The sequence below is a fragment of the Streptacidiphilus alkalitolerans genome (assembly GCF_042511045.1).
Taxonomy (GTDB): Bacteria; Actinomycetota; Actinomycetes; order Streptomycetales; family Streptomycetaceae; genus Streptacidiphilus; species Streptacidiphilus alkalitolerans.
In genome coordinates this window covers 339,508-451,892 of record NZ_JBHEZX010000006.1, presented here as the reverse complement: position 1 = coordinate 451,892, position 112,385 = coordinate 339,508, and the positions used below count along the sequence as shown (strand labels likewise).

The following is a 112,385-nucleotide window of genomic DNA, read 5'->3' as shown; positions in this document are numbered from 1 at the left end:
GCCGCGGGTGTCCTTGCCGTAGGTCCCGGCCTCGCGGCGGAAGCAGGGCGAGAAGCCGGCGTAGCGCAGCGGCAGCCGGTCCGCGTCGATGATCTCGTCCATGTGGTACGCGGCCAGCGGCACCTCGGAGGTGCCGACCAGGTAGAAGTCGTCCTCCTCGAGCCGGAAGACGTTCTCCGCGGCCTGGCCGAGGAAGCCGGTGCCCTCCATGGCCCGCGGCTTGACCAGCGCGGGCGTCAGCATCGGGGTGAAGCCGGCCTCGACCGCCTGGGCGATGGCCATGTTGACCAGCGCCAGCTCCAGCAGCGCGCCGATGCCGGTCAGGTAGTAGAAGCGCGAGCCGGACACCTTGGCGGCCCGCTCGATGTCGATGGCGCCGAGGATCCGCCCCAGCTCCACGTGGTCCCGCGGCTCGAAGCCCTCGGCGGCGAAGTCGCGCGGGGTGCCGACGTGCTCAAGGGTGACGAAGTCCTCCTCGCCGCCGATCGGGGCGTCCGGGTGCAGCAGGTTGGCGAACAGGCCCTGCAGTCGCTTGGCCTCCTCGTCGGCCTCGGACTGCTCGGCGCCGGCCGCCTTCACCTCGGCGGCGAGGGCGGAGGCGCGCTTCAGCAGTTCGGCCTTCTCGTCGCCCTTGGCGCTGCGGATCTGGTTGCCGATCAGCTTCTGCTCGTTGCGCAGCTCGTCGAACCGGGAGCCGGACGAGCGCCGTCGCTCATCGGCACTGAGGAGGGCGTCGACGAGGGCGACGTCCTCTCCTCGGGCGCGCTGCGAAGCACGCACACGGTCGGGGTCCTCACGGAGCAGGCGAAGGTCAATCACGGGGATGAGCCTACCGGTCGCAGCCCCTGGCCTGCCGCTGCTTAAGCCCGGACATCGGGCAGGGGGCGGTCGGGGGACCAGGGGGAGAACGTGTGGGGGGTTTGTCATAAGTTCGTCCCGGTCTCTCATCAGGGCTGTGAAAAGCCTGTTAACCGTATGAATCACCGACCTAGGGTGTGCGTACGTACCAGACAGTGGGGGGCACATGAGCAGGCGTTTCAACGTGCGGGCGGCTCTGGCGGGGACCGCGATCGCCGCGCTGGCGGCGACAGCATTGACCGGTTGCGGGGCGGCCAAGGGCACGCACAGCGCCAGGGCCGGAGCCACCGGCCCCTCCACGGGTTCGTCCCCGGGCTCGCCCTCGGGCTCGTCCTCCGGGCCGGGGGGCGCCGCCAGTACTCCCCCCTCGCCGCCGAAGAGCACCTCGGGCGACAACGTGCCGCCCGGCGGAACGCTGAAGGCCAGCCCGGTGCTGGAGTACTACACCGGGGCCCAGGACCGCTCGGTCGCGCTGACCTTCGACGACGGGCCCAGCCCGGTCTGGACGCCGAAGATCCTCGCGGTGCTGGCGAAGTACCACGCGCATGCGACCTTCTGCGAGATAGGCCCCAACGCCCGGGCGAACCCGGCCATGGTGCAGGCGATCCGCGCCGCCGGGGACCAGCTGTGCGACCACACGGTCTCCCACAACGAGGCGATGTCCAAGCGCCCCCTGGCCTACCAGACCCAGGAGATCGTCGGGGCCAAGGAGATGATCGAGAAGGCCGGCGGCAGCGGCACCCAGGTGAGCTGGTTCCGGGCTCCCGGCGGTGACTTCTCCCCGCCGAACCGGACCATCGCGGCCCAGAACGGACTGCGTCCGCTGGCCTGGTCGGTGGACACCACCGACTGGGAGCGCCCCGGGGTCGGCGCCATCGTCTCCCATGTGCACCACGAGCTGTCCAAGGGGGCGATCATCCTGATGCACGACGGCGGCGGGGACCGCAGCCAGACCGTCGCGGCCCTGAACGTGCTACTGCCTCAGCTGATCCACGCGGGCTACTCTTTCGATTTCCCCGCTAAGTGATCAACCATTGCTCAATGGTTGCCATGCTCTGTCCTATTCTGACCGAAATAAGTGCAGTTGTGATGTCCATAGCAGTCTGGAGCAGGCTGGGGATAACTGCCCGCAGCCTGTGGATATCTCGGTGACCGTCGAGCGATCATGGATTTGTCCACAGTTGGAGAAGTCGACCTGTGGATTTCCGGGAACCTGGATCTTGATGGTTCGGATCGCACCGGAGCCCGGCTAAACCTGCCTGCCTGCCCCATCTGCGTGATTTTTGGCGAACCCTCGGGGTGCAACCGGGAAACGACCGCACGGAATGGGCATATGTCCGATTCGAAGTCGATCAGCGGTCATGAGTGGGCAGCTGGGGATTTGTCGATTCATCCCCAGCCTGTGGATAACTCACCCTTCGCACAACTCTCCACCGGCCTGGGGAAAACCCGGCCGTGGACCCGCTTCGGACGCACTGCTGGCCCGGTCGGGGCCGCCGGCAAAGTGATCGAAAACGATCAACCCTCGCCGCGGCCGTCCAGGCAGCGGGACAGCCAGTCCGCGGCGCTGCTGAACTCCGCGTCCGAGGTGCCGGGACGGACCTCCGCCGGGACCTTGTCCGCGCGCGGGTAGGAGCCGAGGAAGCGGACCTTGGGGCAGATCCGGTGCAGGCCCATCAGCGCCTCGCTGACCCGCCGGTCGGTGATGTGGCCCTCGGCGTCCACCGAGAAGCAGTACTGGCCCAGGCCCTCGCCGGTCGGCCGCGACTCGATCCGCATCAGGTTCACCCCGCGCACCGCGAACTCCTGCAGCAGTTCGAGCAGCGCGCCGGGGTGGTCGTCGGCCAGCCAGAACACCGACGAGGTCTTGTCCGCGCCGGTCGGCGCGGCGGTCCGGCCCGGACGGCCGACCAGGACGAAGCGGGTGGTCGCACTGCTCGCGTCATGGATGTCGGTGGCCAGCGGCTCCAGTCCGTACAGCGACGCGGCGAACTCCCCGGCGAAGGCGCCGTCGAAGCGCCCCTCCTGCACCAGCCGCGCGGCGTCCGCGTTGGACGCGGCCGACTCCCAGTGCGCCTCCGGCAGGTTCGCCGACAGCCACCGCCGCACCTGCGGCTGCGCGACCGGGTGCCCGGAGACCGTCTTCACGTCCGCGAGCGCGGTGCCGGGGCGGACCAGCAGCGCGAAGGCGATCGGCAGCAGCACCTCGCGGTAGATCATCAGCGGGGTGCCCGCGGCCAACTCGTCCAGCGTCGCGGTGACGCCGCCCTCCACCGAGTTCTCGATCGGCACCAGCGCTGCCGCGGCCTCCCCGCTGCGCACCGCGTCCAGTGCCGCCGGCACCGACACCGAGGGCACCAGCTCCCGGGTCGCCGCTTCGGGCAGCGTGCGCAGCGCCGCCTCGGTGAACGTTCCGGCCGGGCCGAGGTAGGTGTAGCGGGTGGCGGACAACCGGGGCCTCCGTGGGTGGGGCAGGCGCATTGTGGACGAATGCCACGGTAACCACAACCGGGCCCCCGGGGTGCCCGGTCTCAGGTTGTGGTCCGCCGCGAGGGGAGCGTGCGGTATCCCGATTACGCCTCCAGCAGGGCTTGGCCCACGTAGCCGTCCGGGTCGGCCGCGCCGCCCGGGACGGCGTAGAGGCCGCTGGACTCGTGGCTGATGAACACCGAGAGGGCGTCGGCCCTGGACAGCTTGAGCTGGACCGGGACGAAGCCGGTGCGCGGGTCGGCCTGGAAGGCGACGAAGAGCAGCCCGGCGTCCGGGGCCCCGTCCGGGCGGAAGCCGTCGTGGTACGAGTAGCCGCGCCGCAGCATGGCCGCGCCCTGGTTGGCGTCCGGGGTGGCGACCCGGATGTGGGCGTCGCCGGGGATGGCCAGGCCGCCGTCGGGCCCGAGCTTGCCCAGGTCGGCGGGGGTGCTCTCGGTGCCGCCCGAGAGCGGGGCGCCGGACGCCTTGTGACGGCCGATCACCCGCTCCTGACGGTCCGTCGACTGCAGGTCCCAGGGGTCGAGCAGCATCCTGATCCGGCGGAACACCGCGTAGCTGCCGCCCGCCATCCAGGCCGGCTGGTCCTTGGCCGGGTCTGTCTTCGCCGGGACGAACACCCGGGCGTCGAAGGTCGGGTCGGTCGGCTTGGGGTTGTTGGTGCCGTCGATCTGGCCCATCAGGTTCCGCCCGGTGCGCGGTCGCGCGGTCGCGCCCGGGCTGCGGGAGAAGCCGCTCATCTGCCAGCGGACGGTGGCCGCCCCGGCCGCGAGCCGCTGCAGGGTGCGCATGGCGTGGAAGGCGACCAGCCCGTCGTCGGCGCAGACCTGGACCCAGAGGTCGCCGTCGCTGCGGCGGCGGTCGAGCTTGTCCTCCGGGAACGCGGGCAGCGGCGCGAGCGCGGCCGGGAGCTGCGCGGTGAGCCCGGCCTTGGCGAAGACGGAGGCGCCGAAGCCGAAGGTGACGGTGAGCGAGGAGGGCCCGGCGTCCAGGGCCGAGCCGTCGTCGCTGAGCCCCGGCGGCGTGCGGCCGGCCGCGAGCGCGGCGGCTGCCGCGGACCAGCGCTTCATCAGCGAGGCCAGGCCGGGCCGGGCGGTGCCCGGGGTGAGGTCGAAGGCGGTGGAGAGCATCCGGGCCTGCGCGGGCTCGACGATGCCGCCCTGGTGGGCCCCGTGGAAGGGGTGCGCGTTCGCGCCGAGCGCGGTGAGCGGGGTGCGGGCGCCGGCGTCGCCGGACCCGGCGGCCGGGGTGGCCGCCGGGCTCGCGGACGAGTTCGTCGCGGCGAGGGCGCCGGCCCCGACGGCGAGGCCCGCCGCGCCGGCCGCCCCGGCGGTGGCCAGCAGCCTCCGCCGGGACACGGTGCTGTTCCCGCTGTTCTTCTTGGTGCTGTCGTCGCTCATCAGTTGCTTACCTGCATCGGTGCGGTGACGGTGGTCTCGTCGATGTCGTCGGACCGGATGATGACCTGCATCTGCCAGTCGCCCGCCATCGGCAGCTGTAGTCCGGACGCGGCCCAGTGTCCGATGTCCACCTTGTCCAGCTGGACCGTGAACGGGCCGAGGCTCTTCGCCGGGAGGGTGACCCGGATGTCCAGTTCGGGCTCGTCCACGGGGGCGCCGCTGCTGTCGTAGACATAGGCGTGCAGCTGGTTGCTGCCGACCCGGGCCGGGTCGATGTCGATGCTGACCTTGCCCTTGGCGTTGTTGGTGGAGCCGCCGGTGTCGAAGGTCAGGTTGATGTCCACGGGGCCGCTCGGGGCGGAGGTATTGGCCTGGGCCTGCCCCTGGCTCTGCGCGGTGACGGAGCGTCCGGGCGGGGCGTTGGTGAGCAGCGTGGTGACCACCAGCACGATGACGGCGAAGGTCACCTCCAGCAGCACCGAGCGCAGCAGCATGCCCCTGGCGGGGCTGGCCTCCCGCGCCCTGGCCGCCACCACGGAGCTGCGCGCCGCCTCCTGCCGCCGCAGTTGCGCTGCGCGCACAGGGTCCAATTCGGCGTCGCCGTCGACGTCGCGCTCGGCGTCGTCGGCGTCCCCCGGCGCAGGCGCGCCCTCGTCCGTACCCGTAGTTGCACCCGCGCCCGCGCCGGCAGGCGTACCCGCGCCTGCACCCTCGGCCTCGGCTGTGCCCGCTCCCGCTCCCGCGCCTTCGGCCGCCGTACCCGCGCCCAGCGCCGGAGCCTCCGCGCGCAGCACCGCGGTCCAGCGGCGGGACATCCAGGCCGAGGCGAGGATCACCAGCACCGCGCCGATCTTGACCAGCAGCAGCCGCCCATAGGTCGTGCTGACCAGCGCGTCCCAGCTGCCGAGTCCGCGCCAGGCCTGGTAGACGCCGGTGCCGACCAGCGCGGTGACCGAGCACAGCGCGACCGTGGAGAAGCGCTGCACCTGCCGGACGCCGATGCCGCCGTCCTGGACCGGGATCCGCAGCCCGGTCAGGACGGTGGTCAGGCCGCCGAGCCAGCAGGCCATGGCGAGGATGTGCACCACGTCCAGCGGGACGGCCAGGTCGACCTGGATGCCGACGGAGGCGTGGTCGGCGAGGGCCCAGGTGCAGGCCAGCGCGATGGCGAGCACTGCTCCGGTGATACCGAGGGTGGCCCGCAGACGCTGCTCTGCTTTCGGATCAGTGCTCTCGGTTTCCGGCAGGCCGACCCCGGCCTGCCCGGCGAGCAGCGAAAGGAACACCCCGGCCGCCGCCAGCAGCAGCATCCGCACCACCAGCATCGTGCCCAGATGCTCGTGCAGCGTCTGCTGAATCATCGTCAGATTGAAGAGGCTGCCGAGCCCCTTCGCCGCCTCGTAGGGCCCGCGCAACAGCAGTTCGGCGACGGTCGCCAGCAGCAGTCCGGACCAGCCGCCCAGCATCAGCCGCTGCACCGGCCGCAGCCGCACCCCCCGGGGCCAGCAGAGCAGCACCAGCGCCACCGACCCGACCAGCAGCGCGTACGCGCCGTACTGGACGCTGCGGGAGGCCCCGTACAGGAACCCGACCACCGTGTCGCCCTTGGTGGCCTGCTCACCGGCGACGCTGGTGGTGGTGGAGGCATGGCCGTAGGAGAAGGTGAACGCGCCGGAGACCGGGTGGGTGTCGGCCGACACCGCCCGCCAGGCGACCGTGTAGGTGCCCTGGGCCAGCCCGGGCACCAGCGCCACCCGCGCGGTGGAGTCGTCGCTGCCGGCGTGGCCGCTGGAGCCGGTGTCCACCCGCTTGCCCGTGGGGTCGAACACCCGCATGGCGTCGCCCTCCAGCGTGACCTGCTCGCTGAAGTGCAGGGTCACCTGCGTCGGCGCGGTCTGCACCACCGCGCCCTGCTTGGGGTCGCTGGACAGCAGCGCGGCGTGCGCGGACGCGCCGGTGGCCCCGGCGAGCATCAGCCCGAACAGGGCGGCGAGCAGCACCAGCAGGGCGGCGGCGCGGCGGCGGCCCGGCAGTGGGCGGGACAGCGTCAGCATGGTGGCGGTCACTTCGTCGTCGGTGGCTGGTAGGACATCGGCTGGACGGTGGCCTCGACGGTGACCGTGCCGGTGTGCTGGAACGACAGTGTCAACTCGATCTGCTGCCCCACCTTGGGCGCCGGGGTGATCCCCATCAGCATCACGTGGGTGCCGCCCCGGGCGAGGTGCGCCTCGCCGTGCGCGGGCACGTCCACTCCGGCGACGGTGTGCATCGAGGTGGTGGTGGACTGGTTCAGCACCGCGCTCTGCACGGAGCTGCTGCTGACCGAGACCAGCCGGTCGGCGCTGCCGCCGCTGTTGCCGATGTCGAAGTAGGCGACGCCCTCGGCCGGGGACGCCGGCAGGGGTATGTAGGCGCCGCTGACGCTGATCTTCGCGGGTGAGCTGTCCGCCGCGGCGGACGAGCCGCAGCCGGCCAGCGAGGCGACCGCCAGCACCGCCGCGCCCGCCGCCGCCACTATCGGTCCGGTTCGCCTCATGAGGTCACGCCCTTGATCAGCAGTGGCAGGTCGTGCAGGTAGACGGCCGAGGCCGTGTCGCTGGTGTAGATGGTGTGCGCCTTGCCGTCGGTCGGCAGGTACGCCAGCACCTGCGCGCCGTGCACCGGCTCCTTGCCCGCGGTTGGGGCCTCGACACCGACGCCGACCGACTTGGCGGCGGCGATGATGGTGTTGATCGGGGCGGTCAGGCCGATGAAGCTGCTGTTGAAGGCGTTCAGCCAGGTGCGCATCGCGGCGCCGGTGTCCCGGGCCGGGTCGGTGGTCACGAACACCACCTGGACCTTTTGCTGGTCGGCCTCGGGCAGCTTGGCGATGGCCGCCGCGATGTCGTACATGGTGGTGGGGCAGACGTCGGGGCAGTGGGTGTAGCCGAAGTACAGCAGCACGGTCCTGCCGGCCGTCTGCTTGGCGATGTTGAACGGCTTGCCGCTGGTGTCGGTGAAGGCGACGTCGGGCTTGGCGAAGGTGCGGCCCAGGTTCAGGCCCTGGTAGGGGCCCTTGTTCTGGCCGGACACCTGGGCGGCCGAGTCGCCGCCGAGGGCGGAGGAGCCGGAGGACGGGGCGGCGGAGCCGCAGGCGGTGAGCAGCAGCGCGGCGGTACCGGCGAGGGCGCCGGTGAGCAGGGTTCGGCGGCGCGGGTGGTGCGGCATCGGGGTCATCCATTCCTGGAGCGGGTGCGCGTACGGGTCGGCTGGGGGGTGCGACGTGCGAGGTGCCAAGTGCCGAATACGGGGTGCGGGGTGCGCGGGGGCGGACCCGGTCGAACCGACCGGGTCCGCCCCCGCGCGGCATCACTCGCCGGCGCTACCGCCGGTGCCGGCGCTACCGGCGCTGCCGGCGGGGCCGCCGCGACGCCAGCCGATGAAGCCGAAGCCGACGCCGAGCAGGCTGACCAGCAGGCCGACCCCGCCCAGCACCCGGGCCAGGGTGTCGCTGCTGCTCCGGCCGGCCGGAGCCGTGGCCGCCGTGGTGGAGGCGGTGGTGTCGGTGACGGTCGGGGTGACCGCCTCGCTGCTGCCGGCCGCCGCCGGCGCCGTCAGGCTGAGCACCGGCGCCGGGTTCTCCGGCTCCGGCTGTCCCGCGACCCGCGGCTGGATCCAGCGGACCACGGTGCCGTCGCTGTACGTCTGCAGCGCCTTGAAGGTGAGCGAGGCGGTGTCGGCGGGCAGCGGGCCGAGCGACAGCGCGAAGTCCTGGAACTGGCCGGGCTTGATCGCCCCGCCGCTCCAGACGATCTCCGAGACCGCCTCGGTGATCTGGCCGTCGTCCGTGGTGATCGGCTTGGCCAGCTTGGTCTTCGTCACGCTGACGGTCCATCCGGGGACGTTCTCGGTGGACACCGAGGCGATCGGGTGGTCGGTCGGCAGATAGAACTCGATCCTGGTGGTGTCGGCCTTGTCCTGCTCGTTCGGGACCCGCACGTCGATCTCGGTGTAGCTGCCGCGGACGGCGGTGCCCGGGTTGACGGTGACGTGCGCGGAGGCCGGGCCGGCCAGCAGCAGCAGGCTGCCGGCGGTCATCGCGGCAAGGGTGGTCATGGCGGTACTACGGCGCATGGAAACAGCTCTCCAGTGCATGGAGGGACAGGGGGACAGGCGACTGCTCGGGGCCTGCCCTGCCACTGTTCGCGCAGGTCAGGCCGCCAGCACCGACGGCGGTCCGCGCCTGATCAGCTGGTGCCGCAACCACGTCGTCCGCAGCCGGACCCGTACCTCGCCGTCCATCGGACGGAACCGGGCCCCGGCGTCCGGGCCGAGCTGTCCGAGCAGGCCGCGCAGCCACCCGGCGGCCAGCGCCAGCAGGGTGCGCAGCGGGGCGCTCCAGGTCTGCGCGAGGGTCTCGGTGAGCTGCGCGGTGACCCGCAGCACCCGCCAGACGGCGGCCTCGCCCCGGCGCAGCCACCAGCCGGCGACGACCGCGGCGAGCAGGTGGCCCAGCAGCATCAGCGGGGTCAGCCCCAGGTAGGCGGTGTGGGCCCACCCCGGCAGCTGCGGGGTGCTGGCGAGCACCAGGTGCGGATCGATCCCGGCCCGGCTGACGATCTGCGCCGCGGTGCTGCCCGGGGGCAGGGTGAGCCCGGCCGGGGCTCCGGCCGGTCCGCAGAGCAGTTTCGCCGCGAGCGCGGCCAGGGCGCCGCTGCCGCTGTGGGCGGCGCTGCCGGTGGCGTCCCCGCCCATCCCCGGCATGTCCGCCATGCCGCTCATGCCACCCATGCCGGCCATCCCGCCGCCGCTCATGGCCAGCCGGTGGAACAGCAGGTGCAGGCCGAGCTGCCCCACGGCCAGTCCGGCCGCGATCGACGGCATCGAGCGCTCCCGCCCGGCCAGGACCGCCGCCAGCGCCCACACGGCCAGGCCGCTCAGCAGCAGCGTCCCGCAGGGGACGGCCCCGCCGCCGGCCAGGTCGTGCCCGAGCGCGGACACGGCGACGCAGACCACCGCGAAGGGCAGCGCCCTCAGTGCACGGAGGCCCGGCGTGGCGGAACGTCCCGGCGTGCTCGCCGGGACGGGTGGGGACACAGTCATGGCAGCTGTCAGTCTCTCACCGGCCCCGTAGCGGTCAGCCGCTGGGGCCCGGGTCCGTCCATGGCTGTTTCCGCACACCCTGGAACGCGCGCCGGGCCGTGGCCGCGTGCGCCCGCGCACGGGCTGCTCAGCGCGCCCCGACTGTGCTCCCTCCGGGTGCTTCCACCTCCGCTCATCGGCCGGCGGGGTGACAAGTTCGCGTCTTCGCGGTTGATTCCGCTGACGCTCGGTTATAGGTAGTGATATGTGGAGCCGCAGCCAGGAGGAGCCTGCCGTGGACATCTGGTGGTCTCTACACCTTCGGCGCGAGCCGGCCAGCGTGCCGCTCGCCCGCCATATCCTGCTCGGGACGATGGCCTCGGCGGGCGTCGACCCGGACATCTCGCACGAGGTGGGAGTGGCCCTCACCGAGGCCTGCGCCAACGCCGTCGAGCACGCGCGGCACACCAACGGGGCAGGTCAGGACAGCGGCTTCCAGGTCACCGCGACCATCGAGGACGGCTGCCTGCGGGTCGAGATCACCGACAACGGGCCCGGTTTCTCCGCCGACCCCCGCTGCGCCTCGCCCGCGCCCGGCCTCCCGGCCTCGGCCGCCCCGACCAGGATCCGTCCCTGTGTCGCCCGCGGCCGGCACCGCCGCCGGATGGCGCCGGCCCTGGTCCGGCCGCTGGCCGTGGTGGGCCCCGACCTCGGGGATCTCGAGGGCCTGGAGGATCTGGAGGACTTCGAGGGCTTCCAGGAGTTCGACGGCCTCGCGCCGTTCCTCGGCATCCCGGACGACGCGGGCAGCTGCCTGCCGGACCTGGACGCCACCAGCGGACGCGGCCTGTTCCTGATCCGGGCGCTGATGGACCACGTCCAGTTCCGCAACCACCCCAGGAGCGGCGCCGTGGTCTCCTTCGACAAGGTGCTGAAGTTCCGCGAGCGACCGCTGCTGCACGCCTCCTGACCGGCTCCCGGTCGCACCCGCTTCCGGAACATCCGGCTTGACTCTCACGCGACGTGAGGGCCGAGGCTGGAGCACGGAAGGGAGCACGGAGCCATGAGCTACTCGGTGGGCAAGGTCGCCGACCTGGCCGGAACCACGGTGCGCACACTGCACCACTACGACGAGATCAAGCTGCTGTCGCCCAGTGGACGCACCCCGTCCGGCTACCGCCGCTACGACGACGCGGACCTGGACCGGCTGCAGCAGATCCTGTTCTACCGCGAGCTCGGCTTCTCCCTGGAAGAGATCGCGTCCGTCCTGGACGACCGGGACACCAGCCCGTCCGAGCACCTGCGGCGCCAGCACGCGCTGCTGACCGGACGGATCGCCCGGCTCCAGGAGATGGCCGCGGCCGTGGAGCACGCACTGGAGGCACAGAAGATGGGCATCAAGCTGACCCCCGAGGAGAAGTTCGAGATCTTCGGCGAGGGCTACCAGGAGTACGAGGACGAGGCGGAGCAGCGCTGGGGCGGCAGCGACGCCTGGAAGCAGTCGCAGCAGAAGGCGGCGCGGCTCAGCAAGGCGGACTGGGTCCGGATCAAGGCCGAGGGCGACGAGATCATGCGCCGGATCGCCGAGTCGGTCCGGGCCGGGATCCCGGCCGACAGCGAGCAGGCGATGGACATCGCCGAGGAGCACCGGCAGCACATCATCCGCAACTTCTACGACTGCTCCTACGTCATGCAGCGCGGACTGGCCGTCATGTACCTGGCCGACCCGCGCTTCCAGGAGACCTACGAGAAGGAGGTCACCGGCGGCGCGGCCTGGTTCCACGACGCCGTGATCGCCAACGCCGACCGCGGCGAGGCGGCCTGACCAGCCGTCAGCCCGAGGGTCGGCCCGAGGGTCGGCCTGGCGATCCGTCAGGCGGCCCGGCAGGTGAAGGCGCGGCGGTAGGCGGTCGGGGTGGTCCGCATCGCCCGGGCGAAGTGGTGCCGGTAGGTGGCCGGGCTGTCGAAGCCCACCGCCGCCGCGACCTCCTCCACCGTCCCGTCGCCGGCCTCCAGCAGCGGCAGGCTGGCCGCGATCCGCTGGGCGATCACCCAGCGGATCGGGCTGGTCCCGTTGCGCCGGGTGAAGTGCCGCAGGTACGAGCGCTCCGACATCCGGGCCGCCCTGGCCAGCGCCGGGACGGTCAGCGGACCGGCCAGCCGGTCCAGCGCCCAGGCCATGCTGCGGGCGATCCCGTCGTCCTCCTCGGCCACCGGCCGCACCGCCGCCTCGATGTACTGCGCCTGCCCGCCCTCGCGGTGGGTCGGGACGACGAAGCGGCGGGCGACGGTGTTGGCCACCGTCGCGCCGTGGTCGCGGCGCACCAGGTAGAGGCAGAGGTCGATGCCGGCCGCGCTGCCCGCGCTGGTCAGCACCCGTCCGTTGTCGACATAGAGGACGTCCGGGTCCACCCGCACCCGCGGGTACCGCTCCGCGAGCAGCGGGGCGTAGCGCCAGTGCGTGGTGGCCCGCTGCCCGTCCAGCAGGCCGGTCGCGGCCAGCGCGAACGCGCCCGAGCAGATCGACACCAGCCGCGCCCCGCGCGCGTGCGCCGCCCGCAGCGCGGCCACCACCGCCGGCGGCACCTGCCCGCCGGTGTCGGCCACCCCGGGGACGATCACGGTGTCGGCGGCGGCCAGCGCGTCCAGCCCGTGTTCGGCCTTGACGCTGAAGCCGCCGACCACCCGCAGGTCCCGTCCCGGGCGTTCGGCGCAGACCAGCAGCCGGTACCAGGGGAGGTCGCCCAGTTCGGGCCGGTGCAGCCCGAACACCTCGACGACCACCCCGAGTTCGAACGGCGCCATGCCGTCGAAGGCGAGGACCGCGACGGTGTGCGCGTCCTGGTCGGGGGGCCGCGAGGTGATGGTCAGCATGGCCGGATCCTAGCGAGCGAGGGATTTTCCGCCAACCGGCCGGCCCATGCGGCCCGACCGCCGGGTCAGCCGGTCAGCCCCGCCATCCACGCCTCGACCTCGCTCGCGCTGCGCGGCAGCGCGGCCGAGAGGTTGCGGCTGCCGTCGGCGGTGACCAGGATGTCGTCCTCGATCCGGACCCCGATGCCGCGGTACTCCTCGGGCACGGTCAGGTCGTCGGCCTGGAAGTAGAGACCGGGCTCGACGGTCAGCACCATGCCCGCCTCCAACTCGCAGTCCACATACGCCTCGGTGCGCGCCTGGGCGCAGTCGTGGACGTCCAGGCCGAGCATGTGGCCGGTGCCGTGCAGGGTCCAGCGGCGCTGCAGCCCCAGTTCCAGCACCCGCTCGACCGGGCCCTCGACCAGGCCCCACTCGACCAGCCGCTCGGTCAGCACCTGCTGCGCCGCCTCGTGGAAGTCGCGGTAGCGCGCGCCGGGCCGCACCGCGGCGATGCCGGCCTCCTGGGCGTCGTAGACCGCGTCGTAGATCCTGCGCTGCAGCGCGTTGAAGCTGCCGTCGATGGGCAGGGTGCGGGTGACGTCCGCGGTGTAGAGGGTGTGCGTCTCCACGCCGGCGTCCAGTAGCAGCAGTTCGCCGGGGCGGACCTCGCCGTCGTTGCGGACCCAGTGCAGCGTGGTGGCGTGCGGTCCGGCCGCGCAGATCGAGCCGTAGCCGATGTCGTTGCCCTCGACCCGGGCGCGGCGGTAGAAGGTGCCCTCGATCCAGCGCTCGGAGCTGGCCACGGCCTGGGCCAGCTCGCGGACCACGTCGGTGAAGCCCTTGGTGGTGGCGTCGCAGGCGGCCTGCAGCTGGCCGACCTCCCACTCGTCCTTGACCAGGCGCAGTTCGCTGAGGAAGACCCGCAGCTCCTCGTCGCCGTGCCGGGTGGTGTGCTCGGCCAGCACGGCTTCCAGGCCGGCGTCGTAGGAGCGGACGATCCGGGTGGGTGCCGGCCGCTCGTCGGCGGCCAGCGCCAGCTCGTCGGCGGCCTTGCGGACGTCCCGGGTGGCCAGGCCGAGCAGCGCCTCGGCCTCGGCCAGGCTGTGCCGGCGGCCGACCCACAGCTCCCCCTGGCCGTCCAGCCAGAACTCGCCGTTCCCACGGTCGGAGCGCGGCAGCAGGTAGGCGGTGGCGTCGTGCCCGCCGTCGCCGCGCGGCTCCAGCACCAGGACCGCGTCCTGGGTCTGGTCGCCGGTGAGGTGGACGTACTCGCTGGAGGCGCGGAAGGGGTACTCGGTGTCGTTGGCGCGGGTCTTCAGGCTCCCGGCCGGGATCACCAGCCGGTCGCCGGGGAAGCGCGCGGACAGCGCGGCGCGGCGCTTGGCCGCGTAGGCGGACTGCTCGGCGGGAGCGAGGTCGCGCCGTTCGGTGTCGGCCCAGCCGGACTTCATGACCTCGGCGAGCTCGTCCGAGAGGGCCGGATAGAGACCGTTCTTACGGGCCTTGATCGGGGTCGCCTCGGCCTCCTCGGTCCCTGCTGCTTCCGCTGCTGCCTCGGTCGCGTCGTTCACCTGTGTCGCCTCCACGTCGTACGGGACCGCCCCGGCGCGTCAGGGGTGAGACGGGTGGGCGGTCCCTACAATCCTAGAGCCAACGAACGGGTGAACGGGAGGGCCCGGGCCCTCCCCGGCGCTGCTCGGCGCTCCCGCGCACTGCCGCCGGTGCTACTCGAAACGGGCCGCGAGCAGCACGATGTCGTCGGCGCGGGTCCCGGTCTCGCTCTGCTGGTCCGAGCCGCCCAGGCAGCTGCTGAGCAGATGGGCGCAGAAACGTTCCGGGTCCTGCCGCACCTCGCGCGGCGCCGCGGCGGCGGCGGACCGCAGCCGGGCCTGCCCGGAGTGCAGCGACCGGCCGCAGCGACGGGCCAGCCCCTCGGTGTAGAGCAGCAGCAGGTCGCCGCGGTCGGCCCGGAGCTCCACCCCGGGTGCCTCCCAGCAGCTGAGCATCCCCAGCGGCGCGGACAGCGAGGTCTCCACGAAGCTGGCGCCGAAGGAGGTGACCAGCAGCGGCGGGCACTGTCCCGCCCCGGCCAGCGACAACTGCCGGCTGCGGGGGTCGACGTAGACGTAGAGCGCGGTCGCGGTGCGGGCCGGTTCGGTGGCCTTGAGCAGCAGTTCGAGGTCGCCGAGGACCGCCACCGGGTCCTCCCCCTCCAGCACCGCGTAGGCACGCAGCGCGGCCCGGATCCGGCCCATCGCGGCGGCGCAGTCGGGCCCGCCGCCGGTGACGCTGCCGACGCTGAGGGCGAGGCTGCCGTCGGGCAGCGCCAGCGCGTCGTACCAGTCGCTGCCCGCGGAGAGGTCGAGCCCCGCGGGCAGGCAGCGGGCGGCCAGCGCGATCCCGGGCACCCGGGGGAGCCGGTCCGGCAGCAGGCCGCGGCGCAGGGTGTCGGCGGTACGGCGGAGCCGGTCCCGTTCGATCTCCTTGGTGATCAGCCGGGACGCGGCGGAGCAGTAGAGCCCGGCCAGCCGCTGCGCGTGCTCACTGGGCGCGGCGGGGGCGTCGTAGAACCAGACGGCCGCCCCGAAGGGCTCGCCGCCCGCGTCGGGGCTGGTCAGCGGCAGTGCGTAGGAGCCGCTGATGCCCAGGTGCGCGGCCACCTCGCGGAACCGGGCCCCGACGGCCGAACCGGGGGTCGATCCGGCGGCCGGACCGACGGCCGCCCCGTGGGCTTCGCCGATCGGTCCCGGGTGGTGCACCGCGCTCTCGCCGAGCAGCAGTCCGGCGTACGGGCCGCTGTCCCGGGGCACGGTCTCCAGCGCGCCCAGGGCCGGTCGGTCCAGGCCGAAGCCGAGGGTGGTGCCGGGGGAGTCGACGGTTCCGAAGGCGGGGGTGTGCGGATCGGCGTTGGAGGTGAGCAGCAGCATTCCGCGCTGGGCGCCGAGGATGGCGGCCCCGGCCTGGAGCACTCCGTGCAGCGCCTCCTCCAGGTCGGTGGCGGCGGTGAGGCGCTCGGTGAGCTCGTAGAGCAGGGTGAGGTCGGTCAGCGGGTCGTCGGCGCGGCCGGTCTGCGGGCCGCCGTGCGGACCGCTCTGCTGGTCGGCGAGCGGATCGGCGAGCGGATCGGCCGTCAGGTCGGCCGCCGGGTCGCCGTCCGCCGACTGCGGTACACCGCGTACGGGCGCGGGCTGCGGCGGGGCAGCCGGGCTGGGAAAGCCGAGGGGCTGCCCTTCGAGGGGCTGCCCGTCGAGGGTTTGGCCGGCGCGGGGTGAGGGGGACTCAGCCATGTCGTACGCCCTTCGCACCGAGTGGGGTAACGCGGAGTGAGCGGTTGGCACGCGGGGATGATTGCGTCGTTTGTGCGGGACCAGGCATTCTGCACCCCCATGTCATGCCATACGGCAATTAATGACTCACTTCTACACATACCGATCGGGTGATGTCCAGAACTGCGGGCTGTCGGATGATTGGTGTCATTGCCCGATTGCCTGGCCGAAAAACGTCACTGATTGTGATCGCTCCCCAGTTCGTTTTCAGGCTGTTGCTGACACCGGGTCAGCGCGACGCCAGCGCCCGGCGCACCTCGCGCCGTCTGCGTGCCTCGCGCAGCCGGGCCCGGAGTCCGCTGCGGCTGGCCCGGTGGTCCCAGGGGACGGGGATCTCCACCACCCGGAACCCCTGCCGCAGCAGGTCGATGATCAGACCGGGGCCGGCCCCGGATCCCTCGGACAGCGGCTCGGCGGCGCTGAAGGCCGCCCTGGTCAGACACAGTTCCGCGGCGAGCGGACGGGTGGCGGTGAAGCCGGTGGCCCGGACGATGCCCCGGCGGGCGAACCGGGACGCGCCGCGCGCCGCCGACGCCTCCCGCGGCTCGGCCCCGGCCAGCACCAGGTCGGCCTTCCCGGCGAGCACCGGGTCCAGCAGCCGGACCGCCTCGCCGGCGCTCTGCTGCAGGTCGGCGTCCAGCAGCAGCAGGTGCCTGGGCGCGGTGCCGGGCAGGTCGACATCGGCGACCTGGCCGATCCCGCGCAGCAGGGCCGCGGTCCGGCCGACCTTGCCGCCGAGCCGGACCACCACCGCGCCGGACTCCTCGGCGACCCGCGCCGTGGAGTCGGTCGAGGCCGCGTCGACCACCACCACCAGGTCCACCCCGGGCAGCCGGCGCGCGGCCAGCACGGTGAGGGCGATCCGCGACGCCTCGTTGTGGGCCGGGATCACCACCGCGACAGCCGACGGCGTGTCAGCGGCCCCGGGGGCCCCGGCCGCCAGTGGTTCTTCCCGACCTTCTTGACCGTCCCGGCTGTCCCGGTCGTCCCGCTCGCCGGCGGCGCCATTGCTGGCCGGCTCCCGCTGCGCATCCATCCCCGGATCGTACGAGTACCGACGCCCCGGTGCGGGCCGTTCCGGACATGCCAACCGGTCCTGACGGTCCGCCAGTCGTCCGCGGCCCGCCGCCGCTGACCCGAACGGTGGAACCACCACCCGTTCCGCTGCGTCGATCCGAACGATGGGTGACGCTGGAAACGGCGCTGGAAATACTGGGGGATCCCCCGGCTTCCGGGGTACAAGCCTGGTAGGGACGGCAGGTCAATCGCCACCCTGCGCCACCCCCTCGCCAGGTACCGCACAACGCGTCGGGCGTGGTGCGCTTCTTTTTGCGCGAGGTCACGTACCGATCCTTGACTGGCTCACGGAAAGGAACGAGTGCTCATGCGCGGGGTCCGCACCACCTCCCTCCGTTCGCGACTCCTCCCCTGGCGGCAGCCGCCCGGTCTCCCCCGTCCCTCCCGGAGCACCCTGCGCCGGGAGCGGCCGATGTTGCTTGCCACCGCTCTGACCTGCGCCGTCGACTGGGACTGGCCGGTGCTGCCGGGCGCCGCCGCGGGCCGGGACGGCTGCCTGTGCCCACGCCCCGACTGCCCGACCCCGGGGGCGCATCCGTACGACCCGTCGCTGCTCGCCGCGACCACCGACCCGCGGATGGTGCGCTGGTGGTGGGGACGCCGTCCGGACGCGCCGGTGCTGGTCGCGACCGGCGGGCGGGTGTCCGCGGTCAGTCTGCCGGCGGCGGCCGGGGTGCGGGTGCTCGACTACTTCGACACCCTGCGGATCAGGACCGGTCCGGTGATCGCGACGCCGAGCCGGTACGTGCTGCTGGTGGCGCCGTACACGATGCAGGAACTGGCCGAACTGCTGATCGCCCAGGACTGGGTGCCGACCAGCCTGCGCTACCACGGCACCGGCGGCTACGTGGTGCTGCCGCCGTCCAGGACCGGTGCGGGCGGGGTGCGCTGGGCCCGCGAGCCGGTGCCGGAAGCACCGCAGGCGCCGGGCGGACTGCTGGACGGACTGCCGGACGGGGTGTCGGACGGCATGTCGGACGGTGGGTCAACTGCGCCCTGGCTGCCCGGGATCGGTGAACTGATGGGCGCCCTGGTCGCCGCGAGTGCCGCCGTGCCGGACGGTGCACGGCTGGCGTACTGAAACCCGGCGGAACGTCCGGGAAAAGTGAAGGCTCAGCCGCTGGCGACGGGGGATGCACCAGCGACTGAGCTGTTTAAACCGTAACAAGTTTTCCCGCGCAAGCAAATTCCCACGACAGTGCGGAAGGCACTGAATGCGCCCCTTCAGAGGGTGTTGTGACGCATATCACTGAAATGTGTAACGGAATGTGCTGAAGTGAAAACGATGCGTAAAGAAAAGCCGGTCAGCCCAGTGTGACCTGACGGTTCACCAGGCCCGCGCGCGCCCGGCGCTCGTCCGCGCTGAGGGGCGCGTCCTGCGCCAGCGCGCCGGCCAGCCGCTCGACGAAGGCCGCCGCGGGCTTCTCGCAGTCGTCCGCCGTCATCTCCGAGGGGAGGTCCCACACCGGCACGGTCAGCCCGTGCGCACGGAAGGAGCCGACCAGCTTGGTGCCCTCGCCCAGGCCGGCCTCGTCGGCCGCGGCCAGCCGCGCCAGCGCGTCCAGCAGCGGCTCCTCGGCGTGCGGCATCACCCAGCGCAGGTGGTTCCGGTCCGGCACCGAGCACCAGTAGGCGGTGTCCACCGAGCCCAGCCGGACCGTCGGGATGACCTCGGCGTTGGCGGCCTCCAGCGAGGCGGCGACCTCACCGGTGGCCGAATCCGCGTCCTCCAGCCAGTACTCGAAACCGGTGTGCACGGTCGGCGCGAACGCCGCCGAGGTGTCCAGCAGGTCCTGCAGCCGAGGGGTCTCGGCCGCCGGACGGCGCGGCGGGACGGGGGTGCCCGGCTCCGCGGCCAGCGCCTGGACCAGCGCGTCCGCCAGGTCCTTGCTGATGTCGCCGGAGGAGCTCTGGGTCTGCAGGCCCAGCAGCACGCTGCCGTCCTGGCGGCGCAGGGCCGGCCAGGCCATCGGCAGCACGGTCGCCAGGGTCACCGAGGGGACCTCGCCGACCGCCCCGGCCAGGGCCTCCGCGGTCAGCGTCAGCGGCACCGTGGCCGCCGGGACCAGCTCGCGCAGCGCGACCCAGTCACCCTCGCCGGGCAGCCCCTCGAACGGACGCGCCACCAGTTCCTGTACGGCGTGCGAGGCTTCGCGACCGTGGCACGCCTTGTAGCGGCGGCCCGAACCACAGGGGCACGCTTCGCGTGCGCCGACGACCGGGATCTCCCCGGTGGCGGCGGCGGTGGACTGGGCGCGGGCGGGCGCCTTCTTCGCGGGCTTCTTGGCCATGGTGCGGATTCTCCCGGTGGGGCGGCTCACAACTTTCCGCCCCGAGCCTAGTGGTGCCGGGGCCAGGTCGCGTCCGGTCGTGTACGACCCCTGCGGTTTCCGCGGCCCCAGGTGGTGGCCGGTGGCGGTGTGCGGTGGCCTCGGCGGTGGCCTCGGCTCAGACGGCGCTCTGGGCGCCGTTGTGCTCACTGTCCCCACGCCGTGCGTGGCGGGCCCGTACCGGCAGCACCGCCCACACCGTCACCTCGCCCGGCGCGTCCCGTACCCCCCAGTCGCTGGCCAGCTGTCCGACGATGCCCAGGCCGCGTCCGCCGCGCGCGGTCAGCGAAGGGCTGCCCCGGCGGGGGCGGGTCGGGCCGCCGCCGTCGGTGACCTCGACCGTCAGCAGCCCGTCGCTGTGCAGCTCCCAGCCGACGACCACCCGGCCGTCGTCGGGATAGCTGCCGTCCTGCTGATCCGGGGCCGGTGCCGTGGCTGATGCCGGGGCCTGACTCGAGGCCGGGGCCGGAGCCGGTGTCGACACCAGTTCCAGGATCGGGGCCGGGACCTGCAGCGGCTCCAGCGGCCTGGCATGCCGACAGGCATTGCTCAGGAGTTCGGAGAGTATGAGGACGGCATCCTCGATGACGACATCCGGTACCTGCTGCCCGGCGAGGTCCTTGCGAAGCCGACGCCGTGCAGCGCTCACACTTTCTGGACCATGGGGCACCGCCATGGTCGCCGAAGAAGTCGGCACATCTCGCGCTACCACCAGCGCCACCCCCGGACCTCCTCCTCAGCTGTCAACCAGGGTGTGGATGCCCGGTGCGAGCACAGCGGAAACGAGAATAGAAGGACCGCAACAAGCCTTCTTGACGTGGCAAACAGAACCCTCGGTACTCATTTCACTATGCGTAGCCATGTCGTCACTGAGGGTTTATCAAAGGCAGTGAAGAATGGCGGAGCGGGGATTTTTCGGCCATTTCCATGCGCGGTTCCCGCGCCTGTTCCTGCGCCCGCGTACGCCCGTCGACCATCGACGAGAACGCGCTCTCCCGGTGTTCGTATCGTCGGTACTAACGCCCCAGCTGGTCAAGTACCTGGCGTGGATGATTGGTGATGATGGCCTCGACGCCCAGCCGCAGGCACAGCTCCACGTCCTCGGGATCGTCCACCGTCCAGACGTGCACCCGGTGCCCGGCGCGGTGCAGCGCGGCCACGTAGCCGGGGTTCTCCCGGACCAGGTCGATGCCGGGGCCGGCGATCCTCGCCCCGTAGGGCAGGCTGCCGTCCCGGAAGCGCAGCGGGACCCGCTCGGTCAGGAAGACGGTGGGGACGGCGGGCGCCAGCTCCCGCACCCGGCGCAGCGACAGCTGGGAGAAGCTCATGATCCGCACCGGGGAGCGCTCGCCGCTGCTCGGGGTGACCAGATCGAATCGGTGCAGCAGTTCGAGGAGTTTGCGCTCCACGAGGCCCGCGTAACGGGTGGGGTGCTTGGTCTCGATGGCCAGCTCGACCCTGCGGCTGGAACCGGTGGCGAGCTCGAGCAGCCGCTCCAGGGTGAGGACGGCGGTGTGCTCCTCGTCGGCCCAGTCGACCGGGTCGCCCTTCCAGGAGCCGAAGTCCAGTTCGGAGAGCTGGGCCAGCTCCAGCGTCGACACCACGCCCCGGCCGTTGGACGTCCGGTCCACCTTGCGGTCGTGCACACAGACCAGATGGCCGTCGGCGGTGAGCCGGACATCGCACTCCAGGGCGTCGGCGCCCTGGTCGATGGCCAGCTTGTAGGCCGCGAGGGTGTGCTCGGCGAAGGTGCCGGAGGCGCCCCGGTGGGCGACGACACGAGTGGCCTGGCGGTTGGGGAGGACAACCGGGGTGAGTCGAACGTTGGACACGGGACCACGATAAATCGTGCGCCGCCCGCACCCCGGTTGCCCCAGGTGAACACTGACCAGGTGTCCGGTAAACGCCGCCGGGCGCCACCGCCTCGGCCGGCTGGCTGGCACCGTTCCGGCCGCCCGCCCCGCGCCCCGCCCCCCGCGCTCCGGCCCCCGCGGCCCCCGCTCAGTGACCCTTGCGGAGCAGCGGTGTCAGGGCCCAGGTGAGCAGCGCTGGGACGACGAAGGAGAACAGCGACGCCGACGTCCACACCTGCGGCTGGAAGTGCAGCGCGTTCTGCGCATGCGTCCAGAACGTCGGCCACCAGCTCGCCCAGCCGGTGAGCTCCGCCGGATAGATCAGCTGGTAGACCACAAAACCCACCGCCCAAGGCAGCAGCGTCAGCCAACGCGTAGGCGCACTCTCCGACAGGTCCCAGCCCCCCTCCCGTCGCCCCGCTCCGAAGAAGAAGTCCACCGCCAGCACCGCGGACAGCGGCACGAACACCGCCCCGATCAGGCCGAGGAACGCCTCGTACCCGCTGAAGTCGGTGACCAGCAGCGCGAGTCCGGTCACCAGCGCGCCCAGGGCGACGGTCAGGATCCGCCGGTCGATCCTCGGGAAGAGGTTCTGCACCGACATCGCGGTCGAGTACACGTTGGCGAAGGACTGGTCCGCCTCCCGCAGCACCAGGACGGCGAAGAACACCCAGCCCGCGGTGATGCCCATGAAGGTGGTGAAGATCTTGTCGGCGTCGCCGCCCACCTGGAGCAGCGCCATCAGCCCCACCACGTAGCACCAGACCTGGGAGACCGTGTACCCGCTGAACGCGCCCCAGAAGGAACTGCGGGTGCTCTTCGCGTGCCGGGTGTAGTCGGCGGCCAGCGGCACGAAGGAGATGGAGACCGCGATCACCGCGTCCACGGCCGGCAGGAAGCCGGACCAGCTGCCGTCCTTGGGGGACGGCACCCCGCGGCGCAGCAGTTCCACCGTGAAGAACAGCATGGCGATCCCGACCGCGACCGCCACGTACTTGCGCAGCACGGCGATGGAACCCAGCGGACGGATCGTCATCGCCGTCGTCAGCGCCCCGGCGGCCAGGACGTACAGCCAGTGCGGGCCGCCGTCGAAGAGCGCGTTCGCACCCATCGCGATCACGGTCAGCTCGAACACGCCCCAGCCCAGGCACTGGACGATGTTCAGCACGGTCGGCAGGTAGGACAGCCTGGTGCCGAACAGTCCGCGCAGGATCGCCATCGCGGGCGCGCCCGCCCTGGTCCCGATCACGGCGGCGACGCCCAGCATCACCGAGCCGATCACCGTGCCCACGACGACCGCGGTGAGCGCGGCCGGGATGGAGAGGTTCTTCCCGTTGACCACCAGGACGGTCGCGGCGCTCTGGAAGCCGATCAGGCTGACACCGAGGTTGGTCCAGAAGGCCGCCTGGTCGCGGAACCCGAGCGTGCGCGGCGGTTCGGTGTCCAGAATGAGTGGGGCCTCGGCCCGAAGCCCCGGTGTCCCCTGTTCCAGGACAGGGGTAGGAGAAGGGGACGGCGAAACGGACGTCATGATGCTTTCAGCTCCCTACGCCGGCATTACCCGGTCAGGTTCAAGCGGTCGGCACCCCGTTCGGCGCCCTCTCAGCCTGGAATGGTCCAAGCTCCCGCGTATGTGTTCGATCGACATCGTAGGGCCTGCCCAGCAGCAGGCCAAGGTCCCGTCCGCGCCTTGGATGAGGCTGGGCTGAACCGTGGATGAGTGAAGCTGTGGGGCGGCTAAGGAAGCTCTCACATGCATGCGCTATAGATGCGGTCAGGGGAATTAGCGCATGGCTGACCCTTACGATGCCCTGACAACGGGTGGGCAATGCTATGGGACGCCAGTCCCACAGGAGGAGGTCATTCGTGAGTACCGAGCACGAGGGCGGGTACGCCGGGTCGCAGCAGCCCGCCCCCGTCGACGGGGCAGCGGCAGGGCCGTCCCCCTACGCGCAGGAGCGCGCCGTGCCGACTGACGCCGCGGACGACACCGTCGTCCAGCCGGTCTCACCGCCGGTCGACCCGACGCTCGCGGGATTCCCGCCACCGGTCGTACAGCCCCAGCCGGCCGCCCCGGCCCCGGCCGACGCCGGCGTTCCGGCCCCGGTCCCCGCCCCGGTCGCACCCGCAGCGGTCGCGGCACCGGCGGCCGAGGGCGGGTACGAGAACCCCACCGTCCCGTCGGCGCCCGTGTCCGAGCCCGCGCCCGAGCCCGCGCCGGCGTTCACGTCCGAGCCGGCACCGGCAACCGCGCCTGTGTCCGCGTCCGGATCCGGGTCCGCACCTGACTTCCCGCCCGCGCCGGCCCAGGCCGCGTACCCCGAGCACGCTCCCGCCTACCCGGCGGACGCCCCGGCGTACCCGCAGCAGCCGCCGGTGTACGGCGCCCAGCAGCCCCCGCACCAGCCCCCGCCGTACGGCAGCTATGCCGGTGGGGACTACCCGCCCTCCGGCGAGGGCCCTTACGCTCCCTACGGCACCACCCCGCCGCGCAAGAAGCGCCGCGGCGGCCTGATCGCGCTGCTCGCCGCGACCGCGCTGGTCGCGGGCGGCATCGGCGGCGGCATCGGTGCCGCGTTGGAGACCCACAACAGCTCGGACGGCTCCACCGTCGTGTCCACCACTGTGGACCCGAAGGCGCTCAGCCGGGCGCCCGACAGCATCGCCGGAATCGCCGCCAAGGCGCTGCCGAGCGTGGTGACCATCTCCGCGAGCAACTCGCAGGAGTCCGGCACCGGCACCGGGTTCGTCTTCGACACCGACGGGCACATCCTGACCAACAACCACGTCGTCGCGCCCTCGGACAACGGCGGCAAGCTGTCGGTGAAGTTCTCCGACGGCACCAGCTACCCGGCGACCATCGTCGGCCGCGCCTCCGGCTACGACGTCGCGGTGATCAAGATCGACGGCACCCCGAAGAAGCCGCTGGTCCCGCTGGCGCTCGGCAACTCCGACGCGGTCGCGGTCGGCGACACCACCATCGCCATCGGCGCCCCGTTCGGCCTCTCCGGCACGGTCACCTCCGGCATCATCAGCGCCAAGAACCGCCCCGTCGCCTCGGGCGATGAGACCGGCGCGCAGACCTCGTACATGAACGCGCTGCAGACCGACGCGTCGATCAACCCGGGCAACTCCGGCGGTCCGCTGATGAACTCCTCCGGGCAGGTCATCGGCATCGACTCGGCGATCCAGTCGACCGGTCAGAACAGCGACACCGGCGGCCAGTCCGGCAGCATCGGCCTCGGCTTCGCGATCCCGATCAACCAGGCCCAGTGGGTCGCCCAGCAGCTGATCAAGACCGGCAAGCCGACGTACCCGATCATCGGTGTGCTGCGCGACGACAGCTACCAGGGCACCGGCGCCAAGATCGCCGCCGCCCCGGTCCAGGGCACCCCGGCGATCACCGCCGGCGGTCCCGCGGACAAGGCCGGCCTCAAGCCGGGCGACATCATCACCGAGCTCGGCGGCGTCCAGATCGACAGTGGCCCCACCCTGGTCAGCGAGATCTGGTCGCACCACCCGGGCGACGTAGTCAGCGTCACCTACACCCGCGACGGCAAGACCCACACCACCAGCGTCACCCTGGGCTCCCGCGTCGGCGACCAGTAGCAGCAGCAGCGGTAACCCGGGCCCCGGTCTCCTCCCCCGGGAGCCCAGCACGGCTCCCCCGGCCCCGTACGGCACCAGCCCCACGCCGTACGGGGCCAATCGCTTCCCAAACCGGCCCCGACTCATGAGAAGATCCCTGAGCGCGGATCTCACCACCAGAGGGCCCGTGCAAGGAGAGCTGCCCGAGCGGCCTAAGGGAACAGTCTTGAAAACTGTCGTCGCGGGGAACCGCGACCGAGGGTTCGAATCCCTCGCTCTCCGCAGGTAGCGAACGAGCTGGTCAGGGCGGTCGATGGGGTCATCCCAGCGACCGCCCTGTTCGATTTCCATCCCACTGTGTCTCACCTGTGTACCGGTCCTGACCAGCGTGTCGGGGCCAGACCGGGGCCAGGATCGCTACACGGTGGGTGACACGGAATCGTCGTCGGCCGCATCGTTCAGGGCCTGCTCAATCTTGCTGTTCGCCTGCTCGCGCTTGCCGTCCAAAACCTTGGCGTAGAACCGGTAAAGGACAGCGACGCTATGCCCGGCACGTCGGGCCACCTCCGTGGGATCGACCCCGGAGACGAGCCACAGCGTGATGCCCGCCTTCCGAGCGGCGTAGGGCACCTCTGCAAGCGGCGTTGCCACCTGTTCCTCGGAGAGCGCCACCGCGCGGGCCAGCTTCCAGACGTTCGAGTAGTCCTTCGTCTGCACTACGCCCCCTTCCGAAGCCTGGAACAGACGCCCTCCAAGACCAGTGCCGTAGGTCTCCAGATGCTCCCGGAGGATTGCCACCAGGACCGGGGGAATGGGTACATCCCTGGTGGCCTTACGGGCACGCCGTTTAAGGCCCTTCTCGTCGTGTGACCTGCCGTCGTCCGTCCAGGTGGAGCCCGCTCGGGGAGAGCTACCCGCGAGCAGAAGTCGCCCCCACCCGGATTCCGGCAGGGTGCAGTCCTTCTTACGCAGGTCCATCACTTCTGCCGGCCGCATGCCCGCGTAGTACATGCAGGCGAAGAATGCAGCCAGGTGACGCCCTCGCGGACCCACGGTGCGGGCTGCCGCGATCAGCGCTTTCGACTGCTGCGGACTCGGCACGTACCGCCAATCGATCTCGTCATCCGTCTCCGGGGGCGACCAGTCGATGAACTGAAGTGGATTGGCCGTGAGCTGGCGGCGCTCGATGCCGTAGCGCAGGCAGTTGTTCAGGACCATCCGCTTGCGGCGGATGGTGGTCGCGGCGGCTTGTGCGCCGTTGAGCTGCAATGTCAGAGCTTCCAGTCCGGCCCGCAGGACGTCCGGCTCTTCCAGTTGCGCCATAGGGACAGACTTGCGCTCCAACCATTCGAGGGCCGCCGCGATCTGTTCCGGAGGTGGGGGCGTCCTCCCCGAGAAATTGAATGCCCAGCCGGTCAAGGCCCTGCGAAGTACCCGGGCCGGCGGGGCACCCTTTCGATCCGTCACCAATGCGGGGGTGACCATGGCGAGCGCATCCGCCCTGGTGCCCCTGCTCTTCGCGGATGATCGTTTCCACTTCATCTCAGCGTACTTCCTGGCGTGTTCGAACCATGTGCTCTGGTCTTTGAGACGCAGCTCTGATGCGGGTACGCCGGTTTCGGCGTCGAACTGTTCGCCTTTGCGCATGGCCGTGCGCAGTTCGGCTTCCCGCCCCTGCGCGAGTGTTTTCGTTGCGTAACTCTTGGAATGTCTCTGGATACCGACCGTCCACCGCAGCTCATAGGGCTTCGGTCGGCCGGGCCTCTCACGGATCTCGTTGATTCGCACGTCAAAGGTGAGCAAGGCGCGTCCTCGCAGAAGGAAGGGCCCCCGGGTACACCCGGGGGCTCTTACGGTGGAATGACGGTAAGTCAGGCAGCCCCGGTTTCGCAGGACTGCCACCAGGCGTCCAGGTCGGAACGACGCACCCGCAGGTGGCCGTTGGGCAGCTTGTGGATACGCGGGGCCTGGCCCCGGGCGCGCATCCGATAAAAGGCAGCGCGGCTCATGTCGATCTCGATCAGAACCTCGGGCAACTTGAGCATCTGGGGGCGAGACACGGAAGGGCTCCTTGGGTGTGAACGATGGGTATTGGACTGGCGTGCTCCGAACGGGCGGTCCGGGGCGCGCCTGTCTGAGGTGGGGATTTCTGCGTCACAGCGTCATCTGCGTCATTCGAGGTGTTGACCTGCGGGTTTGGGTGACGCAGAGGTTTTTGTCTGCGTCATCCTGTGACGCAGGCTGCGTCACGGCGTGACGCAGGTGACGCAGAATGACGCAGAGAAATCCGTCTGCGTCATGCCCGTTGCAGCAGGTCAGGGGTCGCTTTTCGGCGTCTGGTGACGCAGTGACGCAGGCTTCCCTCTCTTAGGAAAAAGAGAGGGGATCTGATTGGCGTCGGGATGGGGTCAGCTCGCGCTTAGGGAATACAAGAGGAGCACCGCTGGCGCGGCGGGGCGGGTGCTCCTCTTGTCTTCCTTGACGGTGCGCCGGTCAGGCGAGGGGGTCCTGTTGGTGCGGCGGTGGTGTGTGCGGCCGGGCCATGGAGATGTAGCGGGCCCCGCTGTCGCGGCCCCAGTCGATGAGGACGTTTCGGGCGGTCAGGGTCGGTTGGAGGCGTTTGAGGCGGTCGGAGAGGACCTTTCCGGTGGTGGGCCATCCCTTGGGCAACGGGCGGCATTCGTCCCCGGCGTAGAGGCCGGTCAGGCAGTGCAGCCATTCGGAGGACGTCATCCGCACCTCCGCGCCGGCGGCGAGGGTGGCGGCATGCCGAAGGACGATCTGTGCGAGCAGGTCCCCCTCGATCACGTCGTCGTTGAGGTCGTCCAGGCTGGTCCGGTAGGCGTTGAGCGTGGCCAGTCCGGTGGCGGTGTCGAGTTGGGCGCACAGGTGGGCGAAGTCGGCCATGCGCAGGTCGGTCGGCGTTTCTGCTTCGGCCGCGCGGACCTTGACGGTGAAGTCGAGCAGGGAGCCGAGGATGACGGGGAGGGCTTCCTCGAACTCCACCCACAGTTCGGCTTCGGTGCGTCGGATGCGGGGGCGTTCGAGTCGGAGCGGGAGGAGGCGTTCGGCGAGGTCGGGGCGGATGACTCCGACGTCGATGCCGGTTAGGAGCAGGGGGCGGCGGTAGCGGGAGCGGTGGACGTCTCCGTCGGTGAACAGGGCGCGTTTGATGGTCTCGGCTCCAGTGACGATGCAGCACATCAGGTCGGACAGATCAGGGTTCAGGTGGGACAGGTTGTCCAGGGCCGTGATCCACCCGGCGGCCACAGCGGAGATCAGGTTCTCCTCGTCCTTCGGGGCCCGGCGCAGGTCTCCGCTCATGCCCTCGATGATCCGCACCAGCATCCGGCCGGCGGTGGACTTGCCCGCCCCCTGCGGCCCGGTCAGGAACGGTGCGGGGACGGGGACGGTGGGTCCGAGGCAGCCGATGAGCCAGGCGATGGCCAGGGACTCGGTGTCGGCGTTGGCGAAGTTGCACAGCCGCATGAGCAGGTCGATGCCCTTGCCGTCGGTGTCCTTGGCCGGCATGGGCAGTTCCCCGGTGAGTTGGGTGCGCCGCCAGCACACCTCTGCGGGGTCGGGTGTCAGGACGGTCCACCCGGTGGGGTGGATGCGCACCGACTGCCCGTCGTCGCGCCCCAGGTCTAGCCAGGTCGCCCCGTCCAGGCCGGGGGCCACGCGGATGTGCACGGGCTGCACGTGCTCGCTCAAGGCCAGGGCTTCGATCAGGTCCAGCGCCTCCTTCAAAGCGGTGCCGTTGAAGACGCCGTGGCCGTCGTGGAACAGGCCGACCATGAGTTCCTGCCGGTGGCTGCCCGTGGTGCCCTGCGAGCGGATCGGCCGGGCCACAGGGTGCCCGTTCTTCTGCGCGTACACGGTTCCGTCAGCGGTCCGGAAGTATCGGAAGAACTGCTGCGCGTAGTCGGCGATGACCTGCCGGGCCGGGTCTTTGTCCTCTTCGGTCATGGTCACATCCCCAATTCGGTCAGCGCGTTGGCCCAGGCGTCGGCGCAGTGCCGGGGCGTTTCGCCCTTGGCCTGCGCTGCGGCGAAGAGCTGTTGGGCGTGGGTGTCGGTCAGGCAGCCGCATCGCCCGTGCGTGGACAGCACGGCCAGGAACGTGGCGTAGACCGTGGCGTGCACCGCGCTGCGTGCCTCGCTGATGCGCTGCACGGCCATGGTGATGCCCCGTTCCAGGTAGGCGGGCGTCCAGTGCCGGCACACTGGGGCCCCGGTGGGCGTGGGTATGGTGATGGCCTGCGGTGCCGACCGGCCTGCGGGCTGTGTCTTCACGGCGACCAGTGCCCGGACCGGCTGCGGGAGGTCGGCCAGGGGCCCGGTACCGGGACCGAGCCAACGGGCGTAGGCCATAAGGGATTTGATGTCTACGCCGGGGCGGACCGCGTTGGCGGAGCGCATCGAACCCCGGTAGATCCAGTGCTGCCCGCGGGTGGTGGGCACGGTCCGGGTGGGCGGAAGGTGCTGCCGGGCCCAGCCCACCGCATCGGGGGTGTCCAGGTCCACGACGGTCAGCCCAGCGCCGCCGGGGTGGTAGGCCACGGCGGCGGCCTGCGCCCATGCCCGTGCCCATGCGGCCGAGGTCAGGGTATGGGTATCGGTGGTGGCTGCGGCCCAGCCGTGGCACGGGGCGGAGCAGTGGCAGGGGCCTGCGGTCTTCATGTTCGGCCTGCCGCCGCAGGCGTAGCCGGCGCACGTGCGGCAGTTGCCGAACGGCACCTTCCCGACCCGCAACGGCAGCACCGGCACACCACCGCAGGCCAGGCGCACCGCCAGGGAAACGAGGCCGGAGCGGGGTGAAAACATGCCCTGGTAGCCCTCGGGGGCCGCCAGGACGGCCGCAGGGCGATCGGTGCCTACTTTCATAGGGTGCCGCTCCCTTCACGGCGAGAGAGGGGCCGCCAGGCCCCTCTCTCGCTTCAACTGTCTTTCAAGGAAGGCAAGTTGGGGCTTGCTGTGGTGGGCCGGGGGTCAGTCGGCTTCGGGGTGGGTCGGGTGCGGGGTACGGGTGTCGAGTTGGAGGTAGGCGCGTCCGCCGGGGTAGTGGGCGGGCTCGGTGATCGTGAAGTAGGCGCGCAGGACGTTCAGCACCTTCTCCTCGGTATCCGGGTCGCCGGTCACCAGTCGCAGGTGGGCGGTTCCGGGCAGGGGCGCGGGTCGGTCGGGGCGGGGTCGGCGGGTGGTCATCCGCTATGTCCTTCGTCGGCGGTGGTGGGTGGTCAGGCGGGCGTGGTGCCCGGTCCCGAGGTGCGGGTGTAGTGGGCCAGGCGCCGGACGGTGGCGGGGTCGTCCTCATCGAGGGCGGCGGTCAGGGCCGCGTTCAGCGCGATGGCGGGGGCGTCGGGGGTCTCGGTGCCGGGGGCGGGCAGGGCGGTGGCGCGGGTGCGGGGATCGAGCAGCAGGGCGGCGGCGTGGGCGACACTGTCGGGGGTGGGGACGTCGCCCCCGACCAGGCCGTGGACGTCAGAGCCGCCGCCGGTGGAGTCGCAACTGCACCACTGCCAGCCGGTGACCTGGTCCCAGTAGAGGAGCACGCCGCGCGTGAAGCCGGCAGCGGCGGCCCGCTCGCGCTCCAGGTAAATGACGATCTCCATGAGCATGGTCTCGCCGTTGTCGCTGTCGTAGGCCGCCCACGACTCGGCCGGGTCGGCAGTGCCGACCAGGGCCGTCATGACAGCGGTGAAGTAGGGGCCGTGGGGCAGGATCATGGGACTTCTTCCTTCTGCTGGTCAGGCGGCCTTGGCGAGCGGGGAACGGGCCGCCAGGTTCATGGCGTGGAGTTCGGTGTAGGACATGGCCATGTGGGCGTCGTGGTCGGTGTGGAACCGGTCGATCAGGGACCGGCAGGCGGCCTGGCCGAACGCGGTCTCCGAGCGTCCGCACCTGCATACGTAGTCGGCTTCCGGCGGTGGAGCTCCGTACCAGGTGGGGGCATAGATCCGGATGCCGGGCTGCTCATGGTTGGGCACCATGTCCGGGCTAGCGTGGCGGCAGCGAGGGGGGCCGGCGTTGGCGGTCATCTCCTCATGCCGCTGTTCCGTCGCGTGCTGCGCGTTGACGGGATCGGTAACTGCGTTGCCGGCACGCTGGTGAGCAGTAGCGCGAGGGACGTCCCGGCCCGGTGGGTACAGAGATGGGATTGGGGCACTCCAGGCACCGCATTACGTCACGGATTTCGTCACGCAAAGCGTGCAGCGGTGGCAATGCTGGGGCGTTGCGGCAGGCGCGTTCCCACAGGATGCGGGCCACCCCGTCCGTGCCGCGGTCCGCCCGGTGCCGCGAGGGCGTATCCCACCCGGTACGGGGCCGAAGAACGGCTACCTGCGTCCACCCAGCACCACGCAAACTCGCACCAGACTCGCCGTCTTGGGTGTAGGTCAAAACGCGTTGGAACCCTGCCGCGGTCGCCACCCGCGCAGCTGCCCCGTACAGAGCTGAACACGCGTTCGGCGTGCCGTCCGTGGCCACCCGAGTGACCTCAACCTGCCACCCGGTATCCAAGGCCCGGGCGACAGGGCGCCCGATGATGGCTGCGCCGTGCAGGGCCCCGTCCTCGCCCAGAACGCCCAGGGAGAAGCGGTGACCCTGCGGGCGGCGGTGGTGGCGGTGGTAGCGGTCCACCACGGCACAGGCATCCGCGAGGACCAGCGGGATAACGGTCAGCCGTTGCTGACCAGGTGCAGCCGACATCAGTGGGCTGCTCTGATCAGCGGTTGCGGTTGCTGACGCGGACGTTGACCGAACCGCGTCCGCCGCCGCTGCTGTGGCTGAGCAGCCAGACCAGGGCGAGGACGGCGGCGAGTGCGGCCAGTCCGGCGGTGGCGGCGGTCAGGGCCTGGAGCAGGAACCCGACCCCGACGCCGGCGGCGCCGATGCCGATGCCGCCGGCGAACAGCCGGGCCACCCACGGGTCCCGGGCCGCGCTGTACCCAGCAGGCTGCTGCTGCACGGCGTGCGGGGCGGTGGCCAGGTACGCGGGCTGGTACACGGGGAGCGGCGCGGGGGTGGGCTGGTAGGTCACCAGCGGCGCGGCCGGGGCGGGGGCGTAGTAGGGGTGGCCGTCCGGGGTGAAGTGCACGGCCGGAACGGTGGGCTGTTCTGCGGGCTGCGGGTACACGGAAACTCTCCTGACAGGTAGTCAGTGCTGATTGGCGGGGCGGTGCGGGGCCTTCCCGGCGGCGAGGCCGCAGCACGCGCCGGTTGGTCACTCTTTGTGCAGGGAGGGAGGCAGGGGTGTCCCAGGACAGGGGCCCTGCGGGGCGTTCTGGCAGGTCAGAGACCGTGCCTCCCTGCCTCCCTGATCATGTGTCGTTACTGATCAGGGCAGGGATGGGGGCCAGGGAGGCGGGGAGGGACAACTCCCTGCCTCCCTGACGGCCTCCCTTTACTCAAAGTCACCGTTCGCGGTGTCGGTGGTGCGCTGGGCGAGGGCTTCGAGGACCTTGGCGCGGGCGATGACCATCTGCCCGTCCGACTTGTGCGGCGCCGCCCCGCAGGCTTCGAGCACCTGCTTGAGGTCGGGGAACGCCCACTGCCCGTAGACCCCGGGGTTGTGCTGGGCCAGGCGCAGGAGCACGACCTGGGTGCGGGTGCGCGGTCCTTCGTCCAGCACAGCGGCGATGTCCGCCAACGGGTCCACCTGCACCGTGTCCTGCACGGCGGTCAGGGTGGTGACCGTCTCGCGGCGGCTCTTGATGCGGTCGGCGATGGCGGTGGCGTCCTGACCGGCGATGAAGTTGGTGCGGATCGTGGTGGCGGCCTGCCCGGGGGCGAGCTTGACCCCGTCGCCGGCCACGACCACGGTGCCCTTGTCCAGGCCCTGCCGCAGCTTGTGCGGCGCGGCCCCACCGTCCACGGCCTTGTCCCCGATGGCCATCCGCGCCTGCTCTTCCGTGCCCACGACCAGCGAGGCGCGGATGTGCGCGCCCTCGCGCACCAGCTTGGGCAGGTTCTCGTTCGTCGGGTCCTGCGTCCCCTCCCACAGGGTGATGTTCAGTGCACGACCCTGGTTGTGGATCTTGCGGACGGCCATGAAGTAGCGGCTGGTGGCCTTGGTGCCGCCGTAGGGGCGCCCGTCCTCGCCCTTGGCCGGGCACATGAACGCGGCCTGCGCTTCATCCACTACCGCGATGATCGGCCGGAACCGGGGGTCCTTGCGGGACATCTCCGGGGTGATGCCGTCCGTGGCCCCCGATGCCTTGAGCAGCGCGATTCGCCGTTCCATCTCGGCCACCAGCTCTTCGAGCATTTCCGTGATGGCGATGACGTCCTCGTCGGTGGGGCCCTGGATGAGCAGGGTGGCCAGGCCCTGGAACATGGCCCAGTCGCCTACACCCTTCAGGTCCCCGATCCGCAGCTCAACGGAAGGGTCCATGGCCGCCCACAGGGCCAGGGCGCGAAGGGAGGCGGTCTTGCCCTGGTTGGACAGACCGGTGATGAGCAGGTGGCGCTGCCACAGGGACAGCAGGACCAGGTCCCCGCGCAGGTCCTGGCCCCACGGGGCCCTACCGCCGTGCAGGTCCGCCACCATCTCCGGGTCCGTGACCAGCGCGGACGGGCCGATGGGCTCATCGAGTGCGCCGGAGTCGGCGATCCACATCCGCACGGTGCGGGCGGCCTGCGGGATCGTCAGGAACACCTCGTGCTCATGACGCCCCAGGTTCTCCGCCAGCTTCCGGCGACGCTTCAACACCTCCTCCGTCGACACCCCGGAAGGCAGAGTGGCGTCCACCTCGACCCCGCACCCGGCGATCCGGATCGGCCCCAGCATCCCCGCACCCGCGTCCCCCATGTCCCGGATCGCGGTCCGCAACGGGGCAATCCCCAGGTCACGCAGCGAGGTGACCACGATGGACGGGGTGATCGGCTCCCCGTCCGTGCTGCGCTGGTTGGCGGGCATGGCCCAGGCGGGGGCGGCGCCGCGCTTGCGGCCGACGTTCCACAGGCCGAGCATGGCGAACCAGGGGCCGAACGCCACCAGCGGGCCCCACACGATCGAGGCCACGACCACGATCCACCGCACGACCTCGATCAGCGTCATGGTCGGCGCGACGACTTCAGCGATGTTGTGTTCGGCGATGGCCAGGGCGATACCGAGCAGCAGCAGGAAGCCGCTGCCGGCCAGGGTGCCGGCAACGGCGCTCTTGGCCAGGCGCTGCGGGGCCATGACCAGGTCCATCCGCCGCTGGTGGCGGGCCGAGCGGAAGGCGGCGGCGCGCATCTCCCACTCCATCGCCACGTCGTGCTGGCCTGCGGCCTCAGCCGTGCGCATCATGCGTTCGTACCGGGAGGCGGTGCGGCCCTCCCACGCGCGGCGGGCCACGATCCCGCCCCCGTACAAGGTGAACAGGCCGTGCCTGGCCACCAGCCGGGCGGCCTTGCGGGTGTGGTCGTGCGTCACCGCCGTGCGCACCGCACGACCGGAGGAGCGGACCCACGCCGCACGGCCCTCGCTCAGCCGGCGGGGGGAAACCGTGGGGACGTGTCCCGGGGTGGTGGTGGGCTGGTACACCGAGTCCTGCACCAGGTCATGGGGTGTGGTGCGGGCGGCGCGGGCCTTGCCCAGGTCCAGGATCTCCCCGCCCATGGCAGAGGAGTTGAGCTGTGCTTCCAGGCGCGCGAACAGCTCGCGCTCCGGGTCGTTGTCACCTATCGGGTGGTGATTCACTTGGGGTTCCTTGTCCGTGGGTCCTTCGGGCTTGCGGGAAGGGGTGCCGGGGCACGGCTCTTGCTGGCAGGCGTGGCGTGCCCCGGCGGCAGAACTAGCGGTGGTCGGGCTGCGGTACGGCGCGGCAGGTGCCGGCGTGGTCGTTGGCGGCGGTCCGCATGGCGGCCAGGTCCGGGCTCGGGGTGTCGCCGGAGCGGGCGGCCCAGCAGCCCTGGCAGTGCCAGGTGTAGACCGGCCATCCGCCGGCCGGGGCGTGCTTCGGGTTGGCTCGCACGCTGTAGAGGTGGGCGTCCGGGTCAAAACTCTGGACCAGGGCCACCAGGGCCCCGCCCAGGGTCAGGAAGTGCGCGATCGGCCCGGCCGCCTGCGGCAGGGCAACGCTGGTGATCGTGGACTGCATGGCGGTATCTCCAAGTGAGGTCAGGCAGCCAGGGCCGCAGGTTCCGAGCACGGGACGCAGGTCCCCAGCGAGCGGGGGATGACGTAGCCGGCATCGCGCCGGCAGGTCGGGCAGGTCCGGCGCGCGAGCATCGCCGCAGCCAGCGCAGCCCACCTCGCCGCGGTCATCGGGCGCACCGGTTTGGCCAGGTCAACGCGGTACAAGTACGCCACTCGCGGACCCTGTCCGAGCCGGGAGAACCACATGAGCTGAGCGGCCACATCCTGACCACCAGGGCGAAGCCCCTTGGCCCGTAGCTGGCGGCGGGTGGCCAGGCCATCGGGGGCCAGGCGGAACGGGTAGGTCGGGGTGCCGCCGAAGCGCTTGCCGATGGGGTCGTAGAACCTCACGCCGCGCCCCCGCCGGCGGACACCCCTGCTGCCGTGGCGGCGCTGTCGGGGACGGAGTGCAGCGGGGAACGGGCCTCCTGGTAGCGGGCGGCGACCCAGCCGGCCGACCACCCGGTCAGCTCCACCGCACGCCGTTGCGGAACTCCGGCCGCCGCGGCAGCGTGGACCGTGGCCCGCGCGCGCTCCTCCGGCACCCGCTCCGTCACCGCTGGAGCGGACAGTAACTCTTCCCTCCGCTCGCGCTCACGGCGCTCACGCTCGCTCGCCTCGCGCTCACGGCCCTCACGCTCAGCGCGCTCGGCCGCCTCCCGCCGCGCCTGCTCCTCGCGTTCCTCGCGCCGCAACCGGGCCTGGTACTCGCGCTCCTCACGTACCAACGCGGCCTCGTACTCACGGCGCTCGCGCTCGCGCCGATCGGCTGCCTCCTGCTCGGCTTGGCGCTCCTGCCGGGCCTGGCGCTGGCGTTCCTCCGCCCGGCGTTCGATCTCGGCCCGTTCCTCGCGTTCAGCGGCCTGGCGTGCGTCCAGGGCCCTGGTGATCGCGCGCCGGTAGGACAGCGACGCCTCAGCGGTGACGATCAGCAGCAGCGGCGCGACCGCGTGCACCGCCACCCCCACCCCGTCCCGCTCCAACGCCGAAAGACCCGTGTTGAGCAGGACCGTCATCAAGCCCGTCAGCCAGCGCAGCACGACCGGCCACCGGCCGCCGTGCCCTCCCAGCCGGGCCAGGGTGTTGTCCAGGCGGACCACGATCACCACCGCCGCGTCCACCACCAGCGGCAGCACTGGAGCCGTCCACCGCCACCCTGCCGGCGTGTGCCCCGCCATCAGCGGGGTGACCGTGAGCACGCTGTAGAGCACCGCACCAGCGGTGATCGTCCACGTCCCCACACCCAACGCACGCTCGGCCGACCGGACCTGGTCCGAACTCATCTGCGCCCTCATCATCACCACCGCCCCGGCCGCCGTGAGCGTCCGGTGAGCGCCGTAAGCGCCGGTGCCGGGTTCATGCCTGCCACCCCCGGACGATCTCCTCCGTCGCCGAGAGGGCGCAGTGCAGGCCGGCCACGTCGGGCGCCCGGCCCTGGTTGACGCGGTCTCGAGTACTGCGCAGGAGCACGGCCAGCGAGCGGACCACGGCACGCAGCGTGTCCACCTCGCCGAGCAGGTTTTCAACCGCGTCGTCCATGACCAGGACATCGCGGAACTCGTCGTCGCCCAGGACGCGGATCGCGTCCAGGCGCTGCGGGGTGGTGGTCATGCCGCCACCGCCGCCCTGTTCGCGGGCCGGCGGGCCGGTCGCTGGCGGTGCAGGGGAAGCGTGTCGAGCAGGTCGGCGGCCAGGTGGGACACGCGGTCGATCAGGTCGGGGTCATCGGCCAGGATGTCGCGCGCCGCAGCCTGCCGCGCCGCCTGCTCCTCCTCGCTCTCACCCTCGACCCCGAGCCACAGGTCCAGCGGGGTGCCCAGGGCCAGCTCAATGAACTCGTCGGTGCTGCGGGCCTCGTTGTGGCCGATGAAGTTCTTCATCCCTTGCCACCGCGCCCGGTCTCGCTGCGGCGGTTGGCGTCCCGGACCTTGTCCGAGAGCGCCTGCCGCTCCTCCTCTGTCAAGCTGAACATGCGGGGGCCTCCGTTATAGGTGCCTGCGAAAGCGGCCCCGGTGTTCGAGCACCGGGGCCGCACTGTGTGAGGAACTGGGCCACCAGGACCCACAGCCCCCGACGCACCACCCGAGGGGCGAGCGCGCCAGGGACTGTAAGAGCTGGTGAAACGTGTTGTCTCCTTCCGGGAGCGTGCTCCCGTTTCAGGCTGGAGACGTGACCGGAGCCGTTCGGTCATGCCCTCCGGCTGCCAAGGTGCCGGGAACCTCCCCCCGACCAACGCGGGGCTCCTATTTCACTGCTCTGAGCAGCCCAAAGAAGGCCCCTCATGTCGTTTTCCGGTTCTCCCGGTTGCGACATGCTTAAGCTATCCAACTTGCTTAGGCAGGTCAAGAGGGTTGGGTTTCTCGCCTATGTTGACCATGTGTCCTACAGTGGGCGTATGAGCCTTGACCCAGATGACTCGCGCCCCCCGTATCAGCAGGTCGGCAGCTCTCTCCGGGCTTCGATCCTCACCAAGAAGGCAGGCTTCGAACCTGGCGACAAAATCCCGTCCGGACCTGAGCTTGCGAAGCACTTCAAGGTCGCCCGCGGAACTGTAGACAAAGCCCTAGACCTGCTCAGGAGCGAAGGGCTGATCGTCACTCGCCAGGGCAGCGGGTCCTTCGTGCGGGAGCGCACAGAGCGGCCGGTCGGTCTCCGACCGCACCTTGAAGCGGCCTTCGCTCAGCCGCAGGTGACCATCGACTTCGCTGGGTTCTCCAGCGAGACACTGCATAACGCGATGTTGGAACCGCTCGACAAGATTCGGTCCGGGCGGTTCACCCCGGAGTCGATCGCGGTGCGACTTCTGCTGCCGGACACCACGGCACCGATGGCAGTGCCTGTATTGGTGGAGGGACTCAAGGATGAGCCTGCGCTGCGGGAACGTGCGCGTCAGATCGCGCTGACCAATGCTGCGGGGATTGCCCACTCAGTCGAGGTGCTCGCGGAACTTGGGCTTGTGCAGTCAGCCACTGTCCTTGTGAAGGTTCACCGGGCATCGCCCCTGTTCAAGCTGTACATCCTGAACCGGACCGAGGCATTCTTCGGGTACTACCCGCTCCGGGAGCGCTCGGCCCCGATCGCGGGTGACCTGCACACCTTCTATGACGTCACTGGCAAGGACACCACGCTGTTCCACCACTCGGCAGGCCCAGATGAGGCGTCCATCGGCTCTCAGTACGTGCAGCAGTCCCAGACCTGGTTCGACAGCCTATGGACAACCATCGCATTCGAGCGTGAGCAGTGAGCACTGTCCCTCAGCAGCTAGTGGACGTCCTCCGTCCGGTTAAGCACGTGCTTCTCGACTTCGATGGTCCTCTGTGTTCCATCTTCGCCGGACTGACTGCTCAGGAAGTCGCCCACGACCTAGTGGTCGGTCTGGCCACGGGGGCGAGGATTCCGGAAGGGTGGGTGACCGCCTCTGACCCTCTTGCGCTGCTCCGGCGTATCGGCGACGAACGCCCGGAGCTTGCAGGCGCTGCCGATCTGACTCTGACTCGACTCGAAGAACAGGCCGCCAGCCTCGCCAGGCCAACAGTCGGGGGAGAGTCGGTGCTCCGCGCCTGCATGGACTCAGGCCGCTCGGTAGGGATCGTGAGCAACAACGCCGGCAGTGCGATCCATATGTACCTAGACGCGCATGGCCTCAGTAAGTACGTGTCGGGTGTCTATGGGCGCATTCTCGGTGAGCCGTCATCCATGAAGCCTGACCCCCGATTGCTGACGGACGCGATGGGCGCGGTTGCTGCGAAGCCTTCCGACTGCATCTTCATTGGTGACGCTGTGCGGGACGTGCAGGCCGGTGACGCTGTGAAGGTCAGAACGATCGGCTACGCCAACAAGCCAGGTAAGGATGCAACGCTCAAGCAGGCTGGCGCGGTGGTTGTCGTTGACTCCATGCAGATGATTGCCGACGTTTTGGCGCTCGTGTAGAAGAGGACAGCCGCCGCCTTAGGTGTGCGTCCATTCTTTACACTTAACGGCGGCGGACGCCGATGGATCGCAGAATTCTTGAGCAAATTTACCAGCGGAACTGAGAGGCTTCCAGGGTAAATCCAGAAGCCTTCCAATTTTCGATGCGGTTGCTCCATGAATTCCTACTGGGAACCTTCCAGTTGTCGAACTGCGCGTCGCAGATTATCGGCGAACCGTAGCGTTCGGACAGTGTCACGAGTGATAGCGCCACTCGCATCCTCGCCTTGCGCGGCGATATCCACGGCAGGCAGAAGCTTCTGGATAAGCTCTTCTGCTTTGGCGGGATCCCACATCACGTCAAGAATCTTTTTACACTCACGATCAGCCAACCTGTTCCCTTGTGGCAAGTCGCCTGTACCGAGCAGATAGGTTTTCACTGCCATTAGAAGCTGATACTTTGCCGGGGTGTACTTCCGGTCGATTCTTTTAGTGCGGAAAAGCCATTCAATTCGATATGATGTGGCCGCGCTCGTGTAGTAGGAAAGCGCATTTTGATGCGGCTGGAACAAGTCAGATTCGCGGGTTTCTTTGAGCTCCTTATAGTAACGCCCTGCGCGGGATGGTTCATTTAGGAACATGGATGCGAAGGTGCGAGTGAGGAGAGATCTGGTGACAATCCTGGTTTTCTCTACGGTCTGCTGAGAGCTGTATTGACGAGACCGCCTCTCATAATATAGGCGCTCGCTGTCCGAAAATGATTGGAAGAGGACTTCGAGTTCCTTGTGGAAGTTCTCTCGCGCTTGAAGATCTTCGTCAGTCACGGCAGTCTGACGGTTTGTGGCTGTCGTAATCTCAGTGATTACGTTCTCTTCTCGCGATTGAATAAGTCGCACATTGACGTGAACTCCGTCAGTTAGGTTCGCCTTCTCGTCAAACAGCACATGACAGGTCTGGCAGCCGTTCACGATCTGAAAGTCGCGAATGTGAATATCATCTCCAGCGAGCGTTAGTTCGCGAGTGACAATCGTGATGCCGTTATTCAAGACCGCGAACCGCTCCCTGCCCTCTGAGTTCTTTACCGTCTGCTGAATCTCTAGGTTGACAGGGTTATAATCCTGAAAGTCGCGAACGTTCTCAAAAAATAGAGTCTTCCGAATACCGCCGCCTGGGTCAGTGAGAATCTTAACCAGATCCTTGGCTGGCAATACTCCAAGGAAGGCCTGCTCGACAAGCGGCATCTTTGGAAGAGTGATTCGCTTGGGCATCGTAAATTCCGCAGACACGGCCGATGTGGCGCGCTGGTAAAGTTCGCGTAGTTCCCGAGCACCGAGAGGAATTGCATCAACTTCGCTAAAGTAATTAGTCTGATCCAGTCGCTTAACTGCTGTCTTGCGCTTCGCTTCGAGCATGTTGTCGCCCACGGCGCCCGTCGACGCGTACCGAACGGAGAGCGCTGGGAGGCCACCGCGAGAGAGCTTTCCTAGGTCCGCATAGATCGCATCGATGCATTCGCGCAGGTTGGCAATCTCTGGAGATGCCGGATAGGGGATCATGTCAGATGTAATCAATTCAACAAGATTGTCCGCCAAATCGGTGAAAACCTTGGCTTCGAACCCTTGGGTTGTCTTCGCCTGAACAATGATAATTCTAACGTCAAGCGTCTTTGCTTGAGCCACGGCCGCTCTGACGTCGGCAGCATCCAATAGGAGGTCGCCATTGATGATGATTGCTGCGATATCTACGCCAAGATCACCCCCTGCGCCCATTCGAAATTCGTCGGGGTCGAACTCATCTTCGAAGTAGCTGCTAATTACGCAGAAGCCTGCAAAGTCTTCGAACGCTTCAGATTCTGTGAGGTTTTTGAGGCCTCGTTCCTGTTGGAACTGCTTGACGAGTCCTTCGGTGATGCGGTCCATACTCCACCCCTGTTCTGCCCGGCGACTATTCTGAACGGTGTGACAAGAAGCGCGCTGATTGCAGATTGCCAGACTAGCGGATTGAGAAGTCTGAGTGGCAAGGATCTGTCGACGTAGGGATCTTCACTCAGCCGGAAGAGCCAGGGCCCGGGGTGGCCGTGCGACCCGGTCGAACGATGCAGCAAGGCGAGAGAGACTGACGTGCGAGAGGCCAGTCTGCACCGAGCCGCAGGTGCCACATCCTCTACGTAACCGCGATGGAGCCGGCTCCCAGGGCGTTCGGTCGCCGCTGGCATGTGGACGGGCCCATAGATCAAGCTGGCATAGGCCCGCTCCGGGGCCAGGCTGGGGCCACGCGAACGTGTCGAGCTGAGTTGTACTGCTGAGCAGCAGGTCACAGCTCTCAGCGCGGTGATACTGCCTTCATTCTTGAAAACTGTCGGCGGGGGCAACCCCGCCCGAGGGTTCGAATCCCTCGCTCTCCGCTTGGAACGGCCCCTGACCAGTCACAACGGTCGGGGGCCGTCTGCTTTTGGCGTCATGCGGATGATCCGCGAATGACCGGTGTTGACCGCTTCATCTGGCACGGATCTGGCACGCCGGTGGCGTCCTACAGCTCAGATGAGTGGATTGAATAGGCGACGGATCGTCATTTCCGCATCGGTGGTGCGGGTCGCCATCTGTACTGAGCCGTCGAAGCAGGCCAGGGCTGCCGGTCCGCTTCCGGGTAGCGGTGGGCCTATCGTTTCGCCGCTTACGGCGCCCCACAGGGTGGTCTGGCCGTCGTAGGGAGCGGTGAACAGTACGCCTCCGCCTGCCGCTGAGGCAGCGGTCAGTGATGTGTCCGGGCCCGGTCGCAGCAGCTGGCCGATCGGCTCTCCGGTGACCGCGTTCCACCGGGACAGGGTGCCGCGCATATCGAGGGAGGTGAGCATGGTCCGGCCGTCGTTGAGGGCTAGGGAGACCAAGTGCATGCCGGTGTCGCCGGGCTCGTGGATCGGTGCCCCCGTACGGCTGACCGGTGGCGGCGTTCAGCGGAGGATGCGCCCCGACTCGTCCTTGATGGCGACCAGCGCGGTGCCGTCGGGCAGGGTGATGGCGGTGACGGCCTTGACGGGCGCGGTGTGGCTGAGCAGGGGCGGTCCCAGCGGGGCGCCTGTTGCCGCGTCCCACAGGTAGACCCGGAAGCTGCCGTGGCCGGCTCCGGCGATGAACGCCCGACGGTCCGGGAGGAGTCCGTGGCCACGTCCCAGACCGTGTCGCCGCCGGCCATCTCGGGGCTGTCCAGTTCCTCGCCGGTCAGCGCGTCGAGCCGCAGGACTCCGTCTTCCATGGCGGCCGCGACCACCAAGCTGCCGTCCGGCGGTGAGGCGACCGCCAGCGCGTTGACGGGCCAGCCGCCGTCCCAACAGCACAGCATCCGGCCGGTGAACACGTCCCATCGGCGGATCCCCTGGACGTCGCATGATGACAGCAGCACCACCTGACCCGACCGGGAACGCGCCAGTGTCGGCCAGAGGGCGCGGTCCTGTTCGGACGTGAACGTCATCACCTGTGCCGAGCGCATGCCCTGCCGCATCGCACCTCCATGCCGATCGCCCTGTGTCCGGATGCGCGTCCTGGCAGATGGAATTGGCACTTCGGACGGGGACGGACATCAGACCGACGTGCGCTCGGCCCAGGAATCGACGGAGACGCTCTGGCCACCTGCCAGGTAGCGGTGCAGGGCGGCGGCTGTGGTGGGGACGAAGGCGTCCGGGACGGAATCGATGTACGCCCGGACACCTGGGAGTGCTTGGCCGGACTAGGGCGATCAGACTGGGGGATGTGACCACCCCTCGGAGGCCGGAAGCGCTGGACGGCCGCAACGTTGCAACGCATCGCGTCTGGTATGCCGCCTATGGCTCTAATATGCACTTCGATCGGTTGAACTATTACCTGGCCGGTGGGAGGCCTCCGGGCGGTGCACGGCGGTATCCGGGCTGCCGGGACTCGCGGGCTCCGCGGCGGATGATTCCGGTGATGCTTCCCGGTCAGCTCTACTTCGCCCTGGAGTCCATGGCCTGGACGGGCGGCATGGGGTTCTACGACCCGCTGGACCCTGGAGAGATGCCCGCGCGTGCCTACCTGGTGTCGGCGTCGCAGTTCTCGGATATCGCGGCCCAGGAGATGTACCGGGAACCTGGTGGGGATCTGGATCTCATGGATGTGCTCGCTGAGGGGAGGGCGGTTCTGGGAGAGGGGCGCTACGAGACGCTGGTATGTCCCGGGATGCTGGACGGCTACCCGGTACTCACCTTCACAGCCCCTTGGCGAAGTGCCGATGTCACGCACGCTCGGCCTGCTGCGGCCTACCTCCGCAACTTCGCGTCGGGCTTGCGGGAGTCCCATGGGTGGGGTGTCGAACGGGTGGCTGAGTACCTGGCCAGTCGCCAGGGTGCCGCTGGATCATGGACGGCAGCCGAGGTGGCCGAAGCCGTCGACGCTTCTGCCGTCCGGCAGCCGGACGTGCGGGAGTGATATGCCGTTGCGGCAGTGGTTGTCCGGCTCAGGCCACCAAGCCATACAGGCTCGTGCCCTGCTGTACGGCTGACTTGGCCAGGACGGCCAGGTCGGAGAGTGCGAACACCACGTCCGATTCGGCGTTCTCGCCAGCGACGACCAGTTCCTCGAAGGTGACGCCTGCGAGCAGACACTCCCACTCGATCAGGGCTTCCTCGGGGTCGAAGTTTCTGCAGCTCAGCGTGGGGAGGGAGGTGTGTGGACCGTGGCTCAGCGCTACTACTGCGGAGGCTTCGTCGGGTGCCACGAAGAACTCGACTATCACGCTCATGACTGCACCATGCCCGACACCGATGACAGGACGGTCGAGACTGCCACCCGGCGTGGCGGATCGGGCCAGGGCACGCGCCTCTCGGGCGACGATGGGGCAGGGTGGGGCCCGCTGGGAGCTGTGTTGTTGGGGCCGTGGGTAGGGCGTACGTGGTGGGCGGCTGCGGAACTGGACGCCACCGACGGCCTGACGGGGAAGCGGCAGGAGAATGGCAATTCATGCAACGCGAAGGAAGACGATGAACGACATCAGTGCCTACCGGGACGTCCCGGCGACCACGCTGGCCGACCTCCTGGGGCGGGAGCGGGTCATGGACATCGGCATCCGTCCGCTGTGGACGCCGGTACCGCGGGTCGCGGGGCCTGCGTACACCGTGCGGTGTCCGCAGGGGGACAATCTCATGCTGCATGCGGCCATCTACCGTGCGGAGCCGGGGTCGGTCATCGTCGTGGAGTCGGGTGACGTGGACTACGCGCTCGCCGGCGGCAATGTGTGTGCTGTCGCCCAGCGGCGGGGGATCGCGGCGTTTGTGGTGGACGGTGTCATCCGGGATCTGGGCGAGGTCCGCGAGGCGGGCTTCCCCGTCTTCGCCCGTGGCGTCATTCCCATCCCCGGGACGAAGCAGGCTATCGGGGCGCTCGGCGGCCCGGTGCGTTGCGGAGGCGTCCTGGTGCATCCCGGGGACGTTGTGGTGGCTGACGAGAAAGGCGTCGTTGTGGCGCCTGCCGTTCGGCAGGCGGAGGTGCTGGGCGCGGCTCGGGCGAGGCTCGCCAAGGAAGCTGCCGAATCCCTCGACGCCTGGGAGGCGCAGCACCGTGCACGTATTGAGAAGGCGTTGAGTGAGCAGGGGTTTGTCGGCTGAGCATGGTCGATTCCGGCCTACGGAGAGTCGATTGTGACGGCCGGTCAGATGTGGTCACTGCCTTGGCCTGTCGATCGATGGAGCTGGGGGCTGCGGCTGGGCCCCTGAGGGAGCCCGGGGTTTGAAGGAAGGCCCCGGGCTCCATGCGACGTGAGGGCGAGAGGGCGAAAGGGCGAGAGAACGACGGGACGACGGGACGGCAGGACGCGCGGACGCCGGCCTGCGAGCGGTCAGGCGGCGGGGACGGCTACCAGGTAGTAGCGGCGGCCGTCGTTGCCGGTGACGGGCAGGGGGGTGTCGGGGAGGGCAGCGAAGACGGCGGCGGCGACCTGGGACGGGTCGCTCTCGGGGGTCAGGGGCGGACGCAGGGCCGCGCGTATCGCGCTCTGGGTCTTGGCGGACAGCGGGCGCGGCTTGCCGGCGCCGTCGCGGACGAGTTGGGCCAGGCCGGCCATCTGGGACCTGGTCAGATCGGCGCCGAGGCCGAGCTGCGCGGCCCGGGACGCGACGTTGGCGGCGAGGGCGGCGCGGTTCCAGGAGGAGCAGACCTCGCCCGGGGTGCCGGGCGGGAGGAAGGTGACGGCGGTTCCGATGGAGCTCTTCATCTATGTCTCCAGTACAGGCAGAGGACCGTGAGGGACCGTGGAGGACCGTTTCGCTACCCCTATTGTCGCACCGGGGTATGACAATACTGGCTGGTCAGCGTGTCTCTGACGGGTGCTGAGGTGGCCTGGAGGATGCTGAGGGGTCGGTGGGTCGGTGGTGCACCAGGCTGATCGGCCGGCCGGGCAGGCCGATCAGCTCGCCCGGGTCATCGAACGAAGGAACGACATGTCTGCCGTGGCACGTGCGTCCGCGCTGCGCGTCCTGGCCGCCGCGCTGGTCGCGACGTCCCTGCTGCTGGCCCCGTCGGCCCTGCCCGCGCTCGCCGCCCCGGCGCCCCCGCGTGTGGCTCCGCGCGTGGCCCCGCGCGCGGTTCCAGCGCTCGCGCCCGCCGCCCCCTCGCTCGCCCTCGCCGCCCCGGCGCGGCGTTGGCGTGCGGTCTTCGACGACGGGTTCGGGTCGCCGCGCTGGGGGAAGCGCGGCGCGGTGTGGTCGGACCGGACCTCCGCCTACGCGGACGGGGCGAGTGACCCCGACCAGTTCAAGTTCGACCGGGTGCAGGCCGCCGCGATGAAGGTCAGCCACGGGCAGCTGCACATCACCGCCTCCCCCACCACCGCTGCCGTGCACGGCCCTTGGCGGACCGGGCTGCTCACCACCGAGCCCTGGCACGGGGGTGTCGCGGGCGGCAACGGCTTCCAGCTCAGGGCCGGCGACTACGCGCTGATCCGGATGCGGCTCCCCGGCCGCCAGGACGGCGGCGGGCACGGGGCCTGGCCGGCCGTCTGGACCTGGCGCGACGGCAACGAGGTCGACCTGATGGAGTGGCACAGCGAGACGCCCGGGATCATCGAGTTCGCCAACCACACCCCCGGCGCCAGTACGTACTCCTTCGTCCACTCCCCGCTGGTGGGCTTCGGCAGGTGGATCACGGTCGCGGTCCGCTTCGGCGCGACCGACGTCGGCTGGTACGTGGGGGACGACACCCACCCGCTCCGGCTCGCGTACCAGGACCATGTGGGGGTCGGCGCGAAGTGGCACGCCTATCTGATCGCCAGCCTCAGCGTCTCCGCCCAGCCCGGACGGCTGCCCAGCTCCGCGCACCCCATCAGCATGGCGATCGACAGGATCCGGGTCTTCCGCTGAGGGACGGGACCTCCTGCCACCGCGTCAGGGTTTGCTGGCGACGGCCCCGTACCAGGTGATGTCCTGGGGGCGGGCCTGGCGGTCGAGGTCGTTGTCCGGACGCCAGCGGTTGACCAGCTGCAGACCGGGCTCGGCGAGCTCCAGGCCGTCGAAGAAGCGCAGCACCTCGGCGTGGGGGCGCAGGTGCAGGTTCACGCCCGAGGCGCGGTACGCCTGGAGGGCCCTGGCGCCGGCCTCGTCGGAGAAGTCCTCGGTGCCATGGGTGAGGATCAGCCGGCTACCGCTGGGGCAGGCGTCGAGGAGTTGCGCGACCAGGCCGTAGGGGTCCTCCTCGTCGGCGACGAAGTGCAGCAGGGCGACCAGCATCAGGCACACCGGCTCGGTGAGGTCCAGGACCTTCCGCAGGCTGGGGTGGTCCAGGATCGAGGAGGGGTCGCGCACATCGGCGTCGATGTAGGCGGTGCGCCCCTCCGGCGCGCTGACCAGCAGGGCACGGGCGTGCACCAGGACCATGGGGTCGTTGTCGACGTAGACGACCCGGGCCTCCGGGATGACGGACTGGGCGACCTCGTGGGTGTTCGGCGAGGTGGGGATGCCCGTGCCGATGTCGAGGAACTGGCGTATGCCCTGCGAGGCGACGTACTCGACCGCCCGGCACATGAAGCGGCGGTTGGCCCGCGCGGCCAGGGCCAGGCTCGGCCGCAGCTCGAGCACATGTTCGGCCGCGGCGCGGTCGGCGGGGAAGTTGTCCTTGCCACCGATGAAGTAGTCGTAGATCCGGGCGCCGTGGGCTATGTCGGTGCGCATCGGCGGCGGAACCTCCCAGTCCGGTCCCATCTCCGTCCAACCGTCCAGGTGCGAACCTTCCGCCATGGCCTTCCCTCCCCCGAACCTCCGCTGACGCGACATCAACGGTCATGCTAGGTCACGCGTTTGCCTTGCGGAGACGCATTCGTTCACCTGGGGGCTCGAAGCCTCAGGGCCTCGAAGCCTGAGGACCTCGGCGCCTCAGGACTTCAGGGGCCGAGGACTTCAGGGCCTCAGCCGGCGAAGGTGATCCAGTAACGCCGCTTGGGTCCGCTGGCGGAGCCGCGTACGTCCTCCAGTACGCCGCCGTTGCGCTCGATCGTGCGCGCCGAGGCGGCGTTGCCGTCGTCGCAGGTGACCAGGACCCGGTCCAGGCCGAGCCGGCGCGCCTCGGGCAGCACGGTCGCCAGCGCCCAGGTGGCCAGGCCGCGCCTCCTCGCCGACGGCCGGACGCTGTAACCGATGTGGCCGCCGGTCTCCAGCAGGAAGGCGTTCAGATAGTGCCGCAGATCGATGGCGCCCAGATAGCTGTCACCCTCGACAATCCACCAGTGGGTGGCGTGAACGCTCTCCTCACCGAGGGCGGCCGAGCGGTCCGCCTGCCGCAGCAGTCGCTCGACCCAGGTCGAGAAGCCCTCGGGGTCGTCCAGATCGACATCGGTGGCCAGGCGCAGACCGGTCCCGTCCTGGTGCGCGCCTGTCGGCCACTCGTCGCGTGCCGCGAGCCAGGACGGGCGCAGCTGTGCTGTGGGGAGGATCAGTTCCGGCATAAGGGGGACGGTAACAGCCGCCTGTGCACCCGGCCGGATGCCTGTCGGTGCGCAGGCGGGTGCGCCCGCGGCGGCGAGGCCGGTCAGGCCGACAACGCCGGCAACGCCGGGCAGGCCGGCGAGGCCGGTCCGACGAGTGGAACGGGATGGGGACGGCGCGCGCGCTCCTGGAGCCGGGCGTTGCAAGTGACGGTGCGCCGCGACCGCTGCGGGGGGATCACAACGGATGGGTAACAGGCTGGCGTGGGAGTCAACGAAACCGGGGTGCCATGACGTTCTAGTGGAGGGAGGGATATCGCCTGTGCGGTCTGCGGGGCGTTGTCCCTGGTACGGCGGGGCAGGGCGATCCGGGAGCGGGGCGCATGACGGGGACAGGGTTTTTGGGTGGGAACGCCGAGGTGACGTTGCGTCAGCGACGGGGCCACGTCCGTACGGGGGAGCCGGACGGCCGCGGCGGACGGACCGTGGTGGAGCTGTACGGCGAGATCGACATCGCGACGACCTGGTTGCTGACCCGGCATCTGGACGCCGCCACGGCCGGGGACCGGCCGCAGGTGGTCGTCGACCTGCGCGGTGTCAGCTTCATCGACAGCGGCGGGATGGGCCCGCTCTGCCGGGCCTGGTGCCGGGCCCAGGACCGGGGCGGCGACATGTCGCTGATCTGCACGGATTCGCGCATCCTGAAGACCCTGCGGCTGGCCGGGCTGACCCCGACCATCTCCGTCGCGACCCCGCGGAGAGCCGTTCGACTGGGGCGGCGTGGCGCGGTCGGGCCGCGGGTGCGGGAGCATGGCGGGAAGTAACCCGCCAGGAGGAAACCTTGTCCAGCCCGGATCTGTGGCTACTGCGCGTCTCCGACCTGCCGGAACGCGACCTCGTCGGCGACCCGCCGGGAGGCGGCCCGCCCGTCGGCGACCTGTCCAACGGTGACGGGCTCGCCGTCGACCCCTCCGCCGTCGACCCCTCCAACGGTGACGCGCCCGTTGGTGACGCGCCCGCCGCGGCGGGTGTCCTGGACCTGCTGGACGCTGAGGAGCGGGCCCGCGCCGCCGCGTTCGTCCATGACGCGGACCGGATCCGCTACGTCGCCGCGCACGTCGCGCTGCGCCGACTGCTCGGGGACGCCACCGGGAGACCGGCCCGGGACCTCGTCCTGATCAGGGAGCCCTGCCCCCGCTGTGGTGAGCCGCACGGCCGTCCGGCCCTCGCCGACCCGCCGCGTCCGCTGCACTTCTCGCTGTCCCACGGCGGCGACCTGGTGCTGATCGGCATCGCCGAGGTGCCGATCGGTGTGGACGTCGAGGGGCTGCCGCGCGGGGAGACGGTGGCCGAACTGGCGTCCGTGCTGCACCCCGGTGAGCAGACCGAGCTCGCCTCGCTGCCCGCCGACCAGTTGGTCCCCGGCTTCGCCCGGCTCTGGACCCGCAAGGAGGCGTATCTGAAGGGCCTCGGCATCGGCCTCGGCCGGGACCCGTCCGCGGACTACCTCGGCACCGCGGGCCTGGCCCCGAACCCGCCCGGTTGGACCGTCACCGACCTGCCCACCGACGACCCGGACCACGCCGCGGCCCTGGCCATCCAGGGCGGCTCGGCGGCGGAGGTGCGGGTGCGCAGGCTCTCCGCGGCCTTCGTCCTCCAGGGGCACCCCCAGGACTGACCCGAGCCCGCTGCCTGCCGAAAGGCCCCGTCCCCCGTCTGCTTGCTCACGGCTGCCGGCCGTGTGCCGGCCGCGCGCCGACCGTGTGCCGACCGTGCGTGGTCGACGGGGGCGGCGCGTACGGGGGTGCCGCGCGCCCCGGGTGTGCGGACGGGCCGGGTCGCACGCCCCCGAGGCCGTCGCGGGACGGTGCCGAGGGGTCCAAATGGGCGGTATATCAAGGGGAAACCGTTACGGGGCGAACTGTCGATCGTTCAGGGGTTAGGGCTCCCGTGTCACGCTTACGGGGGAACTATCCCTCCAGGGTTGGATATCCGTGGGCCGTCTGGGTCAGTCTGAAGGTGCGACGTCGCAGGCCGGGCAGGCCGCATCTGGCCATGTGGCTGCCCACACCGTGTTCGACTTCCACCACTTGGAGGAATCACATGTCCCGTATCCGCATTGCCCTTGCCGCAGCTCCGATTGCCGTCGCGATGATCCTGGCGGGCGCCGGCGCGGCCTCCGCGGACAATGGCGCATTCGCGAACGACGGGTCCAACAGCAGCATCGTCTCCGACTCGGGCAGCGGGAACCTCTCGGGCTGGGTCAACGGGAACTCCAACTGGACCCAGCAGACCGCGACCGGTTCGGGTGCCTCCAACGCCAACAACACGCTGGGTGTGACCGGCAACTCGGGCGGCGTGTTCAGCAGCCAGTCCAACAGCAACGTCCGGATCTTCTTCTAGCCCCGGGAAGAAGCGCTGAACAGCTGAATCGGTCTGCCCCGGTGCCGGTCCCAAGGCTCCGGGGCAGACCTGTCGGTCCACTCGCGGTTCTGCCGTGCTCTTGACTGCGCCAGCGTATCTGACGCACAGTCAGATTTGTGATGGAGCCGACCGATCCACAGCAGTACCAGGAGTACGCGGGTCGCCCCGCCGCGGCCGGGGGCCGGGCGCAGGACCTGGTCAACGCGCCGATGATCCGGCACTGGTGCGAGGCCATGGGCGACGCCAACCCGGCCTACACCGGCCCGAACGCCGTCGCACCGCCGGCGATGCTGCAGGCGTGGACCCTGGCGGGGCTGGGGCTGGGGCTGGGGCTGGGGCTGGGGCGTGGCGGCGCGGCGGTGCAGGACGGTCGCAGCAGCGTCTACGACGACCTGCTCGCGCGGCTGGACGCCGAGGGCTTCCGCTCGGTCGTCGCCACCGACTGCGAGCAGGAGTACCTCCGGCCGCTACGCCCCGGCCAACGGGTGCTCTTCGACGCCGAGATCGAGTCGGTGTCGGCACGGAAGACGACCGCGCTGGGCGTCGGGCACTTCGTGACCACCCGGATGGACCTCCGTGCGTACGACGAGGCCGCGGGGGAGAAGCCGGAGGAGGCGGTGCCGGTCGCGACCCACCGCTTCCGGATCCTCAAGTTCCGTCCGGCGGGCCGCCAGGAGGAACGCCAGCCGGAACGGCAGGCTGGCCGCCAGGAGGAACGCAAGGAAGGGCAGCCCGAGGCTGGGCCGGTGCTTCGGCCCCGGCCGGTCGTCAACCGCGACAACGAGGGCTTCTGGGACGGTGTCGCCGCAGGCGAACTGCGCTTCCAGCGCTGCGCGGCCTGCGGGACGCCGCGCTTTCCCTGGCTGCCGGGCTGCAACGTCTGCGGCTCGGCCGAATGGGCGGCGGAGGCGGCGAGCGGCGCGGGCACGGTCTACTCGCACGTGGTTGTGCACCACCCGCTGCCCGCGGCGTTCCGGGCGGACGGCCCCTACGCGGTCGCGCTGGTGGAACTCGCCGAAGGGGTCAGGATCGTCAGCAATGTGATCGGCCTCCCCCCGGACGAGGTGCGGATCGGCCTGCCGGTGCGGCTCTCCTTCGAGCGCTGCGACGATGAGTTGACGCTGCCGCTGTTCCGGCCGGCGACCGGCGACGACCTCCCGCCGCTGCGGATTCCGGTCACTCGCACGCTGATTGTGGCCGGAGCGATCGCCTCCCGCGACTACCAGGACGTCCACCACGACGTGGAACTCGCCCATGCCAAGGGCGCGCCGGACATCTTTATGAACATCCTGACCAGCAACGGCCTGGTCGGACGGTATGTCACCGACTGGGCCGGGCCGAAGGCGGTGCTCACCGGCATCTCTGTGCGCCTCGGTGTACCGGCCTACCCCGGCGACGAGTTGGTGTTCACCGGACGCGTGGTCCAGCGCCCGGGCGTCACCGAGGCCGAGGGCCAGATGGAGCGGCTGACCCTGACCGTCACCGGCCGGACCCACCGGGGCGCGCACGTCACAGCCACCGTCCGCCTCATCCTTCCCGCTCCCCTCCCCGCTCCCGTCACCGTCCCCGTTTCCGTCCCGGAGGGACTGGTATGAGCCTCACCCGCGCCGACACCCTGGGCGGCCGTGCCGCCATCGCCGGCATCGGCGCGACCGAGTTCTCCAAGGACTCCGGTCGCAGCGAGCTCAAGCTCGCCGTCGAGGCGGTGCAGGCCGCGCTGGACGACGCCGGGCTCCGTCCACAGGATGTGGACGGCCTGGTCACCTTCACCATGGACACCAGTCCGGAGATCACCGTCGCCCAGGCGGCCGGCATCGGTGAGCTGAGCTTCTTCTCCCGGATCCACTACGGCGGCGGCGCCGCCTGTGCCACCGTCCAGCAGGCCGCGCTGGCGGTCGCCACCGGCCTGGCCGAGGTGGTGGTCTGCTACCGGGCCTTCAACGAGCGGTCGCAGCACCGGTTCGGATCAGGTCTGATGAACCGTCAACCCTCGTCCGAGGGAACGGCGATGGGCTGGACCATGCCGTACGGGCTGCTCACCCCGGCCTCCTGGGTGGCCCTGCACGCCCAGCGCTACCTGCACACCTACGGGTTGGGCCCGGAGGTCTTCGGCCCGGTCGCGGTCGCCGACCGGCGCCATGCCGCGACCAACCCGGCCGCGTACTTCTACGGGCGTCCGATCACTCTCGCCGACCACGCCGCCTCCCGCTGGATCGTGGAGCCGCTGCGGCTGCTGGACTGCTGCCAGGAGACGGACGGCGGCCAAGCGCTGGTGGTCACCACCCCGGAACGCGCCCGCGACCTGCGGCAACGCCCTGCGGTGATCACGGCCGCGGCCCAGGGCGCGGGCCGCAACCAGGAGGCGATGACCAGCTTCTACCGGGACGACCTCACCGGCCTGCCGGAGATGAACGTCGTCGCCCGCCAGCTCTGGCGCACCAGCGGCCTGCGGCCCGCCGACATCAGCACCGCGGTGCTCTACGACCACTTCACCCCGTTCGTGCTGATGCAGTTGGAGGAGTTCGGCTTCTGCGGGCCCGGCGAGGCGGCCGACTTCGCCGCCGACGGCGGGCTGGAGCTGGGTGGACGGCTTCCGGTGAACACCCATGGGGGACAACTGGGCGAGGCCTATCTGCACGGGATGAACGGCATCGCCGAGGCGGTGCGGCAGTTGCGCGGCAGCTCGGTGAACCAGGTGCCGGACGCGGAGCATGTGTTGGTCACCGCGGGCACCGGCGTGCCGACCTCGGGGCTGCTGCTCGGCCGGGGATAGCCGGCCGCTGCCACGTCTGCCACCGCCGCCGCCACCGCCGCCACCGCGGAACCGTCACCGCCGCTGCCGCCCCCGCCGAACCACCGCCGCCACCGTCGCCGCGGAACCGCCGCCGCCCCCGCCGCCGTCACCGCTGCATCGGCAGCCACCCCTGCTGCACCGCCCGCACCCCCGCCTGGAACCGGCTGCGGGCGCCCAGGCGGTCGATCAGGTCGGTGGCGAGGCGGCGCGCGGTGCGGGAGGAGACGCCGAGGCGTTTGGCGATGGCGTCGTCGGTGTGTCCCTCGGCGAGCAGGGCGACGGCGGTCTGCTCCTGCGGGGTGAGGCCGTGGCCGTCACGCCGCGGCGGGCGGCCGAGCGGCTGGGCCTCGGCCCAGACGCTCTCGAACAGCGCGCACAGTGCGGTGATGGTGCCCTGGCCGGTCAGTACCACGGCGCCGGCGGCGGTGTCGTCGCTGCTGACCGGGATGACCGCGCGGCTGCGGTCGATGATGATCATCCGGGTGGGGAGGGCGGGAACGGTGCGGACCTGGCCGCCCAGGCTGGTGAGCCATTCCGCGTAGGCGGCGGTGGCGGCGTGGTTGCGCACGCTGTCCAGGTAGACGGTGCGCATCCGGACGCCCCGGGTCAGCAGGTCCTGGTCCAACGGGCGGGCGGCGTCGATGCCCTCCTGGGGCTGGGCCCCGCCCGCGGCGAAGGTCATCAGCTCGGTGGTCAACTCCTTGGTGAGCAGACTGAGCCGGTCCCGGATCTGGTCGATGCCGACCAGTTGCTCGACGCCCGGGCTGCTGGCCTGCGGGCGCAGGTCCGCGTACTCGGCGATGAGTTGCGCCGCGGTGGCCCTGGATGCCTCCAACCGCTGTTGCTGGGACGCGAGTTCGGACTGCTGCCGGGCCAGCAGGATCTCCAGCCCGAGTTCGGGCGACACGGCCCGCAGATGCCCGTCCGCCTGGTGGGACGGGCGGACCAGGGCGAGTTCGCTCAGGGTGTCGAGGGCGGTGCGGATCTGCTCCTCCGGCAGCGCCAGCATGGCGCTGAGTGCGGAGACGCCGGCCTGCGGCGCACCGAGCATGGCCCGATAGACGGCTTCGGACGCGGTGTCCAGCCCGAGCATGGTGAGCATGCGGAATTTTCCCCCCGGGAAGAACGGTATGTGTACCCCCTTGTACGGGGTGATCCTCGCAGCATCCACGCCCAGGAGTGGTTGCTTCGTGCATATGAACGGGTGGACTGTTTAGGCCACGGACGGAAGCGTCCCGGATGGTCACCTGGCGTACCCGATGGGGTAGTTGGAACCATTAGCGCCATGTATCTGATTCACCTTCAGCTGGGCAGTCCCGGCCTGTGCGACCTCCCCGAGCAGACCGCCGCCTGGGTGTACTCGGCCGCCGGGAGCGACGAGGGCGTGGAGCATGTCTCGCTCCACGCCGACGCCCGGCCGTGCCCGGTGCTGGGGATGTATCTGCTCGCGGAATCGCTGGAGCAGGCCGAGGCGCGGGCCGCCGCCGTGTGCCGACGTGCGCTGGCTGTCCGGCCCGAACTCCGCGGCTGGGTGCTGGGGGAGGTCCGGGCGCCGCTGGTCGCGCCCTTCTACGAGGCGCTGTTGGACGTGAACCCCGGTCGGGACGGATCCGGCCAGGGCCGTTTCCGTCCAGCGGATCTCTCTTCCACCCCCGCTGACCTGCGGGGAAAGTAGTACTTACCAGCAGGTCCGGGGCAAGCGCCACCGCGGGACGCGAGACCGGACGGGCCGTACTACTTCCTCTCGGAATGGGACCACCACCATGTTCTGCATCCGTCTCGCCAAGACTGCCGCGGTCGTCGCCCTCGCGCTGGGCGCCGTCGTCCTGATTCCCGCCGCGGCGGTTGCCACTCCGACCGCCGGTGTCGTCTCCCCCACTGCGACGGCGAATCCGAACAGCATGATCTGGGGCTGATCCGGGCCGAAGCGGCCGACCACACCTGACCTACTGTCATCCACCGTCATCCACCGTCATCCAGCGTGCCATCACTCCAAGGAGATATCTGTCATGTCCATGCCCAAAAGCATCCGCAACCGCAAGCTGCTCGCCCTCTCCATCGCCGTCGTCGCCGCCACGGGCATCGGCCTCGGCACCAGCACCAGCTCCTTCGCGGCCGGCGCCACTGCCTCCTTCGGTGCCACCGCCTCGACCGCGGGCTCCGCCTCCGCCTCCGGTCCCACCCGGTTCACCCCCACCGTCAGCGACCCGACCACCGCCACTGCCGCCGAGTTGGCCGCCGCGGCCAAGAGCGGCGGCCCGGGCTCCAAGCTCGCCGTCCAGCCGCAGGACTCCAACGCCGGTGACCCCATCACCAGGGCCGCGATCATGACCAGGGCGCAGAACTGGGTCACCGCGAAGGTGCCGTACAGCGAGTCCGCCTACTACACGGACTCCAGCGGGAAGTACCGCACCGACTGCTCCGGCTTCATATCGATGGCCTGGGACCTGCCGGTCAGCGCGTCCAACAACTGGGGCTACACCACCAGCACCCTGCCGAGCGTCTCCACCAAGCTCGGCAGCCTGGACGACCTGCAGCCCGGTGACATGATCGACGGTGTCGCCTTCGGCCATGTCGTGCTCTTCAAGGGCTGGACCAACTCCAGCCACACCACCGCCAAGGTGCTGGAGGAGCCGCACAGCGGCGAGACCGCCAAGGAGGACGACAGCTACTACACCCGCAGCTACCTCACCTCCAACGGCTTCGCCCCCTACCGCTACAACAAGATCGCGGCCAGCGAGACCGCCGTGCACACCTTCTACCACGAGCTGCGCAACACCAACGGGACCTGGACCGGCTTCAAGGCCCTGGCCGGAGCCGCCGGCGCCGCCACCTTCGCCGGCAACGAGGAGGCCATCGCGGCGATGCCGGACGGTTCGGCGCAGGTACTGGGCATCGGCGAGAACGGCTTCCTCTACCACGAGGTCCGCAACACCGACGGCACCTGGACCGGCTTCAAGCCCCTCGACGGCCTCGACGGCAACCCGAACTTCGGCGGCCCGGACGTGGCGATCACCGGCCTTCCGGACGGGTCCTCCCAGGTGGTGGGGATCGGCAACAACAACGACCTCTACTTCAGGATCCGCAACGCGGACGGCACCTGGACCCCGTTCTCGCTGATCCCGGGCAACGGCGGGGCCGCGTCGATGGGGGCGAAGAAGGTGGCGGTGGCCGGCATGCCGGACGGCTCCTCGCAGGTCCTGGCCTACGGCTCGGACGGCAAGCTCTACCTGGATGTCCGTAGCGCGGCCGGGAGTTGGAGCGGCTGGTCGGCCTTGGACGGCTACGGCGACTCCGCGTACTTCTCCGGCCCCGACCTGTCCATCGCGGCGCTGCCGGACGGCTCCTCGCAGATCCTGGTGATCGGCCTGGACGGCATGGTCTACCACGAGGTCCGCTCCGCCGCCGGCGTCTACAGCGGCTTCGCCCCGGTCACCGGCGTGAGCACGGCGAAGATGGGCGCCACCGCCGTGGCGATCACCGGAATGCCGGACGGTACGGCGCAGGTCGCGGTGGTCGGCACGGACGGGAACGTCTGGCACCGGGTGCGCAACACCGATGGGACCTGGACCGCCTGGGGCAAGCCCGGCACCTTCGCCGCGGACCAGGTCGGCATCGCCGGGTTCCCGGACGGCACCAGCCAGATCCTCGCCACCACCGCCAAGTAGCAGCGCCACGTAGCAGCCCGGCCGGTCCCGCGGCCCCAGCGGCGGCGGGACCGGCCGCTCCGTACCGTCCCAGCACTCCTTCCCAGTTCTGAGGTTTCGTCATGCCTGCTTCCCGTCAACGCAGTTCGGCCATGGCCGGGCTCGCCGCGCTCTGCCTGGCCTCGGTCTCCCTCGCCGTCGGCTCCGGATCGGCCCACGCCGACGCCCCGGCCGCCACCGACAAGTCCGTCTCCTATCTCGGCCACCAGTTCCGGATCCCCGGCGGCTGGCCGGTCGTCGACCTCACCGCGGACCCCACCGCCTGCGTCCGCTTCGACCAGCACGCGCTCTACCTCGGCACCCCGGGGGCGGACCAGGACTGTCCCGCCGAGGCCCTCGGCCGCACCGATGCCGTCCTGGTGCAGCCGCTGCCCAGCTCGGCCGCCGCGCAGGGGACGGTCGACCAGGACGTGAGCCACCAGATCGTCGCCACCGCCGCCGACATCCGGGTGACCGGGACCTACGACACGGACAAGGCACTGGTGCAGTCGATCCTGGCCTCGGCCGCGCTGCCGACGAGGACGCCGACGCCCACGCCCACGCCCACACCCACGCCCACACCCACACTCACGCCCACGCCCACGCTGACCAAGGTTGCACCCGAGGCGCAGACGGCCACGGCCACGGCCACCGCCATCGCCGCGAGCAGCACCGACTACACCGGCAAGGGCTTCGACACCTGTGCGGCGCCCAGCGCCGGCACCATGGCGGCCTGGAAGTCCGGTTCCCCCTACGGGGCTGTGGGCATCTACATCGGCGGGGCCGACCGCTCCTGCACCCAGCCGAACCTGACCGCCTCCTGGGTCAAGCAGCAGGCCACGGCGGGCTGGCACTTCATGCCCCTGTACGTGGGGCTGCAGGCCGACCAGATCACCTCGGCGGCCGGTCAGGGCAAGGCGGCGGCCGACGACGCGATCACCCAGGCCGAGAGCCTCGGCTTCGGGACCGGCGTCCCGCTCTACTTCGACATGGAGCAGTACAGCTCCGGCTACCGCTCCACCGTCCTGGCCTTCCTCGGCGCCTGGACCAAGGAGCTGCATGCCAAGGACTTCGAGTCCGGGGTCTACAGCTCGGCCTCCAGCGGGATGACCGACCTGGTCAACAGCGTCAGCGGCAGCTACCTGGAGCCCGACGTCATCTTCGACGCCCACTACAACGGCTCCGCGACGACCGCCGACCCGGACTACATCCCGGCCGCGGACTGGAGCCAGCACCAGCGGATCCACCAGTACAGCGGCAATGTCTCGCAGACCTACGGCGGCGTCACCGTGAACGTCGACCAGGACATCCTCGATGTCGACGTGTCCGTCGCCCCGGCCGCGCACAGCTTCTACCACGAGCTGCGCAATACCAACGGGACCTGGACCGGCTTCAAGCCGCTGCACGGGGTGGGCACCGCCCCGACCTTCGCCGGCGACGAGGAGGCCATCGCGGCGATGCCGGACGGTTCGGCGCAGGTGCTGGGCATCGGCGAGAACGGCTACCTCTACCACGAGGTCCGCAATCAGGACGGCAGTTGGAGCGGTTTCACCGCGCTGGACGGCCTCGACGGCAATCCGAACTTCGCCGGTCCCGATGTCGCGATCACCGGTCTGCCGGACGGGTCGTCCCAGGTGGTGGGGATCGGCAACAACAACGAGCTCTACTTCAGGATCCGCGGCGCGGACGGGACGTGGACGCCCTTCTCGCTGATCCCGGGCAACGGCGGTGCTGCCTCGATGTCCGCCAAGAAGGTGGCGGTGGCCGGGATGCCGGACGGCTCCTCGCAGGTGCTCGCCTATGGCTCGGACGGCAAGATGTACCTGGACATCCGTAGTGCGGCCGGGAGTTGGAGCGGATGGTCGCTGCTGGCCGGTGCCGCGGGCGCGGCGTACTTCTCCGGTCCCGACCTGGCGATCACGGCGCTGCCGGACGGCTCCTCGCAGATCCTGGCGATCGGTCTGAACGGGTTCGTCTACCACGAGGTCCGCAGCGCGGCCGGGGTGTACACCGGGTTCGGCCCGGTGAGCGGGGTGACCACGACGCAGATGGGCGCCAGCGCGGTCTCGATCGCCGGGATGCCGGACGGTACGGCGCAGGTCGCGGTGGTCGGCACGGACGGGAACGTCTGGCACCGGGTGCGCAACACCGATGGGACCTGGACCGCCTGGGGCAAGCCCGGCACCTTCGCCGCGGACCAGGTCGGCATCGCCGGGTTCCCGGACGGCACCAGCCAGATCCTCGCCACCAGCGCCGACTGAGCCTGCTTCGGCCCCGCACGGTCCTTCCGTGCGGGGCCGAACCGCTGTTGCACGCCCGTGACAGCGCGCCCACAGATCCACGATCTTCGACTGACAGTCTTCTTCTTGTCGCAGTCAGCACCGAACTGCAGTCGCCCACCAGTTCCCAGGGGGGAACCACCCATGTCCGCTCGTATCCGTGTCACCCGCCGCACCGCCACCGCCGCGGCCATCGCCCTCACCGCCGCGCTCACCACGCTGCTGGTTCCGACGGCGGCCGATGCCGCCTCGCACCGAGTGCTGAACGGGACGAGCAAGGCCAACGGGCTGACCATCAGCGACGGCAGCACCTACGTGGTGATGAACGGCACCCGGGTGAACTTCGGGGTCCACGTCCGCGACCTGGCCTGGTCGCCGGACGGCAAGAAGGCCGCCTTCATCGACGGCCAGGGCAACCTGGAGGTCGCCAACGCCAATGCGACCGGCCGCCACATCGTCTCCGTCAACCCGGGTCACCAGACCTGGTCGCACCCGACCTGGCAGGTCGCCAAGGCCGACCCCCGCGACCATGTCGAGGCGAAGAACAACCTCATCTTCACGGCGAACAAGGGTGGCACCACCCGCCTGATGACCATCTCGGCCACCGCGTACCACCGCGCCCCCTCCGTGCTGGCGCTGGGCAGGGACTTCGGCCCGGACGTCTCCTACAACCCGACCACCGGCAACAACTGGGCCAGCGCGGCGGGCGGCTACGGCACCTCGGTGTACGACAACACCCGCAACGGCGAGGTCTACCTCCGCGACGACTACCTGCGCCAGATGGGCGGCGCGGTCACCCGCGGCTCCGAGCCGGCGCTGTCGCCCAACGGCGAGGAGATCGTCTTCGTCCGCGCGGTCAAGGGCCACGACCACCTCTTCACCAGCGACATCCGGGGCAAGCACGTCAAGGACATCACCCCGCACGCCACCACCGACTACACCGAGCCGGCCTGGTCCCCGAACGGGAAGACCATCGCCTTCCGTACGCCGACCGGCACCGACACCGTCCCGGCCAACGGCTCCAAGGCCCCGGTCCGGGTCTCCTCCTACACCGGCCTGGTCGCCTACCGCGGCTGACCACGGGTGGCCACGGCTGGTTACGGCTGGGGGCGCGGCGGCCGTTCGCTGAGCGTCGCGCCCGCGCTCGCGCCGATCACGCAGGCGATGCCGACCAGCTGGATCCCGCCGAGGACCTGACCCAGGATCAGCAGGCCGATCAGGGCGCTGACCGCGGGCTCCAGGCTGGCGATCACACTGAAGACCCGCTCGGGCAGGCGTCGCAGCGCGGTCATCTCCAGCAGGTAGGGGACGACCGGGAAGAGCATGGCGACACCGGCCACGGACAGCAGGAGCAGCCAGGGCCTCGGGCTCTGGCTGAGCCCGTTCCAGGCCTCGCCGAGGCCGAACGGGGCCAGCGCGAGGGCGGCGACGGTCAGCGAGAGCGCCAGTCCGTCGAAGCCCGCGAACGCCCGGCCGACCCGCTGGGTGAACAGGATGTACCCGGCCAGGCAGGCCGCCGCGCCGAAGGCGCTGGCCAGCCCCCGGGGGTCGAGGGCGGAGCCCTGCGCCTGGCCGACCAGGGTCAGCAGGACCACCCCCGCCCCGGCGAGCAGCGCCCACAGCACATGGCCGAGCCGGCGGGAGAACAGCAGCGCGACCGCCAGCGGTCCGAGGAACTCGATGGTCGCCGCCGTGCCCATCGGCAGCCGGTGCACCGCGTCCGCGAACAGCAGCGTCATCCCGGCCGAGGCCAGGCCGAGCAGGACCACCGAGAGCAGGTCGCGGGCGCTGCGTCCGCGCAGCCGCGGCCGGGTCCAGCCGAGCAGCACCAGCGAAGCCGTGATCAGCCGCAGCGAGGTGGTCCCGGCCACGCCGAGGGTGGAGAACAGCGGGGTGGACAGCGCGATGCCGGTCTGCACGGTGAACATCGCGGCCAGGCAGAACAGCGGCGCCGGGACCCGATTCAGCCGCCCCCGCGGCGCCGGGTCCACGGCGATCGCCGACGGACCGTCAGCTGAGCCGCCGGAAGCGCCGGGGCCCCGGGGTTCGCCGGGTGTGGGAGCGATGACGGGAGCGGACATGGCGTCAGTCTGACGTAAGGACCGTTTGGGGGACAAACGCGTTACCGTGGCGTGGCTAATAGGACGATAGTGGATATAACGGTCACGATCGCATGTGACTACTCTCCGTACGGCAGTTGTTGCCGCCCTGCTCTCACTCGTCTGCCTCGCGGCGACGCTCAACGGCGCGGCCGGTGCCGCCGCCCGGACGCCGCAGATCTTCACCGGCCAGGCGTTCGACACCTGCGCCGCGCCCAGCCTCACCAGCCTCCGCGCCTGGCACACCGCCTCCCCGTACCGGGCCCTCGGCATCTACATCGGCGGGAACAACCGCGGCTGCGCCCAGCCGCTGCTCACCGCGAGCTGGACCCGCTCCGCCACCGCCATCGGCTGGCGGCTGCTGCCGCTCTACGTCGGTTCGCAGGCCCCGTGCCTCCCGGCGAAGAGCAGGACGGCCCGGATCAGCGCGGCCCGCGCGCTGGCCCAGGGCGCCAGCGAGGGCAAGGACGCGGTCAAGGACGCGAGCGCGCTGGCGCTCACCCCCGGCAGTCCGCTCTACCTGGACATGGAGTCCTACGACCGGGGTTCGAGCTGCACCCTCGCCGTGCTGCAGTACACCGCCGCCTGGTCCCGCGCCGTGCGCGCGGCCGGCTACCTGGCGGGCTTCTACAGCAGCGCCGACACCGGTATCGCCGACATCGCCTCGGCTGCGCTCAAGCGCAGCGCCCGCGCCGCCGCCACCGACCTGCCGGACGTGCTCTGGTACGCCCGCTGGGACAACCGCGCCAGTACCGACGGCTACCGCGCGCTCAGCGGCAGCCTGTGGACCGGGCACCGCCGGGTGCACCAGTTCGTCGGCAACACCAGGGAGACCCACGGCGGGGTGACCATGAACATCGACCGCAACGCGGTGGACGCCCCGGTCGCCCTGGTCCACTAGGTCCTGTGCGCCCGCCCGGTTCACCGAAACGGACGGAGAGCGGGCCCAACTACTGACACGGTCTCTCCCGGGCGACAGAATCACCTCTCAGCAACGCTGCTACCGGCAGGTAGTCGGGTAGTACAGTCGTCCGCTCCCGGTCAAGGAGGACCCAGGTGCTCAGCACGATGCAGGACGTCCCGCTCACCGTCGGGCGCATCCTCGCCCACGGCTCCACCTTCCACGGCAGGTCCACCGTGGCCACCTGGGACGGCGAGAAGGCCGTCGCCCGCAGCTTCGCCGAGGTCGGCGCCCGGGCCGCGCAGCTCGCCCACGCACTGCGCGACGAACTGGGCGTGACCGCGGACCAGCGGGTGGCGACCCTGATGTGGAACAACACCGAGCACCAGGAGGCGTACCTCGCCATCCCGTCCATGGGCGCGGTGCTGCACACCCTCAACCTGCGGCTGCCCCCGCAGCAGCTGTCGTTCATCATCAACCACGCCGCCGACCACACCATCATCGCCAACTGCAGCGTGCTGGCGCTGCTCGCCCCGCTGCTGCCGCAGCTGCGTCCGACGCTGCGTCACATCGTGGTGGTCGGCGACGGCGACCGCTCCGCGCTGGACGGCTTCACCGGCAGCGTGCACGGCTATGAGGAACTGATCGCGGACCGTCCGACCAGCTTCCCTTACCCGCTGGACCTGGACGAGCGCACGGCCGGCGCGCTCTGCTACACCTCCGGCACGACCGGCGACCCCAAGGGCGTCGCCTACTCGCACCGCTCCATGTACCTGCACTCCATGCAGGTGCTCTCGGCCGAGAGCTTCGGGCTGACCAGCGCCGACAAGGTGCTGCCGGTGGTGCCGATGTTCCACGTCAACGCCTGGGGCATCCCCTACGCCGCGTTCATGGCCGGGACCTCGCTGCTGATGCCCGACCGCTTCCTGCAGCCGCAGCCGCTGGCCGCGATGATCACCGCCGAGCACCCCACCTTCAGCGCCGCCGTCCCCACCATCTGGACCGGTCTGCTGGACGAGCTCGACGCCCACCCCGGCAGCTACGACACCAGCGCCCTGCGCCGGGTGGTCATCGGCGGCTCGGCCTGCCCGCCGGCGCTGATGAAGGCGTTCGAGGAGCGCCACGGCATCAACGTGATACACGCCTGGGGCATGACCGAGACCTCGCCGCTCGGCAGCGTCGCCATCCCGCCCGGCGGCCTCACCCCGGAGCAGGCGTGGCCCTACCGGCTGACCCAGGGCCGCTTCCCGGCCTCGGTCGAGCCCCGGGTGATCGGCCCGGACGGCACGCCGCTGCCGCACGACGGCGAGTCCGCGGGCGAGATCGAGGTCCGCGGCCCCTGGATCGCCGCCGCCTACTACGGCGGCGCCAACAACCCGCCGGAGACCGGCGACAAGTTCAGCGAGGACGGCTGGCTGCGCACCGGCGACGTCGGCACCATCAGCCCGGAGGGCTTCCTCACCCTCACCGACCGGGCCAAGGACGTGATCAAGTCCGGCGGCGAGTGGATCTCCTCGGTCGAGCTGGAGAACGAGCTGATGGCCCATCAGGACGTGCTGGAGGCCGCGGTCGTCGCCGTGCCCGACGAGAAGTGGGGCGAGCGGCCCCTGGTCACCGTGGTGCTGCGCCCGGGCGCCACGGCCGGCTTCGCCGAGCTCCGCGCCTTCCTGGCCACCAGGATCGCCCACTGGCAGCTGCCGGAGCGCTGGAGCGTCGTCGAGGCGGTGCCGAAGACCTCGGTCGGCAAGTTCGACAAGAAGGTCATCCGCAGGGCCTACGCCGAGGGCGGCCTCGACGTGACCACCCTCGGCAAGGGGGAGTAGGCGGCGGCAGCGCGGAGCGGCCTGGGCGGCGGGCCCTGCGGGGTCAGCCGCCCAGGGAGCCGATCTTGCCCAGCAGGTCCACTATCCGGGCCTGCACCTCCGCGCTGGTCGAGCGCTCGGCGAGGAACAGCACCGTCTCGCCGGAGCGCAGCCGCGAGTTCTGCCGCGACCCGTCGGTGCCGTCGCCGCCGTCGTCGACGGAGGTGTAGACGACCAGCGGGGTGCGGTGCAGCTGGTTGTTGTCGCGCAGCCAGTCCACGATGCCGACCCGGCGGCGGCGGATCAGCATCAGGTCCATCACCACCAGGTTCGGCTGGACGCTGCCGGCCTTCTCCACCGCGTCGTTCTCGCTCAGCGCGTGCACCACGTGCATCCCGCGCCGCTCCAGCGTCGCCGTGAACGCCGCCGCGACGTCCGGGTCCTGCTCCACCAGCAGCACCCGGGGCGCGTGCCGCTCGCTGTCGCGCGGGGCGAGCGCACGCAGCAGCACGGCCGGGTCGGCCCCGTACGCGGCCTCCCTGGTCGCCTGCCCCAGACCCGCCGTCACCAGCACCGGGACATTGGCGTCCCCGGCCGCGGTGCGCAGCGTCTGCAGCGCGGTCCGGGTGATCGGGCCGGTCAGCGGGTCCACGAACAGCGCCGCGGGGAACCCGGCGACCTGCCCCTCGACCTCTTCCCTGGTACGGACGATGACGGGGCGGTAGCCCCGGTCCTGCAGCGCCTGACGGGTCGACGGATCCGGCTCCGGCCACACCAGCAGCCGTCGCGGACGGCCGTCGGCGGCCGGGGCGACCATGGTCGGGTAGTCCGCCCCGGCGATGAACTCAAGACGGCTCTCGGTGCCGACTCCCTCCCCGTTCGCATCGGCGTTCCCGGGCGCCGGCGCGGACGGGGCGGCGGGCGCCAGCGCGCGCGCGTCGGCGCTCGCGCCCAGCGCGCGGACGGTGGCCGTGCCGGTGCCGCTGCCGGTGCTGTCGGCGGGGGCGCCGCCGGGAGGAGTGCTGCCGCCGCCGTCGGGTCCGAAACGGCCGCCGAAGGGCGCGGCGGCCGGGATCGACTGCAGGGCCACCGGCTGCAGCGCGGCCGGGCCCGAGCCCTGCTCCTGGGTCTGCTGCGCGGGCACCACCACCTGGCCGGCGGCGCCGGTGTTGCCGCTTCCGGTGCTGCCGCCCACCGGTTCCAGCGCCAGCGGGCCGCTGGGCTGGTCGTCGCCCGGCGGGATGGCCAGCCGTCGGCGGCGACCGCTCGGGGAGCCCAGTTCCGGCTGGGCGGGGGCAGGAGTATCGATCCTGCTCCCGGCGGGCGGCAGCGCGTGCTCGAGCCCGGGGTAGACCGGGCCGCCGATCAGGCCGGGGAACCCGTTGGTCCCCAGCCCCGGCTGCGGCTGCTGCCCGTGCTGCTCCTGTGCTGCTTGTTGGGCCTGTTGGGCCTGCTGGCGCTCCTGCTGCTCCTGCTGCTGTGCCTCCAGCACCGCGCGCGGCGGGCGGACCACCTCGGGGGCGGGCAGCGCGCGCCGCCGCCGCGAGCGGTCGATGCCCTGGGCGGGCGTCTCCGGCTTCGCCTCGGCCAGGCTCTCGGCACTGCGCCGGGCCGCGGGCAGCGAGGCGCCCCCGGCGCTGCCGCCGCCCTGGGCACCGCCAACGGCCGTTCCAGCGCCGGTTTCGCCGCCCGTACCGGGGGCGCCGAAACGGCCGCCGCCGGTCCCCTGGCCGCCGTTGCCGCCGTTGCTCGCGTCGCTGTCGGCAGCGCCGCCGCCGGGCGCTCCGCCGCCCTGGCCGGGGGCCGGGGGCTGGCCGTCCAGGCCCGGGAGCTCGGGCAGCATCGCGGTGTCGTTCTCCCGGACCCGGCTGCCCTCCCGCGCCGCCGCCGCGGCCCGCTCGGCCGCCGCCCCGGCGGTCGCCGGGTCCAGCGGCAGCTCCACCACATAGGTCCGGCCCTGCTTGCCGGGCAGCTCGTGGGACTGCAGCACGCCGCCGTGCCGCTCCACCATGCCGCGCGCTATCGGCAGGTGCACCGGGCTCCCGCCCGCGCTGGGCCCGCGGACCTCGATCCGGGCCACCGGGCCCCGCTGCGCCGCCGCTATCACCACGGTCGGCCCCTGCGCGGGCGTGCCGGACAGACCGGAGGCGACGCCCACGGCCATCCCGTAGAGCCCGTTCCCGCCCTCGCTCGCACCGGACGTCCCGGTCGCCGCGACGTCCGCGATCAGATGGCCGAGGGCCTGTGCCAGCCGTTCCTGGTCCGCGATCACCTCGACCTCGGACGGGTGCACCGCGAACCGCACCCGGTCCTCGCCGATCAGCTCGGTCGCCGCCGCGACCGCCCGCTGCACCACCTTGTCGAGACCGACCGGCCGGCGCTCCAGGCTCTCCCGTCCGGCGTCCAGCGAGGCGTCGAAGCGCTGGTACGACAGCACCCCGTCGACCAGCCGGGAGGTGCGGGCGCAGTCGGCGGCGAGCCGCCGCAGCACCCAGTTGGCCTCCGGCCACAGCTGGCCCGCCGGATCGGCGGCGAGCCGCTCCAGGGTGCCCTGCAGCCGGGTCAGCGGCTCGTCCAGCTCCTCCCGCAGCACGGCGGTGAGGTGCTCGTGCCGGGCGGCCAGGGCCAGGTAGGAGGTGCGGTCGGTGAAGGTCATCACCGCGCCGACCAGCTGGTCGCCGTCCCGCACCGGGGCGGTGGACAGCTCCACGTGCACCGGGCGGCCGTCCTTGTGCCACAGCACCGCCGTGCGGACCCGGTGCTTGCGGCCCGAGGCGAGGGTGTCCGCGAGCGGCGACTCCTCGGCGGGCTGCGGGGTGCCGTCCGCCTTGGAGTGCTGCACCAGCGGCAGCAGCTCCTGGCCGCCGAGCTCGCTGGCCCGGTAGCCGAGGATGTGCGCGGCGGCCGGGTTGACCAGGACCACCCGGCCCTCGATGTCCACGCCGAGCACGCCCTCGGCGGCGGCGCGCAGGATCATCTCGGTCTGCTTGTGCTGGCGCCGCAGCTCGGCCTCGACCTCCAGCCGGGCCGACAGGTCGCGCACCACGATCAGCAGCAGCTCCCGGTCGGAGGGATGCGCGCCGCCCCCGGCGCTCCCGCCGCCGCTGGCGCCGTACCCGTAGCGGGACACGCCCCCGTAGGAGTCGTAGGGGCCGTAGCCCTCCCTGCTGCTCTCGCCGGATCCGCCGGTGGTGCCGAGGCCGCCGCCGAGCAGGCCGTCGTCCTCGAACTCGTTTCCGGCGACCTCGACCGGGAAGACCGTCCCGTCGGTCCGCCGCGCGGTCATCCTTACGGGGGTTCCGCCGTCGTCGTCGGTGCCGTCCTCGGCGCGGGTGCGCGGGCGCATGGAACCGGGGATGCGGCTCGGGTCGAAGTCGGGCAGCAGGTCCAGGACGCCCATGCCGACCAGCGACGTGCCCGGGGCCTGCAGGCTCCGCACGGCGGCGGCGTTGGCGTCCACGACCGTGCCGTTGCTGTTCACCAGGAGCAACGCGTCCGGAAGCGCGTCGAGTATGGCTGCGAGGCGAGCAGTGCCTCGGGTCGGCCTGCTGCTCACGACGAGCCGTCCTCCCTAGCTGACATCCCTGCCGCAGCCGCCCGAACCTGCCGCTGCGTCTGCTGGCCTCCCCCAGGCTCACCAGACAAGCACTATCCCACACTCATTTTTGCGATTGCGGCGATCCGCCTAGTAACGTGGATACCGGTTGGCCGCAGCCCACGAGGCTGTGGCATCATCCATGCAGCAGGTCGTGACCGTCATCAGACATGTCATGATCCATGCTTGGAGGCTTCGCCTAGTCCGGTCTATGGCGCCGCACTGCTAATGCGGTTTGGGTTTTAACGCCCATCGGGGGTTCAAATCCCCCAGCCTCCGCAGCACGACCAGGGAGTCCGCACCTCAGGGTGCGGGCTCCCTCGGTCGTTTCCGGGGCCGTGCTGCTCAGCCGAGTCGGCGTCGGAAGAGCAGGTAGTCGCCGTCCTCGCCCGTCCGCTGCCCGTCAGCGCAGGGCTGCGAGGGCCAGGTGCCAGGGGAAGTCGGGGGAGGCGGGGTCCGCCTCCGCCGGGTGCAGGATGCGGACGCCCTCGGCCCGCAGCTCGGCCACGCTGCGGGCGAAGACGCGGGTGCCGGCCAGCGCGTCGTTGACCGAGGTGAGCACGACCAGCGGCACCCGTTGGCCGGTGAGTTCGGCGAGGGTGCCGAGGGCGTAGTTGTCGGCGATCCCGGCGGCCCACTTGTTGATCGTGTTGTAGGTGGCCGGCGCGACGACCGCCGCGTCGGCGGGCGGTTGCCGCTTCTCCTGGTCCGGCCGCCGGTACTCGCTGAACACCGGCACGCCGCCGGCCTCGATCGCGGCCACGTCCAGGAACGCCACGGCGCCGGGCGTGGCGATGACGTAGACCCGCCATCCGTCCGCCCGGGCCGCGGCTATCAGCGTCCGCACCCCCGGGGCGGGCCCGGCGGCGCACACGACGACGTACAGCACCCGCGCATCCCGGTCACCGGTCATCCGCCGATTTCAGCGTGCCGGGACCCCGCCCGCAACCCGGGCCACCACTTCGCCGCGATCCGGGCCACCACTCTGCCCGCGATCCGGGCCGCGCCTCAGGGGCGGCCCAGGGCGCGGTAGGTCCAGCCCGCGGCGCGCCAGGCGGCCGGGTCCAGGGCGTGGCGGCCGTCGACGATGCCGCGCCCCGCGGTGACGGCGGCCAGGGCGTCGGGCTCGATCTCGCGGAACTCGTTCCACTCGGTGAGCAGCACCACCACGTCGGCGTCCTGCGCCGCCTCCATCGTGCTGTCGGCGTAGTCGAGTTCGGGGTAGCTGCGGCGGGCGTTGTCCATCGCCTGCGGGTCGTACACCCGGACGATCGCGCCCGCGCGGCGCAGGCTGACCGAGACGTCCAGCGCGGGCGCGTCGCGGATGTCGTCCGAGTTGGGCTTGAACGCCGCCCCGAGCGCCGCGACCCTGACCCCCTCCAGGCTGCCCCCGGCCAGCTCGCGGACCAGGTCCACGGTGCGGGCCCGGCGGCGCCGGTTGATGGCGTCCACCTCGTGCAGGAAGGCCACCGCCTGGCCGACGCCGAGTTCCTCCGCGCGGTGCGCGAAGGCGCGGATGTCCTTGGGCAGGCAGCCGCCGCCGAAGCCGAGGCCGGGCTTGAGGAAGCGCCCGCCGATCCGGTCGTCGTAGGCCAGGGCCGCCGCCAGGTCGTGCACATCGGCGCCGGTGGCCTCGCAGACCTCGGCCATCGCGTTGATGTAGGAGATCTTGGTGGCCAGGAAGGAGTTGGCGGCGACCTTCACCAGTTCCGCCGTCGGCAGGTCGGTGACCACGACCGGCGTGCCGCCCTCGATGACCGGGGCGAACGCGGCGCGCAGCTGCTCCTCGGCCCAGGCCGAGGAGGTGCCGAAGACCAGCCGGTCCGGACGCAGCGTGTCCTCGACCGCGTAGCCCTCGCGCAGGAACTCGGGGTTCCAGGCGAGTTCGACCTGCTCCCCGGCCGGGGCGAGCCGTTGCAGCAGCGCGGTGAGCCGCGCCGCCGTCCCGACCGGGACCGTGGACTTGCCGACCACCAGGGCTCTTCGGTCGAGGTACGGCGCGAGCGAGGTGACGGCGCTGTCGACATAGGTCATGTCGGCGGCGTCAGAGCCGGGCTTCTGCGGGGTGCCGACGCAGAGGAAGTGCAGGTCGCCGAACGCGCCGGCCTCGGCGTAGTCGGTGCTGAAGCGGAGCCGCCCGGAGTCCAGGGCCTTGGCGAGCTGCTCGGGCAGTCCGGGCTCGAAGAAGGGCACCTCGCCCGCGTTGAGCCGGTCGACCTTCTCCTGCGAGACGTCGATGCCGAGCACCTCGAAGCCGAGGACGGCCATGCAGATGGCGTGGGTGGCACCGAGGTAGCCGGTGCCGATGACGGTGAGACGGAGCGGCTGTGCGGAGCCTGCGGACACGGGGATCTCCACTTCTGGGGCTGGGTCTGCTTCGGGTTCTGCTTCTCGGGCCGGACTCAGGTCCTGGTCAGGGCGTGCAGGGCACGTTGCTCAGGCCCTGACCGGCTCCCTGGACCTTGTTGTCACAGGTGACCTTGTTGCCCAGGACCGGGGTCAGGTGGAAGCCGTAGCCGGGGCCTTCCACGTTCGCCGTGTTGTCCTTGAAGGTGTTGCCGGTGCCCCAGCCCTTGATGATCTCGTGGGTCTGGAAGCCGTCCTTCGGTGAACTGCGGCCGGTGTTGCCCTGGATCAGGTAGCCGTTGCCCTTGACGTTGATCCAGGCGCTTCCGCCGTCGGTGGTGATGCCGTCGCCGTTGAAGGTGTTGTCGAGGATGAAACCGCCGGTGGTTCCCTCCTTGATGTCCACGTTCTCCGCCGTGGTCCGGTCGAAGGTGTTGCCCTTGACCGTGTTGCGGTCGCTGTGGTCCGGCTGACACGCGGTCAGCGAGCACCAGTTGGACTTGGCGCTGCCAAGGTAGACGCCCTCGCCGAACTTGTCGCGGTTCAGGCCGGTCTGCTCGACGGTGTTGCCGACGACCAGGTTGTCGCTGCTGAACTCCCGCAGGTGGATGGCCTCGTCGCCGATCTGACGCACCGTCAATCCCTGCACGGTGGAGTGCTGGGTGTGGTCCAGCACCACCCCCTTCTGGCCGTTCTGGACGGTGAAGCCGACCAGGTGCCAGTAGGCGGAGTCCTGGATGTGCAGCACGTAGCCCTTGCCGGTGCCGCCGCCGTCGAGCACCGCGCCGGGCCCGCCGCAGAGGTACACCGGATCGGCCGCGCTGCCCACCGCGGTGCCGGTGAACTGGCCCTGGTAGCTGCCGTCGGCGAGGTCGATGACCGCGCCGGGCGTGACCGAGGCGAGCGCGTTCTCCAACTCGCCGGACGAGCTCACTGTGACCGTCGCGGCCGGACAGGACGCCGCCCCGCCCGCCCCGGCCGCACCCGGGCCGGCCGAGTCGTCCGCGGACGGCAGCGCCGAGGGGTCGGCCGACGGGTCGTCCGAGGGGTCCTCGCTCACCGCGCCGCCGGTGTAGCTGCTGGCTCCGGCGGTGGGCACCCCGGTCGGCAGCGCGCTCCGGTGGTGCTTGCCGCTGCCCGCGTCGGCCGTCCGGCCGCCGCCCCCGCCGCTGAAGGCCAGCACGCAGACGACGGTGGCCATCAGCGCGCCGCCGAGGGCGAACAGGGCGGGCATCCGCCACCACCCCGGCGGCCGGGGGACTTTGGGCGGTTTGGGCGGCCCGGCCGGCTCGGGCGGCTGGGACGGGGGCGGTGTCGCCGGTGGTGCGCTGCTCATGTCGGCACTCACCCCACCGGCTCCAGTCGGTCGCTCCCCCGCGCGGCGGCCTGGGCGGTGCCCTGCGCGGCGGGCTGCGCCGCGTGCCGTCCGGAGGACTCGCTGCCCGGGGTCGCCAACTCGCCCAGGATGACCTGCGGAAGCGGGGTCTTGTCCTGGTAGGGCAGCCCGGCCAGCAGGTCGCGGGACGATCCGGAGGTGTGCATCCGCCTGGTCCGACGGCCCTTCACCCCGGCCACCACGATCAGCAGGAAGACGCCGATCCAGACCAGCGTGGTCGGATGCAGCAGCCGCAGCATCCGGGTCAGCAGCGGCGTGGTGTTGTGCCAGCCGATGGTGTCGTTGGAGCCGACCAGGCGGCTGCCCTCGGAACGGGACGAGGACACCGCGCTGGTGCCCACACCGCTGAGGACGTTGTCGGAGACCTTGGCGCCGCTGTCCTTGCCGACCAGGGTCACCGCGTGCAGGGCCGCGCCCTTGACGGTGTTCCCGGTGATCTCGGCGGTGGAGTCGCGCAGGTAGATGCCGGTCTGGGCGCCCGTGACGATATTGCCGCTGACCGTGGCCCCGGTGTTGCCGTCGCGGATGGAGATGCCCTCCCGCTGCTGGGCGGTCAGGATGTTGCCGACCAGCGACACCTTCTGCGAGTCGCGGCGGACCACGATGCCCATGGTGTTGCCGGCGATGGCGTTGTTGTCGATGTTGATGTTCATTCCGCCGAGCACCTCGACACCGTAGTGCCCGTTGTCGTTCGCGGTGCTGTTGGCGATGGTGTTGTTGCCGTACGAGCCGACCGGACCGCCCGAGGCGGACGGGCCGGTGGCCAGCGGCTGGCCGTTGAGGGTGAAGCCGTTGCCGGAGTTCTGGTTGGCGGTGGAGCCGCTGATCCGGATCTCCTGCGCGGCCCGGGCCAGGACGAAGCCGTCCCCCTGGTTGCGGCTGGAGTCGACCTTCTCCAGCACCACCTGGGTGGCGAAGCGGTACAGCACCAGGCCGTCCACCAGGCTTCCGCTGATCTTCGTCCGGGAGATCTGGACGCCGTTGGCGCTGGAGACGAAGAGGCCGTACGCGTCGCCGGTGATGGTCGAGTCGCTGATCGTCGCCGACACATAGGAGAGGCCGCCGACGTCGAACTGGCTGCCGGGGGTGGCGATGGCGCCGGCCGGCAGGCTGTCCACGCCGCTGGTGCCCAGGTTGTCGGTGGACTTCGCCGCGTCCTTGCCCTTCTGCAGCTTCTGCGCGGCCTTGCTGTCCTTGCGGGCGACCTTGCCGTGGACCGAGACATAGGGCGTCGGGCCCTGGGTGGAACCGGTGTTGGGGCGGTCCGTGCCGGTGAGGCTGATCCCCCCGGTGCGCCCGCTCCAGAAGCCCAGGTCGGAGGCTTCGACATGCTCCATGGTGAAGGTGCCGCCGATGGCCCGGATGTAGGCGCGGCCGTCGGTGGGATCGGTGTCGGGCTTGGCCGTCCTGGCGTCCCAACTGGTGATCCGCAGCGGCTGCTGCACACTGCCGACCATGGACAGCGAGCCGCCGAACGCGACGATGCTGACGAAGCCGTTGACGTTGCTGGCCATCCGCAGCGTCAGTCCGCCCGGCGCGGTCAGGTTGAGCTTCGCGCCGTTGTCCACATAGATGCTCTCCAGCAGCAGGTACGAGCCGTCCGCCTGCCGCACGAAGGTCTCCGGAGCGAGCTTCAGCAGATCGGCGACGGTGTACGCGGCCTTGCGCGAGGTCAGCACCAGGGTGTAGCCGGAGGCGGTGGCCAGCCGGTACGGGGACTTCCAGGCGTCGCCGTGCAGCGGCGCGACCGAGACGACCGAACGGAGTTGGGAGAGTCGGCGGTCCTCGGCGGCGAGGACCGCGGACTCCTTGGCCGCGGTCGTCGCGTCCAGCGGCGGCGCGGCGGCGACCGGGACGGTGCTGTCGGGCGTGTCCGCGGCGGCGCCGACCGCGGCCGGCCCGGCCAGCGCGGCCAGTGCCAGCGCGGTCAGTGCTGTGGCGGTCAGTGCCGTGGCGGTGAGACGGGTGCGCATGCTGTTTCCGGTACGGCTGGTCATGCCCCGACCGCCTCCTTCTGCTGCGGGTTCGGCGGATTCTGCGAACCCGGCAGGACCCGTGGGGCCTCCCGCTGCAGCGTCGCCGCGCTCTGCCCCTGGCCGCCGACCGAGTCGGAGGTGCGGGTGAGCCAGCCCTGCTTGTTCATGGTCACGAAGGCATAGAGCTTGATCGGCAGCGAGATCATGATCACCGTCAGTGCGGTGAGCGGCAGCAGGAAGATCTCCAGCGGGTGGCGCCGCAGGTGCGAGTAGCCGCGGATGCCACGGCCGATCAGCAGCCAGGCGGCGGCGAAGGCCCAGCCGCGAGCGGTGTAGTCCAGGCGGCTGAAGAAGAGGAACCCCATGGTCAGGCCCATGGTCACCGGTGTCAGCAGGATCTGCAGCACCGTGATCCTGGACACCATCGGGGTCCGCCAGAGCCAGCCCTTCCACAGCGCGGTCAGATAGCAGCGGTAGGAGTTGCGGCTCCAGCGGATCCGCTGCTTCACAAAAGCGCGGAAGGAGGAGGGGAACATCGAGATGGCATGCGCGTTCGACTGGTGCACCGTCTTGTAGCCGGACGCCAGCGTCAGCCAGGTCAGCCGGCCGTCGTCCCCGGCGACACAGCGCCGCCCCAGGAAGAACTCGTTCTCCAGGTGCTCCACCACCGGCAGCACCACCGAACGGCGGTACGCCGCGGTCCGGCCCGACAGGCAGATCACCCCGCCCTGACGGCTCATCGCCGGGACGTAGTCGTAGTAGCGCAGGTTCACCAGCCAGTCGGCGATCCGGCGCCAGACGCTGGTGGTCCGCTGGTACACGTTCTGCTGGGTGCCCACGCCGCCGATCTGCGGGTCCACGAAGGGCATCTGGACGGCGTCCAGCAGCCCCGGCTCCCAGGACGTGTCCGAGTCCGCGAACACCAGGATCTCGCTGGTCGCGGCACGGATGCCGACCCCGAGCGCGGAACGCTTCCCGTGGTGCTCGAAGACGATGACCCGCAGTCGCGGATCGTCCACCTCGGCGAGAAGGCGCTGCGCCTCGGTATCGCCGGTGTCGATGACGATGATGATTTCGGTGGGATTCTGCGACCGCCAGGATTCCAGGCAGCGGAGCAGGATCTCCGGGTCCTCGCGGTAGGAGGGGACCACTACGGATGTGGAGGTCCGGTAATCGTTGACCACCGGCGAGGCGAATCGCGACACCACCGCGCGGTAGAGCCAGAGAACCCAGACGATGACCCCGGCGAGACCGAGTGGAACAACCTGCCGCCAGGCGTTTCCCGAGGTCAGCGTGTTGATGAAGTGCGGGGCGTCATGGAGCAAAGAGGATATACTGGACATGGAAATCCTGGGGTAGGCGTTTGGCCTGAGGCTTGCTGACGCCATCGTAGACATAGCAGAATGTGAATGCCGCGTGTGGGTCAGGTGTTTACAAGGTAGATCCAGGAAATTGATAAATGTCCACGAGGCGGGTGTTGACTTCCGCATTCGGGGACGCTATGCCAGGGCGTGGCGCCATTCCCGTGGAGTGTTGATCGGTTCTTTTTTAATTTACTTTCCGTTCACTCGCCCCTCTTCCGGGTGTGCCATGCGCTCGGGGTGTGGGGTGTGGGGGTGTCGCTCGCCGGCGCGCGGTCCGGGCTCGGGGGCGGGTCCAGCCAGTCCCGGAAACCCGATTTCACCCCAGGCCGGGGCTCGTGTAATGTTGTTCTCGCAAGGCAGCGGGGCAAGCAAAAACGCCCGGAAGCCAGGCAGGCGCTCATAGCTCAACGGATAGAGCACTTGACTACGGATCAAGAGGTTGCAGGTTCGAATCCTGCTGAGCGCACCAGCGCAACGGGCTACAAGCCCAGGTCAGGGCCCCATTTCACTTAGGTGAAGCGGGGCCCTCGGTCGTTGCGGCAGGGCTGATGCCCCATCTCCTCGCACAGTGTTTCTGATCACGCGTCAGCCGGGCGCTCCGCCCAGGCCCGCGCCCTCCGCCAGCAGGCCCTTCCGCCTGCGTGTGCCGGTAGTCCAGTCCCTTGGTGAACGACAGTCGGGCTTGACCACTCACTACGGACACCCCTGGGGTGATGAACATGAACGACGGCAGCCGTTCCGAGCCCACCAGCGGCGCAACCAGTGCAAGCGGCATCCTCTCCGACCTCGACCGGCTGCGCGCGGCGGCTGACGCCCGCATCCGCCGGCAGATCGCCGACGCCGCCAAGCGCCGCGAACAGCAGAGTCGGGGCCGCTGCGCCTTCGCCGAGCGGCGACAACACGGCATCCAGCGCCGACACGCCGCCAAGCAGACCCGTCAACGGCTCGCCGCCAGGCACAACCCGCCCCCGGTGGAAGGGTCCGACACTGGTCAGGCCGATTCGACCAGCATCCACGCGACGGTGGAGGTGTCGCCCGCCACACCCTTGATGGTGAAGGTGCCGGCGACGGGATCCGCCGCGGAGACGTAGGCGACTCCGCCGGCGGTGCCTGCGGGCTTCTGGACGGTCAGGAAGATGCGGGAGCCGCCGGTGAGGGCGGTGGTGTTGACGACGACCCCGGTCGTTCCCCGAAGGTCGGCGGTTCCCATCTTGGCGTTGGTGCCCTCGGCGATCCGCAGACCCCTGCCCGGAAGGGCCGCGACGATGTCGGAGTCGATGGAGCCGATGGCGGCGGGGCCGAGCCGTCCCCAGGACGTATCGCGAGTCGTACTGCCGCCTCCCCACACCTGGGTGCCGTCGGCCTGGACGACCCAGCGCATCAGCGGCTCGCCGCTGATCTGCAGACCCAGGCCCTTGGTCGTGGCCGCCGGGTGGTACTGGTGGATCAGCGGGTTGGACCCTGAGGTCGCACCGGAGAGGGTCTGCGTCAGCACGGACGTGTCCTGGGTGGCGCTCTGGTCGAAGTGGCTGTTCGGCGTGGTGTTCCAAGGACGCGACGTGTTGTAGGTGGGGACCGAGGCACTGACCGTGGCGGTGAGCACTGCCGGCCCGATGGGCAGCGCGCCCTGGCCGTCCCACTGCACCGGCGCACCGGTGGCGTCGCAGGACAGGTAGCCCCCGTTGACTGACACATAGACGGACCGGGAGACGTTCAGGCCGTAGTGCGGTGCGTCGGCCCCGCCGTGGTCGCCCTGACGGGCGGTCACGGTGGTGCCGTCCAGCAGCACCGGGATGGCGCAGCCGACCACGGCGATGCCGGCGCACATGGTCGTCCCCGCCCCGGCGTTGTTGCCGTCGCGGCGGAACTCGCAGGCGTTGAGCTGGACGGCTCCGTTGCCGGAGAGGTTCTCCAGCCTGAAGCCGTCCTTGCCGTTGAGGTCGGTGCTGCACCCCACGAAGGTGAGGCCGCCGAAGAGGTTGGCGCGGTCGTGGAAGTGGAAGCCGTAGCCGGGGCCGTCCTCCGCCCGGCAGCCGATCCAGGTCGAGTTGTCGCCACCTTGGATGTTCCAGCCCGCTGTCTGGCACCCGGAGGAGAGGCAGTCGGTGTACCAGGAGTCGGTGATGGCCTGGAGGTTGAATCCGTAACCCGCGCCGGAACTGGCCCCCGCGTGCCAGACGCCCACCTGGCGCATCACGACCGGGTTGTTGCCCTGCACAAAGAAGCCGTCTCCGGCCGTCCGCCCGACCAGCACATTCTCGATCATGCAGGAGCCGGCGCCGGTCAGGCTGACGCCGACCGTAGTGCCGGTGGTGTTGGTGCCGTGCACGGTCAGGTCCCGCATGGCGAAGTCGGGCACGCCGCTGACCTGCAGCATGGCAGCGCCCGTGAAGCCGGGCAGGGCATCGATCGTGGTCTGGTTGGAGCCGCCCGCGCTGTAGCCGGTGGATGCCTTGTCGCCCACCAGCTTCGTGCCGGCCACGGTCACTACGAGCGGCGCGGAGATCTCGTAGACGCCGTTGGGGAAGTACACCACCCCGCCCGCGGTGACTGCGTTGAGCGCGGACTGGATCTGCGCAGTGTCGTCGTGCTTGCCGTCGCCCACCGCGCCGTAGTCGCGCACGTTGAGCCAGTCGACCCCGCTCGCCGTGACCGCTTCGGCGCTACCCGCAGAGGCGATACCCGTCGCCACGGCCAGCCCGCCGATACCTGCCGCGGACCTGAACAGCAGGCGCCGTCGTGATGCTTCCAAAGGTATGTCCCCCTGTATGCCCGTCGTTTCAGCGCAGCGCAGCCCACCTGCTGGAATCCGCAGGAGCGATGGCGTTCTAGTCGGTGCATATGGGTCGTGAGCTGCGAAAACGGGCCTCGCCCAGCGGTGGCGGCGGGCCACTCGGCGGGTGCCGGGGAAGCCCGCCGGCGGATGCGCCGACGCGGTGGACCGGTACCGGAACCAGCGGATGCGCGAGGCCGCGAATGGCCAGGCCGCGCACGGTCTGGCCGTCACCGGCCGCAATTGCCTGGCGCCCGGTCAGGCCGCTTGGCAGGATGGCCGCCGATGACTGACGACTCCTCAACCACCCTGGAACCTCCTCGCTTCGACCATCGCACCGCCGCCCGCGACTCGCTTCGCGGTCTGGCCGTCGGAGACGCCTTCGGCGCCCAGTTCTTCGTCCCCGACAATCTGCCCGCGTTGCGCGGAGGGCTGCTGCCGCCCGCGCCCTGGCCGTGGACCGACGACACCGAGATGGCCTGCTCGGTGTTCGCCGCCCTCCGTAATCGCGGCACGATCGACCAGTGGGAACTGGCCCAGTCCTTCGCCCAGCACCACGACTTCGACCGCGGCTACGGGGCGGCGACCAATCGTCTGCTCCGCTTGGTGCGGGAGGGCGGGTCGTGGAGCGCGCTCGCCGGTGACCTCTTCGAGGGTCAGGGCTCCTGGGGCAACGGCGCGGCCATGCGGGTCGCCCCGCTGGGCGCCTGGTTCGCCGCAGACCTGGACGAGGTCGTCCGGCAGGCCGCCCGGTCGGCGGAGGTGACGCACACTCACCCGGAGGCCGTGGCCGGCGCCGTTGCGGTCGCGCTGGCCGCAGCCTGCGCTGCGCGCACCCGGGGCGGACGTCCGGAGTCGCGTCAACTACTGCGTACGGTAGTCGAGTTGACACCGGCCAGTCGGGTTCGCGAGGGCGTGGCCGAGGCGTTGGAGCTGCTCAGGCAGCCCTCGCAGGTGGGGCTGGCCGCCCACCGTCTGGGCAATGGCCGCCAGGTCAGTGCCGTGGACACGGTGCCCTTCACGCTCTGGTGCGCGGCCAGCTACCTGGACGACTACCAGGCAGCGCTGTGGGCCACCGCCTCGGCGGGCGGGGACGTGGACACCACCTGCGCGATCGTCGGTGGCATCGTCGCCGCCCACCTGGGCGCCGACAGCATTCCAGTCCTCTGGCGCGACTCCACCGAACCCCTGCCCGACTGGGTGGACGCCGACCGGCTCGGCACCGACCTGCGCCGCGACGGCCTGGTCAAGGCCGAGCCGATGCGACGTCCTGAGCCGATCCCGGTCCCCGACATCAGCTGGACCGCCGGGCAGTGGCAGCGGATCCGCCACGGCGTGCGGGCCGCGGCCATGGAGGAGCGGTGGAACATCTTCCTGGAGGACAACCAGCTCTATCTGCACCGTAGTTGGACCGGTCATGGCATCTACCGGGTCGCTGTGGAACCCACCGCGGAGGGTGCACGCCCGGTCCGGGCCTGGGTCGAGGGCTACTCCCGCCGCTACCGCCGCAGCCCCGACGCTGCCGAACGCACCCAGCTGAAGGAACTCCTGGACGCCTTCTTCGACACCGGTGAACCGCGGAGACCTTAGACCTGAAGCGATTGCGTCGCGGTGTGGTCCGCCGCAACGCCTTGCGTGGCTGTGGCGACTGCGGTGGCTGCGGCGGCCGGGGCGGCTGCGGCGGCCGGGGGCGTGAACGCCTTGAGCCGTCGCAGGCACGCGGTCCGCTGCACGATCGACAGCCCCGCGACCACCGTGCCGAGTACCACCCACCCTGCCGGTCCGGCGGCCATCACCACGCTGGTCAGCAGCGGTGGGCCGGCCGACTTCTGCACCGACTGGGACATTCCGGCCACCCCCAGATAGGACGCGCGGGCCCCGGCCTCCCGGGGCGCGAGCGAGACTGCCAGCTCCCATGAACTCACCGAACGCATCAGCTCCGCCATGGTGACCAGCAGCGCGGCGGCGAGCAGGACGACCGTGGTCACCCCGGCCCCGCCCCCTGCTGCGGCGGACGCCAGGGCGATGCAGCACGCGAACAGCAAGGCCCCGTACAGGATCACCGCGCGTGCGGCCCGGCGCGGACCCTCGGCCCGTGCCGACACCCGTAGCTGCAGAACGACGACCAGCACGGTGTTGATGATCAGGAAGGCAGGAACGAGCGCGTGCGGCGCGGACGTTCGGTTCACCAGCCAGAGCGGCATCCCGACGTTGAGGATCGAATCGTCCAGGTTCATCGGGATGTCCAGCAGTACGAACAGGAGGTATCCACGGTCCCGCCAGGGATTCGCTGCGCGGGTGCTGCCGTCGGCCACCGCGTTGTTGGTCCTCGCCGCCGAGGTGACGCCGCTGACCGCGCGGGTGATGCTGCTGCCGCTGTCGCGCGGCTCCCGGATCTGCCACACCAGGACGGCGGCGGCGAGGAACGACAGTGCGTCGCCCAGGATCAGGGCCCGGTACGCGGCTTCGGTCCCCACGGCCAGACCCGCGGCTGCGATCCCCGCGCCGATCGCGGTCCCGGCGTTCGCCGCCGTGCGCGACAGTGCCTGGTAGGTCGACCGCTGCTCGCCCGCGGCCCGGGTGGCGAACAGCATCTCCAGCGTCTTCGCCGCCCGGTCGCCCAGGTAGGTGGCGGCGACCACGGGGAGCAGCGCGTCGAATCCGGTGCAGACCAGCACCAGGCCGAGGGTCACCAGGCGAAGCAGGTGGCAGCCGATCAGCAGCGACCGCAGCGGGAGGCGCCCGGCCAGGCGTCCCGCCAGCGGTGAGCCGACGATCCCGGCCACGCCGGCCACGCCCAGCAACAGGCCGATGGTCTGCGCGTGCAGATGGGCCACAAAGGTGAAGTACAGGACCGACGACGCGGCCCACAGTCCGGAACCGGTCCGGTCCAGGAACAGCGCGCCCAGCATGATCCGCGCATCACGGCCGCCCGGCGGGTTGCGCAACTGCGCCACCAGACCCCGGCTTTCCCCCGGAGCTTCCCGTGGGGCCCCCGTCCGGCCGCCTGTACCGCTCTGCATCCGCCCGCCTCCCGCATATATCTTGACGTCAAGAGATCAGGGGGAAGCCTGCCGGGAAACAATCTCGATGTCAAGATACTTGATGCCGACAAACTAGTCGGCAGTGGCCTCCAGGTAGGCGTCGATGAGGGCCCGCATCCGGGTGAGGGCGCAGGCCGAGGGCGTCGGCCGGCAGGTCGCCGCGGAGGCTGCCGAACGCCGGGCTCTCCTGGTGCTCCAGCGGGTGGGCCCAGACCTGCTCGAACTCGTGGGCGGAGCCCATGCGGTCGAGGTGGGCATGTGTGACCACGACGAGCGGCTCGCGGCGGAAGAGGTCGGGGAACGCGGTGCGCAGCTGGTCGACACCCAGGCCGGTGTCGACCGTAGTGGCGCGGAACCAGGGATCGGGGACCGGCAGCGGGAGTTCAGCAGGCATGACCCGACGCTCCCGCCCAACGGATTGTCCGGGGTCCGCCGGCCTGGGTGTGATGCCAGGCCGGCGGCCCCTTCGGCAGGTGCGACAGGCGTGACGGTCAGGCCGTGACGTTGTCCCGTGCGGCGCCAACCGGTCGTGTCGCCGGCGCGGTGGTGCTCCGGCTCCGGTTCCTGTTCAGGAGTGAGTCCAGGGCCCAGGTGCCGGGACCGGCGATCGCGATGAGCAGGAAGGTCCAGCAGAACATCACGGCCGGTTCGCCGCCGTTCTGGATCGGCAGCAGCGCCTTGTCCTGGTGGATGCTGAAGTAGGCGTAGGCCATGGAGCCCGAGCACAGCAGCGCGGCCGGACGGGTGCCCAGGCCCAGGATGACCAGGGCACCGCCCACCAGTTGGATCAGGGCGGCCCACCAACCGGGCCAGGTGCCCAGGTGGAGAGAGGCTCCCGAGCCCATGTTCCCGCCGAGGACACCAAAGATGCTGGCGGTGCCGTGGGCCAGGAACAGCGCCCCGACGATGATTCGGAACAGGGAAAGGACATGCGGCCAGAATTTGTCGTACACCACGGCGATCCTCCGTCGACTGAATGAGCCTTCATGGCGGGTTCCATGGGTGATCAGGCTTGTCAGTCGGAGATGCGCTGCGGCCAGATCGCCCCGCGAACCGCTGCTCGCACGAGAACGGAGTGCCTTCCGGTTCGTTCGTGCGGCGCCGGGATGGGAGACGTACCAGGGCCGGCTCTGACCGTGACCGGGCCCTTGACCGAGCGTCGCGCACATGCCAACGGGTGTCAACGGTGGTGCAGGTGAGAATCGTTGGCAGGGCTGTGGGCGTGACCATGGACGGAGGCCCGGTCGGCGGCTCGGGCTTCCGTCCAAGGGGCGGTGCTGACAAGCAGTTGACGCTACGTCAGAGGCTCCGCGTCAGTGGCGCGGCGTCAGGGCCGGAGCGACAGTGCGAGCAGTTCGCGCATGTCCGCCCACCGCTCGAGCAGGTCGGCGCGCTGGCTGAGGGTGTCGGAGATGTGCTGGGTGCCGAAGAAGCTGGCGACCAGGCACCTCGCGGCGGCGTCGGGGTCCGTGCCGGGGCGCAGTTCGCCGCTGTCGCGCGCATCGCGGAGCAGCGTGGCGAGCACGTCCGTCCATCCCTCGTAGGGGCGCGGGAGCGGGGCGTCGATCAGCGAACGCTCTATCTGCAGCCGGGCTCCGGCCCGCACGACGAGGTCGTCGCGAAAGGCGACAGCCGCCTGGTCGAGCACCTCGAAGGCGACGTCCAGCGGCGACAGGCCCTGCGCCTGGGCCCGCGCGAGCAGGTCCGGCCAGCGGGAGTAGTGGGCCTCGACGACGGCGGTGGCCAGGATCTCCTTGGTGGGGTAGTGGAAGAAGATGGCGCCCTTGGTGACGCCCGCCCGGTCGGCCACGTCCTTGATCGAGGTCTTCTGGAAGCCCGCCTGCGCGAAGAGTTCGGCGGCGGCGAACAGGATCTGCTCTCTGGTGCGGACGGCGCGCTCCTGGCGCAGGTCGGGGGAGCGCCGGGCTGCTGTCTGCTGCAACCAGGCTTCAGGAGGGGACAGTTGGGTCATCGGATTCCCTTGGCGCTTGTGTCTGCGTAGAGGTGGGCCCTCGGGGTCTCCGCGGCCATGAATATGCCTCTTGGGCACGTTGTAATATACCGGCCGGAGGGTATATTTTCGACCCGTGCCGGGACGGCGGTCAGGTGAGTACTTGATGAGACGCCAGGTCGGACCGGTGGCCGGACTGCATCTTGAGGGGGAAACTCATGCACACGACCACAGACATAACGGACAGACCGTGCCCGATCGGGACTACGGAGCCCCAGCTCACCGACGGAATCTCGTTCGCGGAGTCGGTGCCGCGCGAGTCTGTACACAAGGTTGATCCCAGCGAAGTCCTACTGACCGACGCACAGCGCAGGGGCGCCGACCGGTTCGAGGTGGGGGCCCGCTGGCCCGCCCGACACCGGCTCTACGGCACCCGCTCGGGCGCCGCCGACCCGATGCTCGTCGCCGAGACCCTGCGCCAGCTCGCCATCCACATCTCGCACCGCTTCTACGACGTCCCCACGACCCACATGTTCCTGCTCTGCGGCCTGGACCTTGACCTGGATCCGGCCGCCGGGCCCCTTCCCGCCGCCGGGGCGCTGGGCTGCCTGCCGGTCACCGTCGACGTCACCTGCACGCCGGGCGCCCGCAGCGGCCGTCGGATGAGCATGGTCCTCGAAGCCGAACTGCTGGTCGCCGGACAGCGGGTGGGCCACGGCAGCATGCGCTGGGAGGCGCTGGACCCGCGCGCGTACGCCGCCGTGCGCAGACGCGGCGGCGGTGGCAGCGGTGGCGGTGGCGGTGGCGGTGGCGCCGATGGTGGTGGCGACGTGACGGGTGGTGACGTCACGAGCGGGACCCGGGGAGAGCCGGCCCAGGTGGACGTCGAGGCCCGGGCGGTCGGCCGCCGCGACCGGGGGGACGTCCTGCTGGCGACCCTGCCCGACGGGCAGGGCTGGGAGGTGGTGGTGGACTTCGGCCACCCGACCTACTTCGACCACCCCTCGGACCACCTGCCCGGCATGGTGCTGCTGGAGGCGATGCGCCAGGCCGGACAGCTGGCCTGGGCCCGCACGCTGTCCGAGGACCGGTATGCGGCTCCGGTTCCGGTTCTGGTTCCGGTTCCGCGCGGCCAGGAGCTGCCGGACCCGGCGCTGCGCGACGCCACCGTCTGGTTCCACAGCTTCGCCGAACTGAACCGCCCGGTCACCGTCCAGGCCCGTACCCAGCGTTCGTCCTGCAGCGAGGAGCGCTTCGTGGTGATGCTCAGCGCCCAGCAGGACCAGCGGGACGTGGCCACGGCGCTGCTGCAGTGGTCGCCCGGTCGGCTGCCCGGGCTGCCCGCGCCGGGCGCGCCTGGCGCGAACGGTGAGTTGTGTGTGTCGGGTACGTCGGGTATGCCGGACGAACAGGTGTCCGTGCCGCAGGTGCGGAGCACCTGGTGCTGACCGTGGATGCGGTCTCCGGACTGCGGGACAGCGTTGCCGTCGTCAGTGAGGTGGCGGCCCGTCATGTGAAGACCTGCGAGGACGAGTTCAGGCTGGCTCCGGAGGTGGCCGAGGCGCTGACGCAGGCGGGGTTCCCCCGCCAGTTCGTGCCGAAGCGGTGGGGCGGCCGGGCCGGCGGGTTCGGTGAGCTGGTGCAGTCGGTGGCCGATCTGGGGGAGTCCTGTGCCTCCGCCGCCTGGTGTGCCGCCCTGTTCGCCGCCCACGGCAGGCTCGCCTCCTACCTGCCCGAGCAGGCGCAGTACGCGCTCTGGGCCGACGGCCCGGACACCCGGATCGCGGCAGCGGTCATCCCGCCCGCCGGTACGGCCGAGCCGGCCGCCGACGCCGGTAGCGAGGTCGGCGGCGGAGTCGGCGGCACCGCCGCCGGCGTCGCCGCTCAGGCCGGCGCTGCCGGGTGGCGGCTCAGTGGGCGGTGGAACCTGGCCAGCGGCGTCGACCACGCGGACTGGATCCTGCTGGCGAGCTGGACCCCGTGCCCCAGCGGGCCCGAGCACCGCATCTTCTTGCTGCCGCGCGCGAGTTGCACCGTGCTGGACACCTGGCGCAGTTCCGGACTGCGGGGGACCGGAAGCAACAGCGTCGTGGTCGACCGGGTATTCGTGCCCGCGCACCGCACCATGGTCCTCGCGGACCTGCTGCGGCCGCGGACCAGTGTGGACGGGGAGGAGGTCGCCCGCTGCCATCAGGTCCCCTTCCCCATGGTCGCGGCGCTGATCTTCGCCGCACCGGTGCTGGGCGCGGCCGGCGGCGCGCTCGATGCCTGGAGCGCGGCGCTGCGTGCCAAGGCGGCGGCCGGAGGGCCCGGCCCCTCGCCCGCCGTCCAGCAGACCCTGGCCCGCGCCGGGGGCGAGATCCACGCGGCGGAACTGCTGCTGACGCAGAGCGCCCGCTCGGCGGACGGCGGACCGATGGACGCGTACACGGTCACCGGCATCCAGCGGGACGTGGCGCTGGCCGTCGAGTTGCTGGTGGACGCGGTGGAGCGGATCTTCCGGGCCGGAGGTACCAGCACCCAGACACAGCTGAATCCGATCCAGGTGCGATGGCGCGACGTCCATGCCGCGGCGAGCCATGGCACGCTCAACTTCGAGGCGGCGGCGTCCCGTTACGCTGCCGTCCGCTTCCCGGTCGAGGCCGACTCGACCGGTTAGCACCCGGCTCGCTGCTGCTCCGGCCTTCCGGTCTCCGCCCCCGTGGACGGCGGGCCGGGGGCCGGGGCGCAGCCGTCGTTGCACAGCTGTTCCCCGCAGCCGTTTCTCTGCGGTCGTTTTTTCGCGGTCCTTCGCCGGGCCGCTTCAGCATCAAGAAATTGACCGGCTAGCCGGTTTCTTTTGGTGGGCGGCAGGCCCGCCGGAAAGGCACTCCCCGATGATCCAAGCCCGGGCTCGATACACCCGTGAACAACTGCTGGACGCCGCCGCCGACTTGTTCGCCTCCGTCGGCTACCACACCACCACCGTGCAGGCCGTTTCCGCGCGTGCGGGAGCGACCAAGGGTGCCCTCTACGGGCACTTCTCCTCCAAGCAGGCCCTTGCCTTGGTCCTGGTGCAGGACGCCGAGCGGGCCTGGGCGCAGCTGGAGCTGGGGTATCTGGAGCGGACGCAGGATCCGGTGGACCAACTTGAGCAGCTGCTGCGGGAGTTGGCCGAGCTGGTGGAGCAGAACCCGCGCGTCCGGGCAGCCCTGCGACTGGTCGCGGAACAGGTACGGTCCGAGCCGCGCCCGCCCGACCTGCTGGACCGGGTCCACTCCCGGCTGGCCGACCTGGTCGACCGGGGGCAGGCCTGCGGACGGATCGATCCCCGGCACCACGGCCGGACCGTGGCCTGGCTCCTGGTCGCCGCGCTGCTCGGCATGCCGCAGCTGCCGCTGATCGACAGCACGGGGGAGCACCCGGTGCAGACCCGCGACCTGTGGTCGATGCTCCACGACCTGCTGACCGCGGGCGCGGGCGCGGGTGCGGGCGCGGCTGCGGGAACGGGCACGGCTGCGGACGCGGGAACCGGCACCGCTGGGGCTGCGGACGCGGGAACCGGCACGGCTGCGGGAACCGGTGCTGGCACGGCTGCGGGAACCGGTGCAGGCACGGGTGCAGGCACGGCCGCGGGTGTGAGCGCGGGCGTGGACGCCCACCCGCACCCGCACCCGCACGCCCGCCCGCACCTGGGCGGCGATCTGAGCGCCCACGTGGGCGTGGAGGTTCCCGCCGACGTCGCGTCCATCACCGGCGCCGCTGCCGCTGTCACCGCCGAGGCCTGCACGGCCACCGCCGAACGATGAGTCGGACCAGGCCCGGCGGCCCAGGTCTCCACCTTTCGGCGGAGGCCTGGGCCGGATCTCCACCGCGCTCCACCCCCGGCGTACGCGCATCGGAGCAACTGCCGCCCGGGCGGCCTCAGTTCATCCATCGGCCGATGCCTGCCAACCCCCCTGATCGCGAGCATGGATGACGGCACGAAGCACCCGATCACCAAGGAGTGAACCCACAGATGGATCCCGTCTACGTCTTCACCGACGCCGAGCGCGACGAGCTATTCTCGGTGCTCGCCTCCGTTGCCAAGAGCCCCTATGAGGACTACCCCGCCTTCTCGGCGGCCGTACGCGACGTGGTGGACCGGGACGAGGTGCCCGGCTTCTTCCAGGAGCTCTGCACCACGGTGCGGACCGAGCGTGAATCCGGCGAGTCCGACGCCCACGTCCTACGCAACTGCCCGATCGACGAGGAGATCCCGCTCTTCGACCAGGAGGACCCGGTCGCGGACAAGTACCGCAAGAAGACCACCTTCGTCGGTGAGACCTTCCTTGAGCTCTTCGGCCAGCTGGTCGGTACCCCGCTGCTGGCCTACGAGACCCGCAACAACGGTGACTTCTTCCACGACGTCTACGCCGTCAACCGCTACACCGGCACCCAGACCCAGAAGACCGACAGCGAGCTGTTCTTCCACAACGACCGCACCGCACACCCGGTGCGCGCCGACTTCCTGGCCCTGCTCGGTATGCGCTGCCCCGAGGGCGACCTCATCTTCACCGGCTTCGCCGACGGCCGCGACCTGCTGACCAACCTCAGCGACGAGGTCCAGGCGACGCTGCGCAGCCCGCTGTTCATCACGCCGTTCGACCGCTACTCGCGTGACTCCAACACCAGCCAGACGGTTTCCGAGCCGCACGCGGTGCTGGAGAACCACCACAGCTTCCGGTACTACGACACCCGCACCCGGGTGGCCCCGGGTGCGGGCGTCGACGCCTACGAGGCGCTGATCGCGCTCAAGAACGCGATCGTCAAGGCCCGCAAGCGACGCCACATGATCCTGACCCGCGACCTGTTCGTCCTGGCCAACCAGGACGGCCTGCACAGCCGCGACATGGTGGAGATCAACAACCCCGAGCGGGCCCGGCAGCGCTGGCTGCTCAAGACCTACGCCTTCCGCGACCAGGCCGCCGCCGACCGGCACGCGGACAAGTGGATGGACGGCGTCGTGGGCCGCGTCGCCGACTAGGCCGTACCCGGCCGGGGTTGACCACCCCTCAGGCCGGATGCCCTGATCCGGCCCCCGGACCACCTTCCGTCGGACGTCGGACGTCGGACGTCGGACGCCGGACGCCGGACGTCGGCCCGTCTGGGCCCGTCCTGCCTGGGCCTGTCCTGCTGGGCGCGCCCCGCACCGCCGGCCGTAACCCGCCCGCGTTGGCACCCCCGCTGTCGGTGGAGACCCCGCTGCCGGAGACCCCGGCCCGGCCCCACCCGTCCGCGCGGTCCGCCCGTCGCACTGCCTTCCGTCCGTGCGTGCTGCCCGGCTGCACCGGCCCGGCCTGGCCCTGGACCCGGCCCGTCCGGGCACGCCGGTTCGGCCCTGCGCGCCGCGTCACCCTCACCGCCGGAGACCCCGGCCCCGTCCGCCCCGCGCCGGCCCACTCCGGTCGGCCCTTCCGTACGGCCCGCCCGGCCCAACCACGCCCGGGCGGGCCGTACGCCACTCCTCTCTGTCGGAACTGCTGCAACCCCTGGAACCGAGGCCATGACCGCACCCGCCGCCCTGCGGCCCCGATCCGCCGGCGCGCCGCCGCCCCCCACCGGCGTGCGCGTCGGCAGCCCTGCCGACATCGCCCGGCTGGCGCTACCGGCGCTGGGCGCCCTGCTGGCCGAGCCTGCCTTTGTGCTGGCCGACAACGCGATGGTCGGCCATCTCGGGGCGCAACCGCTGGCCGGGGTCGCGGTGGCCGGCAACCTGCTGGGCGCCCTGGTCAACTGCTGCGTCTTCCTTGCCTACGCCACCACCGCCACCGCGGCCCGCCGGGTCGGGGCCGGTGACGAGGCCGGTGCGGTCCGGGCCGGGGTGGACGGACTGGCGCTCGGCCTGTTCCTGGGGGCCCTGCTCGGGGTGGTGACCTGGGCGGTCGCCCCGCCGGGGGTGCATGCCATGGGCGCGACCGGTGCCGTGGCCCACAATGCGGTGCTCTATCTGCGGATCAGCGCGGCCGGTCTGCCCGGGGTGCTGGTCGCCACCGCCGCGGCCGGGGTGCTGCGCGGACTGCGCCGCTCGGGCACCACGCTGGCCGTGGTGGCGGTCGGCTTCGCCGCGAATGCGCTGCTCAACGCCCTGCTGCTGTTCGCCTTCCGGCTCGGAGTGGCCGGGTCCGCGCTGGGCACGGTGATTGCCCAGACCGCGATGGGTGCCGTCTACGCCGTGATCGTCGCCCGCCGGGCCCGCCGGCACCGGGTCAGCCTGGTGCCGCGCCCGGCCGAGATGCTCCGGGCCGCGGCCTCCGGCCTGCCCCTGGTGGTGCGCACGGTCACCATGCGCGCGGTGATCGTTGCCCTGGCCGCCGGTGCCACCGCGCTGGGCGCGGTGCCGTTGGCGGCCTACCAACTCGGCTTCTCGCTGTGGATGTTCGCCGCCCTGGCGCTGGACGCGGTGGCGGTCGCGGCGCAGACCGTCGTCGGCGGACTGCTCGGCGCGGGCGAGGCCCGGCGGGCCCGGGCCGCGATGCGCAAGATGGTGCTGTGGTCCCTGGCCGGCGGGGCCCTCTGCGGCGCGGTGCTGCTGGTCGCCCAGCCGCTGTATCTGCCGCTGCTGGCCGCCGATCCCGGAGTACGCGACGCGCTGTCCCACAGCCTGCTGCCGATCGCCCTGCTGCAGCCGCTGGCCGGAGCCGTCTACATCCTGGACGGTGTGCTCATCGGGGCGGGCGACGGACGTTATCTCGCCGCCGCGGGCGCCGGTACGGCGCTGTTGTCCATACCGGCCGCCCTGCTGCTGCCCGGCACCGCCGCCGCCCTGACCGGCGTGTGGTGCGTCTTCGGGTTCTTCCTGCTGGTGCGGCTGGTCTTCCTGGCGGCCCGGGCCCGCGGCGACGCCTGGATCCGTCTCGGCAGCTGAACCACCGTCAGCGGTGCGATTTCGACGGACAGATCGCAGCAGACAGAGATCAATATCTGTCATTCGTCAACTGTCGGCTGCCCGCAATCAGACATTGCCTGATCAGGCGGCCGGGCAGTGGTGCGGGTCGTCCCCGGCGGCGCTCGGGCGGACCATCATCACTGCCTCCAGCCGGTTCCTCGCGCCCAACTTCGTCAGGCAGTGCGAGACATGGCTCTTGACCGTGGCGGGCGAGACGCCCAGCTGCCGTGCGGCCTCGGCGGTGGACAGTCCCTCCGCGAGGATCTCCAGCACCTCCCGTTCACGGTGCGTCAGCAGGGCCCGTGGGCCGGCCTCCTGGCTCCCGTCCGCAGCCTGCCCGCGGGCCGCAGCCTGTCCCGGGCCCGCCGCCCGGGCGCCGGGTCTGCTCCGGTGGGCGGAGGCGCCGGCCGCTCCGGCGGCATAGACGTTGAGCAGCTCGGGGGACAGCACCAGGTGCCCGGACGCCACCGCCCGCACCGCCGCGCCCAGCCGGTCCGTGGCGATGTCCTTGACCAGGCAGCCGCTGCTGCCCGCCGCCATCGCCGCGGCCAGCCGCTCCGGTGTCCACCCGGTGCCGATCAGCAGCACCGGCACCCGCTGCGCGGTCCATACGTCCAGCAGTCCGACCAGGCTCTCCCGCGCGTCGGTCGCCAGCAGCGCCGCGTCCAACCGGCCCCCGGGCCGGTCCCGCATCCCGGTCCGGTCGCTGGACACGGCCACCAGTTCGATGCCACCGGCCCGGCGCAGCGCGTGCGCCAGCACATGGCGGGCGATGGGATCCGGATCCGCGAGCAGCACCCGCACATCCCGCTCGGGCGGGTCCTCCCCGTCCAGCAGGCCGTCATGGATCGTCCGCATGCGCATACTGTGCCTCCCCTGTTGGTAGTGCGAACGCTGGCAAGCTGCTGTGCCCGGCCCGCCGGGTCCGGGACGAACCGGACCCGGCGGCCGGGCACGCGCAGGAGTGACGCGCAGGAGTGAGGGGACGGACCGGTCGGTCCGTCCCCTCACGGGCTACGCGGTGGTGGTGCGGTCGGCGCGGCGCGAGCCGGCCAGGACGACGCCTTGGACCAGGAGGTTGACCCCGGCCAGGGCGAGGAACAACTGCGGCAGCGAGACCACCGGCAGCAGCAGGCCGCCTGCGACCAGCAGCACTGCGGACCAGATGGCCTGGTGCTGTTCCATCCGACCGGTCATGGCCCGACGTCCGGCCGGGTCCAGGGCCTGCAGGTGCGGTTCGAGGTTGGCCATGGCCGTGGGTCTGATGAACCCGCCGGCCAGCCCCAGGGCGATGATCGCGACCAGCGCGAAGCCGAGGTTCGGTCCGGCCAGCAGGGCCAGTCCGCCCGCCGTCAGCACCGCTGGGACGAACGCGAGCCGGCGCGGTTCGCTGATCCGCTTCATCAGGCGCGGGGACAGCCGGGCAGCGGCGAAACCGCTCAGCGTGTAGAGGCCCAGCACCGCCCCGAACCAGGACAGGCCCAGGTGCAGGCGGCTGACCAGGAGGTAGGGGATGAAGCCCACATAGGGCGCGAGCAGGAACGCGCGGTTCAACGCGTAGTACCACTGCCAGAACCGCGCGGCGGACGGCACCGGCGCGCTCTTCGCCGCAACCGGCTTGTCAGGTACGGAAGTTGCAGCAGCCGGAGCCGCCGCAGGCGTGGGCACGGGCGCAGGCACGGGCGCGGGCGCAGGCACGGGCGCGGGCGGGTCGGTCCGCAGCGCGGCCAGGCAGCCCAGCGCGGCGATCGCGGCCAGCCCGGACAGCGCGAAGGGCAGCCGCTGTCCGTGGGCGAAGGCCAGTGCGCCGCAGGTGCCGGCGGCGAACGATCCGGCGAACATCCAGCCCTGGGTGACGGCTTCCCTGCGGGCGAAGTCGCCGCCCCGGGTCAGGGTGCTGAGCAGGGCCGAGTCGGTGCCGGCGGTGAGCGCGAACCCGGCGCCGCTGAGGATCTGCCCGGCCAGGGCGGTGGGCAGGTTGGGCCCCAGTGCCAGGCACAGCAGCCCGGCGACCTTGACGCTCTCGCCGACCAGCAGCTGGCCGCGCAGCGACAGCTTCCGGGTCGGCCGGCGCAGCAGCAGCGGGGCCACCGCGACGGTCAGTCCGTAGAGGGCCATCAGCGATTCGATGCCCAGGACCGGTAGGTGTCCCCGGAACAGGAACACGAACATGACCGGCAGATGGAAGTAGGCGCGCGAAACGATGCGGTAGGCGGTCAGCGCCCGCAGCCCGCGCGCGGCGGGAGCCGCCTGGGCGGTGTCGGCCGTGACGGGCCCAGCGGCGGCGGCAGCAGCGGCGGTCGGGGCGGTGGAGGCGGTGGGGGCGCTCATCGCGCCGCTACCGGGACTGCCAGGTCCGGCAGGTGACGGGCAATCAGTTCCGCCGTGACGTCGCCCTGGCGGACGATGGCCGGCACCGCACCGGTCAGCGACACGATCGTGCTGCTGGACGTGAAGGCGGAGGCGCTCTCGCCCTGGATGGCCAGGTCGACATGGCTGCCCAGGTGCTCGACCGCGGTGTCGAAGTCGACCAGGCCGGTGTCCATGGTGCCGCTGATGTTGGCGGAGGTGGCCGCCAGCGGTATGCCGCTGTAGATCGAGAGCAGGTTCAGCACCGAGCAGCGGTTGTGCACCATGGCCACGGTGTCCTGGCCGGAGGTGACCCAGTCAGGGACGGTCTCGCGCTTGCGCACGATGATGTTCAGCGGTCCCGGCCAGACCTCGTCCAGCAGTCCGGGCAGGCCCGGGTGGCCCGGGTCCTTGGCCCAGCGCTGCCAGTCGTTGGGCGCGGCCACGAACATCGACAGCGGCTTGCCGCCGTCGCGCTGCTTCATGGCGTAGACGCGGCGGACCGCCTCGGGGTTGAAGGGGTCGCAGAACACGCCGTAGTTGGTGTCGGTGGGAGCGACGATCACTGCGCCGCGGCGCAGCCGGTCGGCGGCCGAGACCAGGCCCTGGACGTCGCCGGGTCGCACGATGCGGGTCATGGGTACTCCTTGATGAGGGGACGGGGTGAGGGGATGGGGTGAGGAGGCGGGGTACGGAATGTGGCAGGCCGGACCCGGGCCGCGGCGCGGCGGCAGCCCGGGCGGGGCGGAGCGGAACAGGTCGGGCAGGTCGGGCAGGTTGTGCCGTCCAGACCGGTCGGGCCCGGTCGGCCCGACGTGGCCGGACAGGCAGGACGGTGGGCCGGGCCGGACGGGTCGACGGGCCAGTCCGGCCGGCCGGGACCGACCGGGGCCGACCGGACGGGTCGGCCCCCGCCCGTCGTCAGCCGGCCGTGGCGACCTGGCCGTTGCAGGTGGGCAGCCAGGCCGGGCGGTTGAACTCGTGGGCGGTGATGGCCGGGTCCAGGGCCATGGTCAGGTCGATCAGGTCGTAGCCGTTGACCAGCCGGTAGTGGGCGGCGTCGTCCAGGAAGAACGGCGCGTCCACGACGCCCGCGGCGGGGCAGTTGATCACTCGGGCGGCGACGTCCACGGTGATCTCCACGGACGGGTCCTCGGTGGTGGCCTTCAGCAGCGCGGCGACCGTGGCCGGGTCGGCCTGGGCCGGGACCAGGCCCACATTGGGCAGGTTGTTGCGGAAGATGTCGGCGAAGCCGGGGGTGATGACGATCTTGAAACCGAAGTCGCGCAGCGCCCAGGGGGCGTGTTCGCGCGAGGAGCCGCAGCCGAAGTTGGGGCCGCTGACCAGGATGGTCGCCCCGGCCCGCTCGGGGCGGTTCAGCACGAACTCGGGGTCGCGGCGCCACTTCTGGAACAGGCCGTCCTCGAAGCCGGTGCGCTCGATCTTCTTCATCCACACGGCCGGGATGATCTGGTCGGTGTCGACGTCGGAGCGGTCCAGCGGGACGGCGCGTCCGCTGACGGTGGTCACGGGGTCCATCGGGTTCCTCCAGGCTGTTCGTATATCGGACGTTTATGTCTCAGATTCTGGATGTGCAAAGTGCTCAGACCAGGTCGCCGGCCGAGGCCAGCCGGCCCACCACCGCGGTGGCCGCCGCCGATTCGGGGGAGACCAGGTGGGTGCGGGCGCCGGGGCCCTGCCGTCCCTCGAAGTTGCGGTTGGAGGTGGAGGCGCTGTGGGTGCCGGTGGGCACGATGTCGCCGTTCATGCCCACGCACATCGAGCAGCCCGGTGAGCGCCACTCGAAGCCGGCCTCGGTGAAGACCTGGTCCAGGCCCTCGTCCTCGGCCTGACGCTTGATCACCGCGGAGCCGGGGACCACCAGGGCGCGCACGGTGGAGGCGACGGTGCGGCCCTTCAGCACCGCGGCCGCGGCCCGCAGGTCCTCCAGCCGCCCGTTGGTGCAGGAGCCGATGAACACGGTGCCGATCGGGATGTCGCGCATCGCGGTGCCGGCCGTCAGGCCCATGTACTCCAGGGCCCGGGTGGCGGCCTCGCGCTCGGCGGGGTCGGCGAACGAGGACGGGTCGGGCACCTCGCCGTCCATGGCCACCGTCTGCCCGGGGTTGGTACCCCAGCTGGCCTGCGGACGGATCGCCGAGCCGTCCAGGACGACCTCGCGGGCGAACACCGCGTCCTCGTCGCTGTAGAGGGTCTTCCAGTCGGCCAGCGCCTGGTCCCACAGTTCGCCCTTGGGGGTGCGGTCGCGGCCCTGCAGGTAGGCGAAGGTGGTCTCGTCGGGGGCGACCAGGCCGCTGCGCGCACCGGCCTCGATGGCCATGTTGCACAGGGTCATCCGGCCGGCCATGGACAGCGAGCGGATCGCCTCGCCGCGGAACTCGATCAGGGTGCCGGTGCCGCCGTTGGTGCCGATCTCGGCGATCACCGCCAGGATCACGTCCTTGCCGGTCACCCCCGGTGCCAGCGTCCCGTTGACGGTGACGGCCATGCTCAGCGGCTTGGCCATGCGCAGGGTCTGGGTGGCCAGCACGTGCTCGACCTGGCTGGTGCCGATGCCGAACGCGATCGCGCCGAACGCACCGTGGGTGGCGGTGTGGCTGTCGCCGCAGACGATGGTCATGCCCGGCTGGGTCAGGCCCATCTGTGGGCCGATGACGTGCACGATTCCCTGTCCGGGGGTGTTCATCGGGTGCAGTTCCACGCCGAACTCGCGGCAGTTGTCGATCTGCAGCTGCAACTGGCGCGCGCCGACCATGTCCGCCAGCGGCAGGTGGGTGTTGGCGGTGGGCACGTCGTGGTCGGCGGTGGCCACCGACAGGTCCGGACGGCGCACCTTGCGGCCGGTCATCCGCAGCCCCTCGAAGGCCTGCGGCGAGGTCACCTCGTGCAGCAGGTGCAGGTCGATGTAGAGCAGGTCGGCGTCGGCGCTCTCGACGACGTGACGGTCCCAGATCTTCTCGACCAGAGTGCGCGGACTCATGGCTGCTCCTCCACTTTCAGGTGTCCACTATGTGAAACGTATTGTCTCAGTGCTTGGATGGGTCGTAAGTTAACCACAGTCAGAAGCCCGAAGCGAAGGGGGGAGAGGCCAAAATGGCAACGGCCGGAATCGAGCGAATGCTCGTGATCGTCGACGCCGTAGTGGCCGGCGCCAGCAGCGTCGACGACGTTCGCGCGGCCACTGAACTGCCGAATTCCACCCTCTACCGCCTCATCGGCCAGCTGGTCGACCAGAACGTCCTGCAGCGCAACCGGGCCGGGTTCCTGAGCATGGGAATGCGGGTGCGCTCGTGGTCCACCGCGGCCACGCTCACCCCCCTGGTGCGCACCAACTACGCGTTGCTGCGCCAGTTGCGGGACCGGACCGGGGAGAGCGTCCAGTTGTTCCGGCGGGTGGCCGACCACTGCCTGTGCAGTGCCTCGGTCGAACCCGAGCACGGGTTGCGGGACACCGTGCCGGTCGGCACCTCCCTGCCCCTGGTCGACAGCGCTGCCGGAAAAGTGCTGCTGGCCTGGGCAGTTGACCAGCACCGCTATGCCGACGCGGACGTGCGCGAGCTGGCCCGCGTCCGTGAGCAGGGCCACGCCGTGGCCGCCCGTTCCGACGAACCCGGGGTGCTGGCCGTCGCGGTCCCGGTCTCGGGGCCCAACGGCGAGGTCGCCGCCGCGCTGTGCATCAGCGGCCCGACCCGCAGGATCCGTCCGCAGACCGCCGCGCTGTGCGCCGTGCTGGACGCTGCCGCAGCCCGCTTCTGATCGTCCGTTCGCCCGTCCGCCACCTGTTGTGCGCCGGCCGGGTGGCTACCCATACAACCGAACTGGAGTACGTATATGTCCCTCGAACGCCCGACCCCGCCGGACCCCTACGACTTCCTTCCGCCGGTTCCCTCCTTCACCCTGACCAGCGCGGATGTCGCCGACGGCAAGCCGCTCGACGACGCCCACGCCCATCAGGGCGCCGGCGGCGGACAGCTCTCCCCGCAACTGAGCTGGGACGGAGCCCCCGAGGGCACCCTCGGCTACGCGGTCACCTGCTTCGACCCCGACGCCCCCACCGGCAGCGGCGCCTGGCACTGGCTGCTGGTCAACCTCCCCGGCTCCGCACGCGGTCTCGCCACCGGGGCCGGCAGTGAGAAGCAACTGCCGGACGGCGCGTTCCACACCCGCAACGACTTCGGCTCGCTCGGCTACGACGGCGCGGCCCCGCCGGCCGGCGACCGTCCGCACCGCTATCTGTTCGCTGTCCACGCCTTGGACACCGACGCGCTCGAGGTCACCCCCGACACCGCCGCCGCCTTCGTCGGCTTCAACCTCACCGCGCACACCCTGGCCCGGGCCGTGCTCCGCCCGGTGCGCTGACCCGGCACCACCGCTCCCCCTTCGGGCAGGCCCGGCACCCGGCCGGGCCTGCCCCGCACCGCCACCCCGGAACGGATCCCCGCCCGGACCCGGAACCACCCCCGAGAGCCCCCGCACTCCCTTGCACCTGTACCTGCACCTGCACTTGTACCCGCACCGTACCCGCGCCCCACCGCTCCGTGCCGACCCGGCACGGCCGAACGCGGCCCCGGAAGGGCCGCCGGATCGGAGGTCATTCGATGCTGCAGAACCTCGCCAATGGGCTCACCCTCGGCATGGTCTACGCACTTTTCGCCGTCAGTTTCTCGCTGCTCTTCGGCGTCCTGGACATTCTCAACCTGGCCCAGGTCTCCATCTTCACGCTGGGCGCCTACCTCACCCTGGCCTGCGCCCGACTGTCGGTACCGCTGCCCGTCGCCGCCGTCATCGCCATGCTCGGCTGCGGCCTGGCCGGGGTGGCGCTGGACCAGGCGCTGCTGCGCCGACTGCGCGGCCGTCCCGCGGCCGGACTGCAGACCCTGGTCGCCGCCATCGGCGCGGGCACGGTGCTGGACGCACTGATGCTCGGCTGGATGGGCCCCGACCCGCAGACCTTCCCCAGCCACTGGCTGCCCCAGCACACCTACCACCCCACCGCAGGCGTCACCATCACCCTGGCCCAACTGCTCTGCGCCGCCGTGGCGTTGGCCGTCATGGCGGTGCTGGCACTGGCGCTGGCCCGCACCCCCTGGGGGCGGCGGGTGCGCGCGGTGGCCGAGAACTCCACCGCTGCCCGGGTCTCCGGCGTCAACGTGGAGGGCACCTACCGCTCCACGGTCTTCCTGTCCTCGCTGCTCGGCGGGCTGGCCGGGCTGCTGTTCGTGCTGCAGTTCAACAGCATCACCCCGGACCTGGGCCACTCGGTCGAGATCAAGGGCCTGGCCGCGATCATCCTCGGCGGGATGACCTCCGCGGTCGGCTCCGCCATCGGCGGCATCCTGCTCGGCCTGGCCGAGGTCGCCACCATCGTCGCCTTCGGCGCCGAGTGGAAGGACCTCGCCTCCTTCGCCGTCATCCTCGCCGTGCTGGCGCTGCGCCCGCGCGGCCTGCTCGGCGCCCGACTCGCCCGGGAGGCCTGACCCGTGGACCTCAACTCCTTCTACCTCGCCAATGAGAGCCTGCTCTCCAGCACCGGCATCGGCATCCTCTACGCGCTGTCCGTGACCGTGCTGCTCCGGGCCGGGGTGTTCTCGCTGGCCTCCTGCGGACTGGGCGCGCTCGGCGCCTACACCTCCTCACTGCTGATCATCCACGCCCAGCTGCCGTGGCCGCTCGCGGTGGCCGCGGGCGCCGCCACTGCCACCCTGGCCGGAGTGCTGCTGGCCGCCACCGTCAGCAGGCTGCGCCATGTCTTCCTGACCATCGCCACCGTGGCCTTCGCCGAGGTGGTCCGGCTGTCGCTGGTCAACCTGGGCTCGATCACCGGCGGTCCGGTCGGCCTCGGCCCGATCCCGCGCCAGGTGGAGGCGCCCACGATCTGGATCGTCGCGCTGGCCGCCTGCTGGGTGGTGGCCCGGCTGGCCCGGACCCGCTTCGGCATCAGCGCCGCCTGCCTGGGCGCGGACGAACCCGCCTCCCGGGCCCAGGGCATCGACGTGGCCCGGATCCGGATCAAGCTGTTCGCCCTGTCCGGGGCCCTGGCCGGCACCGCGGGTGCGCTCAGCGCCCTGCACAACTACCACCTGGATCCCAGCCAGTTCACCCTGGACCAGACCCTGGCCGTGGTGATGTGCGCGGTGGTCGGCGGCACCCGCAGCGTCTGGGGCACCATCGCCGGAACGGCCGTCATCACCCTGATCCCGCAACTACTGCTGGACCTCGGCGCGGGCGCCGGCTGGATCAGCGTCGCGGTCCAGGGCGCGGCCCTGCTCGCCGTGGTGCTGTTCCTGCCCGGCGGACTGAGCGGAGTGCTGCGGCCACGGGTCAGCAGCACCGTGGTCGAACCCGCCGAACTCGACCGGGCCGAACCGGTCGAACTGCGGATCGAGCAGGTCAGCCTGTCCTTCGGCGGGGTCACCGCGCTGGACGGGGTCTCCCTGCACGCCGCCCCCGGCGAGGTGGTCGGCCTGGTCGGCCCCAACGGCGCGGGCAAGACCACCCTGATCAATGTCATCACCGGCCAGTACCGCCCCGACACCGGCAGCGTCCACCTTGCCGGCCAGGAGATCACCGGCCGACCGGTGCACCGGATCGCCCGGGCCGGGGTCGGCCGCACCTTCCAGAACCTGCGGGTCTTCGGCGACCTCAGCTGCCGCGACAACGTGGTCTCCGGCGCCGTCACCACCATGCCCGCCACCGCCGCCAGCCGGATCCTCGCGCTGCCCGCCGCCCGCCGCGCCGACCGGGCCCAAGCCTCGTTCGCCGCAAGCAGATTGGGCCGGGTCGGGCTGGCCGACCGGGATCTCGACCGGGCCTCCTCGCTGGCCTACGGCGACCAGCGCCGGCTGGAGATGGCCCGCGCCACCGCCGCCGCGCCCGGCCTGCTGATCCTGGACGAGCCCGCCGCCGGGATGAACGAGAGCGAGGCGCTGCGCCTCGCCGACACCATCCGCGAACACGCCGCGGCGGGACACACCGTGCTGGTGGTCGAGCACAACATGTCCCTGATCCGCCGCGCCTGCGACCGCGTGCTCGTCCTGGCCTCCGGCCGTCCGCTCGCCGAAGGCACCCCTGACCAGGTCATCAGCGACCCCAAAGTGATCGAGGCCTACCTTGGTGCTTGAGATATCCGGGCTGAGCATCCGCTACCCGGGAACCCCCGACATCGTCCGCGACCTCAACCTCTCGCTCGCCGAGCACACCACCTTCGCCCTGATCGGCGCCAACGGCGCAGGCAAGAGCACCACCCTCAAGGCCCTGGCCGGACTGCTGCGTCCCTCGGCCGGACGCGTCCTGCTCGAAGGCCGGGACATCACCCGGATGTCCGCGCACCGCCGGGTCAGGGCCGGGCTCGTCCTGGTCCCCGAGGGACGCGCGGTGCTGTCCCGGATGAGCGTGCGGGAGAACCTGCTGCTCGCGGGCACCGACCAGAACGGGATCCTGGACCGCTTCCCGATCCTGACCGAACGCTGGAACGCCGCGGCCGGCAGCCTCAGCGGCGGCGAGCAGCAGATGCTCGCCATCGCCCGCGGCCTGCTGCTGCGCCCCAAGGTGCTGCTGCTGGACGAACCCTCGCTCGGGCTCTCGCCGCTGATGGCTGGTCAGGTCTTCGACCTGATCAAGGACATCCGCGCGGACGGCACCACGGTGCTGCTGGTGGAGCAGAACGCCCGCCGCGCCCTGGCCGTCGCCGACCGGGCCGCGGTGCTGGAACTCGGCGCGGTCACCTGCACCGGCACCGGCGCGGAGCTGCTGGACGACCAGGCCGTGGCAGCCGCCTACCTGGGCGGACGCGCCGAGGCCGACCCGCAGCCGGTCTCCGCATGAACGTGACCTTCGCCCAGGTCGGCGGCCTGCGCACGCGCATCCTGGCCGAGGGGTCGGAAGGGCCGGCCGTGCTGCTGGTGCACGGCGGCGGTCTGAGCGCGGACGTGTTCGCCCCCAATATCCGCGGTCTGGGCGCCGACTTCCGGGTCGCCGCCGCCGACCTGCCCGGCTGCGGCTTCACCGAACCGGGCGACTACACCCGGCAGTCGGCGGCGCGGCTGTGCCGGGACCACCTGTTCGCCGTCGCCGACAGCCTGGGCTTCGAGGAGTTCAGCATCGTCGGCAGTTCCTTCGGCGCGCAGGTGGCGGTACTGGCCCGACTCGCCCGGCCGGAACGGGTCCGCTCCCTGGTGCTGACCGCCTCCGCCTCCGCGTTCTACCCGCCCGCGCGGGTCTACGCCTCGGTGCGGGAGGCCCTGCACCACTGTGACCCCAGCACCCCCGGCCGGCACCAGGAGGCCGAGGCCGAACGCCAGTTGCGCCAGCTCGCCCCCGCGGCCGGACCGCAGCTGGCGGAGATCCTGCTGCCCTACACCACCGCACGGGCGCTGCCAGGACACGCGGCGGCCACCGCGGCCATGCTCACCGCACTGCAGGACCCGCCCCGGGCGGAGCCGTGGCACGTCCGGGACAAGCTCGGCCGGGTCGGCGTGCCGACCCTGGTGGTCTGGGGCGGCCAGGACCCCAGGGTTCCGCTGGCCGACGCCCGGGAGGCCATCTCCGCGCTGCCCGCAGGGCGGTTGGAGGTCTTCGAGGACAGCGGCCACCTGCCCTTCCTGGAGGAGCCGGCCCGGTTCAACCGGCTGGTCGCCGACTTCCTCCGGCACCGCCCGCCCGTACCCGCACCCGCACCCCGCTCCGTACGTGCACCCCGCTCCGTACCCGCACCCCGTTCCACACCGCAGAAGGGCACCACCATGCGTACCGACCGCCGCACCACCGTCCTGCTCGCCTCGCTCGGCCTGGTCGGCCTGAGCGCCACCGCGGGCTGCGCCGGCACCACCGCCAGCGCCCAGAGCAGCGACACCGTCACCATCGGCGTCGTCGTATCGACCACCGGCGCCTCCGCGCCCTTCGGCATCCAGCAGGAGCAGGCGCTCAAGCTCGCCGAGAAGGACATCAACGGCTCCGGCAGACTCGGCGCGCTCAAGCTGAAATTCGTCTTCACCGACGACCACTCCCAGGTCAGCCAGGCGTCCGCGCTCTACGACCAGCTCATCAACGCCCAGCACGTGGCCGCCATCATCGGCCCGACCTCCTCCACCAGCGCGCAGACCACCTCGCCGGTGGCCCAGGCCCAGCACGTCCCGGTGCTGCTGGTGTCGGCCTCCGCGGTCAAGGGCATCACCGACGTCGGCGACCAGATCTGGCGCGACTCGCTCACCGACGCCCAGCTCATCCCCCAGGCCGTGGCCGCGGCAAAGAAGGCGTACCACGTCAAGCGCGCGGTGCTGCTCTACGCCGACGACGACGCCACCACCCAGTCCTCGGCCAAGACCTTCGAGACCGCGCTGCGGGCCCAGGGCATCGAGGTGGCGGCCAAGCTCTCCTTCGCCTCCACCGACAAGGACTTCGCCGCCCAGCTCACCCAGGCCAAGCAGGCCAAGGCGGACGCGCTGTTCGTCGCCGCCGTCCCGCAGGGCGGCATCGGCCTGCTGCAGCAGGCCCGCCAGCTCGGGATCACCCTGCCGGTGGTCGGCAGCAACGGCTTCAACAGCCCGGCCTTCCTCTCCGGCGCCGGCGCGGCGGCCGACAACACCCTGGTCGCCTCGGCCTGGGACGTGCACTCGACCAACCCGCTCTCCACCGCCTTCGTCACCGAGTACCACAAGGCCTACGGCAAGGACCCGGACCAGTTCAGCGCCCAGGCCTACGCCGGGGCCACCATCCTGGCCCAGGCCGTCGCCGACGGCGGCGGGGACCGGGCCGGAATCCTGGCCGGCCTGAAGAAGGTCAAGGACCTCCCCACCGTGCTCGGCGCCTTCAACTTCACCAGCGGGCGCGACGGCTCCTACAAGGCGGTGCCGCTGCTGATCAAGAACGACACCTACACCCCGCTGAACTGACCCCGCTGCACTGACCCGATCGCGCGGGCCGGGGCGGCCTCCACCGCCCCGGCACGCTCCACCCGCGAGCAGAGGCCCACCATGACCACCCCCAGCCCACCCCCGGCCGCCCGCCCGGCCGACTGCCCGACCAGTACTCCCGTCGCCCTCGCCGAGTTCTCGGTCGCCGCCCGCCTGAACCGGCTGCCCATCACCTCGCTGCACCGCCGGGCCACCGCGGTCATCGGCCTGGGCCTGTTCTTCGACCTCTACGAGGCGTTCCTGGCCGGGGTGCTGAGCACCGCGCTGGTCAAGGACTTCCATGTGACCACGGGCCAACTCCCGTGGCTGCTCGGCTCGGCGTTCCTCGGCGCCTTCGCCGGCGCGGTGCTGCTGCCGACCCTGGCCGACCGGGTCGGCCGCCGCCGCGCCTTCATGCTGACCCTGGCCCTGTACTCGGTGGCCTCGCTGGCCGGTGCGTTCAGTCCGGACCTGTGGTGGCTGGTCGCCGCCCGCTTCGTGGCCGGGATCGGCATCGGCGCCGAACTGCCGGTGGCCGACACCTACCTCGCCGACCTGCTGCCGCAGCGGCAGCGTGGCCGCTACATCGCCTGGGCCTACACCCTGGCCTTCTGCGGCGTGCCGGTGGTCGGCCTGCTGGGCCGGTTCCTGGTCCCGCACCCGCAGTTGGGCATCGAGGGCTGGCGCTGGCTGCTCGCCCTGGGCTCGCTGGGCGCGGCCGTGGTCTGGCTGCTGCGGCGCAACCTGCCCGAATCCCCGCGCTGGCTGGAGGCCGTCGGCCGGCACGAGGAGGCCAACCGGATCACCGCCGCGATGGAGCAGCAGGCCACCGCCCAGGGCCCGTTGGACCCGCCGCAGCTGGACGTCGACCCACCCGGGGCGCAGCCGCTGTCCGCGCTGCTGCAGCCGCCGCTGCGCTCCCGCAGCATCATGCTGTGGATCTTCCAGGCGCTGCAGAGCTTCGGCTACTACGGGTTCGGCACCCTGGTCCCGCTGGTGCTGGCGGCCAAGGGCTACTCGGTGGTGACCTCGCTCGGCTACACCGCCACCGCCTTCTTCGGCTATCCGCTGGGCTCGCTGCTGTCCATCCCGCTGATCGAGCGGGTGGAGCGGAAGTGGCTGATCACCGCCTCGGCCGGGGCGATGGCGCTGCTGGGCCTCGGCTTCGCCGAGGCGGCCCGGCCCTGGCAGATCGTGGCCTGCGGGCTGGCCTACACCATGGTGTCCAATGTGTTCTCCAACGGCTTCCACATCTACCAGACCGAGCTGTTCCCGACCCAGCTGCGGGCCACCGCCACCGGCAGCGCGTACTCGCTGAGCCGGCTGTCCACCGCGGTGATGCCCTTCATCATGGTGCCGCTGCTGCACCGCGGCGGGCCCGGCTGGGTCTTCGCCGTCGCCGCGGTGGCGATGGCGACGGTGGCCGGCACCGTCGCCGCGCTGGGTCCGCGCACCAATGCCCAGGCCCTGGAGCACAGCGGCGCCGCCGTGCCTCCGACGGACCGTCGGCCGCGGGGGCAGGAAGACGCGCCCGCGCTGCAGGACACCACCGTCCGGTAGCCGGGCCGTAGACCACCAGCCCTCCCGGGCACCGCAGTTGAGGTGTCCGGGACGGCTGCCGTCAGGCGGGCGGCAGGGCGGACCCGGCCAGCCGCCGCTGTTCCAGGTACTCGGCGAGCTCCGGATGCGAACCCACCGCGACCGGCCGTCCCACACAGTCCAGCATCGGGATGTCCGAGGGGTGGTCGCCGTAGGCGAAGCAGTCCTCGGCCCGGACGTCGGGCCGCTCGGCCAGCACCCGCCGCACCGCCGCCCGCTTGGCCTGCCCGATCATCGGCTGGACCACCTCGCCGGTGTAGCGGCCGGACCGCACCACCAGTTCCGTGGACAGCACCGCCTCGGCCCGCACCTGGCGGGCGATCGGCGCCAGCACCGGTGCGAACGAGCCGGAGACCAGCACCACCGGGCAGCCGGCGGCCCGGTGCCCGGCCAGCGCCGCCACCGTGGACTCCACGAAGAACCCGGCCGAGGCGGACCGTTCGGCGTACCAGGCCTCGCCGGCGGTCTCGACCTCGGCCTGCTGCTGCCCGGCGAACAGCCGGTAGAAGTCGCGGTTCAGCTTCTCGCGCGGTACCCCGGCCGCCGCGGCGTCGGCGAATCCGCGCCGGTGCTCGGCGAAGCGCTGCTCACCCGCCGCGCCGTGCTGCCGGACCAGCGAGAAGCGCAGGAAGTCGAACATGCTCTTGAGGCTGATCAGGGTCTCGTCCACGTCGCTGAACACCAGATAGCGGCTCATGATCCCTATGGTTCCAGTCAGGCGGCTGACAGGCCATGGAAAGGTGTGCTGTACAGTTACTTGCTAGTGCCAAGCAACTATGTTCCCAGGGGAGGGCGGCATGGACCAGGCAGGGGCACCGGTACCAGCACGAGCACCGGCCACGGCGACCGCCGAGGAAGCGGCGACCGCGCTCGGTGACGAGATGCAGCGCTTCGTCCGGCTGATCAACGCCTGGAAGCAGCGGGCCAGGGAGGATCCGGGCGGGGGCGACCGGGTGCTGCTGGCCCGGCTGGTGACCTGCGGGCCGAAGCGGGCCACGGACCTCGCCGCCGACACCTTCCTGGACCTGTCCACGGTCAGCCGGCAGATCCGCTCCCTGGTCGACCGCGGCCTGGTCGAGCGGAAGCCCGACCCCGAGGACCGCCGGGGCGCGCTGCTCTCCGCCACCGAGGTCGGCGTCCTCGCCTTCCAGCACTTCCGGGACCAGCGCAACCAGAAGCTGGCCCGCATTCTCGACGCCTGGCCGGCCGAGGACCGCCACGAGCTGGTCCGGCTGTTCGGGCGCCTGAACGACGACTTCGCAGAAAACCGCGCAGAACTCTTCGGCGGGCCGGTCGGGGTCACCGTCCCCACCGCTGTCGCCGCCGGAACCCAGCTAGGAGAAGACACGTGAGCAGCAGTACCAAGAGCAGCGGGAGCGCGTCCGCGGCGCCCGCCGCTGCGGTGATACCCGCGTCCGGCGGGTTGAGCCACCGTCAGATCATGACCATCCTCTCCGGTCTGATGATCGGTATGTTCCTGGCCGCGCTCGACCAGACCATCGTCAGCACCGCGATCCGCACCATCGCCGACGACCTGCACGGACTGAGCCAGCAGGCGTGGACCACCACCGCGTACCTGATCACCTCCACCATCGCCACGCCGCTCTACGGCAAGCTCTCCGACATGCACGGCCGCAAGCCGTACTTCCTGGCCGCGATCAGCATCTTCGTGGTCGGCTCGGTGGCCTGTACGTTCGCCACCTCGATGATCGAACTGGCCGCGTTCCGCGCCTTCCAGGGCCTCGGCGCCGGCGGTCTGATGTCGCTCGCGCTGGCGATCATCGGCGACATCGTGCCGCCGCGTGAGCGGGCCCGCTACCAGGGCTACATCCTCGCCGTGTTCGCCACCTCCAGTGTCCTCGGACCGCTGGTCGGCGGCTTCCTGGCCGGTCAGAGCACCATCCTGGGCATCGCCGGCTGGCGCTGGGTGTTCCTGGTGAACGTGCCGATCGGCCTGGTCGCGCTGGTCGTGGTCGCCAAGGTGCTGAACATCCCGCACACCCGCCGGGAGCACCGGATCGACTGGTGGGGCGCGGTGACCATCGCGGTCGGCGTGGTCCCGCTGCTGCTGGTCGCCGAGCAGGGGCAGACCTGGGGCTGGCTCTCCGGCCGCGCCCTGCTCTGCTACGTGGTCGGGGTGCTGGGTGTGATCGCCTGGATCCTGGTCGAACGCCGGATGGGCGACGAGGCGCTGATCCCGATGCGGCTGTTCAAGAACAAGGTCTTCAGCCAGACCAGCGTGCTGTCGGTGCTGGTCGGCATGGGCATGTTCGGCGGACTGCTGATGGTGCCGCAGTACCTGCAGATCGTGAAGGGCGCCAGCCCGACCAAGTCCGGCCTGCTGATGCTCCCGCTGATGCTGGGCATGATGAGCGCGTCGATCCTGGCCGGTCAGCTGACCTCCAGGACCGGGCGCTACAAGATCTTCCCGGTGATCGGCACGGCGCTGCTCACGGTCGCGATGCTGCTGTTCCACTTCGAGGTCCAGTGGAACACGCCGCTGCTGGAGACCATGGTCATCATGCTGCTCTTCGGCATCGGCCTCGGCCTCACCATGCAGACGCTGACGCTCTCGGTGCAGAACGCGGTGCCGGCCAAGGACATGGGCGTCGCCACCGCCTCGGCCACCTTCTTCCGGCAGCTGGGCGCCACGGCCGGTACCGCGATCTTCCTGTCGGTGCTGTTCAGCAGCGTCGGCGACAAGATCAACGCGGCCTTCCGGACCGCGTCGCAGACCCCGCAGTTCCAGGCCGCGCTGCACGACCCGGCGGTCGCCGGGAAGCCCGGCAACCAGCCGGTGATCCAGATGCTGCAGCATCCGGGAGCGGGCGGCGGCGGCGCCTCGGTGCTCAGCGACTCCTCGTTCATCCAGAAGCTGGACGACGTCTTCGCGGCCCCCTTCAAGCAGGGCTTCGCCGACTCCATGCACGGGGTGTTCCTGCTCGGCGCCGGCGTCGTCGCGGTGGCCTTCGTGCTGGTGCTCTTCATCAAGGAGGTGCCGCTGCGCAGCGTCTCCGGCATCCAGGCGCAGGCCCAGGCCGCCGCCGCGGCGCTGGAGAAGACCGGCGCCAAGGGAGCTGACGCCTCGTAACGGCTGAATGCGGTGTGTACGGCCCCGCTCCTGAGCGGGGCCGTTCGCATGTTCGGTGCCAAACCTGGGAGGGTGTGCCCGCGCCCACCCCCTGTTGTCCTGGGCGCCGAACAGTACGGAGAGAGAACCATGAAGGGTTTCCGCAGTTTCCTGCTGCGCGGGAACGTTGTCGACCTGGCGGTCGGCATCGTGATCGGCGCAGCCTTCACGGCCGTGGTGAACGGTTTCGTCAACGCCTTCCTGACTCCCATCGTCGGGCTGATCACCGGGAAGACCGGGAACTTCAGCAGCGCGGTCTTCAAGGTGGACGGGGTCTCGTTCGCCTACGGCCAGCTGATCAACGCCACGATCAGCTTCGTTCTCATAGCCGCTGTCGTCTACTACTTCGTGGTCATGCCGGTGAACAAGCTGCATGAGCGTTTCAAGCCGAAGGAGGAGCCGGGCGCCCCGACCAAGGACTGCCCCGAGTGCCTCAGCACCATCCCGATCGCCGCGACCCGCTGCTCCTTCTGCACCATCCCGGTGGGCCCGCAGGAGCACGGCGTTCCGACACAGAAGGCCTACCCGACCCGCTAGTTGACATGTCGTCAGCCGATCACCAGGGCCGGCCGGCGCGGGTCGTCGGCCCGGACCACCAGGTCGGCGCTCTCGGCCGGACGGACCTCGTCCTCGTAGCGGGCGAAGGCCGGCAGGGTCCACTGCTGGTCCGCCGGGGTGCGGCGGGCCAGCGCGGCCGGGCTGAGCCAGAGGTGCACCGAGAGGTCGAACGGCAGCCAGCGGCCCAGCAGCAGCGGTCCGTCCAGCAGCAGCACGCCGCCGGGCGGCAGCGGCACCGGGCGGGTCCGTACCGCCCGGTCCGCCCGCGCGTCCCACAGCGCGGGCAGGACCAGGCCGCTGCCGCCCTGCTCCAGCGGGTCGAACACCTCGCGGAACAGCGCGTTGGCGTCCAACCAGCCGTCGTAGTACGCGTCGGCGTCCTGGTGTCCGTACTCCAGTCGGAGCGAGGCCGGGCGGAGGAAGTCGCCGGAGCTGATCCGCAGCACCGGGCGGCCGAGCAGCCGCAGGCCCTCCGCGACGGCGTCCGCCAGCGGGGCCGTCCCCGCCGCCGCTGCCCCGTCGACGGCGATGCGCAACCGGCCCCCGGGCGGCGGCGGGAGCTGCGCGACGCGCTCGCCGAGGGTCTCGGCGAGCGCGTCCGGTGTCAGCGGGCGGACCTGCACCCGGTCAGGCCGAGGCGTCGGTCAGCAGGGCCAGCTCGGCCTCGCTGAGGGCCAGCTCGGCGACCGCGACCAGGGCCGGCAGCTGCTCCACCGTGCGGGCGCTGGCGATCGGCGCGGCGACGGTCGGCTGCGCCAGCAGCCAGGCCAGCGCGACCGTGGCGACCTCGGCGTCGTGGTCGGCCGCGACGGTGTCCAGGGCCTCCAGCACCTTCAGTCCGCGCGGGGTGTCCAGGTGCCTGGCCGCGCCGCCGGCCCGCACGCTGTCCACGGCCGGGCCGCCGGCCCGGTACTTGCCGGTGAGGAAGCCGGAGGCGAGGCCGTAGTAGGGGACGGCGGCCAGGCCGTTGGCGGCGGCCACCTCGGCGAGCTCGCCCTCGTAGGTGTCCCGGGAGACCAGGTTGTACTGCGGCTGCAGCGCCACGTACCGGGCCAGGCCCTCGCGGTCGGAGAAGGCCAGCGAGGCGCGGAGCCGGGCCGGGGAGATGTTGGAGGCGGCGATGTGGCGCACCTTGCCCGCGCGGACCAGGGCGTCCAGCGCGGTGATGATCTCCTCGACCGGGGTGCTCTCGTCGTCGAAGTGGGTGTAGAGCAGGTCGATGTGGTCGATCCCGAGCCGGCCGAGCGACGCCTCCGTCGCGGCGGCGATGTTCGCGGCCTTGAGGCCCTTGAACTCCGGGTGCGAGCCGACCTTGGTGGCGACGACCACGTCCGCGCGGTTGCCGCGGGCGGCGATCCACCGGCCAAGCACGGTCTCCGACTCACCGCCGGAGTTGCCCGGCGCCCAGGCCGAGTAGACGTCGGCGGTGTCGACGAAATTGCCGCCCGCGGCGGCGAAGGCGTCCAGCACCGCGAAGGACTGCGCCTCGTCCGAGGTCCAGCCGAAGACGTTGCCGCCGAGGGCGAGCGGGAACACGGTGAGGTCGGAGGCGCCGAGACGGGTGCTCGTGGGAGAGGTCATGATCTGATCCAACCGGGAACGGGGCGGAGGTATTTCCGGCTCGGACGGCGGTCCGGTCAGCGCAGCGTGGTCCCCGGGGCGGCGGAGAGCAGCCCCAGCTCGTCCCGGCTGGGCAGCCCGGACCAGTCGCTGGGCACCGAGACCGCGAACGCGCCGGTCAGGCAGCCGAGCCGGAGCCGTTCGGCGGGCGGCGAGCCGTCCAGCAGCCCCGCCAGGTATCCGGCGACGAAGGCGTCGCCCGCGCCGACCGGGTCCACCGCGCGGACCGGGACGGCCGGCTGGTGCAGTACCTCGTCCGGGGTGTGCAGGGTCGCGCCCCTGGCGCCGCGCTTGACCACCAGCTCGGGGACGGCGCCGGACAGTCGGCGCACCGCCTCCGCCTCCTCGGCCGCGTCGGCCAGCAGCAGCAGTTCCTCCTCGCCCGCGAACAGCAGGCCCACCTGCGGCAGCAGCGGCAGCAACTGCTCCCGCAACTGCTCCGGGGTGCCCAGCGCGGTGCGGTGGTTGACGTCCAGTGAGACCGGGACGCCCGCCTCGGCGGCCAGCCGCACCGCGCGGCGGACGGCCGCGGCGGCGTCGGCGGAGAGCAGCGGGGTGATGCCGGTGAGGTGCAGCACGGCGGCGTCCGCGATCAGCCGGCCCGCGGCGGGGGCGGCCAGGTCGTCCGGGCAGAGCCGGGATCCGGCCGAACCGGCCCGGTAGTACTGGACCCGGGTGACGTCGGGGGTGCGCTGCTCCTTGATCAGCAGGCCGGTGGGCGCGCCCGGATCGATCCGCGCGCCGCTGGTGTCCACCTGTTCGGCGCGCAGCCGCTCCAGCACCATGGCGCCGAACTCGTCCGCGCCGACCCGGCCGATCCAGGCGGCGGGGTGGCCGAGCCGGCGCACCCCGATGGCGACATTGGACTCGGCCCCGGCGATGGAGAGGGTGAGGTGCGGGGCGTGCCGCAGTGGCCCGGCGGCGGGGGAGCCGAGGGCGGCCATGGACTCGCCCAGGGTCACCACCCCGGCGCTGCCCGCGCTCACGCGTCCCGCCGGGCCGCGGCGAGGTAGGCGGTGGCGCGGGCGGCCAGGGCGTCCAGCGCGGCCCGGCTGCTGTCCTGCGCGGACTCGCGCAGCAGCGGCGAGCCGACGCCCACCGCGACCGCCCCGGCGGCGAGGTAGTCGGCCACGTCGTCCAGGGCTATCCCGCCGATGGCGATGAAAGGGACGTCGGGGAAGGGCGCCCGCAGGTCGCGCAGATAGCGGGCGCCGCCGACGGCGTGGGCGGGGAAGAGCTTCACCGCCGCCGCGCCGAGCCGCACCGCGGCCATCGCCTCGCTGGGGGTGAGCGCGCCGCAGAGCACCGGGACGTCCTGGGCGACGCCCTCGGCCAGCACCTCCTCGGTCACCCCGGGGGTGACCAGGTACCGGGCCCCGGCGTCGATCGCGGCGCGGGCCTGGTCGCGGGTGAGCACGGTGCCCGCGCCGAGCAGGGTGCCGGGCGGCAGCGAGGAGTCGGCGACGCTGCGGCGCAGGGCTTCGAGACCGGCGTCGCTGGAGAGGGTCAGCTCGACCGCGCGGATCCCGCTGTGGGCCAGCACGGAGGCGCAGGCGGTGAGCGCGTCCGGATCGCTGCCGCGGAGGACGGCGAGCAGCCGGTCCTGGCGGAGCACGTCCAGCACATCGGCGGTCGGGGGGACGGTGAGAGGCGGCATGGCAGTGCTCCGGCTACTGGAAGGGACGGCTCGGGTCGAACGATAATCGATCGGATCGGCGCTGAATAGCCCCCCGGCCGCTAGAGTCGGTACTCCCGACCCAGCCGTCAGGCATGCGCAGCGAGGAGCCGCACCATGGTCGAACCCGGCCTCGGCGGACGGTTGTCCGACCAGGTGTACGAACTGGTCCGCGCCGCCATCGCCGCAGGTGAGCTCACTCCCGGCGGCCGACTGGTGGAACTGGACCTGGCCCGCCGCTACGGCGTCAGCCAGGCGCCGGTCAGGGACGCGCTGAAGCGGCTGGCGGCGGACGGCCTGGTGCTGCAGTTCCCGCGCCGGGGCAGCTATGTGGCCGATATCTCGGAGGAGGACGCCCGCCAGGCGTACCGGGTGCGCGCGGTGCTGGAGCAGTTCGCCGGCGCCGAGGTGTGCCGGCTGGCGCCCGAGGGCCTGGACGAGCTGCTGCGGGCGGACGTGGAGGCGATGCGCGCCGCGGCCCGCCGCGAGGACGTCGGCGGGGTGGTGGACGGCGACGTCTCGTTCCACCGCCACGTCTGGGAGGCGGCCGGGAACGGGCTGCTGGCGCGGATGTGGACGGTGACCGAGGCCAGCCTGCGCAGCTTCACCGCGGTCTCCAACAAGGTCTATTTCGGCCGCCTGGAGCAGATCGCGGAGAACCACGTGCCGCTGGTCGCGGCGCTGGCCGGGGGCCGGCCCGAGATCGCCGGGATCCTGTTCCGCGAGCATGTGCTGGAGATCTGGGAGCGCATCGGGGCTCCGATTATCGATTAGCCGAGATTGTCTCCCTGGGGATCGTTCAGTAAACTGAACTCAGTTCACGAATATGAACATAGATCTCACGTCTCGCTGAGGAGCCTCATGGACCTCCACGCCGTACTCACCCCGCCGCTCTCCTTCCCGCTGACCCCCTTCACCGAGGACGACACCCTCGCCCTCGACGTCCTCGAACTCCATGTCGAGCAGCAGGTCGCGGCCGGCGCCACCGCCGTGTTCATCGCCTGCGGCACCGGGGAGTTCACGGCGCTCAGCCGCGAGGAGTACCGCGAGGTGGTCACCCTCGCCGTGAAGACCGTGGCCGGACGGGTCCCGGTCTTCGCCGGCGCCGGCGGCGGCCCGGCGGTCGCCCGCGAGTATCTCGCCGACGCCGCCGAGTGCGGTGCGGACGGCGTGCTGCTGCTGCCCCCGTACCTGGTCAGCTCGAGCCCCGAGGGCGTGCTCGGGCACATCCGCTACGTGGTGCGGGACAGCCCGCTGCCGGTGGTCGTCTACCAGCGCGCCAACGCCAGGCTCAACCCGGCGACCGCGCTGGCGCTGCTCGACCTGCCCCAGGTGGTCGGCCTCAAGGACGGCCTCGGCGACGTCGAGCAGATGCAGCGGATCGTCGCCACCGTCCGCACCAGCGGGCACCAGCGCGCCGCCTCGTTCTACTTCCTCAACGGGCTGCCGACCGCCGAGCTCTCCGCCCGCGCCTACGCGGCCATCGGCATCGGCAGCTACTCCTCGGCGGTGCACTCCTTCGCCCCCGACCTCGCGCACGCCTTCGCCCGCGCGCTCGACAACGGCGACGACGCGCTGCTGGACGACCTGCTGGCGTCCTTCCTGCTGCCGCTCGCCGACCTGCGCGACCTGGTCCCCGGCTACGCCGTCTCGCTGGTCAAGGCCGCCGCCCGGCGCGAGGGCCTGCCGGTCGGACCGGTCCGACCGCCGCTGGTCGAGGCGCGCGAGGAGCACGTGGACGAACTGGTACGTATCATCGCGGCAGGCCGTGCCGTCCTGGCCGCCCGTGCCGCCGCCGTTGCCGCTCCCGTTGCCGATGCCGCCGTGGAGGCGAAGTAGCAGTGAAGATCCGTCAGATCACCGTCACCCCGGTCGCCTTCCACGATCCCGCCCTGCTCAACGCGGTCGGCGTGCACGAGCCCTACGCCCTGCGCAGCATCATCCAGCTGCACTGCGACGACGGCGTCGTCGGCCTCGGCGAGTCCTACGGCGACGACGCTTTCCTGGCCCTGCTGGGCGCCGCCGCCGAGGCGATCACCGGCCTGGATGTGTTCCACCTCGGCCTGATCGAGCAGGCCGTCGCCCGCGTCATCGGCGGCGGGGCCTTCGCCGACAGCCACGGCCTCACCGGCGGCTCCTCCAGCTCCAAGACCGTGCTCTCGGTCTTCTCCGCCTTCGAGGTCGCCTGCCTGGACGCCCAGGGCAAGTCGGTCGGCCGGCCCGTCGCCGACCTGCTCGGCGGCGCGGTCCGCGACCGGGTGCCCTTCTCCGCCTACCTCTTCTACAAATGGGACGGCCACCCCGGCGCCGCCCCCGAGGACGGCGACGACTGGGGCGCCGCGCTCGACCCGGACGGCATCGTCCGGCAGGCCCGCCGCATGATCGACCGCTACGGCTTCGGGGCGGTCAAGCTCAAG

At 71.2% G+C, this 112,385-nt stretch carries 102 protein-coding genes, 4 tRNA genes, 1 pseudogene and 1 riboswitch (2 of these 108 only partly in view); of the genes and pseudogenes, 47 read left to right on the top strand and 60 right to left on the bottom strand.

Going from position 1 to position 112,385, the window contains the following annotated elements; all coding sequences use genetic code 11:
• A protein-coding gene (gene serS / locus ACEZDG_RS17165) for a serine--tRNA ligase (RefSeq protein WP_380509735.1) crosses the window boundary here: on the bottom strand, positions 1-819 show its 5' portion. 459 nt of this gene lie to the left of the window's left edge; the window shows 819 of its 1,278 coding nt (coding positions 1-819); it begins with the start codon at positions 817-819; its stop codon lies off the left edge, out of view.
• 205 nt (positions 820-1,024) lie between these two features.
• On the opposite strand from serS, the gene ACEZDG_RS17160 reads away from it, so the two are divergent.
• Positions 1,025-1,885 carry a polysaccharide deacetylase family protein gene (locus ACEZDG_RS17160; RefSeq protein ID WP_380509732.1) on the top strand — a complete coding sequence of 287 codons (861 nt, stop codon included), beginning with the start codon at positions 1,025-1,027 and terminating at the stop codon, positions 1,883-1,885.
• Between the two features lie 491 nt (positions 1,886-2,376).
• On the opposite strand, the gene pheA is transcribed toward ACEZDG_RS17160, so the two are convergent.
• From pheA to ACEZDG_RS17125, 7 genes are all read right to left on the bottom strand, one after another.
• Positions 2,377-3,309: a prephenate dehydratase gene (gene pheA, locus ACEZDG_RS17155; protein WP_380509729.1), complete on the bottom strand. Its 933-nt coding sequence runs from the start codon at positions 3,307-3,309 to the stop codon at positions 2,377-2,379.
• 122 nt (positions 3,310-3,431) lie between these two features.
• Complete coding sequence (efeB, locus tag ACEZDG_RS17150; protein ID WP_380509726.1) at positions 3,432-4,745, bottom strand: iron uptake transporter deferrochelatase/peroxidase subunit; 1,314 nt, start codon at positions 4,743-4,745, stop codon at positions 3,432-3,434.
• Positions 4,745-6,811 (bottom strand): copper resistance protein CopC, encoded by a 2,067-nt coding sequence (locus ACEZDG_RS17145; protein WP_380509723.1) that lies wholly within the window; start codon positions 6,809-6,811, stop codon positions 4,745-4,747. Before ACEZDG_RS17145 ends, efeB begins: the two co-directional genes overlap by 1 nt.
• On the bottom strand, positions 6,808-7,281 hold the full coding sequence (locus tag ACEZDG_RS17140) for a copper chaperone PCu(A)C (RefSeq protein WP_380509720.1): 474 nt from the start codon (positions 7,279-7,281) through the stop codon (positions 6,808-6,810). The genes ACEZDG_RS17145 and ACEZDG_RS17140 overlap by 4 nt, the downstream gene beginning before the upstream one ends.
• Positions 7,278-7,961 carry an SCO family protein gene (locus ACEZDG_RS17135; RefSeq protein ID WP_380509717.1) on the bottom strand — a complete coding sequence of 228 codons (684 nt, stop codon included), beginning with the start codon at positions 7,959-7,961 and terminating at the stop codon, positions 7,278-7,280. Before ACEZDG_RS17135 ends, ACEZDG_RS17140 begins: the two co-directional genes overlap by 4 nt.
• A gap of 132 nt (positions 7,962-8,093) precedes the next feature.
• Positions 8,094-8,858 (bottom strand): YcnI family copper-binding membrane protein, encoded by a 765-nt coding sequence (locus tag ACEZDG_RS17130; RefSeq protein ID WP_380509714.1) that lies wholly within the window; start codon positions 8,856-8,858, stop codon positions 8,094-8,096.
• 78 nt (positions 8,859-8,936) lie between these two features.
• Positions 8,937-9,827, bottom strand: coding sequence for a hypothetical protein (locus ACEZDG_RS17125; RefSeq protein ID WP_380509711.1), 891 nt, complete (start codon positions 9,825-9,827; stop codon positions 8,937-8,939).
• A gap of 274 nt (positions 9,828-10,101) precedes the next feature.
• Between ACEZDG_RS17125 and ACEZDG_RS17120 the strand changes: the two genes are divergently transcribed.
• Both ACEZDG_RS17120 and ACEZDG_RS17115 read left to right on the top strand, forming a co-directional pair.
• The gene (locus tag ACEZDG_RS17120) at positions 10,102-10,776 is read left to right on the top strand and encodes an ATP-binding protein (protein WP_380509708.1); all 675 of its coding nucleotides are present in this window, start codon (positions 10,102-10,104) and stop codon (positions 10,774-10,776) included.
• Between the two features lie 93 nt (positions 10,777-10,869).
• The gene (locus ACEZDG_RS17115; RefSeq protein WP_380509705.1) at positions 10,870-11,631 is read left to right on the top strand and encodes a MerR family transcriptional regulator; all 762 of its coding nucleotides are present in this window, start codon (positions 10,870-10,872) and stop codon (positions 11,629-11,631) included.
• A gap of 47 nt (positions 11,632-11,678) precedes the next feature.
• Here ACEZDG_RS17115 and ACEZDG_RS17110 read toward each other — a convergent pair whose 3' ends face one another.
• The 4 genes from ACEZDG_RS17110 to ACEZDG_RS17095 all read right to left on the bottom strand — a co-directional run bounded on the left by ACEZDG_RS17110 (position 11,679) and on the right by ACEZDG_RS17095 (position 17,024).
• Positions 11,679-12,680, bottom strand: coding sequence for a helix-turn-helix domain-containing protein (locus ACEZDG_RS17110; protein ID WP_380509702.1), 1,002 nt, complete (start codon positions 12,678-12,680; stop codon positions 11,679-11,681).
• 65 nt (positions 12,681-12,745) lie between these two features.
• Positions 12,746-14,233 (bottom strand): aminopeptidase P family protein, encoded by a 1,488-nt coding sequence (locus tag ACEZDG_RS17105; protein ID WP_380509699.1) that lies wholly within the window; start codon positions 14,231-14,233, stop codon positions 12,746-12,748.
• A gap of 153 nt (positions 14,234-14,386) precedes the next feature.
• On the bottom strand, positions 14,387-15,949 hold the full coding sequence (locus ACEZDG_RS17100) for a PP2C family protein-serine/threonine phosphatase (protein WP_380509696.1): 1,563 nt from the start codon (positions 15,947-15,949) through the stop codon (positions 14,387-14,389).
• A 268-nt stretch (positions 15,950-16,217) separates the two neighbouring features.
• Entirely contained in the window at positions 16,218-17,024 is an 807-nt protein-coding gene (locus tag ACEZDG_RS17095; protein WP_380509693.1) for a glycosyltransferase, read from the bottom strand.
• A gap of 453 nt (positions 17,025-17,477) precedes the next feature.
• On the opposite strand from ACEZDG_RS17095, the gene ACEZDG_RS17090 reads away from it, so the two are divergent.
• Positions 17,478-18,146: a bifunctional DNA primase/polymerase gene (locus tag ACEZDG_RS17090; RefSeq protein ID WP_380509690.1), complete on the top strand. Its 669-nt coding sequence runs from the start codon at positions 17,478-17,480 to the stop codon at positions 18,144-18,146.
• A gap of 223 nt (positions 18,147-18,369) precedes the next feature.
• On the opposite strand, the gene ACEZDG_RS17085 is transcribed toward ACEZDG_RS17090, so the two are convergent.
• The 4 genes from ACEZDG_RS17085 to ACEZDG_RS17070 form a co-directional block, all read right to left on the bottom strand.
• Entirely contained in the window at positions 18,370-19,356 is a 987-nt protein-coding gene (locus tag ACEZDG_RS17085) for a DUF5926 family protein (RefSeq protein ID WP_380509687.1), read from the bottom strand.
• 157 nt (positions 19,357-19,513) lie between these two features.
• Positions 19,514-20,116 (bottom strand): ATP-binding protein, encoded by a 603-nt coding sequence (locus ACEZDG_RS17080; RefSeq protein ID WP_380509684.1) that lies wholly within the window; start codon positions 20,114-20,116, stop codon positions 19,514-19,516.
• Positions 20,117-20,411: 295 nt separating this feature from the next.
• Positions 20,412-21,227, bottom strand: coding sequence for a glycerophosphodiester phosphodiesterase (locus ACEZDG_RS17075; protein ID WP_380509681.1), 816 nt, complete (start codon positions 21,225-21,227; stop codon positions 20,412-20,414).
• Positions 21,228-21,396: 169 nt separating this feature from the next.
• The gene (locus ACEZDG_RS17070) at positions 21,397-22,779 is read right to left on the bottom strand and encodes a purine-cytosine permease family protein (protein ID WP_380509678.1); all 1,383 of its coding nucleotides are present in this window, start codon (positions 22,777-22,779) and stop codon (positions 21,397-21,399) included.
• Positions 22,776-22,887, bottom strand: a riboswitch (TPP riboswitch). It overlaps the preceding gene by 4 nt.
• Positions 22,888-23,114: 227 nt before the next feature.
• Here ACEZDG_RS17070 and ACEZDG_RS17065 point away from each other — a divergent pair.
• The gene (locus ACEZDG_RS17065) at positions 23,115-24,857 is read left to right on the top strand and encodes a S1C family serine protease (protein WP_380509675.1); all 1,743 of its coding nucleotides are present in this window, start codon (positions 23,115-23,117) and stop codon (positions 24,855-24,857) included.
• Positions 24,858-25,029: 172 nt separating this feature from the next.
• Positions 25,030-25,118, top strand: a tRNA-Ser gene (locus ACEZDG_RS17060).
• A 135-nt stretch (positions 25,119-25,253) separates the two neighbouring features.
• Here the strand turns inward: ACEZDG_RS17060 and ACEZDG_RS17055 are convergent.
• From ACEZDG_RS17055 to ACEZDG_RS16985, 15 genes are all read right to left on the bottom strand, one after another.
• Entirely contained in the window at positions 25,254-26,639 is a 1,386-nt protein-coding gene (locus ACEZDG_RS17055) for a tyrosine-type recombinase/integrase (protein WP_380509672.1), read from the bottom strand.
• A 68-nt stretch (positions 26,640-26,707) separates the two neighbouring features.
• The gene (locus tag ACEZDG_RS17050; protein ID WP_380509670.1) at positions 26,708-26,896 is read right to left on the bottom strand and encodes a helix-turn-helix transcriptional regulator; all 189 of its coding nucleotides are present in this window, start codon (positions 26,894-26,896) and stop codon (positions 26,708-26,710) included.
• A gap of 433 nt (positions 26,897-27,329) precedes the next feature.
• Complete coding sequence (locus ACEZDG_RS17045) at positions 27,330-28,805, bottom strand: ATP-binding protein (protein ID WP_380509667.1); 1,476 nt, start codon at positions 28,803-28,805, stop codon at positions 27,330-27,332.
• Between the two features lie 2 nt (positions 28,806-28,807).
• Positions 28,808-29,662, bottom strand: coding sequence for a DNA primase (locus tag ACEZDG_RS17040; protein ID WP_380509833.1), 855 nt, complete (start codon positions 29,660-29,662; stop codon positions 28,808-28,810).
• 165 nt (positions 29,663-29,827) lie between these two features.
• On the bottom strand, positions 29,828-30,043 hold the full coding sequence (locus ACEZDG_RS17035; RefSeq protein WP_380509664.1) for a hypothetical protein: 216 nt from the start codon (positions 30,041-30,043) through the stop codon (positions 29,828-29,830).
• A gap of 32 nt (positions 30,044-30,075) precedes the next feature.
• Entirely contained in the window at positions 30,076-30,564 is a 489-nt protein-coding gene (locus ACEZDG_RS17030) for a hypothetical protein (protein ID WP_380509661.1), read from the bottom strand.
• 21 nt (positions 30,565-30,585) lie between these two features.
• Positions 30,586-30,828 carry a hypothetical protein gene (locus tag ACEZDG_RS17025; RefSeq protein WP_380509658.1) on the bottom strand — a complete coding sequence of 81 codons (243 nt, stop codon included), beginning with the start codon at positions 30,826-30,828 and terminating at the stop codon, positions 30,586-30,588.
• A gap of 52 nt (positions 30,829-30,880) precedes the next feature.
• Positions 30,881-31,546, bottom strand: a complete 666-nt coding sequence (locus tag ACEZDG_RS17020; protein WP_380509656.1) for an XF1762 family protein — start codon at positions 31,544-31,546, stop codon at positions 30,881-30,883.
• 16 nt (positions 31,547-31,562) lie between these two features.
• Positions 31,563-31,973: a hypothetical protein gene (locus ACEZDG_RS17015; protein ID WP_380509653.1), complete on the bottom strand. Its 411-nt coding sequence runs from the start codon at positions 31,971-31,973 to the stop codon at positions 31,563-31,565.
• A 267-nt stretch (positions 31,974-32,240) separates the two neighbouring features.
• On the bottom strand, positions 32,241-34,523 hold the full coding sequence (locus tag ACEZDG_RS17010) for an FtsK/SpoIIIE domain-containing protein (RefSeq protein ID WP_380509650.1): 2,283 nt from the start codon (positions 34,521-34,523) through the stop codon (positions 32,241-32,243).
• Positions 34,524-34,617: 94 nt separating this feature from the next.
• Positions 34,618-34,923: a hypothetical protein gene (locus ACEZDG_RS17005; protein WP_380509647.1), complete on the bottom strand. Its 306-nt coding sequence runs from the start codon at positions 34,921-34,923 to the stop codon at positions 34,618-34,620.
• Between the two features lie 20 nt (positions 34,924-34,943).
• Entirely contained in the window at positions 34,944-35,312 is a 369-nt protein-coding gene (locus tag ACEZDG_RS17000) for an RRQRL motif-containing zinc-binding protein (RefSeq protein WP_380509644.1), read from the bottom strand.
• Positions 35,309-36,244: a DUF2637 domain-containing protein gene (locus tag ACEZDG_RS16995; protein WP_380509640.1), complete on the bottom strand. Its 936-nt coding sequence runs from the start codon at positions 36,242-36,244 to the stop codon at positions 35,309-35,311. Before ACEZDG_RS16995 ends, ACEZDG_RS17000 begins: the two co-directional genes overlap by 4 nt.
• A gap of 73 nt (positions 36,245-36,317) precedes the next feature.
• Complete coding sequence (locus ACEZDG_RS16990) at positions 36,318-36,572, bottom strand: hypothetical protein (protein ID WP_380509637.1); 255 nt, start codon at positions 36,570-36,572, stop codon at positions 36,318-36,320.
• Entirely contained in the window at positions 36,569-36,841 is a 273-nt protein-coding gene (locus ACEZDG_RS16985; RefSeq protein ID WP_380509634.1) for a hypothetical protein, read from the bottom strand. Before ACEZDG_RS16985 ends, ACEZDG_RS16990 begins: the two co-directional genes overlap by 4 nt.
• A gap of 515 nt (positions 36,842-37,356) precedes the next feature.
• Here ACEZDG_RS16985 and ACEZDG_RS16980 point away from each other — a divergent pair.
• Entirely contained in the window at positions 37,357-38,205 is an 849-nt protein-coding gene (locus ACEZDG_RS16980; RefSeq protein WP_380509631.1) for a GntR family transcriptional regulator, read from the top strand.
• Positions 38,206-38,252: 47 nt separating this feature from the next.
• A complete protein-coding gene (locus ACEZDG_RS16975) occupies positions 38,253-38,891 on the top strand; it encodes an HAD family hydrolase (RefSeq protein WP_380509628.1) in 639 nt (212 codons plus the stop codon).
• Between the two features lie 164 nt (positions 38,892-39,055).
• Here the strand turns inward: ACEZDG_RS16975 and ACEZDG_RS16970 are convergent, their stop codons facing one another.
• The gene (locus ACEZDG_RS16970) at positions 39,056-40,789 is read right to left on the bottom strand and encodes an AIPR family protein (RefSeq protein WP_380509626.1); all 1,734 of its coding nucleotides are present in this window, start codon (positions 40,787-40,789) and stop codon (positions 39,056-39,058) included.
• A 367-nt stretch (positions 40,790-41,156) separates the two neighbouring features.
• On the opposite strand from ACEZDG_RS16970, the gene ACEZDG_RS16965 reads away from it, so the two are divergent.
• Positions 41,157-41,271, top strand: a tRNA-OTHER gene (locus tag ACEZDG_RS16965).
• 135 nt (positions 41,272-41,406) lie between these two features.
• Here the strand turns inward: ACEZDG_RS16965 and ACEZDG_RS16960 are convergent.
• Entirely contained in the window at positions 41,407-41,724 is a 318-nt protein-coding gene (locus ACEZDG_RS16960) for a hypothetical protein (RefSeq protein ID WP_380509623.1), read from the bottom strand.
• A 303-nt stretch (positions 41,725-42,027) separates the two neighbouring features.
• On the opposite strand from ACEZDG_RS16960, the gene ACEZDG_RS16955 reads away from it, so the two are divergent.
• Positions 42,028-42,276 (top strand): hypothetical protein, encoded by a 249-nt coding sequence (locus ACEZDG_RS16955; protein ID WP_380509620.1) that lies wholly within the window; start codon positions 42,028-42,030, stop codon positions 42,274-42,276.
• A 340-nt stretch (positions 42,277-42,616) separates the two neighbouring features.
• Positions 42,617-43,309, top strand: coding sequence for a histone deacetylase (locus ACEZDG_RS16950; RefSeq protein ID WP_380509617.1), 693 nt, complete (start codon positions 42,617-42,619; stop codon positions 43,307-43,309).
• A 28-nt stretch (positions 43,310-43,337) separates the two neighbouring features.
• Here the strand turns inward: ACEZDG_RS16950 and ACEZDG_RS16945 are convergent, their stop codons facing one another.
• On the bottom strand, positions 43,338-43,622 hold the full coding sequence (locus ACEZDG_RS16945) for a hypothetical protein (RefSeq protein ID WP_380509613.1): 285 nt from the start codon (positions 43,620-43,622) through the stop codon (positions 43,338-43,340).
• 238 nt (positions 43,623-43,860) lie between these two features.
• Here ACEZDG_RS16945 and ACEZDG_RS16940 point away from each other — a divergent pair, with 238 nt between their 5' ends.
• On the top strand, positions 43,861-44,484 hold the full coding sequence (locus tag ACEZDG_RS16940; protein WP_380509610.1) for an RraA family protein: 624 nt from the start codon (positions 43,861-43,863) through the stop codon (positions 44,482-44,484).
• A gap of 230 nt (positions 44,485-44,714) precedes the next feature.
• On the opposite strand, the gene ACEZDG_RS16935 is transcribed toward ACEZDG_RS16940, so the two are convergent.
• Positions 44,715-45,089: a hypothetical protein gene (locus tag ACEZDG_RS16935; protein WP_380509607.1), complete on the bottom strand. Its 375-nt coding sequence runs from the start codon at positions 45,087-45,089 to the stop codon at positions 44,715-44,717.
• A gap of 226 nt (positions 45,090-45,315) precedes the next feature.
• Between ACEZDG_RS16935 and ACEZDG_RS16930 the strand changes: the two genes are divergently transcribed.
• Positions 45,316-46,233, top strand: coding sequence for a beta-glucanase (locus ACEZDG_RS16930; protein WP_380509604.1), 918 nt, complete (start codon positions 45,316-45,318; stop codon positions 46,231-46,233).
• A gap of 24 nt (positions 46,234-46,257) precedes the next feature.
• On the opposite strand, the gene ACEZDG_RS16925 is transcribed toward ACEZDG_RS16930, so the two are convergent.
• Complete coding sequence (locus tag ACEZDG_RS16925; protein ID WP_380509601.1) at positions 46,258-47,106, bottom strand: SAM-dependent methyltransferase; 849 nt, start codon at positions 47,104-47,106, stop codon at positions 46,258-46,260.
• 167 nt (positions 47,107-47,273) lie between these two features.
• Positions 47,274-47,810, bottom strand: a complete 537-nt coding sequence (locus tag ACEZDG_RS16920; protein WP_380509598.1) for a GNAT family N-acetyltransferase — start codon at positions 47,808-47,810, stop codon at positions 47,274-47,276.
• A 398-nt stretch (positions 47,811-48,208) separates the two neighbouring features.
• Between ACEZDG_RS16920 and ACEZDG_RS16915 the strand changes: the two genes are divergently transcribed.
• From ACEZDG_RS16915 to ACEZDG_RS16895, 5 genes are all read left to right on the top strand, one after another.
• Positions 48,209-48,613 carry an STAS domain-containing protein gene (locus tag ACEZDG_RS16915; RefSeq protein ID WP_380509595.1) on the top strand — a complete coding sequence of 135 codons (405 nt, stop codon included), beginning with the start codon at positions 48,209-48,211 and terminating at the stop codon, positions 48,611-48,613.
• A gap of 17 nt (positions 48,614-48,630) precedes the next feature.
• Positions 48,631-49,467, top strand: a complete 837-nt coding sequence (locus ACEZDG_RS16910) for a 4'-phosphopantetheinyl transferase family protein (RefSeq protein ID WP_380509592.1) — start codon at positions 48,631-48,633, stop codon at positions 49,465-49,467.
• A gap of 425 nt (positions 49,468-49,892) precedes the next feature.
• Positions 49,893-50,192, top strand: coding sequence for a hypothetical protein (locus ACEZDG_RS16905; RefSeq protein ID WP_380509589.1), 300 nt, complete (start codon positions 49,893-49,895; stop codon positions 50,190-50,192).
• Positions 50,193-50,332: 140 nt separating this feature from the next.
• Complete coding sequence (locus tag ACEZDG_RS16900; protein WP_380509830.1) at positions 50,333-51,808, top strand: OB-fold domain-containing protein; 1,476 nt, start codon at positions 50,333-50,335, stop codon at positions 51,806-51,808.
• Positions 51,805-52,986 (top strand): lipid-transfer protein, encoded by a 1,182-nt coding sequence (locus ACEZDG_RS16895; protein ID WP_380509586.1) that lies wholly within the window; start codon positions 51,805-51,807, stop codon positions 52,984-52,986. The genes ACEZDG_RS16900 and ACEZDG_RS16895 overlap by 4 nt, the downstream gene beginning before the upstream one ends.
• Positions 52,987-53,113: 127 nt before the next feature.
• Here ACEZDG_RS16895 and ACEZDG_RS16890 read toward each other — a convergent pair whose 3' ends face one another.
• The gene (locus ACEZDG_RS16890; protein ID WP_380509583.1) at positions 53,114-54,109 is read right to left on the bottom strand and encodes a helix-turn-helix transcriptional regulator; all 996 of its coding nucleotides are present in this window, start codon (positions 54,107-54,109) and stop codon (positions 53,114-53,116) included.
• Between the two features lie 183 nt (positions 54,110-54,292).
• Between ACEZDG_RS16890 and ACEZDG_RS16885 the strand changes: the two genes are divergently transcribed.
• The 5 genes from ACEZDG_RS16885 to ACEZDG_RS16865 all read left to right on the top strand — a co-directional run bounded on the left by ACEZDG_RS16885 (position 54,293) and on the right by ACEZDG_RS16865 (position 60,049).
• Positions 54,293-54,682 carry a hypothetical protein gene (locus ACEZDG_RS16885; protein ID WP_380509580.1) on the top strand — a complete coding sequence of 130 codons (390 nt, stop codon included), beginning with the start codon at positions 54,293-54,295 and terminating at the stop codon, positions 54,680-54,682.
• An 88-nt stretch (positions 54,683-54,770) separates the two neighbouring features.
• The gene (locus ACEZDG_RS16880; protein WP_380509577.1) at positions 54,771-54,923 is read left to right on the top strand and encodes a hypothetical protein; all 153 of its coding nucleotides are present in this window, start codon (positions 54,771-54,773) and stop codon (positions 54,921-54,923) included.
• 93 nt (positions 54,924-55,016) lie between these two features.
• Complete coding sequence (locus ACEZDG_RS16875; protein WP_380509574.1) at positions 55,017-56,675, top strand: hypothetical protein; 1,659 nt, start codon at positions 55,017-55,019, stop codon at positions 56,673-56,675.
• 101 nt (positions 56,676-56,776) lie between these two features.
• A complete protein-coding gene (locus tag ACEZDG_RS16870; RefSeq protein ID WP_380509571.1) occupies positions 56,777-58,954 on the top strand; it encodes a glycoside hydrolase domain-containing protein in 2,178 nt (725 codons plus the stop codon).
• A gap of 162 nt (positions 58,955-59,116) precedes the next feature.
• The gene (locus ACEZDG_RS16865) at positions 59,117-60,049 is read left to right on the top strand and encodes a TolB family protein (RefSeq protein WP_380509568.1); all 933 of its coding nucleotides are present in this window, start codon (positions 59,117-59,119) and stop codon (positions 60,047-60,049) included.
• 20 nt (positions 60,050-60,069) lie between these two features.
• On the opposite strand, the gene ACEZDG_RS16860 is transcribed toward ACEZDG_RS16865, so the two are convergent.
• Entirely contained in the window at positions 60,070-61,053 is a 984-nt protein-coding gene (locus ACEZDG_RS16860; RefSeq protein WP_380509565.1) for an EamA family transporter, read from the bottom strand.
• Between the two features lie 94 nt (positions 61,054-61,147).
• On the opposite strand from ACEZDG_RS16860, the gene ACEZDG_RS16855 reads away from it, so the two are divergent.
• Complete coding sequence (locus ACEZDG_RS16855; protein ID WP_380509562.1) at positions 61,148-61,972, top strand: DUF1906 domain-containing protein; 825 nt, start codon at positions 61,148-61,150, stop codon at positions 61,970-61,972.
• Between the two features lie 155 nt (positions 61,973-62,127).
• Complete coding sequence (locus tag ACEZDG_RS16850) at positions 62,128-63,795, top strand: long-chain fatty acid--CoA ligase (RefSeq protein ID WP_380509559.1); 1,668 nt, start codon at positions 62,128-62,130, stop codon at positions 63,793-63,795.
• A 43-nt stretch (positions 63,796-63,838) separates the two neighbouring features.
• Here the strand turns inward: ACEZDG_RS16850 and ACEZDG_RS16845 are convergent, their stop codons facing one another.
• Positions 63,839-67,330 (bottom strand): hybrid sensor histidine kinase/response regulator, encoded by a 3,492-nt coding sequence (locus ACEZDG_RS16845; protein WP_380509556.1) that lies wholly within the window; start codon positions 67,328-67,330, stop codon positions 63,839-63,841.
• 227 nt (positions 67,331-67,557) lie between these two features.
• Here ACEZDG_RS16845 and ACEZDG_RS16840 point away from each other — a divergent pair.
• Positions 67,558-67,648 (top strand) — tRNA-Ser (locus tag ACEZDG_RS16840).
• Positions 67,649-67,772: 124 nt separating this feature from the next.
• Here the strand turns inward: ACEZDG_RS16840 and ACEZDG_RS16835 are convergent.
• The 5 genes from ACEZDG_RS16835 to ACEZDG_RS16815 all read right to left on the bottom strand — a co-directional run bounded on the left by ACEZDG_RS16835 (position 67,773) and on the right by ACEZDG_RS16815 (position 74,430).
• On the bottom strand, positions 67,773-68,282 hold the full coding sequence (locus ACEZDG_RS16835; protein WP_380509553.1) for a flavoprotein: 510 nt from the start codon (positions 68,280-68,282) through the stop codon (positions 67,773-67,775).
• A 95-nt stretch (positions 68,283-68,377) separates the two neighbouring features.
• Complete coding sequence (locus ACEZDG_RS16830) at positions 68,378-69,715, bottom strand: UDP-glucose dehydrogenase family protein (protein ID WP_380509550.1); 1,338 nt, start codon at positions 69,713-69,715, stop codon at positions 68,378-68,380.
• A 67-nt stretch (positions 69,716-69,782) separates the two neighbouring features.
• Positions 69,783-71,051 carry a hypothetical protein gene (locus tag ACEZDG_RS16825; protein ID WP_380509547.1) on the bottom strand — a complete coding sequence of 423 codons (1,269 nt, stop codon included), beginning with the start codon at positions 71,049-71,051 and terminating at the stop codon, positions 69,783-69,785.
• 8 nt (positions 71,052-71,059) lie between these two features.
• Complete coding sequence (locus ACEZDG_RS16820) at positions 71,060-73,108, bottom strand: right-handed parallel beta-helix repeat-containing protein (RefSeq protein WP_380509544.1); 2,049 nt, start codon at positions 73,106-73,108, stop codon at positions 71,060-71,062.
• Positions 73,105-74,430 carry a glycosyltransferase family 2 protein gene (locus ACEZDG_RS16815; protein ID WP_380509541.1) on the bottom strand — a complete coding sequence of 442 codons (1,326 nt, stop codon included), beginning with the start codon at positions 74,428-74,430 and terminating at the stop codon, positions 73,105-73,107. Before ACEZDG_RS16815 ends, ACEZDG_RS16820 begins: the two co-directional genes overlap by 4 nt.
• A gap of 414 nt (positions 74,431-74,844) precedes the next feature.
• On the opposite strand from ACEZDG_RS16815, the gene ACEZDG_RS16810 reads away from it, so the two are divergent.
• Both ACEZDG_RS16810 and ACEZDG_RS16805 read left to right on the top strand, forming a co-directional pair.
• Positions 74,845-74,920, top strand: a tRNA-Arg gene (locus ACEZDG_RS16810).
• A 250-nt stretch (positions 74,921-75,170) separates the two neighbouring features.
• Positions 75,171-75,542, top strand: coding sequence for a hypothetical protein (locus ACEZDG_RS16805; RefSeq protein WP_380509538.1), 372 nt, complete (start codon positions 75,171-75,173; stop codon positions 75,540-75,542).
• Here the strand turns inward: ACEZDG_RS16805 and ACEZDG_RS16800 are convergent.
• Positions 75,443-77,143 carry a right-handed parallel beta-helix repeat-containing protein gene (locus ACEZDG_RS16800; RefSeq protein WP_380509534.1) on the bottom strand — a complete coding sequence of 567 codons (1,701 nt, stop codon included), beginning with the start codon at positions 77,141-77,143 and terminating at the stop codon, positions 75,443-75,445. The two genes, ACEZDG_RS16805 and ACEZDG_RS16800, sit on opposite strands and share 100 nt — an antisense overlap.
• A gap of 366 nt (positions 77,144-77,509) precedes the next feature.
• On the opposite strand from ACEZDG_RS16800, the pseudogene ACEZDG_RS16795 reads away from it, so the two are divergent.
• Positions 77,510-78,427: pseudogene (locus tag ACEZDG_RS16795) on the top strand (ADP-ribosylglycohydrolase family protein); the annotation flags it as partial.
• Positions 78,428-78,810: 383 nt separating this feature from the next.
• On the opposite strand, the gene ACEZDG_RS16790 reads toward ACEZDG_RS16795, so the two are convergent.
• The 4 genes from ACEZDG_RS16790 to ACEZDG_RS16775 all read right to left on the bottom strand — a co-directional run bounded on the left by ACEZDG_RS16790 (position 78,811) and on the right by ACEZDG_RS16775 (position 82,240).
• Positions 78,811-80,181: an MFS transporter gene (locus ACEZDG_RS16790; RefSeq protein WP_380509531.1), complete on the bottom strand. Its 1,371-nt coding sequence runs from the start codon at positions 80,179-80,181 to the stop codon at positions 78,811-78,813.
• 136 nt (positions 80,182-80,317) lie between these two features.
• The gene (locus ACEZDG_RS16785; protein WP_380509529.1) at positions 80,318-80,662 is read right to left on the bottom strand and encodes a hypothetical protein; all 345 of its coding nucleotides are present in this window, start codon (positions 80,660-80,662) and stop codon (positions 80,318-80,320) included.
• A 97-nt stretch (positions 80,663-80,759) separates the two neighbouring features.
• Complete coding sequence (locus ACEZDG_RS16780) at positions 80,760-81,224, bottom strand: DoxX family protein (RefSeq protein ID WP_380509526.1); 465 nt, start codon at positions 81,222-81,224, stop codon at positions 80,760-80,762.
• A gap of 371 nt (positions 81,225-81,595) precedes the next feature.
• Positions 81,596-82,240: a ScbR family autoregulator-binding transcription factor gene (locus tag ACEZDG_RS16775; protein ID WP_380509523.1), complete on the bottom strand. Its 645-nt coding sequence runs from the start codon at positions 82,238-82,240 to the stop codon at positions 81,596-81,598.
• A gap of 287 nt (positions 82,241-82,527) precedes the next feature.
• Here ACEZDG_RS16775 and ACEZDG_RS16770 point away from each other — a divergent pair, with 287 nt between their 5' ends.
• The 5 genes from ACEZDG_RS16770 to ACEZDG_RS16750 all read left to right on the top strand — a co-directional run bounded on the left by ACEZDG_RS16770 (position 82,528) and on the right by ACEZDG_RS16750 (position 89,105).
• A complete protein-coding gene (locus ACEZDG_RS16770; protein WP_380509520.1) occupies positions 82,528-83,667 on the top strand; it encodes a ScbA/BarX family gamma-butyrolactone biosynthesis protein in 1,140 nt (379 codons plus the stop codon).
• Positions 83,661-84,878 (top strand): oxidoreductase, encoded by a 1,218-nt coding sequence (locus tag ACEZDG_RS16765; RefSeq protein ID WP_380509517.1) that lies wholly within the window; start codon positions 83,661-83,663, stop codon positions 84,876-84,878. Before ACEZDG_RS16770 ends, ACEZDG_RS16765 begins: the two co-directional genes overlap by 7 nt.
• Positions 84,879-85,095: 217 nt before the next feature.
• The gene (locus tag ACEZDG_RS16760) at positions 85,096-86,007 is read left to right on the top strand and encodes a TetR family transcriptional regulator (protein WP_380509514.1); all 912 of its coding nucleotides are present in this window, start codon (positions 85,096-85,098) and stop codon (positions 86,005-86,007) included.
• A gap of 209 nt (positions 86,008-86,216) precedes the next feature.
• Positions 86,217-87,224 (top strand): TauD/TfdA family dioxygenase, encoded by a 1,008-nt coding sequence (locus tag ACEZDG_RS16755; protein ID WP_380509511.1) that lies wholly within the window; start codon positions 86,217-86,219, stop codon positions 87,222-87,224.
• A 519-nt stretch (positions 87,225-87,743) separates the two neighbouring features.
• Positions 87,744-89,105: an MATE family efflux transporter gene (locus ACEZDG_RS16750; protein WP_380509507.1), complete on the top strand. Its 1,362-nt coding sequence runs from the start codon at positions 87,744-87,746 to the stop codon at positions 89,103-89,105.
• 102 nt (positions 89,106-89,207) lie between these two features.
• Here the strand turns inward: ACEZDG_RS16750 and ACEZDG_RS16745 are convergent, their stop codons facing one another.
• The 5 genes from ACEZDG_RS16745 to leuC form a co-directional block, all read right to left on the bottom strand.
• Positions 89,208-89,984: a LuxR C-terminal-related transcriptional regulator gene (locus tag ACEZDG_RS16745; RefSeq protein WP_380509504.1), complete on the bottom strand. Its 777-nt coding sequence runs from the start codon at positions 89,982-89,984 to the stop codon at positions 89,208-89,210.
• 156 nt (positions 89,985-90,140) lie between these two features.
• Entirely contained in the window at positions 90,141-91,457 is a 1,317-nt protein-coding gene (locus tag ACEZDG_RS16740) for an MFS transporter (RefSeq protein WP_380509502.1), read from the bottom strand.
• Complete coding sequence (locus ACEZDG_RS16735) at positions 91,454-92,113, bottom strand: L-threonylcarbamoyladenylate synthase (RefSeq protein ID WP_380509499.1); 660 nt, start codon at positions 92,111-92,113, stop codon at positions 91,454-91,456. The genes ACEZDG_RS16740 and ACEZDG_RS16735 overlap by 4 nt, the downstream gene beginning before the upstream one ends.
• Before the next feature lie 283 nt (positions 92,114-92,396).
• Positions 92,397-93,014 carry a 3-isopropylmalate dehydratase small subunit gene (gene leuD, locus ACEZDG_RS16730; protein ID WP_380509496.1) on the bottom strand — a complete coding sequence of 206 codons (618 nt, stop codon included), beginning with the start codon at positions 93,012-93,014 and terminating at the stop codon, positions 92,397-92,399.
• Between the two features lie 64 nt (positions 93,015-93,078).
• Positions 93,079-94,476 carry a 3-isopropylmalate dehydratase large subunit gene (gene leuC, locus ACEZDG_RS16725; RefSeq protein ID WP_380509493.1) on the bottom strand — a complete coding sequence of 466 codons (1,398 nt, stop codon included), beginning with the start codon at positions 94,474-94,476 and terminating at the stop codon, positions 93,079-93,081.
• Positions 94,477-94,589: 113 nt separating this feature from the next.
• On the opposite strand from leuC, the gene ACEZDG_RS16720 reads away from it, so the two are divergent.
• The 7 genes from ACEZDG_RS16720 to ACEZDG_RS16690 all read left to right on the top strand — a co-directional run bounded on the left by ACEZDG_RS16720 (position 94,590) and on the right by ACEZDG_RS16690 (position 102,946).
• The gene (locus tag ACEZDG_RS16720; protein WP_380509490.1) at positions 94,590-95,252 is read left to right on the top strand and encodes an IclR family transcriptional regulator; all 663 of its coding nucleotides are present in this window, start codon (positions 94,590-94,592) and stop codon (positions 95,250-95,252) included.
• A 75-nt stretch (positions 95,253-95,327) separates the two neighbouring features.
• Positions 95,328-95,855: a YbhB/YbcL family Raf kinase inhibitor-like protein gene (locus ACEZDG_RS16715; protein WP_380509487.1), complete on the top strand. Its 528-nt coding sequence runs from the start codon at positions 95,328-95,330 to the stop codon at positions 95,853-95,855.
• Between the two features lie 239 nt (positions 95,856-96,094).
• Positions 96,095-96,973 carry a branched-chain amino acid ABC transporter permease gene (locus tag ACEZDG_RS16710; protein WP_380509484.1) on the top strand — a complete coding sequence of 293 codons (879 nt, stop codon included), beginning with the start codon at positions 96,095-96,097 and terminating at the stop codon, positions 96,971-96,973.
• 3 nt (positions 96,974-96,976) lie between these two features.
• Complete coding sequence (locus ACEZDG_RS16705) at positions 96,977-98,617, top strand: branched-chain amino acid ABC transporter ATP-binding protein/permease (protein ID WP_380509480.1); 1,641 nt, start codon at positions 96,977-96,979, stop codon at positions 98,615-98,617.
• Complete coding sequence (locus tag ACEZDG_RS16700) at positions 98,610-99,320, top strand: ABC transporter ATP-binding protein (protein ID WP_380509477.1); 711 nt, start codon at positions 98,610-98,612, stop codon at positions 99,318-99,320. Before ACEZDG_RS16705 ends, ACEZDG_RS16700 begins: the two co-directional genes overlap by 8 nt.
• Positions 99,317-101,386 carry an alpha/beta fold hydrolase gene (locus tag ACEZDG_RS16695; protein WP_380509474.1) on the top strand — a complete coding sequence of 690 codons (2,070 nt, stop codon included), beginning with the start codon at positions 99,317-99,319 and terminating at the stop codon, positions 101,384-101,386. The genes ACEZDG_RS16700 and ACEZDG_RS16695 overlap by 4 nt, the downstream gene beginning before the upstream one ends.
• Before the next feature lie 81 nt (positions 101,387-101,467).
• Positions 101,468-102,946: an MFS transporter gene (locus ACEZDG_RS16690; RefSeq protein ID WP_380509471.1), complete on the top strand. Its 1,479-nt coding sequence runs from the start codon at positions 101,468-101,470 to the stop codon at positions 102,944-102,946.
• Positions 102,947-103,007: 61 nt separating this feature from the next.
• Here ACEZDG_RS16690 and ACEZDG_RS16685 read toward each other — a convergent pair whose 3' ends face one another.
• A complete protein-coding gene (locus tag ACEZDG_RS16685; RefSeq protein WP_380509468.1) occupies positions 103,008-103,682 on the bottom strand; it encodes an HAD family hydrolase in 675 nt (224 codons plus the stop codon).
• Positions 103,683-103,782: 100 nt separating this feature from the next.
• Here ACEZDG_RS16685 and ACEZDG_RS16680 point away from each other — a divergent pair, with 100 nt between their 5' ends.
• From ACEZDG_RS16680 to mscL, 3 genes are all read left to right on the top strand, one after another.
• A complete protein-coding gene (locus ACEZDG_RS16680; RefSeq protein WP_380509465.1) occupies positions 103,783-104,337 on the top strand; it encodes a MarR family winged helix-turn-helix transcriptional regulator in 555 nt (184 codons plus the stop codon).
• 89 nt (positions 104,338-104,426) lie between these two features.
• A complete protein-coding gene (locus ACEZDG_RS16675) occupies positions 104,427-106,076 on the top strand; it encodes an MDR family MFS transporter (RefSeq protein WP_380509827.1) in 1,650 nt (549 codons plus the stop codon).
• A 129-nt stretch (positions 106,077-106,205) separates the two neighbouring features.
• Positions 106,206-106,652, top strand: coding sequence for a large conductance mechanosensitive channel protein MscL (gene mscL, locus ACEZDG_RS16670; protein WP_380509462.1), 447 nt, complete (start codon positions 106,206-106,208; stop codon positions 106,650-106,652).
• An 11-nt stretch (positions 106,653-106,663) separates the two neighbouring features.
• Here the strand turns inward: mscL and ACEZDG_RS16665 are convergent, their stop codons facing one another.
• The 4 genes from ACEZDG_RS16665 to ACEZDG_RS16650 are packed head-to-tail and all read right to left on the bottom strand — an operon-like array spanning position 106,664 to position 109,950.
• Entirely contained in the window at positions 106,664-107,296 is a 633-nt protein-coding gene (locus tag ACEZDG_RS16665) for a uridine kinase (RefSeq protein WP_380509459.1), read from the bottom strand.
• Between the two features lie 4 nt (positions 107,297-107,300).
• A complete protein-coding gene (locus ACEZDG_RS16660; protein WP_380509456.1) occupies positions 107,301-108,254 on the bottom strand; it encodes an aldo/keto reductase in 954 nt (317 codons plus the stop codon).
• A gap of 56 nt (positions 108,255-108,310) precedes the next feature.
• Entirely contained in the window at positions 108,311-109,279 is a 969-nt protein-coding gene (locus tag ACEZDG_RS16655) for a sugar kinase (RefSeq protein WP_380509454.1), read from the bottom strand.
• Positions 109,276-109,950 carry a bifunctional 4-hydroxy-2-oxoglutarate aldolase/2-dehydro-3-deoxy-phosphogluconate aldolase gene (locus tag ACEZDG_RS16650; protein ID WP_380509451.1) on the bottom strand — a complete coding sequence of 225 codons (675 nt, stop codon included), beginning with the start codon at positions 109,948-109,950 and terminating at the stop codon, positions 109,276-109,278. Before ACEZDG_RS16650 ends, ACEZDG_RS16655 begins: the two co-directional genes overlap by 4 nt.
• Before the next feature lie 135 nt (positions 109,951-110,085).
• Between ACEZDG_RS16650 and ACEZDG_RS16645 the strand changes: the two genes are divergently transcribed.
• The 3 genes from ACEZDG_RS16645 to ACEZDG_RS16635 all read left to right on the top strand — a co-directional run.
• A complete protein-coding gene (locus ACEZDG_RS16645; RefSeq protein WP_380509448.1) occupies positions 110,086-110,742 on the top strand; it encodes a GntR family transcriptional regulator in 657 nt (218 codons plus the stop codon).
• A gap of 87 nt (positions 110,743-110,829) precedes the next feature.
• Positions 110,830-111,807: a 5-dehydro-4-deoxyglucarate dehydratase gene (locus ACEZDG_RS16640; RefSeq protein ID WP_380509445.1), complete on the top strand. Its 978-nt coding sequence runs from the start codon at positions 110,830-110,832 to the stop codon at positions 111,805-111,807.
• 2 nt (positions 111,808-111,809) lie between these two features.
• On the top strand, positions 111,810-112,385 hold the beginning of the coding sequence (locus tag ACEZDG_RS16635) for a glucarate dehydratase family protein (RefSeq protein WP_380509442.1). It continues 696 nt past the right edge of the window; 576 of the gene's 1,272 nt are visible here — the first part of the coding sequence; the start codon lies at positions 111,810-111,812; its stop codon lies off the right edge, out of view.

What these genes read in the sequence shown, in the direction of transcription:
- ACEZDG_RS16940 (WP_380509610.1), top strand. Translation starts at nt 43,861, where the DNA reads ATGAACGACATCAGTGCCTACCGGGACGTCCCGGCGACCACGCTGGCC.
- ACEZDG_RS17085 (WP_380509687.1), bottom strand. Translation starts at nt 19,356, where the DNA reads ATGGCCAAGAAGCCCGCGAAGAAGGCGCCCGCCCGCGCCCAGTCCACC.
- ACEZDG_RS16685 (WP_380509468.1), bottom strand. Translation starts at nt 103,682, where the DNA reads ATGAGCCGCTATCTGGTGTTCAGCGACGTGGACGAGACCCTGATCAGC.
- ACEZDG_RS17090 (WP_380509690.1), top strand. Translation starts at nt 17,478, where the DNA reads ATGTTGCTTGCCACCGCTCTGACCTGCGCCGTCGACTGGGACTGGCCG.
- ACEZDG_RS16885 (WP_380509580.1), top strand. Translation starts at nt 54,293, where the DNA reads ATGTATCTGATTCACCTTCAGCTGGGCAGTCCCGGCCTGTGCGACCTC.
- ACEZDG_RS16775 (WP_380509523.1), bottom strand. Translation starts at nt 82,240, where the DNA reads ATGACCCAACTGTCCCCTCCTGAAGCCTGGTTGCAGCAGACAGCAGCC.
- ACEZDG_RS17035 (WP_380509664.1), bottom strand. Translation starts at nt 30,043, where the DNA reads ATGACCACCCGCCGACCCCGCCCCGACCGACCCGCGCCCCTGCCCGGA.
- ACEZDG_RS16820 (WP_380509544.1), bottom strand. Translation starts at nt 73,108, where the DNA reads ATGACCAGCCGTACCGGAAACAGCATGCGCACCCGTCTCACCGCCACG.
- ACEZDG_RS16875 (WP_380509574.1), top strand. Translation starts at nt 55,017, where the DNA reads ATGTCCATGCCCAAAAGCATCCGCAACCGCAAGCTGCTCGCCCTCTCC.
- ACEZDG_RS16675 (WP_380509827.1), top strand. Translation starts at nt 104,427, where the DNA reads ATGACCATCCTCTCCGGTCTGATGATCGGTATGTTCCTGGCCGCGCTC.
- ACEZDG_RS16985 (WP_380509634.1), bottom strand. Translation starts at nt 36,841, where the DNA reads ATGAAGAACTTCATCGGCCACAACGAGGCCCGCAGCACCGACGAGTTC.
- ACEZDG_RS16735 (WP_380509499.1), bottom strand. Translation starts at nt 92,113, where the DNA reads ATGACCCGCATCGTGCGACCCGGCGACGTCCAGGGCCTGGTCTCGGCC.
- ACEZDG_RS17100 (WP_380509696.1), bottom strand. Translation starts at nt 15,949, where the DNA reads ATGGCTGAGTCCCCCTCACCCCGCGCCGGCCAAACCCTCGACGGGCAG.
- ACEZDG_RS16750 (WP_380509507.1), top strand. Translation starts at nt 87,744, where the DNA reads ATGACCGCACCCGCCGCCCTGCGGCCCCGATCCGCCGGCGCGCCGCCG.
- ACEZDG_RS16690 (WP_380509471.1), top strand. Translation starts at nt 101,468, where the DNA reads ATGACCACCCCCAGCCCACCCCCGGCCGCCCGCCCGGCCGACTGCCCG.
- ACEZDG_RS16970 (WP_380509626.1), bottom strand. Translation starts at nt 40,789, where the DNA reads ATGGACCGCATCACCGAAGGACTCGTCAAGCAGTTCCAACAGGAACGA.
- ACEZDG_RS17135 (WP_380509717.1), bottom strand. Translation starts at nt 7,961, where the DNA reads ATGACCCCGATGCCGCACCACCCGCGCCGCCGAACCCTGCTCACCGGC.
- ACEZDG_RS17070 (WP_380509678.1), bottom strand. Translation starts at nt 22,779, where the DNA reads ATGACGTCCGTTTCGCCGTCCCCTTCTCCTACCCCTGTCCTGGAACAG.
- efeB (WP_380509726.1), bottom strand. Translation starts at nt 4,745, where the DNA reads ATGAGCGACGACAGCACCAAGAAGAACAGCGGGAACAGCACCGTGTCC.
- ACEZDG_RS17095 (WP_380509693.1), bottom strand. Translation starts at nt 17,024, where the DNA reads ATGGATGCGCAGCGGGAGCCGGCCAGCAATGGCGCCGCCGGCGAGCGG.
- ACEZDG_RS16640 (WP_380509445.1), top strand. Translation starts at nt 110,830, where the DNA reads ATGGACCTCCACGCCGTACTCACCCCGCCGCTCTCCTTCCCGCTGACC.
- ACEZDG_RS16680 (WP_380509465.1), top strand. Translation starts at nt 103,783, where the DNA reads ATGGACCAGGCAGGGGCACCGGTACCAGCACGAGCACCGGCCACGGCG.
- ACEZDG_RS16815 (WP_380509541.1), bottom strand. Translation starts at nt 74,430, where the DNA reads ATGTCCAGTATATCCTCTTTGCTCCATGACGCCCCGCACTTCATCAAC.
- ACEZDG_RS16890 (WP_380509583.1), bottom strand. Translation starts at nt 54,109, where the DNA reads ATGCTCACCATGCTCGGGCTGGACACCGCGTCCGAAGCCGTCTATCGG.
- ACEZDG_RS17025 (WP_380509658.1), bottom strand. Translation starts at nt 30,828, where the DNA reads ATGGTGCCCAACCATGAGCAGCCCGGCATCCGGATCTATGCCCCCACC.
- ACEZDG_RS16925 (WP_380509601.1), bottom strand. Translation starts at nt 47,106, where the DNA reads ATGGCGGAAGGTTCGCACCTGGACGGTTGGACGGAGATGGGACCGGAC.
- ACEZDG_RS17125 (WP_380509711.1), bottom strand. Translation starts at nt 9,827, where the DNA reads ATGACTGTGTCCCCACCCGTCCCGGCGAGCACGCCGGGACGTTCCGCC.
- ACEZDG_RS16980 (WP_380509631.1), top strand. Translation starts at nt 37,357, where the DNA reads ATGAGCCTTGACCCAGATGACTCGCGCCCCCCGTATCAGCAGGTCGGC.
- ACEZDG_RS16740 (WP_380509502.1), bottom strand. Translation starts at nt 91,457, where the DNA reads ATGAGCGCCCCCACCGCCTCCACCGCCCCGACCGCCGCTGCTGCCGCC.
- ACEZDG_RS16710 (WP_380509484.1), top strand. Translation starts at nt 96,095, where the DNA reads ATGCTGCAGAACCTCGCCAATGGGCTCACCCTCGGCATGGTCTACGCA.
- ACEZDG_RS16695 (WP_380509474.1), top strand. Translation starts at nt 99,317, where the DNA reads ATGAACGTGACCTTCGCCCAGGTCGGCGGCCTGCGCACGCGCATCCTG.
- ACEZDG_RS16990 (WP_380509637.1), bottom strand. Translation starts at nt 36,572, where the DNA reads ATGACCACCACCCCGCAGCGCCTGGACGCGATCCGCGTCCTGGGCGAC.
- ACEZDG_RS17130 (WP_380509714.1), bottom strand. Translation starts at nt 8,858, where the DNA reads ATGCGCCGTAGTACCGCCATGACCACCCTTGCCGCGATGACCGCCGGC.
- ACEZDG_RS16935 (WP_380509607.1), bottom strand. Translation starts at nt 45,089, where the DNA reads ATGAAGAGCTCCATCGGAACCGCCGTCACCTTCCTCCCGCCCGGCACC.
- ACEZDG_RS16930 (WP_380509604.1), top strand. Translation starts at nt 45,316, where the DNA reads ATGTCTGCCGTGGCACGTGCGTCCGCGCTGCGCGTCCTGGCCGCCGCG.
- ACEZDG_RS16860 (WP_380509565.1), bottom strand. Translation starts at nt 61,053, where the DNA reads ATGTCCGCTCCCGTCATCGCTCCCACACCCGGCGAACCCCGGGGCCCC.
- mscL (WP_380509462.1), top strand. Translation starts at nt 106,206, where the DNA reads ATGAAGGGTTTCCGCAGTTTCCTGCTGCGCGGGAACGTTGTCGACCTG.
- ACEZDG_RS16715 (WP_380509487.1), top strand. Translation starts at nt 95,328, where the DNA reads ATGTCCCTCGAACGCCCGACCCCGCCGGACCCCTACGACTTCCTTCCG.
- ACEZDG_RS17040 (WP_380509833.1), bottom strand. Translation starts at nt 29,662, where the DNA reads ATGTTTTCACCCCGCTCCGGCCTCGTTTCCCTGGCGGTGCGCCTGGCC.
- ACEZDG_RS17115 (WP_380509705.1), top strand. Translation starts at nt 10,870, where the DNA reads ATGAGCTACTCGGTGGGCAAGGTCGCCGACCTGGCCGGAACCACGGTG.
- ACEZDG_RS16895 (WP_380509586.1), top strand. Translation starts at nt 51,805, where the DNA reads ATGAGCCTCACCCGCGCCGACACCCTGGGCGGCCGTGCCGCCATCGCC.
- leuC (WP_380509493.1), bottom strand. Translation starts at nt 94,476, where the DNA reads ATGAGTCCGCGCACTCTGGTCGAGAAGATCTGGGACCGTCACGTCGTC.
- ACEZDG_RS16920 (WP_380509598.1), bottom strand. Translation starts at nt 47,810, where the DNA reads ATGCCGGAACTGATCCTCCCCACAGCACAGCTGCGCCCGTCCTGGCTC.
- ACEZDG_RS16745 (WP_380509504.1), bottom strand. Translation starts at nt 89,984, where the DNA reads ATGCGGACGATCCATGACGGCCTGCTGGACGGGGAGGACCCGCCCGAG.
- ACEZDG_RS16870 (WP_380509571.1), top strand. Translation starts at nt 56,777, where the DNA reads ATGCCTGCTTCCCGTCAACGCAGTTCGGCCATGGCCGGGCTCGCCGCG.
- ACEZDG_RS16645 (WP_380509448.1), top strand. Translation starts at nt 110,086, where the DNA reads ATGGTCGAACCCGGCCTCGGCGGACGGTTGTCCGACCAGGTGTACGAA.
- ACEZDG_RS16650 (WP_380509451.1), bottom strand. Translation starts at nt 109,950, where the DNA reads ATGCCGCCTCTCACCGTCCCCCCGACCGCCGATGTGCTGGACGTGCTC.
- ACEZDG_RS16880 (WP_380509577.1), top strand. Translation starts at nt 54,771, where the DNA reads ATGTTCTGCATCCGTCTCGCCAAGACTGCCGCGGTCGTCGCCCTCGCG.
- ACEZDG_RS16835 (WP_380509553.1), bottom strand. Translation starts at nt 68,282, where the DNA reads ATGACCGGTGACCGGGATGCGCGGGTGCTGTACGTCGTCGTGTGCGCC.
- ACEZDG_RS16865 (WP_380509568.1), top strand. Translation starts at nt 59,117, where the DNA reads ATGTCCGCTCGTATCCGTGTCACCCGCCGCACCGCCACCGCCGCGGCC.
- ACEZDG_RS16805 (WP_380509538.1), top strand. Translation starts at nt 75,171, where the DNA reads ATGAACGACGGCAGCCGTTCCGAGCCCACCAGCGGCGCAACCAGTGCA.
- ACEZDG_RS16760 (WP_380509514.1), top strand. Translation starts at nt 85,096, where the DNA reads ATGATCCAAGCCCGGGCTCGATACACCCGTGAACAACTGCTGGACGCC.
- ACEZDG_RS17160 (WP_380509732.1), top strand. Translation starts at nt 1,025, where the DNA reads ATGAGCAGGCGTTTCAACGTGCGGGCGGCTCTGGCGGGGACCGCGATC.
- leuD (WP_380509496.1), bottom strand. Translation starts at nt 93,014, where the DNA reads ATGGACCCCGTGACCACCGTCAGCGGACGCGCCGTCCCGCTGGACCGC.
- ACEZDG_RS16960 (WP_380509623.1), bottom strand. Translation starts at nt 41,724, where the DNA reads ATGCTCACCTCCCTCGATATGCGCGGCACCCTGTCCCGGTGGAACGCG.
- ACEZDG_RS16660 (WP_380509456.1), bottom strand. Translation starts at nt 108,254, where the DNA reads ATGACCTCTCCCACGAGCACCCGTCTCGGCGCCTCCGACCTCACCGTG.
- ACEZDG_RS16945 (WP_380509613.1), bottom strand. Translation starts at nt 43,622, where the DNA reads ATGAGCGTGATAGTCGAGTTCTTCGTGGCACCCGACGAAGCCTCCGCA.
- ACEZDG_RS16785 (WP_380509529.1), bottom strand. Translation starts at nt 80,662, where the DNA reads ATGCCTGCTGAACTCCCGCTGCCGGTCCCCGATCCCTGGTTCCGCGCC.
- ACEZDG_RS16825 (WP_380509547.1), bottom strand. Translation starts at nt 71,051, where the DNA reads ATGAGCAGCGCACCACCGGCGACACCGCCCCCGTCCCAGCCGCCCGAG.
- ACEZDG_RS16720 (WP_380509490.1), top strand. Translation starts at nt 94,590, where the DNA reads ATGGCAACGGCCGGAATCGAGCGAATGCTCGTGATCGTCGACGCCGTA.
- ACEZDG_RS16900 (WP_380509830.1), top strand. Translation starts at nt 50,333, where the DNA reads ATGGAGCCGACCGATCCACAGCAGTACCAGGAGTACGCGGGTCGCCCC.
- ACEZDG_RS17005 (WP_380509647.1), bottom strand. Translation starts at nt 34,923, where the DNA reads ATGCAGTCCACGATCACCAGCGTTGCCCTGCCGCAGGCGGCCGGGCCG.
- ACEZDG_RS16995 (WP_380509640.1), bottom strand. Translation starts at nt 36,244, where the DNA reads ATGAGTTCGGACCAGGTCCGGTCGGCCGAGCGTGCGTTGGGTGTGGGG.
- ACEZDG_RS17030 (WP_380509661.1), bottom strand. Translation starts at nt 30,564, where the DNA reads ATGATCCTGCCCCACGGCCCCTACTTCACCGCTGTCATGACGGCCCTG.
- ACEZDG_RS16755 (WP_380509511.1), top strand. Translation starts at nt 86,217, where the DNA reads ATGGATCCCGTCTACGTCTTCACCGACGCCGAGCGCGACGAGCTATTC.
- ACEZDG_RS16905 (WP_380509589.1), top strand. Translation starts at nt 49,893, where the DNA reads ATGTCCCGTATCCGCATTGCCCTTGCCGCAGCTCCGATTGCCGTCGCG.
- ACEZDG_RS17140 (WP_380509720.1), bottom strand. Translation starts at nt 7,281, where the DNA reads ATGAGGCGAACCGGACCGATAGTGGCGGCGGCGGGCGCGGCGGTGCTG.
- ACEZDG_RS17045 (WP_380509667.1), bottom strand. Translation starts at nt 28,805, where the DNA reads ATGACCGAAGAGGACAAAGACCCGGCCCGGCAGGTCATCGCCGACTAC.
- ACEZDG_RS17020 (WP_380509656.1), bottom strand. Translation starts at nt 31,546, where the DNA reads ATGTCGGCTGCACCTGGTCAGCAACGGCTGACCGTTATCCCGCTGGTC.
- ACEZDG_RS17110 (WP_380509702.1), bottom strand. Translation starts at nt 12,680, where the DNA reads ATGCTGACCATCACCTCGCGGCCCCCCGACCAGGACGCGCACACCGTC.